Origin of the sequence: Bradyrhizobium amphicarpaeae (assembly GCF_002266435.3) — a bacterium.
GTDB classification, from domain to species: domain Bacteria; phylum Pseudomonadota; class Alphaproteobacteria; order Rhizobiales; family Xanthobacteraceae; genus Bradyrhizobium; species Bradyrhizobium amphicarpaeae.
In genome coordinates, this window is sequence record NZ_CP029426.2 from 507,359 (window position 1) to 616,639 (window position 109,281).

Below are 109,281 nucleotides of genomic sequence, written 5' to 3' on the forward strand. Positions count from 1 at the left end.
ACATCGCGGGCACGAACACCAGCGACAGGATGGTCGAGAAGATCAGGCCGCCGATCACCGCGAGCGCCATCGGCGAGCGGAATTCGCCGCCGGCGCCGACCGCGAGCGCGCTCGGCATCATGCCCGCGGCCATCGCGATCGTGGTCATCACGATCGGACGGGCGCGCTTCATGCCGGCATCGATCATCGCCTCGTCGCGCGGCTTGCCGGCGTGGATCGCTTCGATCGCGAACTCCACCAGCATGATCGCGTTCTTGGTGACGATGCCCATCAGCATCAGGATGCCGATCCACACCGGCGTGGTCAGCTGCTTGCCGGTGAGGAGCAGGGCCGCGATGGCGCCGCCGATCGAGAGCGGCAGCGAGAACAGGATGGTGATCGGCTGCAGGAAGGTGCCGAACAGCAGCACCAGCACGGCGTAGACCATCATCAGGCCGGCCGTGATCGCGGTGGCGAAGCCGTCGGACAATTCGTTGAGGCTTTCGGCGTCGCCGGAGGGAGAGACCTTCACGCCCTTCGGCCGGCTCTTCATCACCGGCAGGTCGTAGATCTTCTTGGTGGCGTCACCGAGCGCGGCGGAGCCGACGAGATCGGCCGCGACGGTCGCCTGCCGCTCGCGATCGTAGCGGTTGATGCTGGTCGGACCCTGGTCGAGCTTGACGTCGGCGATGACCGAGAGCGGCACGCCGCCCTTCTCGCCGTGCTCGCCGAGCGGCACGCGCAACTGTTCCAGCGTCTTCAGATTGCCGCGCGCGGCATCCTCGAGCTGCACCCGGATCGGCACCAGACGGTCGCCGACGTCGAACTTGGCGAGCGCGGGTCCGACGTCGCCGATGGTGGCGACGCGGATGGTCTGCGACAGGCTTTCGGTCGAGACGCCGAGCCGGGCGGCGAGATCGGCGCGCGGCTCGACCCGCAGCTCGGGCCGCTCCAGCGTGGTTTCCGAGATCACGTTGGAGATGGTGGGAATCCGCTTCATCTGCGTCGCGAGCTCGCTCGCGAAATTGTTGACGATGTTGGCGTCGACTCCGGTCACCACCAGCGAGATGGCGCGCAAGCCGTTCTCGTCGAGGAACCAGAAGCGGATGTCCGGGATGTTCTCCAGTTCCTGGCTGATCGAGAATTCGAGCTCGCGCTGGGTGATGTCGCGGGCATCCTTGGGCGTGTAGTTGATGATCAGCGCGGCGCGCCGGACTTCCTGCGTGCCCGGCGGGACGCGTCCGCCGTCGACGAAGATGCTCTTGACCTCGGGCCGCTTGCGCAGGCGGGCAACGATGTCCTCGGTGACCTTCTCGGTATAGGAGAGCTGGGTGCCTGGCGGCAGCTCGAGGGCCATCAGCGAACGCGCACTGTCCTGCGCCGGCAGGAAGCCCTGCGGCAGCAGCGTGATGCTCCAGATCGAGGCGGCAAACACGCCGAAGCCGATCAGCACCGTGATGAAATAGTGCTTCACCGACCATGCCACGATGCGGTGATAGGCTCGCAAGATGCGTCCGGGCGGCGGCTCCTCGTGATTGCCGTGCTTGAGGAAGTAGGCCGCCAGCACCGGCGTGACGAAGCGCGCGGCGAGCAGCGAGAAGAACACCTGCACGGAGACGGTGATGCCGAACTGCTTGAAGAACTGCCCGGCAATGCCCGACATGAAGCTTGCGGGTGCGAAGATCGCGATGATGGTCAGCGAGATCGCGATCACCGCGAGGCCGATCTCGTCGGCGGCCTCGAGCGCGGCGCGATAGGGCGATTTGCCCATGTTCATGTGCCTGACGATGTTCTCGATCTCGACGATGGCGTCGTCGACCAGAATACCCGTCGACAGCGTGATGGCGAGGAAGCTGACGAGGTTCAGCGAGAAGCCGAGCAGGTCCATCGCCCAGAACGCCGGGAAGATCGACAGCGGCAGCGAGATCGCGGCAATGATGGTGGCGCGCAGGTCGCGCAGGAACAGGAGCACGATGACGACGGCGAGGATGGCGCCTTCGAACAGGGTGGAGATCGCGGCGTGGTAATTGCCGTTGGTGTATTCGACGGAGGTGTCGATCACCTTCAGGTCGACGTCGGGATAGGAGGCCTTGAGCGCGTCGACGCGCTTCTGCACGGCCTCGGCCACCTTGACGTCGCTGGCGCCCTTGGAGCGCTTGATGCCGAGCGCGACGATCGGCTCGCCGTTGAAGCGGGCGAAGGTACGGCGGTCCGCGATGGTGTCGGTCACGGTGCCGAGATCGTCGAGCCGGACCTCGCCGCCGCCGAACAGCGGGATCATGGTGCCGGCGAGATCGCTCAGCGTCTTGGCGCCGGCGAGCGTACGGATCGCCTGGTCGTTCTTGCCGATCTCGGCGCGGCCGCCGGCGACGTCGACATTGGTGCCGCGCAGGCTCTGGCTGACATTGACCGCGGTCAGGCCCATTGCCTGCAAGCGGTCCGGGTCGAGCGAGACCAGGATCTCGCGCTCGACACCGCCGATGCGCTCGACCTGGGCGACGCCGCGCACACCTTGCAGCGCGCGCTTGACCACGTCGTCGACGAAATAGGAGAGCTGCTCGGGCGTCTTGCCGGGCGAGATCGCGGCATAGGTGACGATCGGCAGGCCGATGACGTCGACGCGCTGGATCAGCGGCTCGGTGACGTTCTGCGGCAGGTTCGAGCGCACACGCGTCACCGCGTCCTTGACGTCGTTGAGCGCGCGGTCGGTGTTGGTCTCCAGTGCGAACTGGATCGTGGTGACCGATACGCCGTCGGTGATCTGCGAGGTGATGTGCCGCACGCCCTCGACGCCGGAGACCGCGTCTTCGACCGTCTTGGTCACCTGCGATTCGAGCTCGGCGGGCGCCGCGCCGAACTGCGAGACCACGACCGAGATCACGGGGATGTCGGCCGAAGGCAGCCGCGTCACCGCTAGCTTGGTGAAGGACACCCAGCCGAGAACCAGCAGGATGATCGAGAAGACGACCGACGGCAGCGGATTACGGATCGACCATGCCGAGATATTGAGAGCCATCAGCGTACCCGCGTGCGATCGAGTTCATCGGCGAACATGGTTTTGATCTGGTCGCCGTCATGGAGCGAAGAGCCGGCATCGGCGACGACGATTTCGCCGACCTCCAGCCCTTCCAGGATTTCCGTGGCGCTGTCGGACGACAGTCCGACCCGCACCTTGCGCGTCTCGATCGTGTTGCCCTTGACGACCTGAATGGTGAGATGGTCGATCGCGGTCTTGGGGATCGAGACGCCGCAGCTTCGCTTGGCGTCAATCGAGGCGCGGGCGAATACGCCGACCTTCAGCGACGGATTGTTGGTGACGCTGATGCGGACGCGGCCGAGCTGGGTGGCGCGGTCGATCTCGGGTGCAACCAGACGGACCCGGCCGATCAGATCGGGCGCGTCGTCGCGGCTGATACGCACGGTGGCGCCGGCGCTGAGCTTGGGCATGTGCACCGCCGGGACCTGGGCATCGAGCTCGATCTCGTTGTTGACGGCGATGCGGAACATCGGGCCTGCCTGCGGGGAGGCGGGCGCGCCGACGATGGTGCGGACTTCCGTGACGAGGCCCGGCGCCGATGCCTTCAGCGAGATCGGGCCTTGCGGACCGGGTCTCTGCGGCTGGCCTGGAATTTGCGGCGGCGCGGTCAGGCGCGCCAGCTCCTGGTTGTCGGTGACGATCGCGCCCTCGGTGACGAAGAGATCGGTGACCCTGGATCCCTCCTGATCGGCGATCACCACGGCCTCGCGGCGCGGCACGAAGAAGCCGGTCACGCGCACGAGGTCGGAGAAGCAGGCATTGGTCGACTTCGTCACGATGACGAGCGCCTCGCTCTGCGTCTCCTTCGGCTCGGGGCGCTTGCGATGCTCGAACAGGTAATAGCCAACGCCGATCGCGACGACGAACACCAGAGTTCCGGCGGGCTTGAGATATTCGGAGAGGTTCATCGCCGGATCATCCTGGCCTGGCTCACGGCCGTCCGCGCGAGGCCCATGAAAAGCGTTTCCCTGAAACAAAGCGGCGTCCCGCAAGGCTGCGGGACGCGCTCTGGAAGCGAGACTTTACACCACATCACGACTTGTCACTTCAAAGGATTGCGTCGTGCTCACTTCGATGCGGTGGTCTTGTTTTCCATGTTGACGACTTGGACGCGGCGGTTGGCCTCCGCCATCGGCTGGCTCGGATCCTTCAGCTTGCTCTTGCCGTAGCCGACGGTGACGAGGTCGGTCGCGGAGATGCTGTATTTGTCGACGAGGTAGCGCTTGATCGAATCTGCGCGGCGTTCCGACAGGTCCTGATTGTAGGCTTCGCCGCCGGCGGCATCGGTGTGACCCGCGACCACGAAGGTGGAGCCCTTCAGGTCGGGACTGGTCAGCGCGCGGCCGAGTGCCTGCACCGACGGCATCGACTTGGCGCTGATATTGGCGGAGTTGTAGTCGAACGTGATCTCGAGATCGATGTTCGGCTTGTCCTTGGCGACCGACGCGATCTCCTCGCGCTCGGTCGAGGACAGCGACCGCGTCGAGCGGCCGCGCACCGACTGGATCAGCTTGCTCTCGGCGGCGCTCGGCGCGGGATCGGCCTGCGGGGCGATCGAGAGGCCGCGGGTCAGGGGCTTCTTCGGCGCCGGCGCCAGCGCGCGGACGATGTCGTCCTCGGTGACGTTCTTGCTGTTGCCGTCGTCGCCGGCGAAGGCGGGCGAGGCCGGCAGCAACAGCGCGACGCCGAGAGTAACGCCAAGAGCAATGATCGACAGGATCGCGGTAAGTCCCTTTGCAGCCGATTTCATAGCCAGTCCCTCCTGCGCAGCCAGCTCGCGCGGTTCCAAAATTCCTGCCAAAACTCCTGCAGTGAGCCCCCCGGGGAAGGCCGCCTGCGGCATCCGTTGGTTAGTCTTCCCGAGGCCACCAAGGGTTCGAGGCGCCGCCTGCCTCAATTCAAAAAAATACTAGCGCACTCCGTAGCTTGCGAATTCCTGAACGATGTTCGGATCCATCGCCTTGGCATTGGCAATATCGAGCGCGCCTTCCTGGGCGGAGCCGTTGCGCTGCTTGGCGACGCCGCGTCCGTAGAGCGAGGAGGTCAGGCGCGGGTTGATCTTCAGGGCCGCATCGAAATCGGCGATGGCATTCTTGACCGCGCCCGATTTGAGGTTGACGAGCCCGCGGCTGTCCAGCGCATCGACGAAGTTCGGCCGCAGCCGCAGCGCCTCGTTGCAATCCTTCAGCGCGCCCTGGAGGTCGCCGACCACGGTGCGGGTCCAGCAGCGGTTGTTCAGCGCCTCGACATCCTTGGTGTTGATCCGGAGCGTGTCGTCGAAATCCTTGATGGCGAGGTTGTAGGCGCCCTTGCTGGCATAGACCTGGCCGCGCCGGTACAGCGCGTTCACGTCATCAGGATTGGCCGCGATCTTGGTGGTCAGGCTCTTGATCGTGGGATCGTCGGCCAGCGCGGCGGCGCTCGGCCCGCTCTCCGCGCTCGGTGCCGGATCAGCCGGTAGGACCGGCGGTGGCGATGGGGGCAGAACAGCCTCGACCTGCGGCTTCGGCGCTGGAGCCGGTGCGGGTGGCGGAAGTACGGGTGGAGGAAGTACGGGTGCCACAGCAGCGGTGTTGGCCGGCTTCGGCGGCGGAGGTGGTGTCGGCGGGGCGGGCGGTGCCGGCGGCGGGTTATTGGCGACGACCGGCGGCGGGGCGGGAGGCGCAGGCGGCGCGCCAGGCGCCGGACGCGAGCCGCCGCCTCCCGGGCTGAACGAGAAATCTTCGGCCAATGAAGAGGATATCCACGGCACCTGCTCGCCACGCGACGCGCGGGTGACGCCCATCTTAGTCCGGTTCAGCGTCTCCTCGGCCATCAGATCTGGGACCCGGATCTCCTTCAGGAGTTCCTGGACGAACAGGCTGTGCTCGCCGCCGGCGTCGGAGACCACCGAGGCCAGCGCCGCCGAATACATCACCAGCGTGCCGTTCGGCGCGATCACCGGGGTCAGGCCGGCCGAGAAGCTGCGGAACCGGCGCTCGAAGGGGTTTCGCCTGGAGGCGTCGATCAGCGCAATCTTGACGCCGGCGCCGCGGGTGTTGAGCTCGCCGAGGACGGTCTCGAGGCTGAAACCGTCGCGGCGCACGTCGGATTCGGTCCAGATCTGCGCATCTATCGGTAGCATGTAGCTCTGGCGCGCTGACTGGATGCCGAAGCCGCTGAAGAATACCAGCGCCACTGATCCCGGCTTGATCTTGCCGTAGAGCTTGTCGAAGGCGCGGCGCATGCCGTCGCCGGTCAGATTCTCGGCGAGTTCGACCGAAAAGCCGTCGCGCTTGAGCTCGTCGGCGACGTCACGGGCATCGTTGATCGGTTCCTTCAGCGGGGCATCCGCATCCGGATATTTGGCGTTGCCGATCACCAGCGCAAAGCGGTCACCGGCCGCAAGCGACGGGGCGGTCGGGACAAGCGAGACGAGCAAGGGCAGAAGAAATAAGAAGCGAATTTTCATAATCAGCGCGGTCCAGCCAAAAAGGCGCCGTTACCAGCTTGCGCCGCGGCGACCTTAACTTACGCTTACCTCATTATCAAACCGGGGACGGATCGCGTCAACCGCTTGGAGATTCGGCGTTATCGCGACGATTGACCGCAACGCCCGGGCGTGCCGCAAGGGGAATAAACGGGATGTCATGTCTGTGCTCGACGTGGTCCGGCTCGATCTTACCGGCGGCACGTTAGGGCCTCCATGGCGATAAGCATGTGATTGGTCTCACATTGAGAGCATAGCTCCGTCGCGCCGCGAGGCGTTTGACCTTTGCAGCGGACAATGGCTTGGTGCGCAGGATCGTCCCGGAAGGTCCACTCAGAAAAGCAAAGCAAAAGCAAGAATCATGGGAAACGCCTACGAAATCTACGCCCTGCGCTATGCGACGATGTCGCCGCGCACCCCCAGCATGAACTTCCTTCAGCCCGATCCGCATGACAGTGCGGCGCAGGATCTCGACTATTTCGTCTGGCTGATCCGAGGGCACGGCCGCGACATCCTGGTCGACACCGGCTTCAATGCCGAGGAGGCGAGCGCGCGGGCGCGCAAGCTGACACTCAATCCGGTCGATGCGCTGGAGCGATTTGGCGTCGCGGCCTCGAGCATCCGCGACGTCATCGTGACGCATCTGCATTACGACCACGCCGGCAATCTCGATCGCTTCCCAAATGCACGCTTCCATCTCCAGGAGCGCGAGATGGCCTACGCGACTGGACGCTGCATGTGCAACGGCCTGCTGCGACATCCGTTCTCGGTCGAGCACGTCACGCAGATGGTGCGCCACGTCTATGGCGAGCGCGTCACTTTCTATTCCGGCGACGGCGAGGTCGCGCCCGGCGTCACCGTGCATCGTGTCGGCGGCCATTCCGACGGCCTGCAGGTGGTCAGGGTCGACACCGCGCGCGGGCCGGTGGTGCTGGCGTCCGATGCCGCGCACTACTACGCCAATCTGCAGCGCAAGAGCCCGTTCCCGATCGTCTACAATGTCGGCGATATGGCCGTGGGCTGGGAGACGATCGAGCGTCTCGCCGGCCATCCTGATCGCTTCATTCCCGGCCACGATCCGATCGTGACCGAGATCTATCCGCGCACCAGCGACAAGGTCGATGCCTGGGCGCTGCATCTGCCGCCGACGCGGTCGTTTGCAAAATAGGGCGGTGCCGTCATTCCGGGATGCGCCGACAGGCGCAGGCCCGGAATCCATCGCACGACCGGGTTGCGCGGACGAATGGATTCTCAGGTGCGCAATTGCGCACCATAGTTCGCCGCTTTGCGGCGCCCCGGAATGACAGCTCGTAGGATGGGTCGAGTCCTTGCGAAACCCATCGTGCTTGCCACAGGCGGACTGATTGATGGGTTTCGCTCACGCTCTACCCACCAGCTCAGTTCGGGGCGTTCAGGAGGTCGTGTAGACCAATAGCCTGTTGATCGTTGAGCAGGATCCGCTTCGCACCAACATAAGTCAGCTCGAACCGTCCTCCTTCGTCGTCAATGGTTCGTACGCCATCGAGCACTGCAAGAAGCCCGAACAGCGCTTGATGGACTGATGTCGCGATCACGCGATTAACGTTATCAGCGTCTTCCGGTCGTAGGCCGTTGTACCAATCCGAGCACGCCCGCTCTCGGAGTGGCACACTCCTACCCGGAGGGTTCTTCAGATCGGCTATTGTATCTTCGATCGCGGCATCCCTCACGTAGCGCTTGATGGCTTTAACAAATTCTTGGCTATTCATTTCGCCTCTCATCGACTAACCGCTCGTGAAAGCCCGCCCTAATACGCCTGCTTGGCGTCCGCTTCCTTGCTGGTCTGGATCAGATCGAGGCTGTCCTCGATCTTGCCGAGCAGCGCCGAGAGCTGCTTGCGCTCGTGGGCGGAGAGGCAGGCGAGGATCTCGTCCTCCCGCCGCAGCAATTGCGGGAACAGATCTTCGTAGAGCGCGCGGCCCTTCGCCGTCAGTTGCAGGCGGAATTCGCGGCGGTCGGCTTCGTTCTCGACCCGCTCGATCATGTCCTCGCCGAGCAGTGTCGTGACCGCGCGGCTGATGGTGGATTTGTGCGTGCGGGTGCATTGCGCGATGTACTGCGCACTGCAGGCATCGTTGCGGAACCCGAGCGTGGCGATCACGCGCCAGGCCGGAATGTCGAGACCATGCCGTTCCTGATATTCGACCGAGAGCGCGGAACTGACTTCCGCTGCGAGCCGGTTGAGACGGAACGGCACGAACTTGAACAGGTCGAGCCGTGCCTTTGGCCGTGCTGAGGCCTCATCGGCTTCGCGTGGCTTCAGTGCGATATCGCCAGATGTTCTCGCCAAGGAGCGCGCTCCGAATTCCAGTTGACGGCCGGCCGGCTCCGGTCCAAAATAGTTGCACGTGAGACTATCTAGCAGATCAGCCCTCTCCTGACCAGAGCTGAGGTTAGCGCATGGCGCAGGCCAATACGCATCAGGCCAAAATCCAATTCGGCTATCGCCGTCACTCCGACCAGGATCGTCCCGGTCCGAATCCGGCCGAGCATCCGGTCGTGGTGGTCGGCGCCGGCCCGGTCGGGCTGTCGCTCGCGATCGATCTCGCCCAGCGCGGCCAGCGCGTCGTCCTGTTGGACGACGCCGATCGCATCGGTGAGGGCTCGCGCGCGATCTGCTTCTCGAAGCGATCGCTGGAATATTGGGACCGGCTCGGCGTCGGCGACCGCATGGTCGCCAAGGGCGTGGTGTGGAGCGTCGGCCGGATCTTCCACGGCGAGTCCCTGCTCTATCAGTTCAACCTGCTCCCCGAGGACGGCCACAAGCGGCCCGCCTTCATCAATCTCCAGCAATACTATGCCGAGGCCTATCTGGTCGATCGCATCAGCGATCTGCCCGGGATCGACCTGCGCTGGCGCAACAAGGTGACGGCGCTGGAGAGCCGCAATGACGGCGTCGCGTTGACGATCGAGACGCCGGAGGGCGCCTATCGCCTGCACGCGCAATATGTGATTGCCTGCGACGGCGCGCGCTCCTCGCTGCGGCAGATGGTCGGCGCGGAGTTCGCAGGCCAGGTGTTCGAGGACCAGTTCCTGATCGCCGACGTCAAGATGACCGCGGAATTCCCGACCGAACGCTGGTTCTGGTTCGACCCGCCGTTCCACGCGGGACGCTCGGCGCTGCTGCACCGGCAGCCCGACGACGTCTGGCGCATCGATCTCCAGCTCAATCGCTACGCCGATCCGGCTCTCGAGAAGAAGCCCGAAAACGTGCGGCCGCGGATCGCGCGCATGCTCGGCCATGACGCGTTCGAGTTCGAGTGGATCTCGCTCTACAAATTCCAGTGCCGGCGGATGGACCGCTTCATCCATGGCCGCGTGATTTTTGCCGGCGATTCCGCGCATCAGGTCTCGCCGTTCGGCGCCCGCGGCGCCAATTCCGGGCTCGAGGACGCCGAAAACCTGTCGTGGAAGCTCGACCGCGTGCTGCGCGGCACCTCGCCCGCGAGCCTGCTCGAGAGCTACCATGCCGAGCGCAGCCTGGCGGCCGACGAGAACATCCGCGAATCCACCCGCTCGACCGACTTCATGGCGCCGAACTCGCATCAGGAAGCGCGGCTGCGCAAGGCGGTGCTGTCGCTGGCCAAGGAGACCGAGTTCGGCAAGCGCATGGTCAATGGCGGGCGGCTGTCGGTGCCGTGCAGCTATGATACGCCGCTGTCGTCGCCCGATCTGGACGCGTGGCGCGGCGGACCGTCGCCCGGCTGTTCCATGCTCGATGCGCCAATTGCAGAGCGCGCCTATCTGACGGACGCCTTCCGCAGGGGTGGAACGGACTTCACCTTGCTGTCGTTCAGCAATGGCACGGCGATCGACGTGCCCGATGGTCTCAAGAGTGTTCGCGTCGGCGGCGAGGGCGGACTTGCCGATCCCTCGGGCCTTGTCGCAAAGCGCTACGACGCCGCGCCCGGCACGGCCTATCTGCTCAGGCCCGATGGCTATGTTGCCGCGCGCTTCCGCCATCCGACCCGTGCCGCGATCGCGGCGGCGTTGTCGCAGGCCCAAGGTCTCAATTGAGGTTCCGCATGCCGCTGTCCACCAGCTCCAACTTTGCGCGGCCCGACGACGCCTTTCGCGCCATCGTCGAGGCGCATCGCGGGTTCACTGAGGAGCAGAGCGCCGATTTCGATTCGGCGCTGGTGCTGATCCTCGCCAACCATATCGGCGACATCGATGTGCTGCGCGAGGCGATCGGGCTCGCCAGGCGCCGCATGATCGACGGCCAGCAGCAGCAACAACAGCAGCAATGACCCAAAACACCCAAAGGACGAATTGATGGCGAAGAACTTCGCATCCACCGGCGATCTCTCCGAGAAGACAATCACCTTCTCCGAGATCGGGACTGATCTCTACGCCTTCACCGCCGAGGGCGATCCCAATACGGCGATCATCGTCGGCGACGACGGCTGCCTGGTGTTCGACGCACAGTCGACGCCGGCGATGGCGAACAAGGTGATCGAGCGCGTCAAGACAGTCACCGACAAGCCGATCAAATATGTCGTGCTGTCGCACTATCACGCCGTGCGCGTGCTCGGGGCCTCCGCCTACAAGGCGCAAGGCATCGTCGCCTCGCAGGAGACCTATCGCCTTATCGAGGAGCGCGGCCAGCAGGATTGGGATTCCGAATACGGTCGCTTCCCACGCCTGTTTCAGGATGCCGCCAGCATTCCCGGCCTGACCTGGCCGACGCTCACTTTCGAAGGCGAGATGTCGATCTTTCTCGGCAAGCGCGAGGTGCGCCTGATGCAGCTCGGCGCCGGCCACACCTCCGGCGATATCGTCGCCTGGGTGCCCGACGCCGAAGTCATGTTCTCCGGCGACCTCATCGAATATCACTCGGCTTGCTATTGCGGCGATGCTCACTTGCGCGAATGGCCGATGACGCTGAACGAGATCCGCAACTTCAATCCCAAGGCGATCGCGCCGGGGCGGGGCGATGCGTTGAAGGGCACGGCGACCGTGCGCGAAGCCATCGCGATGACGCGCGACTTCGTCACCTCGCTCTACGGCGCCGCCGAAATCTCGGTCGCCAAGGGACGCAGCTTAAAGGAATCGATGGCCGCGACGCGCGAGGTGATGGATCCGAAGTTCTCCAGCTTCGCCATCTACGAGCACTGCCTGCCGTTCAACGTGTCGCGCGCCTATGACGAGGCGTCGGGGATCGACGATCCCGTGATCTGGACCGACAAGCGCGACCAGGAGATGTGGGCCGCCCTGCAAGGAGGAGGATAGACATGAACATCAACACCTCGCCCGACCAGATCATCCGCAGCTCGGCCCAGGTCACGCCGGGCTACATGTCCGGCTTCGGCAACAGCTTCGAGACCGAGGCGCTGCCGGGTGCGCTGCCGATCGGACGCAACTCACCGCAGCGCTGCGCCTACGGCCTCTATGCCGAGCAGCTCTCCGGCTCGCCCTTCACGGCGCCGCGCGGCAGCAATGAGCGCTCCTGGCTCTATCGCATCCGGCCCTCGGTGAAGCATTCCGGCCGCTTCGAGAAGGCCGATGCCGGGCTGTGGCGCTCGGCGCCGTGCCACGAATACGATCTGCCGATCGCGCAGATGCGCTGGGACCCGACGCCGCTTCCGAAGGACGATGTGACCTTCGTCCAGGGCGTGCAGACCATGACGACGGCGGGCGACGTGAACACGCAGGCCGGCATGGCCGCGCATGTTTATCTCATCACCAAATCGATGGTGGACCAGCATTTCTACAATGCCGACGGCGAGCTGATGTTCGTGCTCCAGCAGGGGGATCTGCGTCTCGTCACGGAGTTCGGCCGCATCGATGCCGAGCCTGGCGAGATCGTGGTGATCCCGCGCGGCGTCAAGTTCCGCGTCGAGATTCCGAACGGGCCGGCGCGCGGCTATCTCTGCGAGAATTACGGCGGCGCGTTCACGCTGCCGGAGCGCGGGCCGATCGGCGCCAATTGCCTGGCCAACGCGCGCGACTTCCTGACGCCGGTCGCGCATTACGAGGACAAGGACACGCCGACCGAGCTGTTCGTCAAATGGGGCGGGGCGCTGTTCAAGACCAATTTGCCGCATTCGCCTATCGACGTCGTCGCCTGGCACGGCAATTACGCGCCCTATAAATACGATCTGCGCACCTTCTCTCCCGTCGGCGCGATCGGCTTCGATCATCCGGATCCCTCGATCTTCACCGTGCTGACCTCGCCGTCGGAGACGGCGGGCACGGCGAATATCGACTTCGTGATCTTCCCCGAGCGCTGGATGGTGGCCGACAACACCTTCCGTCCGCCCTGGTATCACATGAACATCATGAGCGAGTTCATGGGCCTGATCTACGGCGTCTACGATGCCAAGCCGCAGGGCTTCGTCCCCGGCGGCATGAGCCTGCACAATTGCATGCTGCCGCACGGACCGGACCGTGACGCTTTCGAGCATGCCAGCAACGGCGAATTGAAGCCGGTGAAGCTGACGGGGACCATGGCCTTCATGTTCGAGACCCGCTACCCGCAGCGCGTCACCGCCCATGCAGCGAATGCCTCGACGCTGCAGGACGATTACGCGGATTGCTGGAAGGGCCTGGAGAAGCGGTTCGATCCGAGCAAGCGGTAGCTTTCTTCCCCTCTCCCCTTGTGGGAGAGGGTGGCTCACCGCGCAGCGGTGAGACGGGTGAGGGGTCTCTCTCCGCGAGTGAACCTCTCACATTTGGACATGTGGATAGAGACCCCTCATCCGGCGCTTCGCGCCACCTTCTCCCACAAGGGGAGAAGGAAGAAGGAATTGAGCCGAACGTGACAACCCATCCCAACGACCCCAGCCTCCGCTCCTTCATCGAGGTCGACCCTTCTTCCGACTTCCCGATCCAGAACCTGCCCTACGGCGTGTTCTCGACCCCTGCCAATCCGACGCCGCGTGTTGGCGTCGCGATCGGCGCTTGCGTGCTCGATCTCTGGGAGCTCGAGCAGGATTCCCGGCTCGAGGTCGGTCCGCTCGGCGTTTTCTCCGGGCCGTCGCTGAATGCGTTCATGGCGCTGGGGCCGAAGGTCTGGAGCAGGACACGGGCGCGGATCAGCGAGCTGCTGCGGCACGATCATCCGGAGTTACGCGATAACGAAGAGCTGCGCGGCCGCGCGCTGGTGGCGATGCGTGATGCGAGATTGCATCTGCCGTTCGCCGTCTCCGGCTACACCGATTTCTATTCGTCGAAAGAGCATGCCACCAATGTCGGCGTGATGTTCCGCGGCAAGGACAACGCGCTGCAGCCGAACTGGCTGCACATGCCGATCGCCTATAACGGCCGCGCCTCGACCGTCGTCGTGTCGGGCACCAAGGTGAAGCGCCCGCGCGGGCAGCTGAAGCCGCCGAATGTGGACGCGCCGAGCTTCGGCCCGTGCAAGCGGCTCGATTTCGAGCTGGAGATGGGCGTCGTGATCGGCCAGCCCTCAGCCATGGGTGGCATGTTGAGCGAGCAGCAGGCCGCGGAGATGATCTTCGGCTTCGTGCTGCTCAACGACTGGAGCGCGCGCGACATCCAGCAATGGGAATACGTGCCGCTCGGTCCGTTCCTGGCAAAGGCGTTTGCGACCTCGATCAGTCCGTGGGTGGTGACGCGCGAGGCGCTGGAGCCGTTCCGCCTGAAGGGGCCGGAGCAGGAGCCGGTGCCGCTCGATTATCTCAGGCAGGGCAAGCCGCAGAACTACGACATCGCGCTCGACGTCTCCTTGCGCGCGGCCGGCGCCAACGCGCCCGCCGGCATCAGCCGCACCAATTTCAAATACATGTACTGGTCCTCGGTGCAGCAGCTGATGCACCACGCCTCCTCCGGCTGCGCCATGAATGTCGGCGATCTCCTCGGCAGCGGCACGATCTCCGGTCCCGAGAAGAACCAGCGCGGCAGCCTGCTCGAGATCAGCTGGAACGGCACAGAGCCGGTCGAGTTGCCGGGCGGAGTGAAGCGCTCGTTCCTGGAGGACGGCGACAGCCTCGTCATGCGCGGCTGGTGCCAGGGCGACGGCTATCGCGTCGGGTTCGGCGAGGTGGAGGGGACGATTCTGGCGGCGGAGTAGCCGCGGTCCTTGCCACAACCTCCGTCATTGCGAGGAGCCCTTGCGACGAAGCAATCCAGACTGCATCCGCGGATGCATTTCTGGATTGCTTCGCTTCGCTCGCAATGACGTGGAAAGAGCTCACCGCCTCTCCGGCGGCACATCGCGCACCCGCGCGCAATGCGCGGCGACGTCCTCCACGGTGTACTTCAAGTGCACCCGTTTGTCCGACGGCGCCTGTTTCACAGCGCAGACGCCCGGTCGCCACTCCTGCGTAGGTCTGATCGGGCGCGGCGCAAAGCCGCCGCCGCAGTTCGGGCAGACGTTGGAGAGTTTGGTCTCGACGCAATCCACGCAGAACGTGCATTCATAGGAGCAGATTCGCGCCTCCACCGCATCGGGCGGCAAGTCGCGGTCACAATATTCGCAGTTCGGTCGAAGCTGGAGGGCCATGGCTGAATCTCGGGATCGGCTGTGATCATCGCAGATCTTGCGTGGAGCGCGAATGACGTAGTTCCCTCGATTTCAGCCGGGCTTGATCTCCTTCAGCGGCAGCTTCGAGCTCTCCTTCAGCCTGTCGAGCACGATCGAGGAGCGCACATGGGCCACGCTCTGGTGCGGCATCAGGACGTCGTTGACCAGGTTGGAGAGGCCCTTGAGATCGCGCAGCACCGCCTTCAGCACGTAGTCGGCATCACCGGTGAGCGAATAGGCCTCCTGGATCTCGTCGATACGGCCAACCAGCGCGCGAAACCGCTTCGAATTGTCCGGCGAGTGCGTCGCAAGCGTCACCTGGATGAAGGCGATCACGCCGAAGCCGAGCGCCTCGCTGGAGAGATCGGCGTGATAGCCCGCGATGACCTTCTCCTCCTCCAGCCGCATCCGCCGGCGCGAGCATTGCGAGGCCGACAGTCCCGCGAGGTCGGCGAGCTCCTGGTTGGTGAGGCGGCCATCGTCCTGGAGCGCACGGAGGATCTTGAGGTCGAAGGCGTCAACCGAAATCATGCGGCACTTGTCCATTTTATGCACGGATCGTGCATAGGGTAGCCAAAAGCCGTCCCGTTTGCACGCTCATTGCAAGCCCCATGAAGGATAGTTCCTCCCAGCAGCAATCCGGGAGAACCATTCATGGGACCGTTTCCGCACGACGCACCGCCGGCCACCGTCAGCGCCGACAATCCGATGGGCACCGACGGGTTCGAGTTCGTCGAATATGCGCATCCCGATCCAAAAGAGCTGCACGCGCTGTTCAAGCTGATGGGCTATGTGCCCGTCGCGCGCCACAAGACCAGGAAGATCACGGTCTATCGCCAGGGCGACATCAACTATCTCGTCAACGAAGAGCCCGGCACGCATGGCTACGAGTTCGTCGCCGCGCACGGTCCCTGCGCGCCCTCGATGGCGTTCCGCGTCGTCGATGCGAAGGCGGCTTATGACCGCGCGATTTCGCTCGGGGCCGAGCCTGCCGACGTGCCATCGGCGCAGAGGACGCTGGACGTGCCCGCGATCAAAGGCATCGGCGGCAGCCTGCTCTATCTCGTCGATCGCTATGGCGCCAAGGGTTCGGCCTATGATGCCGAGTTCGAATGGCTCGGCGCGCAAGATCCTCGGCCTGCCGGTGCCGGCCTTTTCTATCTCGATCATCTCACCCACAACGTCCATCGCGGCCGCATGGATGTCTGGACCGGATTCTACGAGAGGATATTCAACTTCCGTCAGATACGCTTCTTCGACATCGAGGGCCGCGCCTCCGGCCTGTTCTCGCGCGCGCTGACCAGCCCGGACGGCAAGATCCGGATTCCGATCAACGAGGATGCCGGCGATGCCGGCCAGATCGAGGAATATCTGAAGACCTATCGCGGCGAGGGCATCCAGCACATCGCCTGCGGCTGCCGCGACATCTATCGCACCATTGAGGGCCTGCGCGATGCCGGCCTGCCCTTCATGCCGTCGCCGCCCGAGACCTATTTCGAGCGCATCGACCCGCGACTGCCCAAGCATGGCGAAGATATCGCGCGGCTGCAGAAGAACGGCATTTTGATCGACGGCGAAGGCGTGATGGAAGGCGGCCAGACCAAGGTGCTGCTGCAGATCTTCTCAGCCAACGCGATCGGCCCGATCTTCTTTGAGTTCATCCAGCGCAAGGGCGACGACGGATTCGGCGAGGGCAATTTTAAGGCCCTGTTCGAATCGATCGAGGAGGATCAGATCCGGCGCGGGGTGTTGAAGGTGGATGCGGCGTAGGGACGCCGGGTATGCTGCCGTAGGGTGGGCAAAGCGTAGGCGTGCCCACCAATTCCGTCGTGGTATGTGAAGGATGGTCGGCACGGCGCTTTGCGCCTTTGCCGACCCTCCGAAATCTTTGCCGCGGCTGGATCTATCGCTTCCACGCAGCCATCACCGCGCCGATCTCCGCTGCCTCCGGTTCACGCACCCCTGACGGTGTCCGTGAGAAGCGCGGCGCCGGCGCGGGCTGTTTCACGCCGTGGCGCTCGATGAACACGTTGCGCGCGACCATGTGCGGATGCTTGGTGGCTTCCGACATGGTCAGCACCGGTGCGAAGCAGATGTCGGTGCCTTCCATGATCTTGCACCAGTCCTCGCGCGTCTTGCTCTTGAACACCGCCTTCAGCTTTTCCTTCAGCGCCGGCCAGGCCTTCGGGTTCATCTGCGCGTCGAAATCGGCGTCCGTCAGGCCCGCGTGCTCGCGCAGCAGCGCGTAGAACTGCGGCTCGATCGAGCCGATCGAGACGAAGTGACCGCAGGCGCATTCATAGACGCCGTAGAAATGCGCGCCGCCGTCGAGGAAGTTCTGGTTGCGTCCCTCGGTCCAGCGACCGAGCGTCGTCATGTCGAAGAAGAACGACATCAGCGATGCCGCTCCATCGCACATCGCGGCATCAACAACTTGGCCCTTGCCGGAGCGCGAGGCTTCCAGCAGCGCGGCGAGCACGCCGACGACGAGATAGAGCGCGCCGCCGCCGAAATCACCGACGAGGTTGAGCGGCGGCACCGGCGCTTCCTTGGTACCGATCGCGGCGAGCGCGCCGGTGATGGAGATGTAATTGATGTCGTGGCCGGCGGCATTGGCGAGCGGGCCTTCCTGGCCCCAGCCGGTCATCCGGCCGAAGACCAGCTTGGGATTGCGTGCGAGCACGACGTCCGGCCCGAGTCCGAGGCGCTCCATCACGCCGGGACGGAAGCCTTCGACCAGCGCATCGGCGCTGGCGAGCAGATCCAGCACTTGCGCGATCGCCGCCTTGTCCTTGAGGTCGAGCTCGATCACCTTGCGGCCGCGCCCCGCCACCGACTTCATGCTCTTCTTGGCGCCGACGCGGTCCAGCGTGACGACCTCGGCGCCCATGTCGGCCAGCATCATGCAGGCGAACGGGCCGGGGCCGATGCCGGCGAACTCGACGATGCGGAAGCCCGAGAGGGGGCCGGAGGCGCGGACGGACGCGGAGGGGGCTGATTTGTCGAGCACGTGTTGTTTCCTCGGGTCGCGGGCGATTGCCGATGGTTCGCAATCGCCGCTGGCATTCTTCTTGGAACGAGTTAATCGGCTGATTAACTTTTCTCGCCTTCACGCCAGCGAGGCAAGCGCTTTTGATGCCGCATGGCCAAAATAAAACGGCGCGCACCGAAGTGCGCGCCGCGGAAAATTTGCGTCGAGACGCTAGCGCGTGAGCGTCAGCCGGCAGCCGCGACCGCGCGCTGCGCCATCACCTTGACGAGGTTGGCGCGGTACTCCGCGGTGCCGTGGATATCGGCCAGCAATCCGCTCGCCGAAATGCTGACGCCGTCGATCGCCGACGGCGACCAGTTCGCCTTCAGCGCAGCTTCGATCGCGGGTACCCGCATCACGCCGCTCTGTGAGGCACCCGTGGCTGCCACCCGAACCTCGCCCGATTTGGTCTGCGCGACGAACACGCCGGTCAGCGCAAAGCGCGAGGCCGGATGCCGCATCTTCTCGTAGCCCGCTTTCGCCGGCACCGGGAACGACACGGCGGTGATGATCTCGCCGTCTTCGAGCGCCGTGGTGAACAGGCCCTGGAAGAAGTCCTCGGCGGAGATCGACCGCTTGTTGGTCTTCACGGTGGCACCAAGTGCGAGCAGTGCGGCGGGGAAGTCCGCCGCAGGGTCGTTGTTGGCAATCGAGCCGCCGATCGTGCCGCGATAGCGCACCGCGGGATCGCCGAGCACGGAGGTGAGATGGGCGATTGCAGGAATCGCCTTCTTCACATCGGCATTCGTCATGATGTCGTAATAGATCGTGCCGGCCTTGATGGTCAGCGTATCGCCCGACAATTCGACGCCCTGCAGCTCCTTGATCTTGCCGAGGTCGATGACGTCGGACGGACTGGCGAGGCGCTGCTTCATCACAGGCAGCAGCGTCTGGCCGCCGGCAAGGAACTTGGACTCGCTGCCCTTGGCGAACAGGCTGACGGCTTCGTCGACCGAGGAAGCGCGATGATAGGTGGTCTGGTACATCTTGGTTCCTCCCTTAAGCGGCGTGGATCGTGCGCCACACCCGGTCAGGGGTCGCGGGCATTTCCAGATTGTTCGTGCCGATCGCATCCGTGATCGCGTTGATCACGGCAGCAGAGGCGCCGATCGCGCCAGCCTCACCGCAACCCTTGATGCCGAGGGGATTGCCCGGGCACAGCGTCGTGGTGTGGGAGAGGTTGAAGGAGGGCACGTCGTCGGCGCGCGGCATGGCGTAGTCCATGAACGAGGCCGTGACCGGCTGGCCGCTGGCATCGTAGATCGCATGTTCCAGCAGCGCCTGCCCGATGCCTTGAACGAGGCCGCCATGGACCTGGCCCTCGACGATCATCGGGTTGATCAGCCGGCCGAAATCGTCGGCCGCGACGAAGTTGACGAAGGAGGTCTTGCCGGTGCCGGAGTCGACCTCGAGCTCGCAGATATAGGTCCCGGCCGGGAAGGTGAAGTTGGTCGGGTCGTAGAAGGCGCTTTCCTTCAGACCCGGCTCCATCCCGTCAGGCAGATTGTGCGCGGTATAGGCCGCGAGCGCGACCATCGGCAGCGCAATCGCCTTGTCGGTGCCTGTGACCTTGAACTCGCCGTTCTCGATGACGATGTCGGCCTCGGAAGCTTCCAGCGCATGCGCTGCAATCTTCTTGGCCTTGGATTCCATCTTCTCCATCGCCTTCAGGATCGCCGTGAGGCCCACGGCCGCCGAGCGCGAGCCGTAGGTACCCATGCCGAACTGCACCTTGTCGGTATCGCCATGGACGATCGAGACCTGGCTGATGGGAACGCCGAGGCGCTCCGCGACGAGCTGGCAGAACGTGGTCTCGTGACCCTGGCCGTGGCTGTGCGAGCCCGTGAGGATCTCGATGGTGCCGACCGGGTTGACGCGTACCTCGGCCGATTCCCACAGACCGACGCCGGCGCCCAGACTGCCGACCGCCTTCGACGGCGCGATGCCGCAGGCCTCGATGTAGCAGGACAAGCCGATGCCGCGCAGCTTGCCGTCGGCTTTCGCCTTGGCCTTGCGGGCGGGGAAGCCGGCATAGTCGATCGCCTTCATCGCGGCATCGAGCGAGGCGTTAAAGTCGCCGATATCGTAGGCCATGATGACGGGCGTCTGGTGCGGGAACTGGGTGATGAAGTTGCTCCGCCGCAGCTGGGCCGGATCGACCTTCAGCTGCCGCGCCGCCGTTTCCATCAGCCGCTCGATCAGATAGCTCGCCTCGGGACGGCCCGCGCCGCGATAGGCGTCGACCGGCGTGGTGTTGGTGTAGACGCCAACCACCTCGGCATGGATCGCCGGGATGTTGTACTGGCCCGACAACAGCGTCGCGTAGAGATAGGTCGGCACCGACGACGAGAACAGCGACATATAGGCGCCGAAATTGGCGTAGGTCTTCACCTTCAGGCCCAAAATCTTGTTCTGGGCGTCGAACGCCATCTCGGCATGGGTCACATGGTCGCGGCCATGCGCGTCGGTGAGGAAGGCCTCGGTGCGATCGCCGGTCCATTTCACGGGACGGCCGACCTTCTTCGAAGCCCACAGCGCCACCATCTCCTCGGGATAGATGAAGATCTTGGAGCCGAAGCCGCCGCCGACGTCGGGCGCGATCACGCGCAGCTTGTGCTCGGGGGCGATGTTGTAGAACGCCGACAGCACGAGGCGGGCGACGTGCGGGTTCTGCGAGGTCGTATAGAGCGTGAAATGCTCTTCCGCCGCGTCGTAATCGGCGATCGCCGCCCGCGGCTCCATCGCGTTCGGGGCGAGACGGTTGTTGGTGACGTCGAGCTTCACCACATTGGCGGCCTTGGCGAAGGCGGCATCGGTGGCGCCCTCGTCGCCGATCACCCAGTCATAGACCTGGTTGCCGGGAGCCTCGGGATGAAGCTGCGGCGCGCCTGATTTGATCGCGGCGTGGACGTCGGCGACCGCGGGAAGTTCCTCGTAACTGACGACGACGGCCTCCGCCGCATCGCGCGCCAGATTCTTGGTCTCGGCGATCACGACCGCGACGGCCTGACCGACGAAACGCACCGTCTCCGGCGCCATTGCCGGCCATGCGCCCATCTTCATCGGGCTGCCGTCCTTCGAGGTGATGGCCCAGCCGCAAATGAGGTTGCCGACCTTGTCGTCGACGATCTGCTGGCCCGTGAGCACGGCGACCACGCCCGGCATCTTCAGCGCCGCGGAGGAATCGATCCCCTTCACCTTGGCGTGCGCGTGCGGGCTGCGGACGAAATGGGCATGGGTCATGCCCAGCAGCTTGATGTCGTCGACGTAGCGGCCCTTGCCGGTAATGAAACGCTTGTCTTCCTTGCGCACGACGCGTGCGCCGATGCCTTCAACACCCATGACTGGTCCTCCCGACCGGAATTTTATGGCTGCGCTTTCCTTCGAGAGCGGCAGCAGTGATTTTGTGTTCGTTCGAAGCGCGCCGCTCTACTCGGCTGCCTGCGAGACCTTCATGCGCCCGGCTGCATCCAGCACGGCCTTGACGATGTTGTGGTAGCCGGTGCAGCGGCAGATGTTGCCTTCGAGCTCGGTGCGGACGGTGGCTTCGTCGAGCTGGCCGCCGTGACGGTGCACGATGTCGATCGCCGACATGATCATGCCCGGCGTGCAATAGCCGCATTGCAGGCCGTGATTGTCGCGGAAGGCGGCCTGCATCGGGTGCAACTCGTCGCCCTTGGCGATGCCTTCGATGGTGGTGATGCTGGCGCCGTCGGCCTGGCCCGCGAGCATGGTGCAGGATTTCACGGCGCGGCCGTCCATGTGCACGACGCAGGCGCCGCATTGGCTGGTGTCGCAGCCGACGTGGGTCCCGGTGAGATTGAGGTGATCGCGCAGCAGCTGGACCAGCAGCGTGCGGTCCTCGACGTCGACAGCAACGGCTTTGCCGTTCACTGTCATTTTGACTGTAGACACCTGAAGTCCTCCCGGGATTGATTTTGATTGCTTCTAATTAGAGACAGCGACCCGGAACTTTGCAACTAGGATTTTGGTCGCCTGCGTCATGGAAAAGTCATTGATGCCCCGGGCGCGCGAGGATTTGCGTGGTGCACGGGACCCGAAACCAGCGGTCCGGCCAACTTGGGATGCCAGCCGTCTTCCGCCCTGGGATGGATCGGCCTTTGGCCGATGAGAGCCGAAATTTGTGCGGGTCGGCCGAATTTACCGCCCTTTATTGATTCTGCCCTAGTTTTGCGCATCCGGATCGGGGAGGGCTGCTCCCGGACCGTGCTGCACGTGCAAGAACTGATCTTTTGGGGGTGGGAATGACCGGGCGTATCGCGTCGCCGTCTAAGCGCACAATATTTCCGACCCTCAGGTTCCGCGCCAAGATCATCCTGGGATTTGCGGTCGTGCTGGCGATTTCCGCCGGCAGCATGGCCTTCTCCTATTTCGGCTTCGAGCGGGTCTCGTCCGAAGTCGGGTCGTACCGCAGCAGCGTGTCGGAGGCCGATCTCGCCCGCAACATCGACCGCGAGCTGCTCGGCTACCGTGCGGCCGCCAAATATTTCGTCGTGACCGGCAAGGAAGACGATGCCAAGGCGGCGCTCGATGCCGAGGCCAGCCTGAAAAATGCCATCGAACAGGCCGTCAAGAACGTCAAGACCCCGGCGCGAAAGGAAGGTCTCGACAAGCTCGCCAAGGAGTTCGCGAATTTCTCCGCGACCTTCGGCAAGGTCCTCCAGGCCAAGCGTGACAGCACGTTGCTGGTGCAGAACCAGTTGCAGCGCCAGGCCAATCTCCTGAAGTACAAGCTCGACGACGTCGGCAACAACGCTTCCGATTCCGAGGCGCAGGCGATCGAGTTCGGCACCAAGCAGGTCAACGCCCAATTCCAGACCGCGAGCGCTGCCGCCACCAATTTCGTGCTGACGTCCGATCAGGCGATCGCGACCAGCGCGCTGGCGCGGCTGAAATTCGTCGAGAACTCGCTCGGCGCGGTCTATTCCATGGACGAGAAGATCGTTGCCGGCCTGAAGGACGCCAAGGCCATCCTCACCGCCTATCGCGAGGCGCTGGAGAAGCTGATCGCCAACGCCAAGCTGGTCGACGACCTCGTCAAGGAGATGAGCGGCTCGGCCGGCGCGATCCTGCAAGGCGCCACCGCCATGAAGGCGGACCTCGTCGCCGAACAGCAGCGGCTGGACACGGAGTCGGAAGCGACGATCGGGAAGACCGAGCAACTGGTTCTGATGCTCGCCATCGGCGGTACGTTGCTTGGTGTGGTCCTCGCCTTCCTGCTCGGCACCGGCATCTCGCGGCCGATGATCGCGATGTGCAAGGCGATGCGCGAGCTGGCCTCGGGTAATTTCGACGTGGTGCTGCCGGGTCTCGGCCGCAAGGACGAGATCGGCGAGATGGCCGGTGCGGTCGAGGAATTCAAGGTCCAGGCCGTGGCAAAGGCCGAGCGCGATGCCGCCGCCAGCGAAGCCCAGAACAGGGAGGCGAGCGCTGCCCGCCGCTCCGAGCTTATTCGCTTTGCCGATGATTTCGAGAGCGCGGTCGGCGCCATCGTGTCCAACGTGTCGGCCTCGGCCGTGCAGCTGGAATCCGCGGCCTCCACGCTGACCCGCACCGCCGAGACCACCCAGAGCCTGTCGAGCCAGGTCGCCGGCGTGTCCGAGCAGGCCTCCTCCAACATGCAGTCGGTCGCCACCGCGACGGAAGAGCTCTCGGCCTCGGTCGAGGAGATCGGCCGTCAGGTCCGCGATTCCAGCCGCATCGCGGAAGCTGCCGTGGTCCAGGCCAGGGAAACCGACGGGCGCATCGGCAAGCTCTCGCATGCCGCCCAGCAGATCGGCGAGGTCGTGAAGCTGATCACGGCGATTGCCGAGCAGACCAACCTTCTCGCGCTCAACGCCACCATCGAGGCGGCGCGTGCCGGCGAAGCCGGGCGCGGCTTTGCGGTGGTCGCCAGCGAGGTGAAGTCACTGGCGAGCCAGACCGCGAAGGCGACGGACGAGATTTCCTCGCACATCACGGGCATGCAGGGCGCCACGGCCGAATCGGTTGCCGCGATCAAGGAGATCGGCGCGACCATCGGCCAGATCTCGTCGATCTCGACCTCGATCGCCAGCGCGGTGGAGCAGCAGGGCGCCGCGACGCAGGAGATCGCGCGCAGCGTCCAGACCGTGGCGCAGGGCACCCAGACCGCGGCCACCGATATCGGTCAGGTCAACCGCGGCGCCGCCGAGACCGGTTCGGCCTCGGAGGAGGTGCTGCACTCGGCCAAGACGCTGTCATCCGAAAGCACCCGCCTGCGCGCCGAGCTCGATCGGTTCATGGGGAATATCCGGGCGGCGTAAGCTCGCTGCTGCGTCCCACCCAACTGTCATCCCCGCGAAGGCGGGGATCCAGAACCACAGGGAGTGGCGATGGAGCGAGCAGGTAACTCCGAGTCTTCGCAACACATTTTTCTGTGGTTATGGGCCCCCGGATCTTCGCTTCGCTCGTCCGGGACGGCGGCGGAGACTGGCGCGACGGTCGATTTGTAACGGCGCGAGAAAGCGCACTTCAACAATTTCCCGCGTCACCTAACCGCGAGTTGCGGCGCCGCAAATTTACCACAGCTTATCCTTTGCCAATTACCGTCAAGGCGAGTCAGGAAGCGGGCTGCTTCCGGGCTGCGCCTGGTTTTCCGCGAATGGAATGGGGTGGGGGAAATGTCGGTCAAATCCACGTCGAAGTCGAACCAATCGAAGCTGCCAACCTTGCGTTTCCGCGCAAAGATCATCCTCGGCTTCGTGGCGGTGCTAGCCATCCTCGCCGTCAGCATGGCTTTCGCCTATTTCGGCTTCGAGCGGATCCAGGCCGCCGTGGCTTCCTACCGCGCCAGCGTGTCGGAAGCCGACCTCGCGCGGACAGTCGATCGCGAGCTGGTCGCCTATCAGGGACTGGCTCGGGCCTATACCCTGACGGGGGCGGCCGATGACGAGACCGCAGCCAAGGCCGCCGAAAACAATCTGAAGAGCGCGATCGCCAAGTCGATGTCGGCCACGACCGGCGCCGCCCGCCGTGAGCAGGTCGGCAAGCTCGAGGCGGAGTTCCAGCGCTTCACGAAGGTATTCGGGGAGATCATCGTCCTGACGCGCGAGAACAACAAGATCGCGGCCGATGAGCTCAACAGCGTCGGCAACAAGATCCGCTTCAAGTTCGACGATCTCGCCGACACTGCCGCGCTGGGGGGGCTGGCATCGGTCCAGACCACGGCCAAGGACATCACCTCGCAATATCTGGCGGTTTCCACCTCGGTCGGTGCCTTCGTGGCCAAGCCGGAGCCGAAGACCGCCGATGGCGTGATCGCCCGCATCAAGTTCCTGGAGACCCTGCTGGTCTCGATCTATGCCAACGACCAGAAGATCACCGACCGCGTCACCGAGATCGGCACTCTGCTGAAGCAGTACCGCGCCTCGTTCGCGAAGCTGACCGAGAACGTGAAGATCATCGTCAGGTCGAACGGCGAGATGACAAAGACGGCGGCGACCATTCTCAAGCTCTCGGCTGAGCTGCGGTCGGACCTGACCGCCGACCAGCAGCGCATCGAGGCGAGCGCCAACGCGACCATTGCAGAAACCGAGCAGCTGATGCTGATGATGGCGCTCGGCGGCCTGGCCATCGGGGCCGTGCTGGCCTTGTGGCTCGGCAACGGCATCTCGCGCCCGATGATCGCGATGTGCAAGGCGATGCGCGAGCTGGCCTCGGGTAATTTCGACGTGGTGCTGCCCGGTCTCGGCCGCAAGGACGAGATCGGCGAGATGGCCGGTGCGGTCGAGGAGTTCAAGGTCCAGGCCGTGGCAAAGGCCGAGCGCGATGCCGCCGCCAGCGAAGCCCAGAACAGGGAGGCGAGCGCTGCCCGCCGCTCCGAGCTGATTCGCTTTGCCGACGATTTCGAGAGCGCGGTCGGCGCCATCGTGTCCAACGTGTCGGCCTCGGCCGTGCAGCTGGAATCCGCGGCCTCCACGCTGACCCGCACCGCCGAGACCACCCAGAGCCTGTCGAGCCAGGTCGCCGGCGTGTCCGAGCAGGCCTCCTCCAACATGCAGTCGGTCGCCACCGCGACGGAAGAGCTCTCGGCCTCGGTCGAGGAGATCGGCCGTCAGGTCCGCGATTCCAGCCGCATCGCGGAAGCCGCCGTGGTCCAGGCCAGGGAAACCGACGGGCGCATCGGCAAGCTCTCGCATGCCGCCCAGCAGATCGGCGAGGTCGTGAAGCTGATCACCGCGATTGCCGAGCAGACCAATCTTCTCGCGCTCAACGCCACCATCGAGGCGGCGCGCGCCGGTGAAGCCGGGCGCGGCTTCGCGGTGGTCGCCAGCGAGGTGAAGTCACTGGCGAGCCAGACCGCGAAGGCGACGGACGAGATTTCCTCGCACATCACGGGCATGCAGGGCGCTACGGCCGAATCGGTTGCCGCGATCAAGGAGATCGGCGCGACCATCGGCCAGATCTCGTCGATCTCGACCTCGATCGCCAGCGCGGTGGAGCAGCAGGGCGCCGCGACGCAGGAGATCGCGCGCAGCGTCCAGACCGTGGCGCAGGGCACCCAGACCGCGGCCACCGATATCGGTCAGGTCAACCGCGGCGCCGCCGAGACCGGTTCGGCCTCGGAGGAGGTGCTGCACTCGGCCAAGACGCTGTCATCCGAAAGCACCCGCCTGCGCGCCGAGCTCGATCGGTTCATGGGGAATATCCGGGCGGCGTAAGGCTCGCCGCATCCTCAATTCAGTATTGTCACTGAGCAAGCGCGCCTTAGGGGGCGCTTGCCTTTTTGTGCGCTGACCAGCACGATTGTGTCGTCTTTCCGACATCGGTCATGCGTCAACTCCTTGCAGCGATAGCCGAAACGGGGAGCCACAAGCGCCCTTGCAAGGGGAACCCGGCCTCGCCGCAGACGTTGTCGCAGGTCGCAGGCGAATGCCGCACCCCCAATGACAGGATCGTCCCCGTTTCGCACCCTGTGAGCCGGGGTCGCTTCCGTTGATCGAACGCAATGGCCCGATGGAACTGCAGCAAAGCCCAGCGCGGAACAATGCAGAGGTGGTTTCCGCACATGCGGCCGACCGCATCGTCGAGACTGATATTCCCGCGCGGCTTGACGCATTGCCCTGGAGCGGCTTTCACACCCGCGTGGTGCTGGCGCTCGGCATCACCTGGATCCTCGACGGGCTCGAGGTGACGCTGGCCGGCGCGCTCTCCGGTGCGCTGAAACAAAGTCCGTCGCTGCACTTCTCGAATTTCGATCTCGGCATAGCCAATTCCGCCTATCTCGCCGGCGCCGTGCTCGGTGCGCTCGGCTTCGGCTGGCTGACCGACCGCATCGGCCGCAAGAAGCTGTTCTTCATCACGCTGGCACTCTATCTCTCGGCGACGGCCGCGACCGCACTGTCATGGAATGTCGCGAGCTACGCGCTGTTTCGTTTCCTCACCGGTGCCGGCATCGGCGGCGAATACACCGCGATCAACTCGACCATCCAGGAGCTGGTGCCGGCGCGCTATCGCGGCTGGACCGATCTCGTCATCAACGGCAGCTTCTGGATCGGCGCCGCCATGGGCGCGGTCGCGTCCATCGTGCTGCTTGATCCCGCCGTGATCGCGCCCGATTACGGCTGGCGTCTCGCCTATCTGATCGGTGCCGTCATCGGTCTCGTGGTACTCCTGATGCGAATGTGGATTCCGGAAAGTCCGCGCTGGCTGATGATTCATGGCCGCCCCGAGCAGGCCCACGCCATCGTCGACGAGATCGAACGCTCCGTGATCGGGCACGACCAGGATGCGAATAAGGGGCGCTTCGCCAAGATCCGGCTGAAGATGCGTGACCACACGCCAATCCGCGAGGTCGTGCATACGCTGTTCTCGGCGTACCGCCAGCGCGCATTGGTCGGTCTCGCGCTGATGAGCGCGCAGGCGTTCTTCTACAACGCCATCTTCTTCACCTTCGCGCTGGTGCTGACGGACTTCTACGGCATCAAGGCCGATCATGTCGGCTGGTACCTGCTCCCCTTCGCGGCCGGCAATTTCCTTGGCCCCCTGCTGCTTGGCCGGCTGTTCGACACGCTCGGACGCCGTGTCATGATCATGTTCACCTATGGCGTATCCGGCCTGTTGCTGGCGCTGTCGGGTTATCTGTTCTCGATCGGCGTGCTCAGTGCGCAGGGGCAGACCATCGCCTGGATGGTGATCTTCTTCTTCGCCTCGCCGGCCGCGAGCGCGGCCTATCTCACTGTCAGCGAGACCTTTCCACTCGAAGTCCGCGCGCTGGCAATCGCGGTGTTCTACGCGGTCGGCACCGGGATCGGCGGCGTGGCCGGGCCGGCGTTGTTCGGCGTGCTGATCGATACGGGATCGCGCACCAGCGTGTTCGCCGGCTACCTGCTGGGGGCGGCCCTGATGATCGCGGCCGCGATCGTGGCGTGGCGCTATGCGGTCTCCGCCGAGCGCAAATCGCTCGAACAAATTGCCCGGCCGCTCGCCTTTATGGAGTAGACTGATGAAATCGGAACTTGCAGAAATGGCATCGGACCAGAACCGCACCATGCTGGATGACGAAGCGCCCGAAGCGGTGCCGGTACCGCACGCGCTGGTGCCGCATCTCGACGAGACCGCTATCCTGCTCGACATCGACGGCACATTGCTCGACCTGATGCCGACGCCGCGCGAAGTGTGGGTGCCGCCGGGTCTGTCGGATACGCTGAACCGGCTGACCCAGCGCACCTCCGGTGCGCTGGCGCTGGTGAGCGGTCGCTCGCTCAACGACATCGATCTGATCTTTGCGCCCGACGTGTTTCGCGCTGTCGGCGGCCACGGCGCCGAGATGCGGCTGTCGGTAGACAATGAAGCCGATGCCGTGCCTGCGCCGCCCCTGGACAAGGAACTGAAGCGCCGGCTGGCTGCGATCGCAAAACTCAGCCCCGGCATTCTGCTCGAGGACAAGGGCTATTCACTCGCGCTGCATTACCGCCTCGCGCCGCATGCGGAAAAGGCGATCTACGAAGCGGTCTCGGTGATCCGCGCCGACCTGCCGAACGCGCCGATTGAAGTTCTGCCCGGCAAGTTCGTCTGCGAGATCAAGCATGCCGGCTTCACGAAGGCGACCGGCGTGCGTGAGCTGATGACGCGCGAGCCGTTCAGGGGACGGCGTCCGATCTTCATCGGCGATGACGTCACCGACGAAACCGTGTTCGCGATCATGCCCGACATGAACGGGCTTGCCTTCTCGGTCGGCCGCCGTGCCATGGGCGTGAACGGTCATTTCGACACGCCGACCGATGTGCGAGCGTTTCTTGCCCGGCTGCTCGACCCAAGGTGAAATAAAGGCACCGCCACGTCCCAGACATGTTGCTCGGGGAACGGCGAGGTCGCGCGCAGCGAAGCGTGCTGCGCACTTGCCATCAGCATTTGACTCTGCAGGGAAATCTCGAGTTCCGAAAGGGAAACCAATTGCAACGCGCGTGCCCGATTTTGGTTTCAATTGGTTGAAACCATGACAGGAACCATATTGATGAACGGCAGTTAAATGGGGTGGAATGAAACAGGAGGGGACGACCTGTGAACTTGATCGTCGTTTCAAATCGCGTCGCGCGCGGCAAACCGAACGAGCCCATGACGGGCGGCCTCGCGGCGGCCTTGTTGCCGGTGGTGGAACATTCGGGCGCGATTTGGGTGGGTTCCTCAGGCCGCGTGCGTGACGGCCATCAGAAGGAGCCGTTCGCTGAGATCGAAGCGCTCGGAGCGGGCGCGATTGCGACACTGGATCTGCCGGCGGCGCATTATGGCGGCTATTACGAAGGCTTTGCCAATTCGGCGCTGTGGCCCGCGCTGCATTCGCGCAGCGATCTGATCCGCGTCTCGCGCGACGATTACGTCAGCTATCGCGAGGTCAACGCCTTCATGGCGCGCGCCTTGATGCGCTTCCGAAAGGACAAAACCGCGTTCTGGGTGCAGGATTATCATTTCCTGGCGCTCGGCGCCGAATTGCGCGATCTCGGCGTGGACGACCCCATCGGCTTCTTCCTGCATACGCCGTGGCCGGTCGCTGCGGTGATGCAGGGCGTGCCGAATCATCGCGAACTGGTCACGGCCATGCTGGCCTATGATCTGCTCGGCTTCCAGACCGAGGAGGATTGCCGGAATTTTCTCGGCTATGTCGCGAGCGAACTCGGCCTCGCCGTCGAGGACGGCGTTGCGATCTCGCAGAATGGCCGCACCCGCTGCGAAGTCTTCCCGATCGGGATCGACGCGGAGAAGTTCGCGCAATACGCGGCGAAATCGGCTTCACATCCGGACGTATCGCGGTTGCGGCGCAGCCTCAATGGCGAGCGCCTTGCGATCGGTGTCGACCGGCTCGACTATTCAAAGGGGCTCGTCAACCGCATCAGCGCGTTCGACCGGCTCTGGACCGAGCAGCCGCAGTTCTCGCGCAGCATCTCGCTGCTCCAGATCGCCACACCATCGCGCGGCGGCATTGAAGCCTACGGCAATCTGCAGAACGACGTCGCGCGCCTCGTTTCCGACGTCAACGGCCGCCACGGCGAGGTCGATTGGACGCCGATCCGCTATTTGAACAAGGGCTTCAGCCAGGCGGTGCTTGCGGGGTTGTACCGGACCGCGCAGATCGGCGTGGTGACGCCGCTGCATGACGGCATGAACCTCGTTGCCAAGGAATATGTCGCAGCCCAAAATCCGGCCGACCCCGGCGTGCTGGTGCTGTCGAAATTCGCCGGCGCGGCCAACGAGCTCGACGCCGCGCTGCTGGTCAATCCGCACGACATCGATGGCATGGCGCGCACGATTGCGGTCGCCGCGGCGATGCCGCTCACCGAGCGCAGGATGCGCTGGGACGCGATGATGAAGAAGTTGCGCGGCCACACCATCCAGCAATGGGCGGCCGATTTCGTCGCGGAGCTGGAGACGTGCCGGACCGAGAAGGCCGCGGTCGCCCCGCTCGCCACGCAGCCGCCGCAGGCGTTGCGCTGGCTGAAGTCGGCGATCTCAGGCGTAAGGCTGATCTAGTCTAGATCTCGAGAACTGCTTGATGTTCTTCCCTTCTCCCGCAAGGGGCGAAGGGAGTGACCTCAATAGCAATATGACACCCCCTCCAGAATGGCGCATTGCCGCTTGTTCGGCGCGTTGGGATCGTCCATCGGCACCACGCCCTTGCCCTGGCCGACGAACACGCCGGGCCCGACATGCACAGAGCTCTTGTTGCCGATGATCACGCTCTGATGCGGCGTCGAACTCGAGCGCGTGCCGTCCGGCCAGAGGATGGCATCGCCGGACAGCACCCCGCGCCGCCCATCGTCGCAGCTCACGTCGACGCCTTGCCGGGTGCAGACCTGGGCGGCGGCGGGCACGGCGAAGACGAAGCCAAGGGCCGAAATCAGGCTGAGGGCGCCGATGGTGCTTCGGATGATCATGGCGTCCCCAGTCGGGTTTGCTGGTCTCACGTGAATCGTCGCGCCAAACCCGGCAAGGGTTCAGCCGGCCGGTGCGCCAGGACATTTGCGGTGCCAGATATTATCACGTAAATACAATATGTTATGGAAAATTCACCCGATTTCCCCGCGATCCCTTGCAAAATCATCGGCGCCCCTTCAAGAGAGGGCGCTCCGGAGAGATGGCCGAGTGGCTTAAGGCGCACGCTTGGAAAGCGTGTGTGCGGGAAACCGTACCGTGGGTTCGAATCCCACTCTCTCCGCCATTTGTCCGATTTCGTACGCCAACCTGCTCCTTTGAACGATCGCGCGCGATAACATCCGCGAGTCCCCTGGTGCTTGCTCCGGACACTAAGAATGCAGCAGTAACCTCGGAAGAAATTGCCGATCCAGGTGCGTACGGATGGACAGAAACTCTGTTCGAGATTCTGTCTACATCCGAGAATCGATCACAGCCAGGATGATTCGGGTGTTTGATATTAGCGGTCCGCATCTGGTGGCTTCGTGCATTGTCCTCTACGAGGCGGTACCTCCTCGATAATCCGTCTCACGGATTGCGAGCATCGTCCGCACCTGACGGTACATCCCAGACAATCGTAGACTTGAGCAGGCGAGAACACGGCGTCGTCCGTTGCGACGACCGCGCCCCTGATGTCGTGATCGCTAATGGCGTTGCAAGAGCAGACGATCACGCCGGATTCCGATGTGTGGTGCGTCGGGCGGTATGGAGCCTGACGGCGGCTGTCGTTGCGTTGGCGATGGTGCGCCCGCGCTGGTCCGTTCCGGTCCATTGGGCGTCGCGGCCGCGAGGGTCGATCTCCAGCAGCTTGACGCCAGCCGGAACTTCGCTGCCGTCGCGAGCGATGCCGCGCAAGATCCCGTCGCGCGGGGCGAGCACGGGAACGCCGGAGAGGTGGCCGAGCACGAGGTCCCGGAAGACGCGGGTGCCGATCTCGATCGGCGTGTGCCAGCGTCCCGAGACTTGCGAATAGACAAAGCGCTCCGCGCCGACCTCGCCGAGCGAGCTCGCGACGCCGTCGGCATCGTCGGTCCAGCGGGTGTCCTTGACGAGCCCGATCTTGCCCGGCCGGGTCTCCACCGCGACGTCGCAGTTGAAGTTCGACGAGAAGCCGGGGCCGAGCCCGATGGTCAGCCGGGCGAGCCGTCTGAGATCGGGCGTGACCCGCCGCTTCTGCAGACGCGCATCGATCAGGAGGTCGATGTGGCGCACTGGAAGCAGGTCGAGCAGGCCGAGCCAGGTGACCATGATCTGCGGCGGCCGGGCCAGCGCCTGATAGACCTGCACGCCGTCGTCCACGCGTTCCGCCACGAACTCCTCAAGTTGTGCGGTGTCGGTGTAGAGTGCGTCGTGAAAGGCCATCTTGCGCCGGATCACCGGCGGATCTGGATCGTGCGACAGCACTACGCAATATCCGATGCGCATCAACTGGATGCCGATCGCGGATGCGATCTCGTTGGTGCCGAGGATAACGGCGAAGAGTCGATGGTCGTTCGGCTGGGGCATTTGAAACCAATTGTGCAAAGTAAGTGCGGGCAAGGCACGATCGGACTTGAAACAGGCTGAGCAAGAGCCGGGCCATTTGGAATGATTGAAAATCAGCGCCCAACCATCGACCAACACTCAGAAAGACGTAACGCGCACGAAGCAGCGAGCGTGGTGCGAAAGCGCACGCGATCGTGTCGCGAACCCTGCAGCGTGTCGTGAAGCCGACATCACGCGGCGAAAACAGCAGAGATCGCGCGGCGAGGCGTGGCCCAATTCCTGCAAAGTTGCCCGCATTGTCATTGTCAGGCGTCCGGTTGGACGCGGCGAGGAGCTTGCGTGACGCTCGATCTGCTCGATCGCGATGGTGGTCCGCCCGGTGCGCCAGCCCCCGATGCCGCGCTGTGTCCGTTCCATGGCGACAAGTCGCGCGCACAAGGCGGCGAGCGGAAAACGCTGGTGCTGACCGGTGCTTCGCGCGGTATTGGTCACGCAACGGGAAAGCTGTTTTCCGACGCCGGCTGGCGGATCATCACCTGCTCCCGGCAACCGTTCGATGGCGGTCGGTGTCCGTGGGATTCAGGGGCCGATAATCATGTGCAGGTCGAATTGAGCGATCATCGCGCGCTGCCGCGCTCGGTCGCCGAAATCAAGGAGCGGCTCAACGGTGGCCCGCTGCATGCGCTGATCAACAACGCAGGCATCTCGCCGAAGGCCGTCGACGGCTCGCGGCTGAATTCGATGACGACGCCGGTCGAAACCTGGATGAACGTGTTCCACGTCAATCTGCTGGCGCCGATCCTGTTCGCGCAGGGCCTGGTCGATGAGTTGAAGTTGGCCGCAGGCGCCATCGTCAACGTCACATCGATCGTGGGATCGCGGGTCCATCCCTTCGCCGGAACGGCTTACGCGACCTCGAAGGCCGCGCTCGCCTGCCTGACGCGCGAGATGGCCCACGACTACGCGCCATTCGGAATTCGAGTCAATGCGATTGCGCCGGGCGAGATCAAGACCGATATCCTGTCGCCGGAGACTGAGGCGCAACTGGCGCCGATCATTCCGCTGCACCGCGTCGGTACGCCGGACGAGGTCGCAAAGGTGATCTTCTTCCTCTGCTCGGACGCGGCGAGCTATGTGACAGGTGCGGAAGTACCGATCAACGGAGGGCAGCATGTGTGATCGTGCTCAGGGTCGGTTGCCAAAAAAAACGCCGGTCGATTTGCGCTAGATCAATGCGGAGATCCTGCTTTGGTGTTCGCCGACCGCCGCAATGCTCAATCCCGCGACACGGCCGAGAATGCGTGCAGGTCCGACGGAATCTTTTTGCATGAGTGCCGACAACTTGAGCGCGACTCCCGACACAACATGAATCACAATACGACAAATTCTGAGGAACAGGCCGGGGAGGATAGAACAGGCAACGGAGAGTCCGTCATGCTGCATGCCGCTCCTTTGGTCGAACGAGACAAGTCCGTCCAGACCGCGCCGATCGTGCCGCTGAACGAGATCGCGCTCACCGGCATTTTCGAGATTTCCAAGATTCTGACCGCGCCGACGCGGCTCGAGACGACGCTCGCCAACGTCGTCAACCTGCTGCAATCGTTCCTCCAGATGCGGCACGGCGTCGTGACGCTGCTTGCCGACGACGGCATTCCCGATCTCGCGGTCGGCGCGGGCTGGAGTGAAGGCAGCGACGAACGTTACCGGGGCCGGCTGCCCCAGCGGGCGGTCGACCAGATCGTTGCAACCGCGATGCCGCTGGTTGCGGAGAACATCGCGGTCCATCCCGCCTTCGGCGCGGCGGAACTCGAACTGCTCGGGGCGTCCGAGGCAACGCGCGTCACGTTCATCGGTGTTCCGATCCGCATCGACGCCAAGGTGGTCGGCACGCTGACCATCGATCGCATCTGGGACGAACGTTCGTTGTTCCGGCTCGATTCCGACGTCCGGCTTCTGACCATGGTGGCCAACTTGGTCGGCCAGACCGTCAAGCTGCACCGGGTCGTGGCGCAGGATCGCGAGCGCCTGATGCACGAGAGCTATCGGCTGCAGAAGGAACTGTCCGAGTTCAAGCCGTCGCGCGACCGCAGGAAGGTTCAGGTCGAGGGCATTATCGGCGACAGCCCGGCGCTACGAGGGCTGTTGGAGAAAATTGCGATCGTCGCCAAGTCGAACTCGACGGTGCTGCTGCGCGGTGAATCCGGAACCGGCAAGGAGCTGATCGCCAAGGCGATTCACGAATTGTCGCCGCGCGCCAAGCGCCCTTTCATCAAGATCAATTGTGCCGCGCTGCCGGAGTCCGTGCTCGAATCCGAGCTGTTCGGCCATGAGAAGGGCGCCTTCACCGGCGCGCTCAACTCCCGGAAGGGGCGGTTCGAACTCGCCGACAAGGGGACGCTGTTCCTGGACGAGATCGGCGAGATCTCGGCGTCGTTCCAGGCCAAGCTGCTGCGCGTCCTGCAGGAGCAGGAGTTCGAGCGCGTCGGCGGCAATCAGACCATCAAGGTCGACGTTCGCGTCATTGCCGCGACCAACCGCAACCTGGAGGAAGCGGTCGCTCGCAACGAGTTCCGCGCCGATCTCTACTACCGCATCAGCGTCGTGCCGATGATCGTGCCACCGTTGCGCGACCGCCGCAGCGACATACCGCTGCTGGCGAGCGAATTTCTCAAGAACTTCAACGCCGAGAACGGGCGCGAGTTGAGCTTTGGGGCGCATGCTCTCGAAGTTCTGATGAATTGCGGATTCCCCGGGAATGTCCGCGAGCTCGAGAATTGCGTGCAGCGGACAGCGACGTTGGCGCCGGGGCGAGAGATCGTGAGGAACGATTTTGCCTGCTCGCATGGCCAGTGCCTTTCCGCGATCCTGTGGAATACCGGCTCCGACGTTCCGCCGCGCTCCTTGCCGATCGTGCCGCTGTCCACTTTGCGGCCCACGGCGCCGATGGAGCCCAGTGCGACCGTGCCGCCGTCGGCGCCTGCCGAGTCCGCCGGATTATCGTCGTCGGACGCGTCCGGTCTTGCCGACCGCGATCGCGTGGTCGAGGCGATGGAAAAATCCGGCTGGGTGCAGGCGAAAGCCGCCCGCCTGCTCGGGCTGACGCCGCGGCAGATCGGCTACGCGCTGAAGAAGCACGGCATCGAGGTCAAGCGGCTCTGACGGCGACTGTCGCAAATGCGACATGCTGTTGGGGCCACGACAATCGCCTCGGACGAAATATTCGTTGAATTTCACACTCTTAACGGTTGGCACGACGCTTGAAAGGAAATGCTCGACGGCATCACCTGCTCAAGGAGTCGAACACATGGCCTACAAGATCGTCGCCTCGCAATGCACGGTTTGTGGCGCGTGCGAGTTCGAATGCCCGAACGCCGCGATCAGCCTCAAGCGCGACATGTACGTGATCGATCCGAAGAAGTGCACGGAGTGCGAAGGTCATTTCGACGCGGCGCAATGCGCGGTCGTATGTCCGGTGCCCGACACCTGCATTCCGGCGTGAGGGTAGGCCGATGGTGCGGTCGGAGCCGACTGGCTGGATCGGAAATGCGGCAGGAGCGATTGGCCGGCGTGCGATCTGGCTCGGGCGGTGGCTGGCGGGCCCGGAGCTGCATGTCACGTTGGTGATCGCGCGTGCAGCGAACCAGGCGCGACGACGGCGGTCGCTCGGCGCGGCCGGACATTTCCCCCTGCGGACGGAGCGATAGATGGCAGCGGTCCAGGAGACCATTGAACGGGTCCGCGGCATCGACGTCGACCAGTATCGTTATGGGTTTGAGACCCTGATCGAGTCCGACAAGGCCCCGAAGGGGCTGTCGGAAGATACCGTCAAGTTCATCTCGCAGAAGAAGAACGAACCCGCCTGGATGCTCGAATGGCGGCTGGAGGCCTATCGGCGCTGGCTGACCATGACCGAGCCGACTTGGGCGCGGGTCGATTATCCCAAGGTCGACTTCCAGGACCTCTATTACTATTCGGCGCCGAAGCCGAAGAAGACGGTCTCCTCGCTCGACGAGATCGATCCGGAGATCCTCAAGACCTACGAGAAACTCGGCATTCCCCTGCGCGAGGTCGCGATGCTGGAAGGCGTCGAGCCCAAGCCCGGCGAGCAGGACCCGAACCGTCGCAAGATCGCGGTCGACGCCGTGTTCGATTCGGTCTCGGTTGCGACCACCTTCAAGGCGGAGCTGAAGAAGGCCGGCGTGATCTTCATGCCGATCTCGGAGGCCATCCGCGAGCATCCCGAGCTGGTGCAGAAATATCTGGGCTCGGTGGTGCCGACCTCGGACAATTTCTACGCGACGCTGAATTCGGCGGTGTTCTCCGACGGCTCGTTCGTCTACGTGCCGCCGGGCGTGCGCTGCCCGATGGAGCTGTCGACCTATTTCCGCATCAACGAGCGCAACACCGGCCAGTTCGAGCGCACGCTGATCATCGCCGACAAGGGCGCCTACGTCTCCTATCTCGAAGGCTGCACCGCGCCGCAGCGCGACGAGAACCAGCTGCACGCCGCCGTGGTCGAGCTCGTCGCGCATGACGACGCCGAGATCAAATATTCGACGGTGCAGAACTGGTATCCCGGCAATTCGGAAGGCAAGGGCGGCATCTACAATTTCGTCACCAAGCGTGGCGACTGCCGCGGCAACAATTCCAAGATTTCATGGACCCAGGTCGAGACGGGTTCGGCGATCACCTGGAAATATCCGAGCTGCATCCTGCGCGGCGACAATTCGCGCGGCGAGTTCTACTCGATCGCGATCTCGAATGGCTATCAGCAGGTCGACTCGGGCACCAAGATGATCCATCTCGGCAAGAACACGTCGAGCCGCATCATCTCGAAGGGCATCGCGGCCGGCAAGAGCCAGAACACCTATCGCGGCCTGGTGACGGCGCACCGGAAGGCGACCGGTGCGCGCAACTTCACGGCCTGCGACTCGCTGCTGATCGGCGACAAATGCGGCGCGCACACCGTGCCGTACATCGAGGCCAAGAACTCGTCTGCGACCTTCGAGCACGAGGCGACGACGTCGAAGATCTCCGAGGACGTGCTGTTCTATTGCATCCAGCGCGGGCTCTCGCAGGAAGAAGCCGTCGGCCTCGTCGTCAACGGCTTCGTCAAGGACGTGCTGCAGCAACTGCCGATGGAATTCGCGGTGGAAGCGCAGAAGCTGATCTCGATCTCGCTCGAGGGGAGCGTGGGATGACGGCGTTCGAAGCCAACAGGCAAGGAGAAGTGTGATGACGTCGCTCCTCGACATCCGCGGGCTGAAGGCCGAGATCGACGGCCGCCAGATTCTCAATGGCCTCGATCTCACCGTGAACAAGGGCGAAATCCACGCCATCATGGGCCCGAACGGTGCCGGCAAGTCGACCCTGTCCTATGTGCTATCGGGAAAACCCGGCTACGAGATCACCGGCGGCGAGGTGCGGTTCAACGGCGAGGATCTCCTTGCAATGGCGCCGGACGAACGCGCCGCCAAGGGGTTGTTCCTGGCCTTCCAATATCCTCTCGAAATACCAGGCGTCGCCACGCTCACCTTCCTGCGTACGGCCCTGAACGCCCAGCGCAAGAAGCGCGGCGAGGAAGAGCTGTCGTCGCCCGATGTGCTCAAGCGCGTGCGTGAGCTCGCCAAGCAGCTCGGGATCGATCCTGACATGCTCAAGCGCCCGCTCAATGTCGGCTTCTCCGGCGGCGAGAAGAAGCGTAACGAGACGTTGCAGATGGCGCTGCTGGAGCCGCGGCTTTGCGTGCTGGACGAGACCGACTCGGGGCTCGACATCGATGCGCTGCGGATCGTCGCCGACGGCGTCAATCGCCTGCGCGCGTCAGATCGCGGCATGATCGTCATCACCCATTATCAGCGGCTGCTCGACTATATCGTGCCTGACGTCGTGCACGTGCTCGCGGCCGGACGTATCGTCAAGACCGGTGGCAAGGAGCTCGCGCTCGAGCTCGAGGCCACCGGCTACGCTCAATATCAGAGTGAGGCGGCGTGATCCCATGAACGCCGAGATTCGTCCCGTGAAGACCGCCGCCGAGATCGGGCTTGCCGATCTGTTCGCGGCGGCGTGCAAGGAGCTGCCCGGCAGTGGCGCGATCGAGGCGATCCGGCGTGAGGCCTTTGACCGCTTCGCGGCGCGGGGCCTGCCGCATTCCCGCGTCGAGGCCTGGAAGTACACCGATCTCCGCCGTCTGGTCCGGGATGCCAAGCCGCTGGCGCCGCGGCCTGACGCGCAGGCCAAGGCGGCTGCGGGTGCGGCCGGGACGGCGCTGGCTGGCCTCGAGTTTCGGCGCCTCACGATTGTCGATGGCGCCTTTGTTCCCGAATTGTCGGATCTTGCCGACCTTGAGCCCGGCGTCAGCATCGGGGCGATGATCGAGGCGCTCGATGCGGACGACACCCGCGTCGCGCTCGACGCAGGCCTGGCTGCGGACGATATTGCTGTCGCACTCAATACCGCGTTCGCCGCCGATGGCGTGATCATCGCGGTCGATCCGGACGTCGTGGTAGAACGGCCGATCCAACTGGCCTTCGTGACCACGGCCGGCACACCATCCGCGACGTTCACGCGGTCGTCGCTGGACCTGGGCAGCGGTGCTGCCATCACTCTGGTCGAGACCCATGAGGGGCCGGACCAATCCGATTACCAGACCAACACGGCGCTCCGGCTCGTCGTCGGAGATCGCGCCCAGCTCGACCACATCAAGGTCACGTCCGAAGGGGCGGCCGCGCTGCATATCGCAACGCTGCTGGCCGAGATCGGGGCGGGTGCGACTTATCGCGAATTTGGCTTCACCATTGGTGGCGCCGTGGTGCGCAACCAGCTGTTTCTGCGACTGGTGGGTGAGGGGACCGAGGTCAGCGTGCACCAGGCGAGCCTCCTGGCCGGCCGCCAGCACGCCGACGCCACGCTCACGGTCGATCACGCCGCCGCCGGCTCGCGGAGCCGGGAGGTATTCAAGGCCGTGGTCGACGACGAGGCGCGCGCGGTATTCCAGGGCCGGATCACGGTTCAGCCGGGCGCGCAGCAGACTGACGCCCGGATGATGGCGCGCGCGCTGCTGCTGTCGGACGAAGCGGTTGCCAACTGCAAGCCGGAGCTGGAAATCTTTGCCGACGACGTTCAGTGCGGGCACGGCACCACCACCGGCGCGCTGGATGACCAGTTGAAGTTCTACCTGATGGCCCGCGGTATTCCGGAGATGCAGGCCGAAGCGCTCCTGATCGAGGCCTTCGTCGGCGAGGTGATCGACGCGATCGCTCGCGAGGATCTGCGCGAAGCATTGTCGCAGACCATGCGCGATTGGCTCAAGGCACGAGACTAGTCCCATGCATCCTGCGGTCAGCAACGGAAGCTATGACGTCCAACTCGTCCGCCAGGATTTTCCGATCCTGTCCATGCAGGTGCACGGAAAGCCGCTGGTGTACCTCGACAACGCGGCGTCGGCGCAGAAACCCAAGGCGGTTCTGGACCGGTTGACCCAGGCCTACACCAGCGAATATGCCAACGTGCATCGCGGCCTGCATTACCTCGCCAATGCGGCCACGGAGGCCTATGAGGGCGCGCGCGACAAGGTCGCAAAATTCCTCAATGCGGAGCGGCGGGAAGAGATCATCTTCACCCGCGGCGCCACCGAGGCGATCAATCTCGTGGCGCAGACCTTCGGGCGAGAACGGATCGGCGAGGGCGACGAGATAGTGCTCTCGATCATGGAGCACCACGCCAACATCGTGCCGTGGCACTTCCTGCGGGAACGGCAGGGCGCGGTGATCAAATGGGCGCCGGTCGACGACGACGGAAACTTCCTGATCGACGAGTTCGAGAGGCTCCTGACGCCGAAGACCAAGCTGGTCGCGATCACCCAGATGTCGAACGTGTTGGGCAGCGTCGTCCCGGTCAAGGACGTCGTTCGCCTAGCGCATGCGCGCGGCATTCCGGTGCTGGTCGACGGCTCGCAGGCCGCCGTCCACATGGATGTCGATGTTCGCGACATCGGCTGCGACTTCTACGTCATCACTGGCCATAAGCTCTACGGGCCGACCGGCATTGGCGTGCTCTACGGCAAACACGGGCATCTCGCGACAATGCCGCCCTTCAACGGCGGCGGCGAGATGATCCGGCAGGTCTCGTGCGACGCCGTCAGCTATGGCGAGCCGCCGCACCGCTTCGAGGCGGGGACCCCGCCGATCGTGCAGGCCATCGGTTTCGGCGCGGCGATCGACTATGTCGAATCCATCGGCAAGGCGCGGATCCGCAAGCATGAGAGCAGCCTGCTCGCCTATGCGCAGGAGCGGCTGCGCGGAATCAATTCACTCCGGATCATCGGTACGGCCGCCGACAAGGGCGCGCTGGTGTCGTTCGAGATGGAGAACGCCCACGCCCACGACTTCGCGACCGTGATCGACCGCTCGGGCGTCGCCGTGCGCGCGGGTACCCATTGTGCCATGCCGTTGCTCGATCGCTTCGGCGTGACCGCAACCTGTCGCGCCTCGTTCGCTCTCTACAACACCATGGAAGAGGTTGACGCACTTGTGGAGGCCCTGGCCAAGGCGCAGGAGCTGTTCTCATGAGTGGCCGGACCGCTGTCAAGCCGCGGCCTGTCGCCCGCATCGTCTGCGACGCCCATCGGCGCCGAACGGTGCGAGCCATGGAGCGGCACCTCGCAGGCGAATTTGCGGTCGGGGAGCCGGTTCGGGCGCTGGCGCTGATCCGCAACGACGGCATGTATCCGCACAAGGACATCGGTGAAGCTCTGGTGCATCCCGGCGATGCCGGCGTTGTGCGCGAAAGCTGGCGCTTCCTCGGCGAGGTCTACTACACGGTCGAGTTCGTGGCGCAGTCGGTCTTCGTCATCATGCGGCGGCGCGAGATGATGCGAATGAAGACCGGATTCGATCCCATCTGACGTCGTCCGCGGGCCGTCACGCGGCCTTTGCCAGCACGGCGCTGGCATCCGCGCGCATCCGCGCCACCATCGATCGGAAGCCGTTTGAGCGTTGCGGCGTCAGATGTTCGCCGAGGCCGAGCCGCGCGAACAGGGCGAGCGGGTCCTCATCGGCGATCTCCGCGGCCGGCCGTCCCGATAACAGGGCGATCAGGATCGCGACCAGGCCGCGGACGATGTGGGCGTCGCTGTCGCCGGCGAAGGTGAGGGAAGGCCGCCCGTCCTGGTGCGTGACGGTGGTGGCGAGCCAGACCTGGCTGACACAGCCCTGCACCTTATTGGCGTCGGTGCGGTCCGCCTCGGGAAACGGTTGCAGCTTGCGGCCGAGCTCGATGACGTAGCGATAGCGGTCGTCCCATTCGTCGAGCAGGGAGAAGTTCTCGATGATGTCTGCGATGCGCGCTGGTTGGGATTGGGTCATCGATCGTTACTCGTGGATTGTCGCGGCCGGTCGTCAGTCGAAAGCCAGTTGGATGAGGCGGGACGTCGCGTCCTGAGGCGCCGGCCCGCCGAGAGCGCAGTCGACCGCCCGGCAGACCGTGTCGAAAGAGATCGGCTTGTGGACGATCGCATGGATCCCGATCTCGCCTGCCAGCTGCGCCATTGGATCGGAGCTACGGTCGGCGACGACGAGGATCACCGCGCCGTCATAGCGTTCGCGCAGCGCGATCAAGTGCGGATCGTCCTGGCTTTGCAGGCCGGTCGCGCCGGCCAGAACCACGTCGGGTGCATCCAGGCCGGAAGCAAAGGCTTCGTCGGGAGATGCGAAGGTGTAGGTGTGGTACAGATCCCGCAGGATGTAGTAGAGCGCCGACCGCACCACCTGCTCGCGTTCGATGACGAACACGGCCGGTCGGTCCCCGCTTGCATGACCCGTCGTTGTGTACGGCATGAAGGCCTCGATCCGTTCCGCAACGTATCAAGCAAGCTCCGTACCGCGAGCGGGATCAGCGCTATCGCGTGCCGCAGGCGCTGGTTCGAGCGTCATTTGCGCGTCCGCGCATTGTTTTGTTTCGGACAGCACTCTGTGTGGCTGGATGTCGGCATGATGCGATGTCGGGTTTGCAACAATCCCTTGCCGCTTCGCTATCTGTCTTCAATCACTTCGCTTTTCGAGTTCGGGAAGCGTTGGCACATCCGTTGCAAAAGTCTCTGCAGGCGCGGCCGTCGGGCCGGCTCTCCCCGACGTGCGGGAGCCAGCCGGTTTGCGCGAGTGAGATCGAGAGCGGCGCTTCGGAGGAAGCGTCAGACGCTTCACACAGAGGATAACCAAAGGATATTGGTATGAGCCTAGCAACCACCGAGAGCGTCGCGGAGATCAAGGCCCGCAACAAGCAGCTGATTGACGAGGTCTTGAAGGTCTATCCGGAGAAGACCGCCAAGCGCCGCGCCAAGCACCTCAACGTGCACGACACCGGCAAGTCCGACTGCGGCGTCAAGTCAAACCTGAAGTCGATCCCAGGCGTGATGACTATCCGCGGCTGCGCCTATGCCGGCTCAAAAGGCGTGGTGTGGGGACCGATCAAGGACATGATCCACATCAGCCACGGTCCGGTCGGCTGTGGTCAGTATTCCTGGGCCGCGCGGCGCAACTACTACATCGGAACGACCGGCATCGACACTTTCGTGACGATGCAGTTCACCTCCGATTTCCAGGAGAAGGATATCGTATTCGGCGGCGACAAGAAGCTCGCCAAGATCATCGACGAGATCCAGGAGCTGTTCCCGCTCAACCACGGCATCACCATCCAGTCGGAATGCCCGATCGGCCTGATCGGCGACGACATCGAGGCGGTGTCGAAGGTGAAGTCGAAGGAATATGACGGCAAGACCATCGTTCCGGTGCGTTGCGAAGGGTTCCGCGGCGTCTCGCAATCGCTGGGCCACCATATTGCCAACGACGCCGTGCGCGACTGGATCTTCGACAAGATCTCGCCCGAAGCCAAGCCGGCCTTCGAATCGACGCCCTATGACGTCGCGATCATCGGCGACTACAACATCGGCGGTGACGCCTGGTCCTCGCGCATCCTGCTCGAGGAGATGGGCCTGCGCGTGATCGCGCAATGGTCGGGCGACGGAAGCCTCGCGGAGCTCGAAGCGACACCCAAGGCGAAGCTCAACGTGCTGCATTGCTATCGCTCGATGAACTACATCTCCCGTCACATGGAGGAGAAGTTCGGTATTCCCTGGTGCGAATACAATTTCTTCGGCCCCTCCAAGATCGCGGAATCGTTGCGCAAGATCGCGAGCTTCTTCGATGACAAGATCAAGGAAGGCGCCGAGCGCGTCATCGCGAAGTACCAGCCGCTGATGGATGCGGTGATCGCCAAATATCGCCCGCGCCTGGAAGGCAAGACGGTGATGCTGTTCGTCGGCGGCCTGCGTCCGCGTCACGTCATCGGCGCGTACGAGGACCTCGGCATGGAGGTGGTCGGCACCGGCTACGAGTTCGGCCACAACGACGACTACCAGCGCACCGCCCAGCACTACGTCAAGGACGGCACGCTGATCTACGACGACGTCACGGGCTACGAGTTCGAGCGCTTCGTCGAGAAGATCCAGCCGGACCTCGTCGGCTCCGGCATCAAGGAGAAGTACGTCTTCCAGAAGATGGGCGTGCCGTTCCGGCAGATGCACTCCTGGGACTATTCCGGTCCCTATCACGGCTATGACGGCTTCGCGATCTTCGCGCGCGACATGGACATGGCGATCAACTCCCCGATCTGGAAGGAGACCAAGGCACCCTGGAAGGATGCCCCGCGGCCGAGCCTGATGGCGGCCGAATAGCAGAGGCGACGTCCGGCTCTTCCCGATCTCCGGGAAGAGCCGCAGGACAAGCGATCGAACACGACATCCAACGAAGGTGCCAACATGACACAGAATGCCGAACACGTGCTCGATCATTTCGAGCTGTTCCGTGGTCCGGAATACCAGCAGATGCTGGCCAACAAGAAGACGCTGTTCGAAAATCCGCACGACCCGGCGGAGGTCGAACGCATCCGCGAATGGGCCAAAACGCCCGAATATCGCGAGAAGAACTTTGCCCGCGAAGCGCTGACCGTCAACCCTGCCAAGGCGTGCCAGCCACTGGGCGCGGTGTTCGTCGCAGTTGGCTTCGAGGGCACGCTGCCCTTCGTGCACGGCTCGCAGGGCTGCGTCGCCTATTATCGCAGCCATCTGTCGCGCCACTTCAAGGAGCCGAGCTCCTGCGTCTCCTCGTCGATGACGGAAGACGCTGCCGTGTTCGGCGGTCTGAACAACATGATCGACGGGCTTGCCAACACCTACAGCATGTACAAGCCGAAGATGATCGCGGTCTCCACGACCTGCATGGCCGAGGTGATCGGCGACGACCTCAACGCCTTCATCAAGACGGCAAAGGAGAAAGGCTCGGTCCCCGCCGAGTACGACGTTCCCTTTGCCCACACGCCGGCCTTCGTCGGCAGCCATGTGACCGGCTACGACAACGCGCTGAAAGGTATCATCGAGCACTTCTGGGACGGCAAGGCCGGCACCGCGCCGAAGCTCGAACGCAGGCCGAACGAAAAGATCAACTTCATCGGCGGCTTCGACGGCTACACCGTCGGCAACATCCGCGAGATCAAGCGCATATTCGAGCTGATGGGCATCGAGTACACGATCCTCGCCGACAACAGCGACGTGTTCGACACCCCGACCGATGGCGAGTTCCGCATGTATGACGGCGGCACCACGCTGGAGGATGCGGCCAATGCGATCCATGCCAAGGCGACCATCTCCATGCAGCAATATTGCACGGAGAAGACGCTGCCCTTCATCGGCGGGCACGGCCAAGAGGTCGTCGCGTTCAACCACCCGATCGGCGTCGGCGCCACCGACGAGTTCCTGATGACGCTGTCGCGCATCGCAGGCAAGCCGATCGCGAAGGCGCTCGAACAGGAGCGTGGCCGCCTGCTCGACGCGATGGCCGACTCCAGTGCGCACATCCACGGCAAGAAGTTCGCGATCTACGGCGATCCCGACCTCTGCTACGGCCTTGCAGCCTTCCTGCTCGAGCTCGGCGCCGAGCCGACCCACGTGCTGGCGACCAACGGCAACAAGGCCTGGGCCGAGAAGATGCAGGGGCTGTTTGCGAGCTCGCCGTTCGGCCAGAACTGCCATGCCTATCCCGGCAAGGATCTTTGGCACATGCGCTCGCTGCTGTTCACCGAGCCGGTCGATTTCCTGATCGGCAACACCTACGGCAAGTACCTCGAGCGCGACACCGGTACGCCGCTGATCCGCATCGGCTTCCCGGTGTTCGATCGCCATCACCACCACCGCTATCCGGTGTGGGGCTATCAGGGCGGCATGAACGTGCTGGTGAAGATCCTCGACAAGATCTTCGACGAAATCGACAGGAACACCAACGTACCTGCCAAGACCGACTACAGCTTCGACATCATCCGCTGACGTTGAGGAGACCTGCCGCCGCCAGATGGGGCGGCGGCAGACCACGAGTCTAGCCAAAGCGATCGAGATTGCGGGGCGAAGTGCTCGCGCAGCGGGTCAGGGAATAGGAGAGACGCATGAGCTCGCTGTCGGCCACCATCCAGGACGTCTTCAACGAGCCGGGTTGCGGCAAGAACGCCAACAAGACGGAGGCCGAGCGCAAGAAGGGCTGCACCAAGCAGCTGCAGCCGGGTGGGGCTGCCGGCGGCTGCGCCTTCGACGGTGCCAAGATCGCGCTCCAGCCGTTCACCGACGTCGCCCACCTCGTCCATGGCCCGATCGCCTGCGAAGGCAATTCCTGGGACAATCGCGGCTCGGCCTCGTCCGGCTCCGATCTGTGGCGGCGGAGCTTCACCACCGACATGAACGAGACCGACATCGTGTTCGGCGGCGAGAAGCGGCTCTACAAGGCGATCAAGGAAGTCATCGAGAAATACGATCCGCCGGCCATCTTCGTCTACCAGACCTGCGTGCCCGCGATGATCGGCGACGACATCAACGCGGTCTGCAAGGCGGCCGCGACCAAGTTCGGCAAGCCGGTGATCCCGGTCAACTCGCCGGGCTTCGTCGGCCCGAAGAACCTAGGCAATAAGCTCGCCGGCGAGGCGCTGCTCGAGCACGTGATCGGCACCGCCGAGCCGGACTACACCACGCCCTACGACATCAACATCATCGGAGAGTACAATCTGTCGGGCGAGTTCTGGCAGATCAAGCCGATCCTGGACGAGCTCGGCATTCGCATCCTCTCCTGCATCTCCGGCGACGGCAAATACCGAGAGCTCGCCTACTCGCACCGGGCCAAGGCCGCGATGATGGTGTGCTCCAAGGCGATGATCAACGTCGCCCGCAAGATGGAGGAGCGCTACGGCATCCCGTTCTTCGAGGGCTCGTTCTACGGCATCCAGGACTCCAGCGATTCGCTGCGCGAGATCGCCCGCATGCTGATCGAGCGCGGCGCGCCGGCGGAATTGATGGAACGCACCGAGGCGGTGATTGCACGGGAGGAAGCCAAGGCCTGGGCTGCGATCGAACGCTTTAAGCCGCGTTTCAAGGACAAGAAGGTGCTGTTGATTACCGGCGGCGTGAAGTCGTGGTCGGTGGTTGCCGCATTGCAGGAGGCTGGCCTCGAGATTGTCGGTACCTCCGTGAAGAAGTCCACCAAGGAGGACAAGGAGCGGATCAAGGAGCTGATGGGCCAGGACGCCCATATGATCGAGGACATGACGCCGCGCGAGATGTACAAGATGCTCAAGGACGCGCGGGCCGACATCATGCTGTCCGGCGGCAAGTCGCAATTCGTCGCGCTGAAGGCGGCGATGCCGTGGCTCGACATCAACCAGGAGCGCAGCCACGGCTATATGGGTTACATCGGCATGGTCGAGCTGATGGAGGAGATCGAGAAGGCGCTCTACAACCCGATGTGGGCGCAGCTCCGCAAGCCGGCGCCGTGGGACGAGGCCGGGGTGAGCTGGCAGACCAAGGCGATGGCGCAGATGGAGGCGCAGGCCGCCGAGATTGCCGCCGAGCCGGCTGTTGCCGAGGCGACGCGGCGCGCCAAGAAGATCTGCTTCTGCAAGACGGTCGACCTCGGCAGCATCGAGGACGCCATTGCCGCGCACGGCATCACCACCGTCGACGGGGTAAAGCAGCACACCAATGCCTCGGGCGGCTGCGGGGCCTGCAAGGGCCGGGTCGAGGATATCCTGGCGGCCCACGCGGCGCCGATGCTGCAGGCGGCGGAGTAGGGCGTCCCCATGGCGATCGTCACCACCTCCAAGAAGGCCTGCTCGGTCAATCCGCTCAAGATGAGCCAGCCGATCGGCGGCTCGTTCGCCTTCATGGGGCTGCGCGGTGCGATGCCGCTCCTGCATGGCTCGCAGGGCTGCACCTCGTTCGGGCTGACGCTGTTCGTGCGGCATTTCAAGGAAGCCGTGCCGATGCAGACCACCGCGATGAGCGAGGTCGCGACTGTGCTCGGCGGTTACGAGAACGTCGAGCAGGCGATTCTCAACATCTACAATCGCACCAAGCCCGAGATCATCGGCATCAACTCCACCGGCGTCACCGAGACCAAGGGCGACGACGTCGAGGGCTTCATTCGCCTGATCCGGCAGAAGCATCCGCAGCTCGAGAAATTCCCGCTGGTCTATGTCTCGACGCCCGATTTCAAGGATGCCTTCCAGGACGGCTGGGAGAAGACGGTCGCGCGCATGGTCGAGGTGCTGGTCGATCCCGTCGAGGCTGGGGCTGTGCGGGACGTGGAGCGCGTCAACGTGCTGCCGGGCTGCCATCTCACGCCCGGTGATCTCGACGAGCTGCGCACCATCCTCGAGGATTTCGGGCTCAAGCCGTCTTTCCTGCCTGATCTCGCCGGCTCGCTCGACGGCCACATTCCGGACGAGTTCACGCCGACGACGATCGGCGGCATCGGCGTCGACGAGATCGCCACTATGGGGCAGGCGGCCTGGACCATTGCGATCGGTGCGCAGATGAAGCGCGCGGCCGAAGCCATGCAGGAGAGGACCGGGGTGCCGTTCCGGCTGTTCGAACGGCTTTGCGGATTGATCCCGAACGACGAGTTCATCGCCTTCCTGAGCGAGATCAGCGGCCGGCCGGTGCCGGTGAAGTACCGCCGCCAGCGCGGCCAGCTTGCCGACGCGATGCTGGACACGCATTTTCATATCGGCGGCCGCAAGCTCGCGATCGGCGCCGAGCCCGACCTGCTGTTCGACCTGTCGAGCATGCTCTACGAAATGGGCGCCGAGGTTGCGGCAGCGGTGACCACTACGGCCTCGCCGGTGCTCGAGCGCGTCAAGGCACAGGAGGTCCTGATCGGCGATCTCGAGGATCTCGAGGATCTCGCCAAGGCGCGCGGTTGCGACCTGCTCGTCACCCATTCGCACGGTCGCCAGGCGGCCTCACGCCTGAAGATCCCGTTCTACCGCGCGGGCTTCCCGATGTTCGACCGCCTCGGTGCCGGGCACCTGATGTCGGTCGGCTACCGCGGCACCCGCGATCTGGTGTTCGATCTCGCCAATCTCGTCATAGCCGACCGCGAGGACAATCATCAGCCGACGCCCGACACCTGGCGGACCACCGACACGGGACTCCAGGTCGTCCCGCCGCAACTGCACTGAGCGAACGAGAGGACCAGATCGATGAAAGTCGCCTTTGCTACCCAGGACCTGAAGCGCGTCGACGCGCATTTCGGCTGGGCCAAGAACATCGCCATCTACGACGTCGGCCCCGAAGGGCACCGTTTCGTCGAGGCCATCCAGTTCGACGGCGATCTCAAGGAGGACGGCAACGAGGACAAACTGGCGCCGAAGATCGAGGCGATCAAGGATTGCACGATCCTCTATGTGGCCGCGATCGGCGGCTCGGGTGCAGCGCGGGTCGTCGCCAACAACATCCATCCGATGAAGGTGACGCAGCCCGAAGCGATCGACGATCTCTGCGTCAAGCTCGAGGACGTTCTGAAGGGCGCGCCGCCGCCCTGGCTGCGCAAGGTGCTGGCCAGGGATCAGGAACGCAACTTTGACTTCGAAGACTGAGGACAATCATCATGGCCGATGCGGCTGAACTCGTTCAACCCGACGCTGCGGCGGAAGCGCCGTTCGTCAAGGAACTCATCAAGATCTGGCGCGCCCAGGACACTCACGGCGCCTGGGAAGGCAAGAAGGATCTCGATCTGCTCGAACCCTACATCCTCGACAAGGAGAAGCGGCGCGCCTTGCCGATCGTCGGTGATCCCGATCCAGACACGATCTGGCGGTTGGAGCTGTTCTTCAACGCGGTCGCGCTCTCGATCGAGAGGGCGACGGGCGTGATGATCTCCCCGATGCTGAAGATGCATCACGAGGGCTTTGGCCGCATGGTTCTGATCGGGGGGCGGTTGATCGTCCTCAACAAGCAGCTGCGGGACGTGCATCGGTTCGGCTTCGACAATCTGGCGAAGCTCGCCGCCGAGGGCGACAAATACGTCGCCGGTGCCGTCGAGATGATCCGCAGATTTCCCGACGTGGCAAACTACTGAGGTTGAGCATGAGCGATCTTGAAACCCTAAAGGCCGAGATCAAGAAGCTGTCGGCCAAGGCCACGCAGGCGAAGATGGATCTCCACGATCTCTCCGAGGAGCTTCCGATCAACTGGACCTCGATCCTGAGCGTGGCCCAGAAGGCTCATGACGCCTTCTCCGAGCTCGAGCGCAAGCGCGAGGATCTCAAGTCGCTGGAAAAGGCATAGTGGATCGCGACCATGTCCTACGCAACCCGCGACGGCCGCGATTGGAAGCCGGATTACCTGGTGTCCATCGATCCCAAGAAGTGCATCGGCTGCGGCCGCTGCTACAAGGTCTGCGGCCGCGAGGTCATGACCCTGAAGGGCCTCAACGAGGACGGCGAGATGATCGACCTCGACGATGACGATGACGAGGTCGAGAAGAAGGTCATGGTGATGAACGACGACGGCGCCTGCATCGGCTGTGGCGCCTGCGCGCGGGTCTGCCCGACCAACTGCCAGACCCATGCGCCGGCGGCCGCCTGAGCGCGGCCTTCATCGATGAGCAAGACCCAGTTTGCCAGGTACAACATCGGCCAGGTGATCCGACATCGCCTCTATGCGATGCGCGGTGTCATCTTCGACGTCGATACATCGTTCGCTGGCACGGATGACGAACCGAGAACAAGCGGCGCGGCGACCGGCCTGGTCTACCGATTGTTCGCCGAGGACGATGAAGTCCCCTATGTTGCAAGTATCGCGGAACGCGACCTGGAACCGGATGAGTCCGGCGAGCCGGTCAGGCATCCCGGGATCGGGGCCATGTTCGAGATCGGCGAGGCGGGTCGCTATCGCCGGCGCAGGCTGTCGATGAACTGACGCGCATGGCATGCGCGCTCGTTTTCACTCGATTCCCTGCTCGCGCGCCTTCATCATCGCGGCGATACGGAACCGCTCGTGGATGGCGACGGGATTGGCGAGCATGTCGGCTTCGGCCCGCGTGAACGCGGTGAGAACGATCTCCGCCTCCGCCTGCGTCAGAGGCACGCGCCCGGCCATGTGGGTGGCTTCCGGCGCGGCCGACCGGATCGCGTGACGGTAGGGGTGATCCTTCACCTCGACCAGCTCGTTGGCTTCGAGCTTGCCGCCCAGCGTGATCGCAAGACCGACCACTTCGAGCTTGCGACCGTCCTGCGTCGTCTTGACCAATGTTGCCATGGCTAATGGGGCTCCTTCTGGAATCCGGCGGACCTCATGGGACCATCGGCATGGCGAAGCCGGGCCGGGGATGGGTGTCGTAATAGTCGGGCCGCTCCGGCCAGCCGCCCTCGGCGATGAACTTGAATGCAGCAATCTTTACCGGCGCGCCTGGCGAACAGGACACTTCGGCGAACCTGATCTCGCGTGGACCGGGCCCGGCGGAGAAATCCGCAATCACAGTGCCGTCGGCCTTGCAGGCGCGAGCAAAGCCGGGCGTACCGACGCTGCCTGCAGGCACGGGATTGGCAGCCAGGTTGACACCGTTCTCGCCAAAGGCGGGGCTGGCAAATTTGAAGGTGGCCAGCACGCCGCTGCGATCGACCGGGCGATCGGCTGTGATCGGGCGCGCGACCGAATAGACGGTCAGCGTACCGCCGTCGAGCAGCGCCTTGATCTCATCTTCCGAGCAGGCGGCAAATTCCGATGCGACGTTCATGTCCTTCTCCATGCCAACGGGGCTGCGTGAACAACATCAATTTCCGTGCCAAGCCGCGCCAGAGCGCCGCGGTGCGCCAGATCGCCGAATGCGACAGAAGTAGCGTCCCCTGAGGCGTCGTGATGCCGCCTCGCCTTCGGTGCTCGCGGCAAGGACGACGCACGTGTCGGATTCCGGACACACGAAGGACGGCCGCTGTGGCGGCGCGCCTAGCGCGAATCTTGCAACGCTTCCGGAGCGTTCGAGCGCATGTGAGGACAGCATGGATCAGAATACCGCCTACGCGATATGCGCCTTCAATGACATCCCGAGCCAGCGGGCGATCGGCTTTCAGCTGATGATCGTCGGAGAAGACGGTGGCAGCCGGCCATGGCCGATCGTGATCGTGCGCTGGGGTAGGCAGGTGTTCGGCTATCTCAACCGCTGCCCGCATGACGGCGTCAATTTGGATTGGGAGCGCCACCAGTTCCTGGACGGCAACGGTGCCAGGCTGATGTGCGGCAAGCACGGCGCGACGTTCGAGCTCGGCACCGGCCATTGCGTGGACGGGCCGTGCAAGGGCGAGAGTCTGACGCCGATCGCACTTGCCGTGCTCGACGGCGACATTTGCGTCACCGGCGTGACCCTGGTCGAGGACGACGAGACGGCCTGCGAAGAGGAGGTGTGAGGCGAGCGCGTCAGACCGGGCGGTTCTCGTTGCGGTTCTTCACCGGCTCCATCTTCGCGACACCGTCGTCGTAGGATATCTCGGTATAGGAGCCGTCGAGATCCCTGGCAGCGTCGAGCAGGTAGTCGAGCTTGCCGGCGGTGTCGAGCTTCTTGATGTCGTTCTTGTCGACGCCGGCGAGGTCCATCATCTCTTTCCAGACCGTGGATTCGTCGCACGGCAGGATGTGAAACGCGATGTCGCCGATCTTGGTGCGGTATTTCGCCAGGAAGTCGATGTTGTTGCAGAACATGAAGTAGCTGCCCTTCGGGCTCAGCGCACCGTCCAATACTTTCGCGACGTCAGCCAGATAAGCGTAGGAGTGAAGATAGCCGGCGAGCACCGGGATGGTCGCTTCGCCTTCCTGCGCCACGGCCAGAACCTGCTCGATCGAATATTCCGGCGGTCGCTTCTCGTCGGCGAGCTGCGCCTGGAACTTCAGCGCTATGTCGCCGCGAAAGCCGAAGCGCCCCGGCTTGGTCGTGTCGCCTTTCAGCACCGCGTTCAGGAGCCGGCCCTCCTTGTCCAGGCGGCCAAGGGCGGTGTGGTCGATCGACGTCATGAATGTCTCCTCGCTTCATCTGCTGCCGCGCGTGGCACGGCAATCTCGGCGGCCGCTATGCAAGGAGTCTGCCGTCCCTGCGCGATTGCACCGAAAGTCTGAACGCAATTGCAATTCGACGGAAATTGCGTGGCGGCGAGCTACGCCCGGTATCGCGCTGCTGCCCGTTTGTTGCGGCGCCGCCAAGGCGCCGTGTCGCAAACCAGACAAGCGTCGCAAAGACAACAGCCGGCGACTTGGGAAAGCCCAGCAGTTTCAGCCGCATGCGCTCTGGCACGGGACTTGCGATCCCTCACGTCAACAGAGCCAGACAAGTGAGGGCGAGCGATGATCAACCTGACGGACAGCGCGGTGAATGCGGTGAAGACCGCGATCTCCTCGGCAGCGCAGCCGGCGAGTGGTTTGCGGATCATGGTCGAGACCGGCGGCTGCGCCGGCTTCAAATATATGATGGGCATCGCCGAGGAAGCCAAGCCCGATGACACCGTGATCGAGCGTGGCGGCGTGAAGGTGTTCGTCGACAACGCGAGCCACGAGCATCTCGACGGCACCACGATCGATTTCGTCGTGGCGCTGGAGGGCTCGGGCTTCACCTTCGACAATCCCAACGCGAAGTCGAGCTGCTCCTGCGGCAAGTCGTTCAGCTGAATCAGCCGAAATCGTCAGAGAGAGAATACGAAATGCTCGCCGAATCCGAACGCCTGAAGCAGCCGCCGGCCGCCGAACCCTCCGATCGCGAGCGGATCGTCCGCGCCGTGCTCGACGAAGTCCGTCCCAATCTCAAGCGCGACGGCGGCGATTGCGAGCTGATCGAGATCGACGGCAACAAGGTGATGGTGAAGCTCACCGGAGCATGCGTGTTCTGCAAGCTCGCGAGCGCGACGCTGGAGGGCATCCAGGCCCGCCTGATCGAGCGGCTCGGCGAGTTCGTTCGGCTCATTCCTGTGGCCGGGGCCGCCAAGCCCCGTCACTGAACGAGGCCCGTCGTCGAGCCCGTTACCGAGAGAGGCGTTCCGTGCGGCCGATCTATCTCGACAACAACGCGACCACCCGCACGGATCCCTCCGTCGTTGCGGCGATGCTGCCTTTCTTTTCCGAGCAGTTCGGCAACGCGTCCTCGGCACACGCCCTCGGTAGCGAGGTCGCTGGCGCGGTGAGGGACGCTCGGCGTAACGTACAGGCCCTGATCGGTGCGGCCTTCGATCACGAGATCGTCTTTACCTCGGGAGGTACAGAGGCCGACAACACCGCGATCCTGTCGGCGCTGGCCGCGCAGGACGGGCGCGACGAGATCGTCACCACCGCCGTGGAGCATCCCGCCGTGCTGTCGCTGGTCGAGGAACTGGGCCGCCGCGGCCTCAAGAGCCATCTCGTTCCCGTCGATACGCGCGGCCGGCTGGATATCGAGGCTTATCGTCGCGCGCTCGGACCCCGTACCGCGGTCGCGTCCGTGATGTGGGCCAACAACGAGACCGGCGCCATCTTTCCGGTTGAATTCCTGGCCAAGATGGCCCACTCGGCCGGCGCGCTGTTTCACACCGATGCGGTGCAGGCGGTCGGCCGGGTTCCGATCGACCTGAAGTCCACCGAGATCGACATGCTCTCGCTGTCCGGCCACAAGCTGCATGGTCCGAAGGGGATCGGTGCGCTCTATGTCCGCAAGGGGACGAAGTTCAGCCCGCTGATCCTGGGCGGTCCACAGGAGCGCCGCCGCCGTGCCGGCACCGAGAACGTACCCGGCATCGTCGGCCTCGGCAAGGCAGCCGAGCTTGCGTCGGCACAGTTCGAGCCGGAGCGGGCGCAGGTCGCCGCGCTGCGCGATCGCTTGGAGCAAGGCATCCTTCGGTTCGGTCAATCTATGGTGCTGGGTGATACCAAGAGCCGGCTGCCGAACACGTCCAATATCGCCTTCGAGCACATCGAGGGCGAGGCGATCATCCATCATCTGAACCGCGCCGGCATTGCCGCCTCGCTCGGGTCGGCTTGCGCCTCGGGCTCAATGGAGCCGTCGCACGTGTTGCGCGCGATGAACGTGCCGCTGCAGGCGCTGCGCGGCGCGATCCGCTTCTCGCTGTCGCGGGAGACCACCGCCGACGAGATCGACCATGTGCTGCACGCATTGCCGGACATCCTTTCGAAACTGAGGGCATCGTCTCCATCGTGGCAACAGCGCGCGAGCGACACCTCCCTTCCCGCGGAGCTCAGCCTGTGAAAGTCATGATTCGTCGTTCACCCGAGACCGGCCTGTCGATCTACGTTCCGAAAAAGGACCTCGAGGAGCCGATCGTCGAATCCGAGCACGAAAGTCTGTGGGGCGGCTGGATCAGGATTGCCAACGGCTGGGTGCTCGACTTGCCGCAGATGGCCGATGACACCAGACTGCCGATCACGATCAACGCCAGGAAACGCGGCGGAGAGGGAGACGAGTGATGAACGCGCCGGTCCCACAGATCGATTTCGCCAATCTGGCCGACGCCGAGGCGATCCTCAGCGATGTCGTTGCGCGGATGCGTGCCGGCGCCGTCATTCCCTATCTCGGGCCGGGCGTCACTGAGCTTGCCGCGCCTGCGGTGCCGATGAACCCGGAGGCGCTGGCGGCCTTCTTGGGTGCCAAGGTTGCGCTGCCGCGGCGCGCCAGGGGCAACGCCTGGGCGGCGGCGCAGCACATCGAAAGTACGCGCCACCGCGCGACCGTGACGGCGCTGATGGCGGAGGCCTTCGCCACACCGGTCGTGCCGACTGCGCTGCAGCGCCATCTGGCTACGCTGCCGTTGCCGCTGATCGTCGACAGCTGGTACGACGGCGCGATGCGCAGCGCCTTCGGTGAACGCCGCGATTGGGGCGAGATCCAGGGCATCACCCGCGCCGGCATCGGCGAGGACCGCTGGTATCGCTTCTACGATGCGGCTGGCCAGGAGGCGGACCGTGCGGAAGCCAAGAGCTGGACCACGATCCTGTACAAGCCGCATGGCAGCGTCGCGCCGGTGAAGAACTTTCTGATCACCGATGCCGACTACGTCGAGGTGCTGACGGAGATCGACATCCAGACGCCGATTCCGGACGAGGTGAAGGCGCGGCGTACGGGCCGGAGCTTCCTGTTCCTCGGCTGCCGCTTCAACGACCAGCTCCTGCGTACCTACGCCCGACAAGTGTCGAAGCGTTCGGCGGAGAGCCACTATGCCGTGATCGAGCCCGATGCGCTCTCGAAGAACGAATTGCGCTTCCTGGTGAGCCAGGGGCTGACCCCGCTCGCCATCCCGCTGCCGCGTGCGATCGAAATCGTGCAGGCAGGTTGACCTGGTCGCATCATCGATCTGGCGTCGCCGCGCGGACCGAGCTTCCCGCGCGCGGCGAACGCGTTCGGGCGGCATCCACATGTCGACGAGGTCGCATCTGTCATCTTTCCAACATGCGTTGATAATCCGACATTCCGCGACGTCCGGGCTAACTCCTTGAAGCGAGCCATGAAAGTCGAGAACGCAGCGGTGGCATGCGGGTTGCTAATACCTCTCTAGAACGACTCTTAGGACGCTTCTCGAAAACCAGATCTGTTCGGCCTGCAAGGAGAACTGAACGATGGACGCTTCAGCGCAACACGATTTGAGCGGCAACGGCGACGTCGCCGGGATCGGCGAGATCATGCAGAACATCGCCGAGCACAAGGGCTGCGGCACCAGCGGCGGCAGCGGCAAGGCGAGTTGCGGATCGCAGGCCGGCCAGGGCGACCTGCCGACCGAGATCTGGGAGAAGGTGAAGAACCATCCCTGCTACAGCGAGGAGGCGCATCATCACTACGCGCGCATGCACGTCGCGGTGGCGCCAGCCTGCAACATCCAGTGCAACTACTGCAATCGCAAATACGACTGCGCCAATGAATCGCGCCCCGGCGTGGTCAGCGAGAAGCTGACGCCCGAGCAGGCCGCCAAGAAGGTGCTCGCGGTCGCCTCGACCATCCCGCAGATGACGGTGCTCGGCATCGCCGGCCCCGGCGATCCGCTGGCCAATCCGGAAAAGACCTTCAAGACCTTCGAGCTGATCTACAACACGGCACCCGATATCAAGCTGTGCCTGTCGACCAACGGCCTCATGCTGCCCGAACACGTGGACACCATTGCGAAGTTCAAGGTCGACCACGTCACGATCACCATCAACATGGTTGACCCCGAAATCGGTGCGAAGATCTATCCCTGGATCTTCTACAAGCACAAGCGCTACACCGGCTACGAGGCCGCCAAGATCCTCACCGATCGCCAGCTCCAGGGCCTGGAGATGCTCACCGAGCGCGGCATCCTGTGCAAGGTCAACTCGGTCATGATCCCCGGCATCAACGACCAGCATCTCGTCGAGGTCAACAGGGCCGTGAAGTCGCGCGGGGCCTTCCTGCACAACATCATGCCGCTGATCTCCGCGCCCGAGCACGGCACCGTGTTCGGCCTGAACGGCCAGCGCGGCCCGAGCGCGCAGGAGCTGAGGGCGCTGCAGGATTCCTGCGAAGGCGAAATGAACATGATGCGGCACTGCCGCCAGTGCCGCGCCGATGCGGTCGGTCTGCTCGGCGAGGACCGCAGCGCCGAGTTCACCACCGACAAGATCATGGCGATGGAGGTCAACTACGACGCCGACACCCGCAAGGCCTACCAGGCCAAGGTCGAGGAGGAGCGTGTCGCCAAGGTCGCGGCCAAGCAGGAAGAACTCGTTGAGCTCGCGGGTCGTTCCAGCGATATCAAGGTGCTGGCCGCGGTCGCAACCAAGGGCTCGGGCCTGATCAACGAGCATTTCGGCCACGCCAAGGAGTTCCAGGTCTACGAGCTCTCCACGGCCGGCGCGAAATTCGTCGGCCATCGCCGCGTCGACCTCTATTGCCAGGGCGGTTACGGCGAGGAGGACAGCCTCGAGACGATTATCCGCGCCATCAACGATTGCCATGCGGTGTTCGTGGCCAAGATCGGTGGCTGCCCGAAGGGAGACCTGATCAAGGCCGGCATCGAGCCGGTCGACCAATATGCCCACGAGTTCATCGAGAAGTCGGCGATCGCCTGGTTCAAGGTCTATCTCGACAAGGTCAACAGCGGCGAGATCGAGCACGTGGAGCGCGGCGATGCCGCCATCCGCCAAGGCGCGCTGATCTCGGCAGCGTGAGGAGAGCGAGATGCCGTTCAAGATCATCGCCTCGCAGTGCACGAGTTGCTCGGCCTGCGAGCCGGAATGCCCGAACGTCGCCATCCGAGAGAAGGGAGGAACGTTCGTGATCGATCCCAAGAAATGCACCGAGTGTCTTGGCCATTTCGATGAGCCTCAATGCGTGGCGGTGTGCCCGGTGGACAACACCTGCGTGATCGATACGTCGCTGCCGCGCTACCAGGCGCCTGCTTGAGGAGGACGACATGAACTTCACCATCACACCGGCAGCGCAGAAATTCATGCGGATGATGCTCCGCGTCGACGGCGGCGCCGGGAGCGGCTTTCGCCTCGCGGTCAGCCCGGGCGGCTGTTCGGGTCTTGCGGCGGACATCCACGTGCTTGCCGCGCCGCAGGCCGGCGATGCCGTGGTCGAGCGTGACGGCGTCAAGCTGTTCCTACCGGCCGAAAGTCGCTTGCTGCTCGACGGCGTCACGATCGACTTCAAGGATACGCCGACCCAGACCGGGCTGGTGTTCCACGATCCCAAGCAAGTCTCCTGCGGACATCACTAGGGATCGTCGATGCCGGACGCTCTTTTCAATCCGCAGTCCGAGATCAACGACGCGCTGGTCAGCAGCGCCTTACTCGGGGCCGGCCTGCCGAGCGAGGCCGAGCATCATCTGTGGGAGGCGGGGCTCGCCTATCATCTGGACGACATCGCCGAGAACCATCTGCGGGAAGCCGAGGCGCTCGCGCCCGGCCACGCTGCGGTGCTGATCGGCCTGTATCGCTTCTACTTCTACAAGGGGCGCCTTGCCGATGCGCTGGCGGTGGCCGAACGTTGCCTCACAAAGGCGGCGAGCGAGAACAATCTCGCGGCCGACTGGCGCAGGGTGCGTGCGGGCGATGCCGGGTTCGGTCGCTACGAAAACTTCCTGCCGCGCTTCTTCCTGTTCTCGCTCAAAGGCTACGCCTATCTGCAGATGCGCCTGGGGCGGACCGACGAAGGTCGGCTCGCAGTCGACAAGCTGCTGGAGCTCGATCCTTCCGACAAGATCGGGGCCGGGGTGCTGCTCGGCGTTCTCGATCGCATAGGGCAGGACGATGAGTGACGAGATCGACGAAGCCCGCGACTGGCAGGGCCAAGAGGTCGACTGCGCTGGCTGCGCGCACCTGGCGCTCAACGCTGCCGGCGGCTGCCGCATCAGGCATGCCTGCGTCAACGACCGCTACGCACGCCGGATCGATCGCTTCTTCAACTGGAACCAGGGCCTTGCCGACGGCTATCTCGGCCATCCGCATTTCGAGGTGCGCGCGATCGCGGCGAAATTCGCCAACTTGTTCCTGCTTCCGCCGCTGCTCGCCGACGCTGACGAAACCGTGCGCTGGAACGCCGTGCGTCGCCTCCCCAGGCGCTACGCGCTGCTTCTGCGTAAGGACCCGCATCGCGAGGTCAGGATGCGGGTGGTGACGCTGATCGACGGCGACGACCTGCTGCCGATGGTCTCCGACGAGGACTATTACGTCCGCCTCGTTGTCGCGCGCAAGCTCGCGCCGCTGCTGCTCGGCCGCATGATCGACGACGAGGAGGCGGAGGTGCGGCGCGTCGTGGCGCGGCGCATTCCGGACGAATGGCTGCTCGGCATGATCAACGATCGCGATGCCGCGGTACGGCTTGAGATCGCACAACGGCTGTCGCCCGAGCTGCTGGCCTTGATGCGCCGGGATCCGGACTGGCGCATCCGTTACGAGGTCGCCAGCAGGGCCGCGGCCGCCGAACTCATGGCGTTGGCGGACGATCAGGACAGCCTGGTGCGCGAGGTGGCGCGATCGCGCGTCGCGGTGCGCCTGGAACGGGAGACGGAGGCGTCCGTATGAGCAACATCGTCCGCGACAGCGACGTCGTCGAGCTGAGTGCGCCGCCCTTCTTCAGCTTCGGCGAGAAGGTGCGGGCCAAACGCACCATCCGCAACGACGGCACCTATGCCGGCAAGGAGATCGGCGACATCCTCGCCAAGAAGGGGGAGGTCGGCTACGTGGTCTCGATCGGCACGTTCCTTCAGCAGTTCTACATCTACGGCGTCGAATTCCTCGAAAGCGGCAACCGCGTCGGGATGAAGCGCAAGGAGCTCGACCCCGTCACGCCGCGCGATGTCGTCGAGGACATTCCACTGCCGGAGGCTGCGTCATGATGATCGAACCCAAGCTGCCGAAATATCAATGGGGCCAGCGCGTCAAGGCGACCGTGGACCTGCTCAATGACGGCTCGTTTCCGGATGCGCCGGCCGAGGGGCTCCTGGTCGGCACCGGCGACACCGGAGAGATCGTCCAGGTCGGCCGGCACACCGAGGCGAACCTGCCGATCTACCTCGTCGAGTTTGGGGAGCGGCTTGTGATCGGCTGCCTCGAAGAAGAAATTAGTCCGCTGTAGGGGGCGCGAGATGAACGCCGCGGTTCTCAGACAGATCGACCCGGGGATGCCTGCGCACCCCAACGAGCTCGATCGCAGGCGGATCGAGCGCGCCTTGGCGGCGCGCCGGCGCTATCGCTACGTCTCGCCGAAGGTCAGCTGCGTGGCCGGCGGCTACCTCATCGAAAGTCCTTGCTGTTCGCGCAACATCGAACCCGATGGCGGCGTCATCGACGTCGCGTTGCTGCATCACGATGCGGTCAGCGCGACCTGGCAATTGTTTCGCAAGGATCACGGGACGGGCGCCTGGGAGCTGCATGGCGTCCATCAGCGGTTGACGTCGGTCACCGACGTGCTGAACGCTGATCCCGAGCGCGTGTTCTGGCAATAGCAGGATTGGTCGAGATGGCATTGGCAGCAGTGGAATTGGCGGAAATCGAGCAGTTGCTGGCGACGTCGGATGCCGCGACGCAGGCTTGTCTCGAGCTGCGACGGAAATTCCCGCACCTCGCCTGGATTCGCTGCGATGCCTCCGACGTGACGGAGGCGCCGTTCCGCAGCTTTGGGGCGTTCGACCTGCATCTGCTCGACAGTGCCGATCATTGCGCGCAGATCACCGACGATCCCGCGCGAGCGACCGGAATCGTGCTGGCGAAGCGAGAGGCGAAGTCATGACCGAGCCCGCTCTCGCCTATGACGATTTGACCGAGACCGGCGAGGCGCCGGTCGAGGCGGGCCAGGCTTCCGTCATTCCCCTTTCGGATCCGGACATCACGCTGGCCGAGATCGGTGCGGTGGATGCTGTGCTGCGTTCTCCGCGGCTCTCCAGCGGGCCTCTCGTGGAGGAGTTCGAGGCGGCTTTCGCAGCCTATGTCGGCCGGTCCTATGCGGTCGCGGTGCCCAGCGGCACGATCGGCCTGCTGCTCGCGCTGAAGGCCTGCGGTATCGGTGCGAGCGACGAGGTCATCGCCTCATCCTATTCGTTCCGGGAAACCGCGCACGCGATCAGCCTTGCCGGCGCGCGGCCGGTGTTCGCCGATATCGACTATTGGTCCGGCAATCTGGCGCCGGCCAAGGTCGAGGAGCGGATCACGACCCGCACCCGCGCGATTCTTGCCTGCAACAACAACGGCCATCCGGCACCCTGGTCGGAGCTGCGCGACATCGCGGCTCGGCACGGTCTCCGCCTGCTGGAGGACTCCACCGAGGCCATCGGCTCGCGCTACAAGGGTGCGCTGGTCGGCAGCTTCGGCGACCTCGCGGTGTTCGATTTCGCCCAGCCGTCGCTGATGACCTGCGGTGAGGGCGGCATGGTCGTGACCGACGACATCGATCTCGCGGTGACCTTGCGCCGTCATCGGTCGCACCGGCTCAGCGAGCGATCCTCCGTCGTGGTCGGCTCGACCGCGGCCTATCAGGCCGGGATGAGCGATCTCGCGGCAGCGCTCGGGCTGGCGCAGCTCGGCCGCATCGACGAGATCATCGAGCGGCGGCGGCTGGTCGAGCAGCTCTATGCGACCCACGTGCAGTCGTTCGAGGGCATTAAGCCGCCTTACGTCGCTCCTGATGTGACCGAGGTCAACTGGTTCCTGTACATCGTACATCTCGGCACGCGCTTCGGCCAATCCAGCCGGGACGCCATTGCCGAGGATCTCCGCGTCGAGCAGGTCGAGGCGGCCGCCTACAGCCATCCGCTGCATTTGCAGCGGCACTATTTCGACCTCGGCTATCGCCGCGGCGACCTGCTAGTCACCGAAAAGATCGCCGATCGCGCTGTCGCGCTGCCGTTCCATACGCATCTGACCGACGGCCAGATCGAATTCATCGTCGAGACGATGAAGGACGCCTCGATCAACGTCGGCGCAGGCGCGGCGATCTACTGACCACCGATCCGTACAACAGAGAGGGTAAAGACCATGACCACACTGACAATCATGCCCGAGGGCAAGACCATCGAGGTCGCGGAAGGCACGACGCTGCTGGCGGCGCTGCTCGGCGCGGAGATCGCGATCCCGCACAAGTGCGAGGGCCAGGCCAAGTGCGGCTCCTGCCACATCTACGTGCAGGAAGGCCGCAAGGGACTGTCGAAGATCGCGAAGCTCGAGAACGAGAAGCTCGACGCGATCGTCGGCGTCAGCTCGAAGTCGCGGCTCGCCTGCCAGGCCACCATGCTCGGCACCGAGAGCGTCAAGATCGAGCTGCTCGGCTTCTCGTCGGGGCTGTGAGCACAGGAAAATGACGATGGAGACGCAGAACGTCATTCTTCACGCGCGCTTTGCGCCAAATGGCAGCGTGGTCGAAATGAGCGAGCGGCCCGATGGCCTGACGCCGCAGGCTTGGTTCAACTTCCTCAGCGACAAGGCCGGCGACGTCTACCAGACGCTCGCCGGCGGCAGGGGGGTGTTCCGGCTGACCCGGGACGAACTCGCGGCGCTGAAGCAGGCGGCCGTGCCGGTGCCGGTCTGAGCGGCGGGGCAGCGTCCATGGGCAAGGAGATCGAGGTCTTCGTCATCTGCGCGAACGACGAGATCGAGCGCGGCGGTGCCAAAGCGTTCAGCCTGTCGCGCATCGACGCATCCGGTGAGAACCGACCATTCCCGATCGTGGTGATCCGGACCCATGACAACGCCTATGTCGGCTACGTCAACGCCTGTCCGCATGAAGGGGTCTGGCTCAACATCGGGAGCGGCGATTTCTTCACGCAGGACCGGGCATTTCTCAAATGCGGCCGTCACGGCGCCACGTTCGAGATCGACAGCGGGCTGTGTATCGACGGCCCCTGCAACGGCAAGAGCCTCCAGCCGATCACGCTGGCGGTGATGGACGGCGAGGTCTGCCTCTGCGGCGAGCGCCTGGTCGAGGACGACCGCCCGTTCGGTGGCTTCGAGGACCATGACGAGACCATGGAAATCATGATCCATCCGGACTAGGAGAGCGGGCCGTGACGGTTGCTCAACTGCTCGATCGACTGGAGAGGACTGCCGGAGGACGCGGTCGTGCTGATGGACAGCGGGGACGGGCTGTCGCGCGTGTCCACGCTGGAATTTGTCGCCGATCAAGGCCCCGGTGCGCCCGCGGAGGTTATCCTCTCGCCGAGCATGGACGAGTAGATGCGTGCAGCAGAAGGCATCGGCATGAGCGATACGGTGGTGACTGTTTCGATGTTCGAGCGGATCGGCGGCACGGTCGTCATCGACCGCCTGGTGGAGAGTTTCTATCGCCGGATGGATGCGCTGCCCGAAGCCAGCGGCATTCGCGCCATGCATGCGGACGACCTTACATCGACCAAGCAGGTGCTGAAGCGCTATCTCTCGGAATGGACCGGCGGTCCGAAGCTGTATTCGCCGGAGAAGGGGCATCCGCGGCTGCGCCAGCGCCATATGGGTTTCCCGATCGGCAGCGCCGAGCGCGACGCCTGGCTGCTCTGCATGCGTGGCGCGCTCGAGGAGACGGTCGCCGATGCTGCCGCGCGCCAGGAAATCGACGTCGCGTTGTCTCGCCTTGCCGACTGGATGCGTAACCAGGCCGGCAATCCGCACGATGAGCGCGGCGGGCACGGTTGAGGCCGCGCGCTGTCACTCCGACAGCGGCAGTCCGAAAAAGTCCTCGTCCGCACCGCCCCATGCCGTGTGGAGGGCAAGCCCGGTCTGCCATCGCCCGAGCTCAGATTCATTTGCCGGCCGGTGCGTGATCGTTCCATCGGGCTTCCCGGTCAGCAGGAAGCTCTTGCCGTTGCGGATGAAGCGGTTGAGATCCTTGGTGTCGGTCGGCCGCACCACGCAGCGCGGCGCGTCGTCGATGAGAATGGTCGTCGGCAGCATGTCGCACGCCTCCTTCAATCTACCGGCGGTCCGAGATCGTCATCGCCTTTCTTCTTTTTCTTCTTCTCTGTTTTCGCCTGCGCATAGGCGCCGGCATTCTTCAACAGCACCGGCTTCTGTCCTTCGACATATTGCGAGATCCAGAACAGGGTCCGTTTCAGCGCCTGCCCGGCGGCGTCCTCGCGATAGCTGCCGCGCTCGTCGCAGCCGAAGCCCTGGGCGGCGCCCGGATAGGTGAAGGCGCTGACGTCGGGGCGATGGGCGCGGAACTGCGAGATCTGCTCCAGCGGGAGTTCCGGATCGTTCTCGCCGAAATGCAGCAGCGTCGGCACCTTGCGCTTCTCGCGATAATCGGCGACCGTTCCGCCGCCGTCATAGCCGATCACGCAGGCGAGGCCGTTGACCTTGTTGGCGGCCGTGTAGGCGAGGTCGCCACCCCAGCCATAGCCGACGATCGCGACCTTGCCGGCGCCCTTCACGGCGTCGACGGTCGCCTGAATATCGGAGATGGTCAGTTCCTTGTTGAGCTCGGCGGTGATGGCCGCGGCTGCGGCCTTGCCGCCGTCGTCGTGATCAAGACTGACGCCCGGCTTGACCCGGTCGAACAGCGATGGCGCGATGGCGACATAGCCAGCGGCCGCAAAGGCGTCGGCGGCCTTGCGGACTTCCGGCGTGACGCCGAACACGTCCTGGAGAACGACGACGGCGCCCTTCGGCGTCTCCGACGGCTCGGCGCGATAGGCGGAGAAGCTGGCTCCGTCACTGGCGGTGAGTTCGATCATCTGCGTTCTCTCCTCTCCGATAGGCTTCCGGCTATTGGGCTAGAGCAAGCCGAGCTCGAGCTTGACGTCGTCGGACATCCGCGACGAGTCCCAGGGCGGATCGAACACCAGGCGGACCTCGACCTTATCGATGCCGTCGACGTCGATCACCGCCTTTTCCACCCAGGCCAGCATCTCGCCCGCGACCGGGCAGCCCGGCGCGGTCAGGGTCATGTCGATCTCGACCAGGCCGGCATCCTTCGGCTCGATCCGGTAGATCAGGCCGAGGTCGTAGACGTTCACGGGAATTTCGGGATCGTGAACGGTCCGCAGCGCAGCGACGATACCCGCGATCAGCGTGTCGTTGTCGGCGAGGTCTGTCGTCATGGTTGCCTCACTGCAGTCCCTCGGCGAGGGCTGCGACGACCGGCCAGCCGACTGCGCCTGCGGGGTCGAGCCTGCGTAGCGCAGCGAGCATGCCGAGCGCCTGATCCTGCTCGTCCTTCCTCAGATGGATGAAGGCGAGCGCTTTCAGCGTGTAGAGCGCGAAGCGGCCGGGGCCATCAGGCAGTGCGACTTGTGGCCGCCAATGGCGCCAGTCGGGATGCCATCCTGCCTGATGCGCAGCTTCACGCAGGCCGCGCTCGGCGATGGTCTGGGCCTCGTCGAGACGGCCACGATAGGTGTGGGTCTTGTAGAGGCAGAAATAGACCGCAAGCTCCGTCGGTGCTTCGTCGAGCGCCTTGCGGAAGATGCGATCGGCTTCGAGGGGATCGCGGCGATAGCTGACCACGCCCTGCTGCAGCAGCATGTCGATCTCGGCGGGAAGCTCGCCGAAATTGATTCCATCGGAGTCGACGAGCACGGCCGTCATGCACGGCTCGCGTCAGTCGGGATCTGGCGCCGAACGCCCAATCTGTTGAAGTCCGGATAAAGCACGTCGCGTCCTCGTCCTGCGTATCGGAATGCGTGTCCTGACCCAGCTAAGCAAAAGCCGGGCCGCGTGAACGAGGCGGTGAAAGCGATGCGAATTGGCGGCGCAGAGAACGCTCTGGGCGGCCTCGCGCACGGGCCAGAGGACGTCCGTCACGTCAGCGACATGTGCGCGCATCGCATTGTCGGATGTCGGACATGACAGCGGCGCGCATGGCGCAACTCCCTGTCACGACAGCTGTTCGCGAATTGGTTTGGTGCTTGCATGGGGGTGCCATGAAGCAGGAGTGCGCGACATGGCGATGGCGGGACCGGATATCGAGCAACTGATCAGGGAGGCTTTTCCCGAGGCCCAGGTGGTCGTGACCGATCTCGCCGGCGACGGCGATCATTATGGCGCGCGCGTCGTCTCGCAAGCGTTTGCCGGCAAGAGCCGGATCCAGCAGCACCAGATGGTCTATGCCGCCCTGAAGGGACAGATGGGCGAGGCGTTGCATGCGCTCGCGCTTGAAACGGCAGTGCCGACATGACCGTTTGACGGTCCCGGCAAGTCATCTCCGTCAATGCGAAAGGGCAGATACATGGGCGATCCGACCGAACAACGAATCAAGGACATCATCGGGAGCACCGACGTCGTGCTGTTCATGAAGGGTGTGCCGGCCGCGCCGCAATGCGGCTTCTCCGGTGCGGTGGTGCAGATCCTGAACGGCCTCGGCGTGCCCTTCACCGGCGTCAACGTGCTCGCAGATCCCGACATCCGCGACGGAATCAAGTCGTTCTCGAACTGGCCGACCATTCCCCAGCTCTACGTCAAGGGGGAATTCCTTGGCGGCTGCGACATCGTGCGCGAGATGTTCAAGCTGGGTGAGCTGGCCGCGGTGCTGAATGACAAGGGCGTTGCGGTGACAGCGTCATGAGCGATGGCATGACCGAGGAGTTCGAGCTGCCGCAGCTCTACCGCCTTCACGTCTTCGCCTGCCACACCCAGCGACCGCCGGGCCATCCGCGCGGCAGCTGCGGTGCCGCCGGCGGCGGGCCGTTGTGGGAGCGGCTCGGCAAGGCGATCGAGGCTAAAGGTCTCGCCGATGTCGGCTTTACCGCGTCGGGCTGTCTCGGCTTCTGCACCGCCGGCCCGCTGATGGTCGTCTATCCCGATGGGGTCTGGTATCGGCCGACCACGCCGGAAGACGTCGACGAGATCGTCGACCAGCATCTGGCGCAGGGCCGGCGGGTCGATCGCCTGGTGATGATGCTGGCCCGGAGCTGAGCCGCTATCGCGGCTCGGCGCAACGCGGCATCGTCTGCGGCCGCGTGCAGCCCTGGAGATCGGAGCGCTCGCCGCCGAGCAGCGACGGCACCGGCTCGCGGTCGAAGCCGGCGCATCGCATGCCGTCGACGTCGATCAGCGGACGCCGGATCAGCAGGGGATCGGCGAGCATCAGGTCGAGTGCGCCTGCGGCGTAGATCTCGGTCGGCTTCACTTCGCCGGACTTGATCCGCGGCGCCGCCGGATTGAACCATGACATGACCGGCGTCTCGCCGAAGAACGCGCGCAGCTCCGCAGCCGTCCACGGCTCGGTCAGCAGGCTCTTCGCAACGACCTGGTGACCGGCCGCTTCCAACGCGCGGATCTGCCGGGCATTGGTTCCGCAGCCCGGCTTCTGGAAGAACAACACAATTGCCACGAGCGCTCCTATTTCATCGCGCTGAGCTGGATCAGCGGCGCGGCGCCACCGCGGCCGAGGATGGTGTCGACCTTCTTGCGGACACCTTCCAGCGTCAGCGGCTTGACCACGGCGCCGTGGGCGCCCGCCTTCATAGCGGCGACCGCAGTCGTCTCGTCCGACTTGTCGGTGACGACGAGAATGCGAACGCCGGGGAATTTCGCTGCGAGCTCGCCGATCAAGCCTGGTCCACGTGCCTTCAGGAACGAGACCCCGAGCAGCACCACGTCGGGCCGCAGCCAGTCGACGCCCCTGGCATAGGCTTCCTCAGGCGTGGCCAGCTCATGGGTCTCGATCTCGTCGTGCAACATGAACTGGAGGGCTGCGCGGGTAATCTCGTCCTCGTCGACCACGAATACGCGGCGCTGGTCGACGGCCTTCGCGGTCTCGACTCCGATCTGCATCTGTCGTTCTCCTCTGATCGCTCCATATCGGGCGTGAGCAAATTCCGTTCCGCATCTGCGCGGCGCAGATCGCGGTGCATTCGCACCGCAAGTGGCGTGATCCTTGTCTGGTTTCTGACAGAGGCCCTACCTCTGTAGGGTTCGACACAGCTTCCGCCTGCCGCTGGTGCCGAAATATTTCGCGAGCGTGATCAGCGTCTTAGGCGGCGGGGGATGAATGGCACGCCAGTTGCTATCTGGATGCAGCAACAACGAGTGAGGGCTGAGAACACGCCGACGCCGATGGCGAGCGTTGTTCTCCTTCCCGAACCCCGCGGGCCCACGCTTCTGAGAGAGAAGCAATCTCGCGCGAACAGCGCGATGTCATTGGCAATCGGTTGATGGAGAGCAACATGTCTTCACTGAGACAAATCGCGTTTTACGGCAAGGGTGGTATCGGCAAATCGACGACGTCGCAGAACACGCTCGCGGCGCTTGCCGAGATGGGTCACAAGATCCTGATCGTCGGCTGCGATCCCAAGGCGGATTCGACCCGCCTGATCCTGCACGCCAAGGCGCAGGACACGATTCTGAGCCTGGCGGCCAACGCCGGCAGCGTCGAGGACCTCGAACTCGAGGACGTGATGAAGGTCGGTTACCGCGACATCCGCTGCGTCGAATCCGGCGGTCCCGAGCCCGGAGTCGGCTGCGCCGGCCGCGGCGTCATCACCTCGATCAATTTCCTGGAAGAGAACGGCGCCTACGAGGACATTGATTACGTGTCCTACGACGTGCTCGGCGACGTCGTCTGCGGCGGCTTTGCGATGCCGATCCGCGAGAACAAGGCGCAGGAGATCTACATCGTGATGTCCGGCGAGATGATGGCGATGTACGCCGCCAACAACATCTCCAAGGGCATTCTGAAATACGCCAATTCCGGCGGCGTGCGGCTCGGCGGCCTGGTCTGCAACGAACGCCAGACCGACAAGGAGCTGGAGCTGGCGGAAGCCATGGCCAAGAAGCTCGGCACCCAGCTCATCTACTTCGTGCCGCGCGACAACATCGTGCAGCACGCGGAGCTGCGCCGCATGACGGTGCTGGAATACGCGCCGGAGTCCCAACAGGCCGAGCACTACCGGAAGCTCGCGCACAAGATCCACAACAACGCCGGCAAGGGCATCATCCCGACCCCGATCACCATGGACGAGCTCGAGGACATGCTGATGGAGCACGGCATCATGAAGGCGGTCGACGAGTCCGTCGTCGGCAAGACCGCCGCCGAGCTCGCCGCGATGTCGGCCTGATCATCTGGCCGGCCTCCCCGCACCGGGGAGGCCGGCACTCTACGACACAATTGGCGGAGCCCTCCGTGATTGCAGCACAGGTGAGCACGATCGACGCAGCGTCATGTTCGCCGGCAGGCCGCGCCGCGGGCGGGGCGCATTCGGGGATAGAATTCTACCATCTGCTGACGGGCCGCTGCCCCGCCGAGGTCGACATCGACGACGACGGCGATTTCGATCGCCACGTGCTGGCCTCGATCCTGGCCGCCGCCGCGATGGACGGTGGCCCGCTCGCCGAGCGCGCAGGCGTTGCCGAGCAGGAGTTGAACGACCTTCTCGCCTGCTACTTTCCCCTGGCCGAGGTCCGGGCGTTCGCATGGATACACGGCCCGGCGCCGGTCGATGACGAGACGATCATGGTGCGGGATCTCCTGCTTGCGCAGCGTTCGACCGATGGCGAGGTCGGCCGCTGGCTCGCGTCGATGGTGGCGCGGCGCGCGATGGAGCCGAACCATCTCTGGGAAGACCTCGGACTGCGCGAGCGTCCCGAATTGTCGCGCTTGCTTGCTCGCCACTTTGCACCGCTGGCTGCGCGCAACACCCGGAACATGCGCTGGAAGCGCTTCTTCTACCGCATGCTGTGTGAGGACGATGGTTTCGTGATGTGCACGACGCCGGTCTGCACCCAATGCAACGATTTCGACGCCTGCTTCGGCGAGGAAAGCGGCGAGAGCCGTATGGCCGAGCGACGGCGGGAGTTTTTGCGCGGCGGCGGAGATCATTCCGATGCCGGCAGCGGTCGGCTGGCCTGAGCGCGACAATCATGGACGCCGTCATCGATATGCGGAAGCAGACGCAACCTGAATGTGGGGAGCTGTGCGGTGACGGATGCGCTCCCGTCCAGCGATTGCGCGGGGCGGGCGTGCGGCCGACGCGTCAGCGCATCATCCTGTGCGAATTACTGTTCGCCAGGGGCGACCGGCACGTCACCGCGGAAATGCTCTATGGCGAGGCGGTGGAAGCCAACCTCCAGCTTTCGATGGCGACCGTCTACAATACGCTCAATCAGTTCACCCAGGCGGGGCTATTGCGCCGGATCGGGCCGGACGGATCGCGCTCGTTCTTCGACACCAACACCTCGGTGCACCCGCATTTCTACTTCGATGGCGAAGATATCCTGATCGACGTTCCGGAGACGCTCCTGCTCGACCAGATGCCCGAAGCACTTCCGGGTCACGTGATCTCCAGGCTGGACATCATCATCCACATCCGCCGCAAGCGCGCTGCGACCTGACGCGTCGTCTTTCCGACGCTGTCGCATTCGCGACAAAGCGGGCCGCGCCGAAAAATCGATGAATCTTAAGCCTTTGAACCACGCGCTGGCGATGGCACGCGGGTTGCTGAATGCAAGCTTGGAAGCATTGATTGGAGCCCGCTGATGGCCGTTCCCGGCGCAACGTCCCTGTCCGACAAGGTGAAGCCCAGACCCATCGTCCTCAACGACACCACATTGCGCGACGGTGAACAGGCGCCGGGCGTTGCCTTCACGACCGCGGAGAAGGTGTCGATCGCGCGCGCGCTGGCCTCTGCCGGCGTTACCGAGATCGAAGCCGGTACGCCCGCGATGGGCCATGACGAGATCGGCGCGATCCGCGCCATCGTCGAGGCTGCCCTGCCGGTGACGGCGATCGGCTGGTGCCGGATGCGCATTGCGGACGTCGATGCGGCAATCGAAGCCGGCGTCTCCATGGTGAATGTGTCGACCCCGGCGTCCGACGTGCAGATTGCGGCCAAGCTCGGCGGCGATCGTGCGGCGGCGCTGGACCAGGTGAGGCGGGTGGTCGGCTATGCGCGCGAAAAGGGCCTCGACGTTGCGGTCGGCGGCGAGGATTCGTCGCGCGCCGATGTCGATTTTCTGGTGGAGCTGGTCGCAACTGCGAAGGGGGCCGGCGCACGGCGCTTCCGTATTGCCGACACGCTGAGCGTGCTCGATCCGGACGCTGCTTTCGCCCTGATCGCGTCGCTCCGCGCCACCACGGACCTCGAGCTCGAATTCCACGGCCACGACGATTTGGGGCTGGCGACCGCCAACACGCTTGCCGCGATCAAGGCCGGTGCGACGCACGCCTCCGTCACCGTGATCGGTCTCGGCGAGCGGGCCGGAAATGCCCCGTTGGAAGAGGTCGCGGTCGCGCTCAAGCAGCTCTATGGCCGTGATACCGGCGTGGTGCTGTCCGAGCTGAAGAACGTCGCCTCGGTGGTGGCCGCTGCAGCGGCGCGCGCCATTCCTCTCAACAAGGCGATTGTCGGGGAGCACGTCTTCACCCACGAATCCGGCATTCACGTCGACGGGTTGTTGAAGGATCAGCGCACCTACCAGGCGCTCGATCCGCGGTTGCTCGGCCGCTCCAACCGGATCGCGATAGGCAAGCATTCGGGGCTTGCCGCAATCACCGCGCTGCTCGCCGAGCTGCAGCTATCGGCCAGCGCGGACGAGGCGAAATCCGTTCTTGCCCGCGTCCGTCAGCATGCCGTCGCGCACAAGGGGGCGGTGGCACGCGAGACGGTAACAGCGATCTGGCGCGAGGTGCGCGAGCGCTCGCTTCTCAACTGTGCGTGAGGTGGCCATGACCTGTGTCGTCGATATTCCGCTTGCCGATCCGTCCCCTCCCGGGCCGGTCAAACCGTCGTTGTTGAAGCTGCTCCGCGAGGACATCGACTGCGTACGCCAGCGTGATCCGGCTGCGCGCGGTCAATTCGAGACGCTCCTGACCTATCCCGGCATTCACGCCGTGATCTGGTATCGGATCGCCAACCGGCTGTGGACTGCAGGTTGGCGCTTTCCGGCGCGGCTGTTGTCCTGGCTCGGGCGCTTCGCCAGCAACGTCGACATTCATCCCGGTGCGCGCATCGGCCACCGTTTCTTCATCGACCACGGCGCCGGCGTCGTCATCGGCGAGACCGCGGAGATCGGCGACGACGTCACGCTCTATCATGGTGTCACGCTTGGCGGAACGTCCTGGTACCCGGGTAAGCGCCACCCGACGCTCGAAGACGGTGTCATCGTCGGGGCGGGCGCCAAGATCCTCGGGCCGATCACGGTCGGGGCTCGTGCGCGTGTCGGCGCCAATTCCGTCGTGATCGAGAGCACGCCGCCCGACGTCACCGTGGTCGGCATTCCCGCCCGCGTCGTGCGCCCGCAACTGAGCCATCGCCGCGTGGTCGGCCGGATCGACCTCGACCACCATTTGATGCCCGACCCCGTCGGCGACGCCATCGAAGTGCTGCTCGATCGCGTCGAATTTCTTGAGGCGCGCCTGACCCATATGCAGAAACGCCTGCGGCATGCCGGCGTACCGACCCGTGGCACTGCATTGCTGGAGGCCGACGATGACTGAAGGAATTCTCGCGCAATTGAGCAAGGCGTCCGCGGCGGAGGAGTTCTTCACTTTGCTCGGCGTCGATTACGATCCCGGAATCGTCAACGTGGCGCGTCTGCATATCTTGCGGCGCATGGGCCAGTATCTCGCCGGAGAGGATTTTACCGGCGCAACGGACGAGGTCGTGACGGAGCGCTGCAGAGCCGTGCTGAATCGCGCTTATTCGGACTTCGTCGCGTCGTCGCCGATCGATCAGCGCGTCTTCAAGGTTCTCAAGGATGCCGTCGCGCCGCAGCAGAAGCCGGGGCCGACATTGGTGCAGATCGGAACGCTGAAGTGAGGCAGCTCCCTGTCGCATCTGCGACGCATGTCGCAGCGTTGTTGTCGGCTTCAGCGATCGTGCCACGTGAAGCCGGTCCCCGCGCTTCTCTAAGTCGCTGTAGCGACGTTCGAATTTCACCACGTCCGCAATTGGTACGACACTTGCTGATCGTCTCGTGAGCCACGTCCTGGAGAAGCGCATGCACATCGTCGTCTGCATCAAGCAGGTCCCCGACTCCGCGCAAATTCGTGTGCATCCGGTGACCAACACCATCATGCGTCAGGGGGTGCCGACCATCATCAACCCCTACGACCTCTTCGCGCTGGAGGCCGCGCTCGAGCTGCGCGATCAGTTCGGCGGCGAAGTTACGGTGTTGACAATGGGACCGCCGTCGGCCGAGGACTCCCTGCGTAAGGCGCTGACCTTCGGTGCAGACCGCGCCGTGCTGCTGACCGACCGCTTCTTCGCCGGCGCCGACACGCTGGCCACCACCTACGCGCTCGCCACCGCGATCTGCAAGATCTCGACCGAATTCGGTGCCGCCGATGTCGTCTTCACGGGCAAGCAGACGATCGACGGTGACACCGCGCAGGTCGGCCCCGGCATCGCCAAGCGCCTCGGCCTGTCGCAGCTCACTTATGTCGCGAAGATCAGCGCCCTCGACCTGACCGCCCGCACGATCGACGCGGAACGCCGTTCGGAAGGCGGCGTCCAGATCCTTCGAACCAGATTGCCGTGCCTCGTCACCATGCTGGAGGCGACCAACCAGATTCGCCGTGGCGCGATGGCTGACGCCCTGCGCGCAGCGCGTGCACCGATCGTGAAATGGAGCGCGCAGGAGGCCGGCGTCGAGGACATCTCGAAATGCGGCCTACGCGGCTCGCCCACCATCGTCAAGCGCGTGTTCGCGCCAGCGGCGCGCAGCGAGAAGGCGGTGATGATCGAGGCTGCCGAACAACCGGCGGAGGCGCTGATCGACGCCATCTTCAAGCGCCAGCCGACGCTGGAGACCGAGCTCGCGACACTGGCGCGCGGTTATTGAGGCGAGGGGAGTAAGCACCATGAGCACCGCACCGAAAACCGCCACTTCCGCCTCCGGGCGCGCCGCGACCAAGAAGGAGCTGCCCGAGCATTTCAAGGCGTACAGGCACGTCTGGGTCTTCATCGAGCAGGAGCGCGGACAGGTCCATCCGGTGTCCTGGGAGCTGATGGGGGCCGGCCGCAAGCTCGCCGACAAGCTCAAGGTCGATCTCGCCGCGGTCGTGATCGGGCCGGAGGGCGAAGCGACGCAGAACGCTGCGGCCGAATCCTTCTGCTACGGCGCCGACCTGGTCTACATGGTGGCAGACAGACTGCTCGCGGACTACCGCAACGAGTCCTACACCAAGGCGCTGACCGACGTCGTCAACGCCTACAAGCCCGAGATCCTCCTGCTCGGCGCCACCACGCTCGGCCGCGACCTCGCCGGCTCGGTCGCGACCACCCTGCTCACCGGCCTCACCGCCGACTGCACCGAGCTTGATGTCGATGTCGACGGTTCGCTAGCGGCGACGCGCCCGACCTTCGGCGGCTCGCTGCTCTGTACGATCTACACGCTGAACTACCGGCCGCAGATGGCGACGGTGCGCCCGCGCGTGATGCCGATGCCGGAGCGCACCGTGCGCCCCGTCGGCCGCATCGTCAGCCACCCGCTCGGCCTCGTCGAAGACGACATCGTGACGAAGGTGCTGTCGTTCATGCCGGATCGCGAATCCGCAAAGTCGAACCTGGCCTATGCGGACGTCGTCGTCGCCGGTGGGCTGGGGCTCGGATCGCCGGAGAATTTTCAGCTGGTGCGCCAGCTCGCCACCGTGCTCGGCGCCGAATATGGCTGCTCGCGGCCGCTGGTGCAGAAGGGCTGGGTGACATCCGACCGCCAGATCGGCCAGACCGGAAAGACGATCCGGCCGAAGCTCTACATTGCCGCGGGGATTTCCGGCGCGATCCAGCATCGCGTCGGCGTCGAGGGTGCCGATCTCATCGTCGCCATCAACACCGACAGGAATGCGCCGATCTTCGAGTTCGCCCATATGGGCATCATCACCGACGCCATCCGGCTGCTTCCGGCCTTGACCGCCGCGTTCCGCGCGCGGCTATCGCCGCATTCGCGCGACCGGATCGCGAGCTAGGACAAGGAGAGCGCCATGATCGAAGAAAAATTCGATGCCATCGTCGTCGGCGCCGGCATGGCCGGCAATGCTGCGGCGCTCACGCTCGCCCAGCGCGGCCTGAAAGTGCTGCAGCTCGAGCGCGGCGAGTATTCCGGCTCGAAGAACGTTCAGGGCGCGATCCTCTATGCCGACATGCTGGAGAAGCTGATCCCCGATTTCCGCGAGGACGCGCCGCTGGAACGACATCTGGTCGAGCAGCGCTTCTGGATGATGGACGACCGTTCGCACACCGGGCTGCACTACCGCTCCGACGATTTCAACGAGGAGAAGCCGAACCGCTACACCATCATCCGCGCGCAGTTCGACCGATGGTTCTCGCAGCGGGTCCGCGAAGCCGGCGCCACGGTGCTGTGCGAGACGACGGTGACCGAGCTCGCGCAGGATGCCTACGGCAAGGTGATCGGCGTGCGCACCGACCGCGCCGACGGCGAGATCCATGCCGACGTGGTCGTGCTGGCGGAGGGCGTCAACGGTCTGCTCGGCACGCGCGCGGGCCTGCGCGCACGGCCGCAGCCGGACAAGGTTGCGCTCGCCGTGAAAGAGATGCATTTCCTGCCGCGCGAGACCATCGAGGCCCGCTTCAACCTCCGCGGCGACGAGGGCGTGGTGATCGAGGCCGCCGGAACCATCTCGCGCGGCATGACCGGCATGGGCTTCATCTACGCCAACAAGGAATGCATCTCGCTCGGCATCGGCTGCCTCGTTGCCGACTTCCAGCGCACCGGCGAGACGCCCTATGGCCTGCTCGACCGGTTCAAGCGGCACCCGTCGGTCGCGCCGTTGATCGAGGGATCCGAGGTGAAGGAGTACGCCGCCCACCTCATTCCCGAGGGCGGCTTCAACGCCATCCCTCAGCTGTTCGGCGACGGTTGGGTGGTGGTCGGCGACGCTGCGCAGCTCAACAATGCGATCCACCGCGAGGGCTCGAACCTGGCGATGACCTCGGGCCGGATCGCGGCGGAGGCGATCTTCCAGGTCAAGTCGCGCAAGGATCCGATGACGGCGGACAATCTGTCGCTCTACAAGAAGATGCTGGACGAGTCCTTCGTCATCAAGGACCTGAAGAAGTACAAGGACATGCCGGCGCTGATGCACACCCAGTCGCAGAACTTCTTCCTGACCTATCCCGAGCTCGTCTCGCGGGCGATGCAGAACTTCCTGCGTGTCGACGGCACGCCGAAGGTCGAGAAGGAAAGGACGACGTTCAAATCGTTCGTCAAGGCGCGGTCGTGGAGCGGGCTGTTCGGCGACGCCTTCCGCCTCGCGCGCGCCTGGCGGTAGTCTCAGGAAAACGCAACACCAACGATGGAGACCAGGACCATGTCGATCGAGCCATCCGTGCGTGTCGAGGACAAGCTGTTCTACAACCGTTATCTGGTCGACGCCGGCCGGGCGCATATCAAGGTGCGGCCACACACGACACCGTCGCCGGAGCTCCTGAGCATGCTGAAGGCCTGCCCGGCGCGCTGCTACGAGCTCAGCGACAAGGGCCAGGTCGAGATCACCGTCGACGGTTGCATCGAGTGCGGCACCTGCCGGGTGATCTGCGAGGCGAGCGGCGACATCGAGTGGAGCTATCCGCGCGGCGGCTATGGCGTGCTGTTCAAGTTCGGCTGACCCATGAAGCTCAGCGCCCGCAACATTCTCCCCGGACGGGTCATCGCCGTCACCAAGGGCACGACCACGGCCCATGTGAAGATCGAGCTCGCGCCCGGGCTGGTCGTGTTCTCCGCAATCACCAACGAGGCGGTGGACGACCTCGCCCTGAAGGTGGGCGACAGCGTCTCCGCCGTGATCAAGTCATCCGACGTGATGATCGGCAAGTAGTGCGGCGGGTGCGTCGGAGGGCCTGCGCGCCTCGCGGGCCCGCTTTATGCGCGACGACAGGTCCTGCCACCAGCCCGCGATCACGTCCCGCTCGCACAGCAGGCTGGTGCCGATACCGCCGCTGAAGTCGGTCCATGCGTCCAGGCATTTTTCCGGAACCGCCGTGAGCACGGGGATACCGGCGGCAATGGCCGCGGCCAGCTCGTCGCGCAGGCCTTCGCCGGCGGCTTCCTGCTTGGAGAACTTGTTGATGACGATGAGGTCGATATTGGCTGCGATGGCGCGGGTCACCGCAACGGCCGCCTCGGCGAGCCCGGCGGCGTCGAGCTTGCAGGCCATCGCGCCGCGGCCGAGCGGCTGGCAGATCGAGATTTCCGCACCGGTCATGAGATCGATCGCCTGCATGCCGACCTGGCAACCGCCGCCGTCTTTGACGTTGCGCTGGACGACCCCGCCGATTCGTTCGCCCGACCGCACGAGATCCTGGGCGAAGTCAGCCAGCAGGCTGTCGACGTCGTCCTGCGGGCCGTAGAGGATGGCGGCGACTCGGTTCGGGTCGATGTCGTTGAACTCGATCGGCATGGAGGTCTTCCTTGTCGCTCTTCCTACGCTGTTCTGTCGTGACGAGTAATCGCCGTGCCGGCCGCCGATTCCGGTCCGCGGCAACGCCGGATCGTTCTGGAAGGTATGGAGCGGTCCGGCGCCGATGACGCGGCCACGCTCCATCAGCACGAGATGGTCGGCAACGCGTTCGATTTCGGTCATGTCGTGGCTGATATAGAAGACCGGCAGCGACAACCGGTCATGCAATCGCTCGAGGAACGGCAGGATCTCGTTCTTGGTGGTGCGGTCGAGCGCGGCCAGCGGCTCGTCCATCAACAAGAGCTTGGGCTGCGACAGCAGGGCGCGGCCGATCGCCACGCGCTGCCGCTCGCCTCCGGAGAGCCGATGCGGCGAGCGGTCGAGCAGGGCGGCGAGTCCAAGCAGCTCCGCGACCTCGTCGAAGGCGATCTGCCCGTCCGCGGCTCGCGGCGCGCCGAACAGGAGATTGCCGCGCACCGACAGATGCGGAAACAGGCTGGCTTCCTGGAACACGTAGCCGATCGGCCGCCGGTGCACCGGGCGAAACAAATGACGGTCCTGCCAGATATCGCCGTCGATTGCGCAAAAACCGTCGGCCATGCGTTGCAGGCCGGCGATGCAGCGCGCCACCGTGGTCTTGCCGCAGCCCGACGGGCCGAAGATCGCGGTGATGCCGGAAGCGGGAACGCCGAGCTCGGCATCGAGCGTGAAATTGCCGAGACTGCCGCGGAAGGCCGCATCGATCCGGCCGGGTTCGGTCGCCCTCATGCGGCGCTGCTCCGGCTGCGCTTGTCGATCAGCGTCATGGTCAGGATCACCGCGAAGGCGAAGACCACCATGAGGCCTGCGAGCATGCTCGCCTCGCGCCAGCGCGAAGTCTCGACATAGTCAAAGATCGCGACCGACAGCACCTTGGTGCGGCCGGGAATGTTGCCGCCGATCATCAGGACGAGGCCGAACTCGCCGACGGTGTGCGCAAAGCCGAGCACGGCACCGGTCATGAAGCCGGGGCGCGCCAGCGGCACGGCGACGGTCCAGAACGTGCGCCAGGGCGAGGCGCGCAAGGTGGCGGCGACCTCGAGCGGCCGCTCGCCCATCGCGGCGAAAGCGTTGCGGATCGGCTGCACCACGAAGGGCATCGAGTACACCACCGAGCCGATGATCAGGCCTTCGAAGGTGAAGGCGAGCGTGCGCCCGCCCCACAGCCGTGCGAGCCATCCGCCCGGCCCGTCGGGGCCGAGCAGGACCAGCAGGTAGAAGCCGAGCACGGTCGGCGGCAGCACCAGCGGCAGGGCGACCACGCTCGCGACGATCTCGGTCCACCAGCCCTTCGCGCGTGCCAGCCACCAGGCGAGCGGCGTCGCCAGCACCAGCAGGATCACGGTCGAGATCGCGGCGAGTTCGATCGTCAGCAGGATCGACTGGCGGATGTCCGCCGACCAGATCTCCATGCGCGTCAGCTTTGCTCGTCCAGCACGTAACCGTATTTCTCGATGATGGCGCGCGCCTCGGGTCCCCTGAGGAAGGCGATGAACGCGCTCGCCGCTTCGTTCCCGGCGGCGGTCTTCAGCATCACGGCATCCTGCCGGATCGGACTATACAGTGCTTGCGGCACCACCCAGCGCGATCCGGCATCGCTGCCGGTCAATTGCGACAATGCGACGAAGCCGATCTCGGCGTTGCCGGTTTCGATGAATTGATAGGCTTGCGTAATGGTCGCGCCCTCGACGAGTTTCGGCTTGAGCGCGTCGTACAGGTTCAGCGACTTCATGGTTTCCACCGCGGCCAGTCCGTAGGGCGCGGCGGCGGGATTGCAGATCGACAGCTTTGCGAAGGAAGCGGCCTTCAGCGTCTCCTCGCCGGTCACGATTCCGGGCGACTTACTCCACAGCACCAGCTTGCCGATCGCGTAGGTGAAACGGCTGTCAGCGGCCGCAAGGCCGTCCTCGACGAGCTTCTTCGGCCGGGAATCGTCGGCAGACAGGAAGACCTGGAACGGCGCGCCCTGCGTGATCTGGGTGTAAAACTGTCCACTCGCGCCGAAGCTCAGCACCGCCTCATGTCCGGTCTTCTGCTTGAAGATGGCCGCGATCTCCTTTGCTGCGTCGGTGAAGTTGGCGGCCACGGCGATGTTGGTCTGCGCAGCCCGCGCCTCGGCGAGCGCGAGCATCAGGCCTGCGGCGACGGCGATCATGCGAAGAAATTTCATGACGAACTCCAGCGGACGGTATCGCTGCCGTGCAGCCTGATTGCTGCGAGGCGCCGGCCATGATGGGCTCAGCAATCGGCGTGCCGGACGCTTGGGCCGGACTCTGGTGTGTGCCTTGCAGGAATGAGCATCAAAAGAGACGACGCCCGCTGCATGTGCGGCGGGACCGACGGTCCGTGTCGGGTTTCCGACAAAGTCGTCGGCAAGCCGACACCAATGAAGGGAAGCACGACATATGGCAACGGTTGCATCGCGCGCCGAGCTCGAACGCCTGCTTGAGGACGACGTGCCTTACGGCGATCTCACCACCGAGGCGCTCGGAATCGGCGCGGCCATCGGAGTCATGCATTTTTCTGCGCGCGCGCCGATGGTGCTGGCGCTCGCCGAGGATGCCGCCGCGATCATTGCTCTCGCCGGCTCCGAGGTGGAGTTACTTGCCGCATCCGGTGCCGTGCTGGAGCAGGGCGCGTCGATCCTCGAGGCGCGCGGTCCGGCCGCGAGCCTGCTGCGGAGCTGGAAGGTCGCGCAGACCCTGATCGAGATCTGGTCGGGCGTGGCCAGCGAGACCCGCGCCATCGTGGACGCGGCGAGGGCGGTCGCACCGCGCATCCCGATCGCCTGCACGCGCAAGAACGTGCCGGGCACCAAACGGTTTGCGGTGGCGGCCGTGAAGGCGGGCGGCGCGGTGATGCATCGGCTCGGCCTCTCAGAGACCGTGCTGCTGTTTCCCGAACATCGCGCCTTTCTCGGCGAGCTACCGCTGTTCCAGGCGGTCGAGCGGTTGCGCCAGGTGGCGCCGGAGAAGAAGCTCGTGATCGAGGTGAAGACCGCCGATGCGGCGCTTGCCGCGGCGGTCGCGGGATTCGATGTGATCCAGGCCGAGAAATTTTCGCCTGCCGAAATCGCCGCGCTGGTCAGGCGCATGGCATCGATGGCCTATGCGCGCGAGCGTCCCATCGTCGCCGCAGCCGGCGGCGTGAACGCGGGAAACGCCGCGGACTATGCCGCTGCCGGTGCCGATGTCCTAGTGACGTCGTCGCCCTATCTGGCTAGTCCGAAAGACGTTCAGGTGCGGATGATGACCGCGGGTGGAAGAGAGGCACCTGACAGGGTTTCGAGCCGCCCCGCTGCTCAAATCGTGAGGGAGTCGACTGCTGTCGCGAGCGAAACCTCATTCCCGGCGTAGCTCAAACGGTGGGTTCCAACACTCGATGGTCGAAAATTCTCTATCTTTCAAAAAGCTTTGACTGACACTCTCTCCGCGAGCCAACCAAAACGCACCCGACTGAGACTTCGACCATCGTGCGATCGTTTCAGGCCGAGTCGATTGCCGCAGCGGCGCGTCTGCCGCTCCAACTTATCTTCTCTCCCGCCAGCGAAAGCGCGTATGCTTGGTGGCAATCAATCCCGATCTCATCACAGCTGACCGCGTCATTGGATCGCATGGCGAGTGTGAAGCGCTTCACAACGCAATCCGAGCTTCAGGCGTAGGCTGACATTCCTCGATAGGTGTTGCGGACGCGCCGGGCCGTTTTGGCATGGCGTGCCTCGAAGCTGGTGCGCAACCTGTCTATGACGCAACGAGTCTTATGCTGAGCGATGAAAGCCACAAAGAGCCGCGCCGGCTGATCGTGGCAGATTGCGGAGGGCTTTGGATGAGCACACCGGCAGACCGCCAGCGGATGGCAGCATCCATCCTCAGTTTCGAAGCCCGGCGCGACAAGCAGGGACGGCTTACGGTCTACAAGCTGCCAAGCGACGACGGCGGAGGCACGTATGAAGTCGCGGGCATCAACGAGCGCTTCCATCCCGAAGAAGCAAGGATGCTGGCTGATCTCATCGAGGCCGGACAGTTTCAAGAGGCGGAGCGGCGCGCCTGTGAGATCATCGCCACTTACACCGATGGCGTCTCGACCTGGTCGAAAACACCGGCGATCGAATGCTATCTGCGCGATTGCTGTTTCAATCGTGGCCCGCGCGGTGCGGCGAGAATCCTCCAGAGAGCACTGGGCGTTCCCGACAGCGGCGTGATCGATGCCGCCGGTCGGACGCTCGTTGCCGACCGCGAGGATGACACGCTGGAACTCTTGCAAGACCTGCGCACTGCCCGCGAGCAGTACGAGCGGGATGTCGCGAAACGCAATGAGACGAGCAAGTTTTGGAAGGGCCTGATTAATCGGTGGAACAACGCATTGAACGTTGCGAAGAGCTTTATCACCAGCAGTTCGGAGGAGATTGACGTGACCGATACCCAGATCGAAAGCCCGAATGTTATTCCTCAAGCGCGCGGCTTCAGCGCCACACGAGCCGCCACCAATGCGATGGTGATGAGCGGCGGTGGCGTGGCAATGGAGATCGTGCCGGTTGCAGAGGCGCCGGCTTTGTCGCCGGGTGAGTCGACGAGGCCCGTGACGTTGCGGGCGCTCCGACTGGGCTCGCAGGGACCGCTTGTGAAGGCCTGGCAGAGTTTTTTGCAGGGGCAGCATTTCGATCCCGGTGGTCTTGACGGAGAGTTTGGCGACAAGACCCAGGCGGCAACGAGTGCGTTTCAGGCGGCAAACGGATTGACGAGCGACGGTGTCGCAGGTCGCCAAACGATCATCAAAGCCATGCAGCTTGGCTTCGAGCTGATTGAAGAGCCCGCTTCCGACATGACAGGCTCGAACTTCCCGCCGCGGCCGGACTTTCCGCCGCTCGAAAACACGGCGGCAAGACAAGCCGTGTTCGGAGCGTTCAACTTCGTCGCGGATCCCCGTCCGGACAACCGCGAGAACATTCGAATCCTCGGAACGTGGGAGCGGGACAACATCGTGAGCGTTCCCATCCCGCAATTGCGCAAAGCCCTGGGCGCGCAGGCTCCTGCTTCCATGCGCTTCCACAAGCTGGCCGCGGGACAGCTGAAGGCGCTTTGGGAGGATTGGGAGAGAGCGAATTTGCTGGACAGAATCCTCTCGTATGACGGGTCTTTCGTGCCTCGCTTCATCCGGGGATCGACCACGCAACTCAGCAACCATGCGTTCGGGAGCGCCTTCGATATCAACGCCGACGAGAATCCGTTGGGGGCCCGGCCGGTGCTCGTGGGCCATCGTGGCTCTGTCCGGGAATTGGTCTCCATCGCGAACAGGCACGGATTCTATTGGGGCGGGCATTTTGGAAGCCGGCCCGACGGCATGCATTTCGAGATCGCCTTCATTCAACGATCGAACGAGATCGCGTAGCACGAAGGCAGGTATCGAACACGAAACGGAAGGGTCGGGCCGAATCATTCGGCCCGACCCTTGAGGCTTTCGAGAAGCAGCTAATTGGTCGCATTGGCGGTCCGCGCCAGCGCGCCATGCAGAAACGGACCTATACATGCCCGATCCGCCTCCGTAACCTCGCGCCGCGCAATTTGAGGAGGTACCAGGTGGCGAAGAAGGCGGCGGCCAAGAAAGTTGCTTCGAAGAAAACTGCTTCCAAGAAGTCGGCGACGAGAGCATCAAGCAAGACATCTTCCGCCCGGAAGGGCGTTGCTGCGAAGTCGGGGGCGAAGACATCAGGCGCGAAGAGGACCACCCCGCGCGGGCGGGCCGCGGCTCCCCGCCCCAAGGGAGCGCCCTGGCAATGGTCGGCGGTCGAGACCGCTTCTGCCATCCGCTCCGGCGCAATCTCCGCGGTCGAGACCATCGAAGCGCATCTCGAACGGATGCGCGCCGTCAATCCGAAGCTGAACGCGGTCGTCGTCGATCTCTCGGAAGAGGCGTTGAAGGCTGCGCATGCAGCCGACAAGCAGCGCGCCAGGGGCGGCGAGCTCGGTCTCCTGCACGGCGTGCCCGTAACCATCAAGGAAAACGTCGATTACGAGGGACGACCGAACTTCAACGGCGTCCCCGCCAACAAGGACCTCGTCGCGCCGTCGGATGCGCCCGTGGTGCGCAACCTGAAGAAATCAGGTGCGATCGTCATCGGGCTCACCAATACGCCGGAATTCTCCTTTCGCGGCTTCACCGACAATCCCCTGCACGGGCTGACGCTCAATCCCTGGAATCCCGACATCACCTGCGGCGGCTCGTCGGGCGGCGCGGGCTCGGCGGTCGTCGCCGGCATCGGTACCATCGCCCATGGTAACGACATCGGCGGCTCCTTGCGCTGGCCGGCGCATTGCAATGGCGTTGCCACCATCAAACCGACGCAGGGACGCATCCCCGCGTTCAATGCGAGCGCCACGGCCGAACGGCCGATGCTGGCGCATCTGATGTCGGCGCAGGGGCCGCTGGCCCGTCACGTCGACGACGTCCGTCTTGCACTCGAGGTGATGAGCCGGCGCGATCCGCGCGATCCGTGGTGGGTGCCGGCGCCGCTGGTCGGCGAGAGGCCGAAGGGGCCGATCAAGGTGGCGCTGGCCAAGATCCCGGAGGATATGGAGGTCGATTCGTCCGTCACCGCGGCGCTGCGCCAGGCGGCGGACCACCTCGAACGTTCCGGCTATCGCGTCAGCGAGGTCGAGGTGCCCGACATCAACGGCGTCTGGCAGACCTGGTGCGACATCATCACCAACGAGACCGTGGTGTTACAGGAGGCCGGCATGCTGAAAGTCACCTCCGAGGACTTCCATAAGGCCTGGGGCGGCATGAAGGCCAAGGCGAACGTGCTCGATCTCAAGGCCTGGATGCAGGCGACCGCCGCGCGCAACGGCCACATCCGCGCCTGGCAATTGTTCTTCGAGGAGTATCCGGTCGTGCTGGCGCCGACCACGGTGAAGCCGACGCCGGGCCCGCGCGACGACACCGTCAGTGCCGAGCGCGTGCAGGAGATCTTCTGGGGCGAGATCCGCTTCATCTCCGCGATCAACGTGCTGGGCCTGCCCGGCGCCGTGGTGCCGGTGGCGTTGCACGACGGCAAGCCGATCGGCGTGCAGCTCATTGCCGGGCGCTATCGCGAGGACCTCGCGCTCGATGCGGCGGCCGCGATCGAGAAGCGCGCCGGCGTGCTCGCGCATCGGCTGTGGGAGAGCATGTAGTCCAAGCTCTTCGTCGCCGCATGGGCGGCGCCACCTTTCTCCGCAAGGAGAAGGCGTGGCGCCCTCACTGCCATGCGGGTCGAACTTCGTTAATGCGCTTTAACCCGAATCCCGGCCAATTCGCCGACAAGCGTTAGGGTTACTTCCTCGATCTCTATGCGAATTATTGTCCGCTTTACCACCCGCCTCTAACACGGGGGCGGCGGACAACGCACATGCCTCATTCTAGGCCAATAAGTGCGGCCCGCACCACGCGGAGGTGGCACGATGCGCAACGAGACGATCGCTATTCACGCCGGTTACGAGCCCGAAGCCACCACGCACGCGGTCGCCGTGCCGATCTACCAGACCGCGGCTTACGCCTTCGACAGCGCCGATCACGGCGCGGCACTCTTCAATCTCGAGGCCGAAGGCTTTCGCTATAGCCGTATCGCCAATCCGACCAGCGCGGTGCTGGAGAAGCGTATCGCCGAGCTCGAAGGCGGCGTCGGCGCACTTGCGGTCGCGACCGGCCAGGCGGCGCTGCATTTCGCCTTCGTCAACGTCGCCGATCACGGCGGCAACATCGTTTCCATGCCGCAGCTCTACGGCACCACGCACACGCTGCTCTCGCATATCCTGCCGCGCCAAGGCATCACCGGCCGCTTCGCCGAGAGCGACAGACCGGAGGCGATCGAGAAGCTGATCGACGAGAACACCCGCGCGGTGTTCGCCGAGACCATCGGCAATCCCGCCGGCAATGTCTGCGACATCGAGGCGCTGGCCAAGATCGCGCATGCGCATGGTGTGCCGCTGATCGTCGACAACACCGTCGCAACCCCGATTCTGCTCAAGCCGTTCGACTACGGCGCCGACATCGCCGTGCACTCGCTGACCAAGTTCCTGGGCGGTCACGGTACCACGCTCGGCGGCGCCATCGTCGATTCCGGAAACTTCCCCTGGGCAAAATACGCCGACCGCTTCCCCGCCTACAACAAGCCGGATGCCTCCTATCACGGTCTCGTCTATGCCGAGCGCTTCGGCAAGACCGCCTATATCGAGCGGGCGCGCAGCGTCTATCAGCGCGCCATGGGCTCGGTGCTGTCGCCGTTCAACGCCTTCCTGCTGCTCCAGGGCATCGAGACCGTCGCGCTGCGCATGGAGCGCCATGTCGAGAACGCCCGCAAGGTCGCCGAATTCCTCCGCAAGGATTCGCGCGTCGCCTGGGTCAATTACACCGGCTTCCCCGACAGCCCCTATTATCCGCTGGTGCAGAAATATCTCGACGGCAACGCCTCCTCGCTGTTCACCTTCGGCATCAAGGGCGGGATGGAGGCGGGCAAGTCCTTCTATGACGCGTTGAAGCTGATCACGCGCCTCGTCAATATCGGCGATGCCAAGTCGCTGGCCTGCCATCCGGCCTCGACCACCCACCGCCAGATGTCGGCAGAGCAACAGCGCGTTGCCGGCGTGCTACCGGAAACCATCCGGCTCTCGATCGGCATCGAGCACGTCTCCGACATCATCGAGGACATTGACCAGGCGCTGGACAAGGCTTGCCGGTCAGCGCGCCTCGAGGCCGCGGAGTAGGCGGCGGCGCCCATGACGATCCTGATCGACAGGGATCAAGTCATCTCGAGCCCGGCGCTGGTGCCGGCCGAACGCGATCTCGCGCGCAATCACGGCGGCGAACTCACGATCGGGCTCGTCAACAACATGCCGGATCCGGCGCTGAAGGCGACCGAGCGGCAGTTCCTGAAGCTGCTTCAGGCTGCGGCCGGTCCGCGCCGCATCCGCCTCCACTGCTTTTCGCTTCCAAGCGTGAAGCGCTCACCGGAAGCGAAGTGGCATGTCGAGAGCGAATATTCCGATCTTTCCGACCTGAAGCGCCAGAAATTCGACGGGCTGATCGTGACGGGCGCCGAGCCGGTTGCGCCCGAGCTCGACCAGGAGCCGTATTGGCACGACCTTACCGAGCTCATCGACTGGGCCAAGGGCAACACGCGCTCGGCGATCTGGTCGTGTCTTGCCGCGCATGCGGCGGTGCTGCATCTCGACGGCATCGCGCGGCGGCGGCTGCCGGCCAAATGCCACGGCATCTTCGATTGCGACGCCGTGACGAGCGATGCCCTGACGGTCGCCGCGCCGGCCCCGTTGAAAGTGTCGCATTCGCGCCTGAACGAACTCGCGGAGAGCGATCTGGCGCAGGCTGGCTATCAGGTGCTGACCCGCTCGGCTGAAGCCGGCGTCGACGTTTTCGTTCGCCAATATGCCAGCCGGTTCGTGTTCTTCCAGGGGCATCCGGAATACGACGCGCTGTCGCTCCAGCGCGAATATCTGCGCGACATCGGCCGCTACCTTGCGCGGGAGCGCGAGACTTATCCGCGGCTGCCGGTGAGCTATTTCGACGCAGCGACGGAAGACAAGCTGGGGCGCTTCGAGAAGAAGGCGGTGCACCAGCGCCACCCGGCGCTCACCACCGAGCTGCCCGGGCTGAATTTGCGCGCCGATATCGACGCCGGCAGCGCGGCGGCAGTCCTTTTCCGCAACTGGGTGCAATACCTCAGTATGGAGGTCGAAGCGCCGGTCCTTGCACCTCAGCCGAAGGTATTGGTTCCGCGTTAGGATTACTCAGGCGTTAAGCTTGCCTCAACCGGCGCGCGAATGTTTCAGTACAGACCTACGTCAATCACGGGAAATGCGGTCGTGTGGTCGGCACTCCAGGGACGCGTGAGCAATCGGCTGGCCCGGCATTTCCGTGCCGCGCCGCATCGGCTGCCCGCGCATGCGCCGATCGTGAGCTTCACCTTCGACGATGCCCCGGATAGCGCTGCAGGCGAGGGCGCCGCGCTTCTGGAAGAGCATGGCGGCCGTGGTACGTTCTATCTCGCCGGAAGCCTGATCGGCCAGCCCTCGGACCATTGGCTCGGCCTGTCGGATGACGCGATCGTGCGGCTTCACCGCGCCGGTCACGAGATTGCCTGCCACACTTTCTCGCACCAGAGCTCGGCCAACCTCGACGAGGCCGCGATGGCGCGCGAGATCGAGCGAAACCGCACTTATTTTCGCAGTATAGATTCCTCGATCAATCTGGAGAATTTCGCCTATCCCTACGGAATTGCCTCGGTCTGGCGCAAGCCGCAGCTCGCCAAGGCCTTCCGCTCGGCGCGCGGCATCCTTCCCGGCGTCAACAGCGACGTCATCGATCTCCAGTTCCTGCGTGCGTCGCCCCTGGTCGATTGCGAGATCGACAAGGCAGGCGTTGATCGCTATTTCGATCAGGCGGTGGCGAGCGGTGGATGGCTCATCTTCTATGGCCATGACGTCGCGGACGCGCCGAGCCCTTATGGCTGCACCCCGGACCTGATGCGTCATGCGCTGGAAGCCGCCGAACGGCGCGGCATGCCGATCGTGACGGTGGCGGAAGCGCTGCGAAGGATCGGGGCGTAGTCTCTTCTTCCCTTCTCTCCCTGCGGCCCTTGTGGGAGAAGCTGGCAAACGGCCTTGCCACGCCGACGCCGCCATGCGACTGGCCTTGTGACGAATCTCACGGCTTGGTTCCAACCCTCTCATGTCCGCCCCTTCCACCGCCCCACTGCTTCCGCCGGCCAACGGCCGCGACGCGCTGTCGGTGCTGCATTCGGTGTTCGGCCTGCCGGGTTTTCGCGGTTCGCAGGGCGAGATCGTCAGGCATGTCACCGATGGCGGGAATTGCCTGGTGCTGATGCCGACCGGCGGCGGCAAGTCGCTGTGTTACCAACTGCCGTCACTGCTGCGCGAAGGCTGCGGCATCGTGGTGTCGCCGTTGATCGCCTTGATGCGCGACCAGGTCGCCGGCCTGCTCGAAGCCGGCGTCAATGCCGCTGCGCTGAACTCGTCGCTGACGCCGCAGGAGGCATCCGACATCGAGCGGCGCCTGCTCGCAGGCGATCTCGATCTGCTCTATATCGCGCCGGAACGCCTGGTGACGCCGCGCTGCCTCTCGCTGCTGGCGCAGGCGAAGGTGGCGCTGTTCGCGATCGACGAGGCGCATTGCGTCTCGCAATGGGGCCATGACTTCCGCCCCGAATATGTCGGCCTCTCCATCATCGCCGAACGCTTCCCCGAGGTGCCGCGCATCGCGCTGACCGCGACCGCCGACGAGTTGACGCGCAAGGAGATCGTGGCGCGGCTTCAGCTCGCGGACTCGCCGCAGTTCGTCTCCAGCTTCGACCGGCCCAACATCCGCTACGAGATCGTCGACAAGCGCAGCGCGGTGTCTCAGCTGAAGGACTTCATCCGGGAGCGGCATGCCGGGGACGCCGGCGTGGTCTATTGCCTGTCCCGCAACAGGGTCGAGGAGGTCGCCGCCGCGCTCGACGAGGCCGGCATTGCTGCGTTGCCCTACCACGCCGGGCTCGATGGCAGCGTTCGCTCGCGCAACCAGGATCGCTTTCTCAACGAGGACGGCATCGTCATCGTCGCGACCGTGGCGTTCGGCATGGGCATCGACAAGCCCGACGTGCGCTTCGTCGCCCATCTCGACCTGCCCAAGAGCATCGAGGCGTATTACCAGGAGACCGGCCGCGCCGGACGTGACGGCAAGCCGTCGGCGGCCTGGATGGCCTACGGCCTCTCCGACATCGTGCAGCAGCGCCGCATGATCGACGAGTCCAGCGCCTCGGACGAATTCAAGCGGGTCTCGATCGGCAAGCTCGATGCGCTGGTCGGCCTGGCCGAGACCGCTCAGTGCCGGCGCAAGCGGCTGCTGGCCTATTTCGGTGAGGCGGTTACCGCCGAGAATTGCGGCAATTGCGACAATTGCCTAACGCCGCCGAAGATGCGCGACGGCAAGGTGTTGGCGCAGAAGCTGTTGTCCTGCGTCTATCGCACCGGGCAGCGTTTCGGTGCGATGCACCTGATCGACGTGCTGATCGGACGCTTGACCGAGAAGGTCACGCAGTTCGGCCACGACAAATTGTCCGTGTTCGGCATCGGGCGCGAGCTCAACGAGAAGCAGTGGCGCACCGTGTTGCGGCAGCTGGTGGCGATGGGGCATTTGCTGAGCGACAGCGAAGCCTATGGCGCGCTGAAGCTGACCGAGACTGCGCGCGGCGTGCTCCGCGGCGAAACCGAAGTGTGGCTGCGCGAGGAGGCGCCCGACACCCGCATTCGCGCGAGCCGCGGCAAATCCCGCCGCGGCGATCTCGCGCCGGCGGCCAACGCGCCACAAGGCGATGTCGATCCCGAACTGCGCGCGCGGCTGCGGTCCTGGCGTTCGGACATTGCGCGCGAGCGTGGCGTGCCGGCCTATGTGGTGCTGCACGATGCCACCATCGACGGCATCGTCCGGGCCTGGCCGACCACTCTCGACGAACTCCGCAACGTGCCCGGCATCGGCGACAAGAAGCTCGAGCATTACGGCGACGAGCTGCTGCAGATCGTCAGGACACGGTAGGGCTACGGCCTCATTCAGTGTGCCGCCTCACCCATTCCGGAACGCATAGGCGTATCCGTTCAGCGCGGGCGCACCGCCGAGATGGGCGTACAGGATCTTCGCGCCCTTCTCGAAATAGCCCTTCTGCGCGAGATCGATCAGGCCCTGCATCGACTTGCCTTCGTAGACGGGGTCGGTGATCATGCCTTCGAGACGCGCGGTGAGGCGGATCGCCTCCTTGGTCTCTTCCGACGGCACGCCGTAGGCGGGATAGGCGTAGTCCTCGATCAGCACGACGTCGTCGGCGACGAGATCCTTGCCGAGCTCGACGAGCTCAGCGGTGTTCTTCGCGATCTCCAGCACCTGTGCTTTGGTCTGCGCCGGCGTGAAGGAGGCGTCGATGCCGATCACTTTTCGGGCGCGGTCGTCGGCGGCAAAGCCGACCAGCATGCCGGCATGGGTCGAGCCGGTGACGGTGCAGACCACGATGTAGTCGAACTTGAAGCCGAGCTCGGCCTCCTGCTTGCGCACCTCTTCGGCGAAGCCGACATAGCCGAGACCGCCGAATTTGTGCACGGAGGCGCCGGCGGGAATCGGGTAGGGCTTGCCGCCCGCAGCCTTCACTTCGTCGATCGCCTGCTCCCAGCTCTTGCGAATGCCGATGTCGAAACCGTCATCGACCAGGCGTACGTCGGCGCCCATGATGCGCGACAGCATGATGTTGCCGACACGGTCATAGACCGCGTCCTCGTGCGGCACCCAGGCTTCCTGCACCAGGCGGCACTTCATGCCGATCTTGGCGGCGACCGCCGCGATCATGCGGGTGTGGTTCGACTGCACGCCGCCGATCGAGACCAGCGTGTCGGCATTCGAAGCGATCGCATCGGGGATGATGTATTCGAGCTTGCGCAGCTTGTTGCCGCCAAAGGCGAGGCCGGAATTGCAGTCCTCGCGCTTGGCATAGACCTCGACATTGCCGCCGAGATGTTTTGACAGCCGCTCCAACTTCTCGATGGGGGTCGGGCCGAAGGTCAGCTTGTAGCGCGGAAATTTGTCGAGCTTCATGGGTCATCCCGGTTGGCGTTGGTGTCGGCATCTGCCTAGCATCGCGCCGGAAGAAGGTGCTCTCGAATGTTGCGCCGATATTGCACTGTTTCTTGCACTCAGGCGAATAATGCTGATAAACCTTCCAAGATATAGCCATCCTATGGAAGCTTATTTCATGGCCGCCCGGCTTGATCGTATCGACCTTAAGATATTGAGATTGCTGCAGAACAACGGTCGGCTCAGCAACGCCGAGCTGGCCGTATCAGTCGCCATCAGCCCCGCCACCTGCCATCGCCGCACCCAGCGCCTGTTCGAGGACGGCTTCATTGCCGCCGTCCGCGCCATGGTGGCGCCGAAGAAGGTGGCGAAGGGCACGCTGGTGATGGTCGGCGTCGTGCTCGACCGCTCGACCCCGGAGAGTTTTGCGGCGTTCGAGCAGGCCATCGCAAAGCTCAAGGTCGTGCTCGACTGCCATCTGGTCGCCGGCGATTTCGATTATTTCCTCAAGATCCGCGTCGGCGACATGGACGACTTCAACCGCATCCACGGCGAACTGCTGATCGCGCTGCCCGGCGTGCGCCAGACCCGCACCTTCTTCGTGATGAAGGAAGTCGTCGACAACGCGCCGCTGGAATTTTGAGCGCGCCCTTGAAGCGCAATGCGCGTCGTGAGAGATTCGCTCGATGCAGACATTCCCCTTCCGCCACCCCAATCCGGCCGGGCCGGTCTATCGGCGCGGCTGGGTCGACGAGGCCGTGGCCGCGATCGAGGCCGACCAGTGCCGCACCGCAGACACGCATCTGATCCGGCTGATCGTGCCGGCGCTGTCAGGCATCGACATCTATCTGAAGGATGAGTCGACCCATCCGACCGGCAGCCTGAAGCACAGGCTGGCGCGCTCGCTGTTCCTCTACGCGCTCTGTAACGGACACATCCGCGAAGGCACGCCTGTGGTCGAGGCGTCGTCGGGATCGACGGCGGTCTCGGAAGCCTATTTCGCGCAGATGATCGGCGTACCTTTCTACGCCGTGATGCCGCGCACGACCTCGGCGGAGAAGATCGCCGCGATCGAGCATTATGGCGGCAACTGCCACCTGATCGACGATGGCCGCGCGCTCTATGCGGAAGCAGCCGCGCTCGCCGCGCGCCTGAACGGCCACTACATGGACCAGTTCACCTTCGCCGAGCGCGCAACGGACTGGCGCGGCAACAACAACATCGCCGAATCGATCTTCACGCAATTGCAGGGCGAGCCGCGGCCGCTGCCGGACTGGATCGTGATGGGCGCCGGCACCGGCGGCACATCGGCCACCATCGGACGCTATTTGCGCTACCGTCAGTATCCGACGCGGCTCTGCGTCGCCGATGTCGAGCATTCCGCCTTCTTCGATTGCTTCCGCACGCAGGACCGTTCTCATGTTTGCGACCGCCCGTCGCTGATCGAGGGTGTCGGCCGGCCGCGTTGCGAGCCCTCCTTCGTGCCTGGCGTGGTCGATCGCATGATGAAGATCCCGGATGCAGCCACGATCGCGGCGATGAACGTGCTGTCGCGCCGGCTGCGACGCCCGGTGGGCGGGTCTACCGGCACAAATTTCCTGGCGCTGTGCCGGCTTGCCTCGGAGATGCGGCAGGCGAACGCGACGGGGTCGCTGGTGACGCTGATCTGCGATTCCGGCGAGCGTTACCGGCAGACCTATTACGAGCCCGAATGGCTGAAGGCGCGCGGTCTCGATCCGGCACTGTTCGAAGCCACTCTGTCGTCGTTCCTCGCGACAGGTGAACCGCTGACGCTCGCCGTCGACGATGTCGCAAATCCCCAGAGCGCGTAGGGCTCGGGACGACATGGTCGAATTTGTCGGAACGCCCGCTTGGCGTGCGATGTCACGGCAACTTCACTTGCGTTGCGCGCATCTGCGGGCAAGCGTCGTGTTCTCAACGAGGAGATCTCCGCCGTGCGCCTTCCCATTCTGGATCCGAAAGACCTGAGCGCTGAACAGAAGCCGCTCTATGACGACATGCGGGCCGGCATCACCGACCATTTCAAGGGCTTCGTGAACATGCGCGACGACGGCGCACTGCTCGGGCCCTGGAATCCCTGGATCCGCGAGCCGCGCTTCGGCGGGCCGGTGTGGGAGCTGGTCAAGGCGATCGCGTCGAACCCGCTGCTGCCGGCCCCGGTGCGCGAGGTCGCGATCCTCGTCACCGGCTCGCATTTCCGATCCGGCTACGAGCTCTATGCCCACGTGCTGGTCGCCGAGCAGCGTGGCCTCTCCGACGAAAAGCTTGCGACCATCGTCGCCGGCCAGCGGCCGGTGGATCTCACCAAGCAGGAAGCCGTCGCTTACGACATGGCCTCGGCACTGGTGAGCGGCGGCGTGCTGCCGGAGCTGACTTATCGGGCTGCGGTGAAGGAATTCGGCGAGCACGGTGCGGCCGAGCTGTCCTATCTCGTCGGCGTCTATTGCATGGTCTCGGTCACGCTCAACACGTTCGACGTGCCGGTGCCGGACTAAGCGCCGAGGCCTCGATCACTCCGCCGCCTTGCTTGCAGGCGGGGGAGGCGCGAAGGCGATGCAGCGGTTGCGGCCCTCGGCCTTGGCCCGGTAGAGCGCGCGATCGGCCGCGCTCATCAATGCGTCGACGCCGGACATGCTGACGGTGGCCTCGGCGATGCCGATGCTCACGGTGAGGCTGAACTGAATCTCGCCGGCGGCGACCTGTGCGCTCATCACGCGCTTGCGGATGCGATCCGCCACCGTCCTTGCACGAGACAGGCTAGTCTCGGGCAGAAGAACCGCAAATTCTTCGCCGCCGAGGCGCCCCACGATGTCCGACTTGCGCTTGCCGTCGAGGCACGCGGCCGCAACCGCCTTGATCGCGGCGTCGCCCACGGCATGGCCGTGGCGATCGTTGACCGACTTGAAGTGGTCGATGTCGAGCATCAGCACCGAGACGGAGCGATAATAGCGCTGAAACCGGCTCCATTCGGCAGCCAGGCACTCAAGAAAGTGGCGGCGGTTGTAGAGACCGGTGAGCGGGTCGGTGGTCGCGAGCGTCTCCAGCATCGCGGCCTTTTGCGTCAGGTCGGTGATGTCGACATAGGTCAGCATCCGGCCGCCATTCGACATCTTGGTGCAGTGGGCCCTGATGCGCCTTCCGTCCGGCGTCTGCAGGTCGCGGACGTGGTCTCCGGCCTTGACCTCCGCGACGCGCTTGGCGGGAAATCGCGTCAATTCACTAGCTGGCAGATTCGGCGCGCTGGCGCGATGGGCCCGGCTTACCAATGATTCATAGGTCGGATGGCCGTCGGCCTCCCGTTCGCTCACGTCCCAGAACCGTCGCATTCGCCGGTTCATGAAGCTGGCGTTGAGATCGCGGTCGAGCAGCAGGACGCCGTCCTCGACGTTCTCCAGTGCGTCGCGCAGCAACTTCAGCTGGTCGGAGTAGCGCACGATGTCGGTGACGGGCGTATAGGTCAGCATTCGTCCGCCGTCGGGCAGAGGCGTGCAATGCATGCGAACGACATCGCCGCCGGAACGGCGCAGATCGAGCGGGGACGCATCACCCGCCTGCACCTGACGAACACGCTCGCCCACATAGGATTCGAGATCGGTCTGCGGAATCTCATAGGCGCGCGTATCGCGGCCGTGATGCATCAGCGTCACGAATGACGGATTGCTGTTGGCGACTTCATCCGGCAACAGCCACATCTGCCGGAACGCGCGATTGATCAATTGCGCGCGGAGGCCGGCGTCCAGCAGCACGATGCCGAGGGGCACGAAATCAAGGGCCGCGCGAAGCGCCAGCATTTGCCCGCGCATCAGCGAGTCCGTGCTGCGCTCTTTCGCGTTGCTCGTGAAGGGTTCGGCTTGCTCATCCGCTCCGAGTGCGACCCCGACCTGCCGATCCGACCGCCAGAGGACGCGGCAGGAACGGATATCCTGGCTTGAGATCCTGAGCTGGAACTGCTCGGGTACGCCGACGCTGCTCTGCATCTCCAGCGTCGCGCCATCCTCGGAAATGCGGCGAATGACGCAATCGATGGTCGATTGCCCGAAATTGAAGATGATCTTGCCGGCCAGGAACGTTCGCTCCGGTACCAGACGGGGCATTTTGAACCTCCCACACGAAACCGGTCCAGTTTCGCGCAAGCATCTTGCCGAGAGGTAACGTGGTGAGCGATCTCGCGAAGGCGATTAACAAGCGGTTCATGCGTCGGGAGTCGCGAGGTGCGGTCAGGGCGTTTGTTTACCTGATATCCACCACGACCGCCGTCAATTGCGCACCGCATAGAGCGGCGTCCGCAACGTCACCTGATAGGACGGCTTCGGCATCCACGCGATTTGCGCGGTGATGCCGAACACCCGGTTGTCGTTGTCGTCCATGCGATCGAGGTCGAGCCGCAGGATCGGTTGCGTGAAGGACTCCGCCAGCGTCCTCCCTGCGATCTGCGCGCCGCCGAACGACTGCACGCCGAGGCGTCCGGTGAACTTCCAGTTGCTCGGCCATTGGTAATAGCCGCCGGCATAGAGGATCGTGTTCGGCCGGATGCTTGCGAACGGGCTGGCGATGGTGGTGTAAGTGTATTGCATGCCCGCGAGCCAGCCCCGCGTCTCGTCCTCGTCGAGCGCGTAGTCGAATTCCAGGATGTTGTTGAACGAATTCGTCATGCCCTGATCGTTGGGCACCGACTGCGTCAGGGTCGATTGCAGCGTGATGGTCGGGATCGGCCCGCCGTTCTGCTGATAGAGGTCGGCCTGCACGCCGATGTTCCAGCTCGTGACGTCGAACGTCGACCAGCCGCCGCCGATGTCGGTCGCCGAGCCCGACACGCCACCGTAGAGCGAGACGCGATCGTTGACGTCGACGGTCAGCGGCAGGTCGACGGCAATCGATTTCGCGGCCGGCAAGCCGTTCGGCAGCGTTGTGCCTCTGCGTACCGCCAGGGCTTCGAGCGCGGCCGACAAAGACGTACTGCCGAAGCCGAGCCCGAGCGTTCCCGCCGGAATCGTCGCATAGATCGTGCGGAGATCAAGGTAGATGTTCGGGACCGCTGGTTTTGCCGGTGTGTCCTCCTCAGCTTCGAAGGAGAAGGCGGTGCTGGCCGAAATCGCCAGACAGGCCAGTCCCATCGCGATCGCGCGCAAAGCCTGATGATACGATGGGCTGTGCTGGGACACGTGACAATCCGGCGTGTAGGGCTGCGGTGGCAGGATCGTGTGCTAGATGGAACGTGATCGTTGCCGCGGTCAAGCGCTATCCGCGAACGATGGACTGCATCGATGCGCGCAGCTACCCTGTCGTGATTGCACCGATATTCTCGCCGGCCAGACGGCAGGCCGGACAATGGAGGACGACAGCCATGACCACGTCACGCCGCATCCTGCTCGCCGGAATGGCGGGGCTCGCCGTCGCTCCGACCAGTCTCGCAGCGGCACCCGCGCCAGCGCGCGATGGCACGACAGTTGCCGAAGAACGGTTTGCACGCATGATTGCCGCCGCACATGCGCCCGACGTCACCAACGCCCGGCAGGCCGAGCGTTACGCGGACGCGCATTGGCCTGACTATGTCGTGGCCGCGAGAGCCGTGCTCGACGCGCGCGCGTGAGACGCACTACCTCGCCACCGCACGCCGCACCTGCTCGCCGATCTGCGACAGCACCAGCTGCGCCTGCGGCAGGATCGCGCCCATGGCGTGGAAATTATGAACCATGCCGTCGTGGCAGACATGCTCGACGGCGACGCCCGCGGCGAGCAGCTTGCGGGCATAGGCATTGCCTTCATCGCGCATCGGGTCGTGCTCGGCCGTGTGGATGATCGCGGTCGGCAGGCCCGTGAGCCGCGTCGCCCGTAGCGGAGAAACGCGGGGGTCGGCGGTGTCGATGCCGTCGGGCAGATAGTCGGAGAGATCGGCCTCGATCGTGACGCGGTCGATCAGATGGCCCTCGGCAAAGGCCTCGCGTGAGGGCGAGGTTTCCTCGAAATCCAGCACCGGGCAGATCAGGCATTGCGCGGCGATGGCGAGGCCTGCGGTCTGGGCCGCCTCCTGGCACACGATGGCTGCGAGCGTTGCACCGGCGGAATCGCCGCCGACCACCAGACGGTCCGCATCGATGCCGAGCGACGCGGCCTCGCGCGCGACCCATTCGGTGGCGGCGATCGCGTCGTCGATCGCAGCCGGGAATTTGTGCTCCGGCGCGAGCCGGTACTCGACCGAGACGAGGCGGCAGCCGGTGGCGTGCGCCAGCGCCGCCGCGATGCGATCATGGGTGGCGACGCCGCCCGCGACCAGGCCGCCGCCATGGAAGAACACGAAGCCGGGCGCTTGCTCATCGGCATTTGCGGGCGTGTAGAGCCGATAAGGCAGTTCGCCAGCGCGGCCGGGCAGCATGCCGTCGCGCGAGGTCACATCCGGGGCGTCTACGCGGGCGAACTGCATCAGCTTCGCGAGCGATTGCCGCCGCGCCTCCACGCTCGGCCGGCCCTCCGCCCGCGGCCCAGCCGCCGCCATCATGGTCAACAAGCGCTTTGCGAGCGGATCGAGCGACATGCTGCTTCCTTTCTCCCCTGGCAGCGAGGGTAGCCCACCCCTTGACCGCAGGGAATCATTTAGATGTTGCGTCCAATAGTGGCGCGATATTGCGGCATCACGCCAAGAGGAAGCCTTTCATGGCCGAGATCAGGAAGCCGATCGAATATTCGCCGAGCTGGACCTTCTTCGAGGGCAAATGGCACGACGGCAATGTCCCAATCATGGGTCCGCGCACCCATGCGGCCTGGCTCGGCTCGATCGTGTTCGATGGGGCACGCGCGTTCGAGGGCGTCGCGCCCGATCTCGACCGTCACGTTGCCCGCGCCAATCAATCCGCGATCAATTTCGGCCTGAAGCCGATGGTCGATACCGGCACCTGGTTCACGCTCGCGACCGAAGGCATCGCGCGCTTTGCAGCCAATGCCGAGCTCTACGTCCGCCCGATGTACTGGGCGCAGAACGGCTCGGGCGGCGGCGTGCTGTTCGACCCCGAGACCACCAATTGGTGCCTGTGCATCTACGAGGCGCCGATGCCGAAGCCGGTCGGTAATGCCATCACGCTGTCGCCGTTCCGCAGACCCACCGCCGAATGCGCGCCGGTCGAGGCCAAGGCGGCCTGCCTCTATCCGAACAATTCGCGCGCGCTCGCCGAAGCCGCGTCCCGCGGCTTCCAGAACGCGCTGATGCTCGACATGCTCGGCAACGTGGCCGAGTTCGGCAATTCCAATGTGTTCATGGCCAGGGACGGCGTGGTCTATACGCCGGTGCCGAACGGCACGTTCCTCAACGGCATCACGCGCCAGCGCGTCATCACCCTGCTTCGTGGCGACGGCGTCACCGTGGTCGAGAAGACGCTGCGCTATGCCGACTTCCTGGCTGCCGACGAGATCTTCTCCACCGGCAATTTCGCAAAAGTCGCGCCGGTGATCCGCATCGACGAGCGCGAGCTGAAGCCGGGTCCGTTCTACACGCGCGCGCGGAAACTCTATTGGGACTTTGCGCATGCGGTGAAGCTGGCGGCATAATCCGCGCTTTCCGCCGTCATGCCCGCGCATGCCGAGAGCTATTTCTGTCGCCGAAACCGGCTGAACTGAAACGCCTGCGTCGAACTCCACGGCGTATGATGCGTCTCGCCGCGCGTCTCGACCAGTTCGAAATCCGGCCCGAGGACTGCTGCAAGGCTGGTGCTGTCATGGCGCTGTACCGGCAAGCCGCTGCATTTTTCCGGACCATCGGGCGCAAACGTCGCAATGATGATCTGGCCGCCCGGCGCAATCGCCGATCGCAGCCGCTCGACATAGGCGTCCCTGTCGTGCGAGTCGGTCAGGAAGTGAAACGCCGCGCGGTCGTGCCACACATCGTAGGTCCTGGCCGGCCGCCAAATCGTGGCGTCGGCGACGATCCAGTCGACCGCGGAAGAGGCCTGACCGAGTCGGGTCTTCGCCGCGTCGAGCGCGTTGGCGGAGAGGTCCAGCACGGTGAGATCGCGATATCCGTCCCGAAGAAGATCATCGACCAGCCGCGATGCGCCGCCGCCGATATCGATGATGGCAACCCCCCGGTCGGGAGCGGCTGCCATGATCATCGCAAGCGAGGTCGCGGGGCTGTCCTGAAACCAGCTGACCTCGGCCTCGCCCTTGGTGGCGTAGACCTTGTCCCAATGCGAGCTTCGATCGCACATCGCGCGTCCTTCGGCTCAGCTGCCGGCGGCGAAGAAGGAGCTACTCCTCCTTCTTCGACATGCGCTCAAGGCGCTCCTGCATGTCCTTCATCTGCTGGCGCAGATCGTCGATGTTGCTGTCCTTCGGCGCCTCGGCAGTCGCCTCGGCCTCCGGCTCGGCGGTGGTCGCCGGGCGGCCCGTATTGGGAACAAACGGCTTGAACATCGAGAAGGTCTGCTGGAACAGCTCCATGTTACGGCGGACCTGTTCTTCCAGCGGCGCAAACGGGGTTCCGGAGAGCGAGTTGGCAATCTGCTTGCGGAACTTCTCCTGTTCCTGGGTCAGCGTCGCGATCGACTGCTCGAGATATTTCGGCACCACCATCTGCATGCTGTCGCCGTAGAAGCGGATCAGCTGGCGCAGGAAGGTGGTCGGGAGCAGGTTCTGGCCGGCCTTGTTCTCCTGCTCGAAGATGATCTGGGCGAGCACGGAGCGGGTGATGTCGTCGCCGGTCTTGGCGTCATAGACCAGGAAATCTTCGCCGTCCTTGACCATCGCGGCGAGGTCTTCCAGCGTCACGTAAGTACTCGTTCCGGTGTTGTAGAGCCGGCGGTTCGCGTATTTCTTGATGGTCGTGGGTTGGTCTGATTTCGCCATGGGCTCTCACTTGCAAACGCGGAGAACGGGAACCGAGCGGGCTATGCCGCAGGGCGGGAAGAGTACGCAACGCAACAAAATAAGCATTTTCAAAGGGCTCACGCTACCGTTTTGTGCGGCACGGTTAATCGCGCAGCAAAATCTTGCTTGCGAAAGCGCCAAGAACGCTATTTTGAATGCGCTGCGGCATGAATTTGGTCGTCGGCCGATTGACATGCCTCAACGACGTTAACAGGATGGCTGACGAGACTGGCGAGCCGTTTTCCCAAAGCCCCGCCTGCCCCCTTTTCAAGAAACCCAAGCCTCAGGAGATGCCCATGTCAGACGATGTCGTCATCGTCAGCGCCGCCCGCACCCCGGTCGGTAGCTTCAACGGAGCGTTCGCGACCCTTCCCGCCCACGATCTCGGCGCCATCGCCATCAAGGCGGCGCTGGAGCGCGGTGGCATCGAGCCCGGCCGGGTCTCCGAAGTCATCATGGGTCAGATCCTGACCGCCGCCCAGGGCCAGAACCCGGCCCGCCAGGCCTCGATCGCCGCCGGCATCCCGGTGGAGAGCCCGGCCTGGGGCGTCAACCAGCTTTGCGGCTCGGGCCTGCGCACGGTTGCGCTCGGTTACCAGGCGCTGCTCAACGGCGATTCCGAGATCGTGGTCGCCGGCGGCCAGGAATCCATGAGCATGGCTCCGCACGCCCAATATCTGCGTGGCGGCGTCAAGATGGGCCCGGTCGAGTTCGTCGACACCATGATCAAGGACGGCCTGTGGGATGCCTTCAACGGCTACCACATGGGCAACACCGCCGAGAACGTCGCACGGCAGTGGCAGATTACCCGTACCCAGCAGGACGAGTTCGCGGTCGCCTCGCAGCAGAAGGCCGAGGCGGCGCAGAAGGCCGGCAAGTTCAACGACGAGATCGTCCCCGTCACCATCAAGACCCGCAAGGGCGACGTCGTCGTCAGCGCCGACGAATATCCGCGTCACGGCGCCACGCTCGACGGCATGGCCAAGCTCAAGCCCGCCTTCGAGAAGGACGGCACGGTCACCGCAGGCTCGGCATCCGGCATCAATGACGGCGCGGCCGCCGTGGTGCTGATGACCGCCAAGCAGGCCGCCAAGGAAGGCAAGAAGCCGCTCGCGCGGATCGTGTCCTGGGCGCAGGCCGGCGTCGATCCGAAGATCATGGGCTCGGGCCCGATCCCGGCCTCGCGCGCCGCGCTGAAGAAGGCCGGCTGGAATGTCGGCGATCTCGACCTGATCGAGGCCAACGAAGCCTTCGCGGCGCAGGCCTGCGCCGTCAACAAGGATCTCGGCTGGGATACCTCCAAGGTCAACGTCAACGGCGGCGCGATCGCGATCGGTCATCCCGTCGGCGCGTCCGGCGCACGCGTGCTGGTGACGCTGCTGCACGAGATGCAGAAGCGTGATGCGAAGAAGGGCCTTGCCACGCTGTGTATCGGCGGCGGCATGGGTATCGCGATGTGCATCGCGCGCGACTGACGATCGCTGACGCGCAGTTTGCGCGTGCGCTGCACACGTCAGTGAGTGCGTTGCACGCGATTAAAAAGGCAGCGGTTGCAAATCAAATATTCTTCGCAACCGCGCAAGCCTCGACTAAAGAAAACGCCCGGCTCAACGCCGGGCGTTTTGTTCTTGATGTCCGTCAAACCAACCGCATAATCCAACGTTAAAAACAATCACGTCAGAAACGTCCGAAGAGTCCAAGGGAAGGAATACAACATGGCACGTGTTGCATTGGTCACGGGTGGTACGCGGGGCATCGGGGCTGCGATCAGCAAGGCACTGAAGGCGGCTGGCTACAAGGTTGCGGCGAGCTATGCCGGCAACGATACGGCGGCGGAGAAGTTCAAGGCCGAGACCGGCATCGCCGTCTACAAGTGGGACGTCAGCAGTTTCGATGCCTGCGCCGAGGGCGTGAAGAAGGTCGAGGCCGATCTCGGACCGGTCGAGGTGCTCGTCAACAATGCCGGCATCACCCGCGACACCGCCTTCCACAAGATGACGCTGGAGCAGTGGAACGCGGTCATCAACACCAATCTCGGCTCGCTGTTCAACATGACGCGCCAGGTCATCGAGGGCATGCGTGCGCGCAAGTTCGGCCGCATCATCTCGATCTCGTCGATCAACGGCCAGAAGGGGCAGTTCGGTCAGGTCAACTATTCCGCGGCGAAGGCCGGTGACATCGGCTTCACCAAGGCGCTCGCGCTCGAGAACGCCAAGGGCGGCATCACCGTCAACGCGATCTGCCCCGGCTACATCAACACCGAAATGGTTCAGGCGGTCCCGAAAGACGTCCTGGAGAAGAACGTGATCCCGCAGATTCCGGCCAACCGGCTCGGCGAGCCCGAGGAGATTGCCCGTGCGGTGGTGTTCCTCGCGGCCGACGAGTCCGGTTTCATCACCGGCTCGACGCTGACGGTCAACGGCGGCCAGTACATGGTGTGATGCGATCGCATCAGGTGCGATCATAAGCCAATGTCTCGTCTTGCCCGGGCTTGTCCCGGGCATCCACGGCCCTAAAACAACCGTCGCCACGGAAGAACGTGGATGGCCGGGACAAGCCCGGCCACGACGGAAATTGGCCAATGACTCCCCGTACCGCCACGCTGATCGGATTGACCGCGATCCTGATGTGGTCGCTGCTATCGGTGATGACAGTGGCGACCGGAAGGATCCCGGCGTTCCAGCTTGCCGCGATGACCTTCGCGATCGGCGGCCTGGTCGGCCTGCTCACCTGGATCGGCCGCGGCGGGGCGGCGAAGAGCCTGCGTCAGCCGCTCGTCGTCTGGGTCGTCGGCGTCGGCGGCCTGTTCGGCTATCACGCGCTGTATTTCCTCGCGCTGCGCTTTGCGCCGCCGGCCGAAGCCGGCCTTCTGAACTACATGTGGCCGCTGCTGATCGTACTGTTCTCGTCGTTTCTGCCCGGTGAGCGGCTCGCGCTGCATCACATCATCGGCGCGGTGCTCGGCCTCGTTGGCACCGTGCTGCTGTTCGCCGGAAACACCAGCGGGTTTGCACCGGGTGCGGTGCCGGGACTGATCGCGGCCTTCATTGCCGCGTTCGTCTGGGCTGCCTATTCGGTGCTGTCGCGCCGGCTCAAAGCCGTTCCCACCGATGCGGTCGCGGGCTTCTGTCTGGCCACCGCCGTGCTTGCCGCGCTGATGCACGGCCTGCTCGAGACCACCGTATGGCCGGAGACCACGCTGCAATGGCTCTCCGTGATCGCGCTCGGCATCGGTCCCGTCGGCGCCGCCTTCTATGCCTGGGACATCGGCATGAAGCGCGGTGACATCCGCGTGCTCGGCGCCGCCTCCTACGCGACCCCGCTGCTCTCGACCGGCTTCCTCATCGCGGCCGGTTTTGCCAAGGCCAGCGCCAACATTGCGATTGCCGCAATCCTCATTGCCGGGGGCGGTCTGATCGCGGCCAAGGACATGGTGTTGAGGAAGCGATGATGCGCCCGATCACGGTCCCGCTGATGTTGGTCGGACTCGTCTGCGTAAGCGCTTCGGCGCAAGTGGGCGCAACCGCTGAGACCTTTACCGGCATGCATCGGAACGAGAGCATCAATGGGCGCCCCGAAACGGCGACGATCACCGACGGGAAATCCTTTATCCGACTGACAGAGAAGCAGTATCGGACCGGTCAATATCGGCCGGCCTACGAAACGCTTCCGACCAGGATCGTTCGTCGATTGCCGGTGCAGAAAGACAGCAAAAACTAGCTTCGGGGCACGGGGAGCGGCGGTCGGCGGGGCCGGTTTGAGCTACGGCTCCCAACCCTTCGAGGCGAGCTCGAAGCCTGCGAACTCGAACGCAGGTGCGACGGTGCAGCCGACCAACGTCCAATCGCCCGTGGTTTCCGCCATCTGCCAGGCTTGCGCCGGCACGATTCCTTGCGGCCGTTCGCCGCCGGCGAGGTCGGTGCCCAGTCGCACTTCGTGCTGCGAGCAGCCGTCATGGGCGATGCGAAGCATCAAGGGGCTGCCGGCGTAATAGTGCCATGTCTCAACCGCATCGACGCGATGCCAGTGCGAACGCTCGCCGCGCGCCAGCAGGAAGTAGATCAGAGTCGAGCGCGAACGCCCGTTGGCGTCGGTGGCCTGGTCGCGGAACGTCTCGCGGTAATGGCCGCCCTCGGGATGCGGCCGCAATTCGAGGCGCGCGATGATCTCGGCTGCGGTCGGCATCGATCCCCGCCAGGATTTGTTCTTCAGGATTTATGCTTCAGGACTTGTTCTTGCGCTCGCGCAATTCGCCGAACACGGCGGCGGCATCCGCGCCCTTCATGTGTAGCCTGGCTGCGACCTCGGGCGCATCAGCGCGCAGGAACACGTTTGCTCGCTTCTCGTCACCAAGCAGTGAGGGAATGGTGGGCTTGTTCTCGGCCCGGAGCTTGGTGACCTCCGCCGCGCGCGCCTGGAGGGCCGCATTGTCGGGATCGACGGTGAGGGCGAACTTGACATTGGAGGCCGTGTATTCGTGGCCGCAATAGAGCTTGAAGTCGTCGGGCAGGGCGCGCAGCTTCAGAAGCGAATCCCACATCATCGGATAGGTGCCCTCGAACACGCGGCCGCAACCGATCGAGAACAGCGTGTCGGCGGCGAACACCGTCTTCTCGGTGTCGAACACGTAGGAGATGTGGTCGAGCGTGTGGCCGGGCGTCTCGATGATTCGGGCGAGCAAATTGCCGATCTTGACCACGTCGGCATTGGCGACGCGCAGATCGACATCCGCGATCTTCGCGGCCTTGTCGTGCGGCGCGACGACGCGGCAGTTGTATTTCCGCTTGAGTTCGGCGACCCCGCCGACATGATCGCCGTGATGATGGGTGATCAGGATGTCGGTGAGCTGCCAGCCCTCGCGCTCCAGCGCCGCCAGGATGGGGCCAGCCTCGGGCGCGTCGATCGACGCCGTCGCCTTGGTTTCCACATCGTGGATCAGATAGCCGAAATTGTCGTTTAAACAGCTGAAAGTACGAATTTCGGCGGCCATGTCATCTCCATCGGGCTCAGCCCCGCCAGACAAATATGGCGTTAACGTTGCGCAGGCAATGCAATATTCCGCGCGCGGCGGCGCTCTCGTGCATGTTACATTGCCGTCATGACCATCGACGTCGTCGACCTCCGCGAGTTCTATTCCCGCCGCCTCGGGATCGTGGCCCGGCAAATGATCAATCGCGGCATCAGGGAACGCTGGCCGAGCGCGGAAGGCCAGCGCGTGCTCGGCCTCGGCTATCCCACGCCCTATCTGGGGTTGTTCCGCGAAGATGCCGAGCGCTGCCTCGCCTTTATGCCGGCGGCCCAGGGTGTCCTGAAATGGCCGACGGGGCGGCCGGCGCTGGCCTCGCTGGTCGACGAGTTCTCGCTGCCGCTTCCTGACGCCGCGGTCGACCGCATCCTGCTGGTTCATGCGCTGGAGATGTCGGACGATCCGGCCGCGCTGCTCCGCGAGGTCTGGCGCGTGCTGTCGCCGTCGGGGCGCGTGATCGCAGTGATACCGAACCGGCGCGGGGTGTGGACCCGCACCGACAGCACGCCGTTCGGCCACGGCCGGCCCTATTCACGCTCGCAGATCACCGATCTATTGCGCCAGACCTGGTTCACGCCGACCGCCTGGGGCGAGGCGCTGTTCATGCCGCCTTATGCCGGCGGCTGGGTGCTGAAATCGGCGCAGATGTGGGAGCGCGCCGGTGCGGCACTGTCGCTGCCCTTTGCCGGCGTCCATATCGTGGAGGCGACCAAGCAGGTCTACCGCGCGATCCCCGCCAAGCAGCGGGCGCGGCTCATTCCGTCGCTTGCAAAGCCCGTGCTGGTGCCGTCCTCAACGACGGCGACGCGCGGCTAGCGTCAACTCTCCCGTCAAAAACAAATCGTCCCGGCGAGGCCGGGACGATTCCATATTAGTCGATCAGAAGAGGCTCGCTTACTCGCTGGGCGCGAGATCGTCGCCGGATGCGGCTGGAGCTGCCTCGCGCTCGGGGCGCGGGCCATGCGGCCGGCGTCGCCGGCGCGGGAAGCGTTCGCCACCGCCGGCACCGCCCTCGAAACCGGGCTGGCCGCCATTCGCGCCGCCGTTCACCTGCGGCTGCGGGCCGGTGATGAAGGAGGGCAGACGGTCGACGCTGCCGGCGTCGGCAACGACGGGCTGCGGCTGATTCAGCGGCAGCGGCTGAGGCTGGGGTTGGTATTGCGGCTGCGGACGATGCTCGCGCTCGCGGTGCTCGCGCGGCTGCTGGTTCTCACGCTGATAGGGCTGGTTGTCGCGCGGCTGATGATCACGTTGGTGATGTTCGCGCTGGCCGTCGCGGTCGCGCGCGAAAGGCTGCTGCTGTTGCGGCTGCGGGACGAAGCCCGGCTCCTGGCCGAAATTCGAGAAATTCTCGCCGTCGTCGTCGCCGTCGTCGCTATTGCTGCTGATCGGCTCGTCGCCGCGCGGCTGCTGGTTCTGGCGGAACTGTTCCTGGGCCGCGGCGATCAGGCGGAAATAATGCTCGGCGTGCTGGTAGTAGTTCTCGGCCGCAACGGGATCACCGGAGGAACGCGCGTCGCGGGCCAGCTGGAGATACTTTTCGGCGATGTGCGAGGCGGTGCCGCGGATCTTGATGTCGGGTCCGTTGGACTCGTAGACCCGGGTCATCGGGTTCTGGCTGCGCCGGTTATTGTTGTTGTTGTTATTGTTATTGTTGCGGTTGCGCATCCGCTGCTTGTTCTGACCGTTTCTCATGTCCTGCCTTTAATTCCAGCCCTAAACGTTGCACGCGTTACTGATTGCTAGGAGTGACCTGGTGACAGCGGTTCACATCGCTCGCGCGCACCGCGCGCAAGAGCGGATCGAACCCTGCCGATGTTCGTCGACCGTCGCGCAACAAAGACGCGTTCCCCACCCGCCAGCACTGATCGCCAGCGAATCCATTCATTTTGCCTGCCGAAACAAGCCCAGCTGTGTTGCGTAAATCTTCAAGCGCAATATCAGGCTTTCGTTCACTTTGCGGTCGGAGAGCAGCGCAGCTCCACTGGCTATCGCGCTTCACAGGACCTGCGGCTTGGAACCTTTATCAGTAAAGCTCTCGCCCGAGAGCCCGGCTTTCGCCCGTAGGTCTACGGGGCCGGCACCGATCTATTGATTGGAACGTAGTCGTTCCCAAGGGATATTCCAAGAGCTTTTTGCAGGCCAATCCGGCTTTTATGGGGGCATTTTTCGGGCCGAAACGGCACGCGGAATGCCCGCCAGGTCGGCCTTGGGTGGCCTGTCCACCGTTAACCCGCCGGCCGTCATCAAGGTTTCAATCGTCCGGGCCTGCCCCTGTCCGGCCTCGACAATCAGCGCTCCGCCGGGGGCGAGACGCTCGGCGGCCTGCGGGATCAAGACGCGATAGGCGTCATATCCGTCATTGCCGCCGTCGAGCGCCAGACGCGGATCGTGCTCGCGCACCTCGATGCTCAGGGTCGGGATTTCGGCGGAGGGAATATAGGGCGGGTTCGAGACGATGAGATCGAACGGGCCACGCAGCGCCGCCAGATAGGAGCAGGCGACGAAGCCGGCGCGGCGGGCGAGGCCGAGGGCGACCGCGTTGTCGCTCGCCGTATCGAGCGCCATCAGGCTGACATCGGTGCCGACCCCGAACGCATCGGGAATCTCGCGCAGCAATGCGAGCAGGATGGCGCCGGATCCGACGCCGATATCTGCGATGCGCGGGCCCCGGCCCGAAATCGCCAGCCCGCGAAAAATCTCGAGCGCGAGCTCGACGACGGTCTCGGTGTCCGGCCGCGGGACCAGCGTCGCCTCGGACAACCGCAACGGCATGCCCCAGAACTCCCGCGTGCCGAGAATGCGGGCGACCGGCTCATGCGCGAGCCGGCGCTGCGCGTATCGTTCGAGCCGCGTGGCTTCGTCAGGCGTGAGTTGTCGCGATGCCTGCGTCACCATGCCGGTCAGATCGAGCTCCAGTGCGGCCCCGACGAGCAGGCGCGCATCGAGGGCCGCCTCTTCGATGCCGGCCGATCGCAGCCGTGCCGCGAGCGCGCGCCGCGCACTCTCGACGTCATGTCCGGGACCGAAGCCTGTCGTCAATGGAACCATCCTGCCTGGCATCGTGGATAGATCGGCAGGCTTGCTTGCGTCAACGGAAAGGAGCGCGTTTGATCGCGCCTCGCTAGCGTGGAGGGGTCCATGACGGCCTATGACGACCAGAATTTGTTCGCAAAGATCCTGCGCGGCGAGATCCCCTGCTTCGAGGTTTTCAGGGACGACCGCAGCCTGGCCTTCCTTGACATCATGCCGCGCGCGCCCGGGCACACGCTGGTGATTCCGCGGGCGCCGGCGCGCGGCATTCTGGATATCGCGGAGGACGATCTCGCCGCCGTCGCCCGGACGGCCAAGCGGATCGCGCTTGCGGCGATGAAGGCGTTCGACGCGGAGGGGATCATCCTCCAGCAGTTCAGCGAACCGGCCAGCGGGCAGGTGGTGCTTCACCTGCACATGCACGTCATGCCTGTCAGGGCCGGCGTCGAACTGTTGCCGGCGCAGACGCGCAAGGAAGATATGGCCGTGCTCGCCGACCACGCCAAGCGGATGATCGCGGCGCTTGGCAGCTGATTGCGGCGACCGATCAGACGCCGAGATAGCGCTGCAGCAGCTCCGGCTGGGCCTTG

The 109,281-nt window shown here is 64.5% G+C and carries 120 protein-coding genes, 1 tRNA gene and 2 pseudogenes (2 of these 123 only partly in view); 82 read left to right on the plus strand and 41 right to left on the minus strand.

What is annotated here, in order from left to right; all coding sequences use genetic code 11:
* From CIT40_RS02440 to CIT40_RS02455, 4 genes are all read right to left on the minus strand, one after another.
* Window positions 1-2,995, minus strand: partial view of an efflux RND transporter permease subunit gene (locus CIT40_RS02440; protein ID WP_094897206.1) — the 5' portion only. It extends 140 nt beyond the left edge of the window; the window shows 2,995 of its 3,135 coding nt (coding positions 1-2,995); the start codon lies at window positions 2,993-2,995; the stop codon falls past the left edge of the window.
* Window positions 2,995-3,924: an RND family efflux transporter gene (locus CIT40_RS02445; RefSeq protein ID WP_094897203.1), complete on the minus strand. Its 930-nt coding sequence runs from the start codon at window positions 3,922-3,924 to the stop codon at window positions 2,995-2,997. Before CIT40_RS02445 ends, CIT40_RS02440 begins: the two co-directional genes overlap by 1 nt.
* Window positions 3,925-4,082: 158 nt before the next feature.
* Complete coding sequence (locus tag CIT40_RS02450) at window positions 4,083-4,766, minus strand: OmpA family protein (RefSeq protein ID WP_162307321.1); 684 nt, start codon at window positions 4,764-4,766, stop codon at window positions 4,083-4,085.
* Between the two features lie 159 nt (window positions 4,767-4,925).
* On the minus strand, window positions 4,926-6,467 hold the full coding sequence (locus tag CIT40_RS02455) for a caspase family protein (protein ID WP_094897198.1): 1,542 nt from the start codon (window positions 6,465-6,467) through the stop codon (window positions 4,926-4,928).
* Window positions 6,468-6,846: 379 nt separating this feature from the next.
* Here CIT40_RS02455 and CIT40_RS02460 point away from each other — a divergent pair, with 379 nt between their 5' ends.
* Window positions 6,847-7,653, plus strand: coding sequence for an N-acyl homoserine lactonase family protein (locus tag CIT40_RS02460; protein WP_094897195.1), 807 nt, complete (start codon window positions 6,847-6,849; stop codon window positions 7,651-7,653).
* 229 nt (window positions 7,654-7,882) lie between these two features.
* Here CIT40_RS02460 and CIT40_RS02465 read toward each other — a convergent pair whose 3' ends face one another.
* Together CIT40_RS02465 and CIT40_RS02470 are read right to left on the minus strand one after the other, a co-directional pair.
* The gene (locus CIT40_RS02465) at window positions 7,883-8,233 is read right to left on the minus strand and encodes a hypothetical protein (protein ID WP_094897192.1); all 351 of its coding nucleotides are present in this window, start codon (window positions 8,231-8,233) and stop codon (window positions 7,883-7,885) included.
* Window positions 8,234-8,271: 38 nt separating this feature from the next.
* On the minus strand, window positions 8,272-8,814 hold the full coding sequence (locus CIT40_RS02470) for a MarR family winged helix-turn-helix transcriptional regulator (RefSeq protein WP_094897189.1): 543 nt from the start codon (window positions 8,812-8,814) through the stop codon (window positions 8,272-8,274).
* A gap of 110 nt (window positions 8,815-8,924) precedes the next feature.
* Here CIT40_RS02470 and CIT40_RS02475 point away from each other — a divergent pair, with 110 nt between their 5' ends.
* The 5 genes from CIT40_RS02475 to fahA all read left to right on the plus strand — a co-directional run bounded on the left by CIT40_RS02475 (window position 8,925) and on the right by fahA (window position 14,559).
* A complete protein-coding gene (locus CIT40_RS02475; RefSeq protein WP_094897186.1) occupies window positions 8,925-10,541 on the plus strand; it encodes an FAD-dependent oxidoreductase in 1,617 nt (538 codons plus the stop codon).
* 8 nt (window positions 10,542-10,549) lie between these two features.
* Window positions 10,550-10,774, plus strand: a complete 225-nt coding sequence (locus CIT40_RS02480) for a DUF2783 domain-containing protein (RefSeq protein WP_094897183.1) — start codon at window positions 10,550-10,552, stop codon at window positions 10,772-10,774.
* Window positions 10,775-10,799: 25 nt separating this feature from the next.
* Complete coding sequence (locus tag CIT40_RS02485; RefSeq protein ID WP_094897180.1) at window positions 10,800-11,756, plus strand: MBL fold metallo-hydrolase; 957 nt, start codon at window positions 10,800-10,802, stop codon at window positions 11,754-11,756.
* A 2-nt stretch (window positions 11,757-11,758) separates the two neighbouring features.
* A complete protein-coding gene (hmgA, locus tag CIT40_RS02490) occupies window positions 11,759-13,105 on the plus strand; it encodes a homogentisate 1,2-dioxygenase (RefSeq protein WP_162307322.1) in 1,347 nt (448 codons plus the stop codon).
* A gap of 179 nt (window positions 13,106-13,284) precedes the next feature.
* The gene (fahA, locus tag CIT40_RS02495) at window positions 13,285-14,559 is read left to right on the plus strand and encodes a fumarylacetoacetase (RefSeq protein ID WP_094897174.1); all 1,275 of its coding nucleotides are present in this window, start codon (window positions 13,285-13,287) and stop codon (window positions 14,557-14,559) included.
* 120 nt (window positions 14,560-14,679) lie between these two features.
* On the opposite strand, the gene CIT40_RS02500 is transcribed toward fahA, so the two are convergent.
* Both CIT40_RS02500 and CIT40_RS02505 read right to left on the minus strand, forming a co-directional pair.
* Window positions 14,680-14,991: a DUF1272 domain-containing protein gene (locus CIT40_RS02500; protein ID WP_094897171.1), complete on the minus strand. Its 312-nt coding sequence runs from the start codon at window positions 14,989-14,991 to the stop codon at window positions 14,680-14,682.
* A 72-nt stretch (window positions 14,992-15,063) separates the two neighbouring features.
* Window positions 15,064-15,543, minus strand: a complete 480-nt coding sequence (locus tag CIT40_RS02505) for an Lrp/AsnC family transcriptional regulator (protein ID WP_162307323.1) — start codon at window positions 15,541-15,543, stop codon at window positions 15,064-15,066.
* Window positions 15,544-15,666: 123 nt separating this feature from the next.
* On the opposite strand from CIT40_RS02505, the gene hppD reads away from it, so the two are divergent.
* The gene (gene hppD, locus CIT40_RS02510) at window positions 15,667-16,782 is read left to right on the plus strand and encodes a 4-hydroxyphenylpyruvate dioxygenase (protein WP_094897166.1); all 1,116 of its coding nucleotides are present in this window, start codon (window positions 15,667-15,669) and stop codon (window positions 16,780-16,782) included.
* Window positions 16,783-16,915: 133 nt separating this feature from the next.
* Here the strand turns inward: hppD and CIT40_RS02515 are convergent, their stop codons facing one another.
* The 4 genes from CIT40_RS02515 to CIT40_RS02530 form a co-directional block, all read right to left on the minus strand.
* On the minus strand, window positions 16,916-18,022 hold the full coding sequence (locus CIT40_RS02515; RefSeq protein WP_094897163.1) for a CaiB/BaiF CoA transferase family protein: 1,107 nt from the start codon (window positions 18,020-18,022) through the stop codon (window positions 16,916-16,918).
* Window positions 18,023-18,228: 206 nt separating this feature from the next.
* On the minus strand, window positions 18,229-19,029 hold the full coding sequence (locus CIT40_RS02520; protein WP_094897160.1) for an FAD binding domain-containing protein: 801 nt from the start codon (window positions 19,027-19,029) through the stop codon (window positions 18,229-18,231).
* A 13-nt stretch (window positions 19,030-19,042) separates the two neighbouring features.
* Window positions 19,043-21,385 (minus strand): xanthine dehydrogenase family protein molybdopterin-binding subunit, encoded by a 2,343-nt coding sequence (locus tag CIT40_RS02525; RefSeq protein WP_094897157.1) that lies wholly within the window; start codon window positions 21,383-21,385, stop codon window positions 19,043-19,045.
* 87 nt (window positions 21,386-21,472) lie between these two features.
* Window positions 21,473-21,958 (minus strand): (2Fe-2S)-binding protein, encoded by a 486-nt coding sequence (locus tag CIT40_RS02530; protein ID WP_094897155.1) that lies wholly within the window; start codon window positions 21,956-21,958, stop codon window positions 21,473-21,475.
* Window positions 21,959-22,308: 350 nt separating this feature from the next.
* Here CIT40_RS02530 and CIT40_RS02535 point away from each other — a divergent pair, with 350 nt between their 5' ends.
* The 5 genes from CIT40_RS02535 (at window position 22,309) to CIT40_RS02555 (ending at window position 31,051) form a co-directional block, all read left to right on the plus strand.
* Window positions 22,309-24,348 (plus strand): methyl-accepting chemotaxis protein, encoded by a 2,040-nt coding sequence (locus CIT40_RS02535; RefSeq protein ID WP_094897152.1) that lies wholly within the window; start codon window positions 22,309-22,311, stop codon window positions 24,346-24,348.
* Between the two features lie 357 nt (window positions 24,349-24,705).
* Window positions 24,706-26,745: a methyl-accepting chemotaxis protein gene (locus CIT40_RS02540; protein ID WP_094897344.1), complete on the plus strand. Its 2,040-nt coding sequence runs from the start codon at window positions 24,706-24,708 to the stop codon at window positions 26,743-26,745.
* A 295-nt stretch (window positions 26,746-27,040) separates the two neighbouring features.
* Entirely contained in the window at window positions 27,041-28,525 is a 1,485-nt protein-coding gene (locus CIT40_RS02545; RefSeq protein WP_162307324.1) for an MFS transporter, read from the plus strand.
* A gap of 4 nt (window positions 28,526-28,529) precedes the next feature.
* On the plus strand, window positions 28,530-29,348 hold the full coding sequence (otsB, locus tag CIT40_RS02550) for a trehalose-phosphatase (RefSeq protein WP_094891055.1): 819 nt from the start codon (window positions 28,530-28,532) through the stop codon (window positions 29,346-29,348).
* Window positions 29,349-29,587: 239 nt separating this feature from the next.
* A complete protein-coding gene (locus tag CIT40_RS02555; RefSeq protein WP_094891054.1) occupies window positions 29,588-31,051 on the plus strand; it encodes a trehalose-6-phosphate synthase in 1,464 nt (487 codons plus the stop codon).
* A gap of 62 nt (window positions 31,052-31,113) precedes the next feature.
* Here the strand turns inward: CIT40_RS02555 and CIT40_RS02560 are convergent, their stop codons facing one another.
* Complete coding sequence (locus CIT40_RS02560) at window positions 31,114-31,455, minus strand: hypothetical protein (RefSeq protein ID WP_094891053.1); 342 nt, start codon at window positions 31,453-31,455, stop codon at window positions 31,114-31,116.
* Window positions 31,456-31,649: 194 nt separating this feature from the next.
* Between CIT40_RS02560 and CIT40_RS02565 the strand changes: the two genes are divergently transcribed.
* Window positions 31,650-31,739 (plus strand) — tRNA-Ser (locus CIT40_RS02565).
* A 213-nt stretch (window positions 31,740-31,952) separates the two neighbouring features.
* Here the strand turns inward: CIT40_RS02565 and CIT40_RS02570 are convergent.
* Both CIT40_RS02570 and CIT40_RS02575 read right to left on the minus strand, forming a co-directional pair.
* Entirely contained in the window at window positions 31,953-32,264 is a 312-nt protein-coding gene (locus tag CIT40_RS02570; protein ID WP_334265235.1) for a (2Fe-2S)-binding protein, read from the minus strand.
* The gene (locus CIT40_RS02575) at window positions 32,162-32,998 is read right to left on the minus strand and encodes a xanthine dehydrogenase (protein WP_094891051.1); all 837 of its coding nucleotides are present in this window, start codon (window positions 32,996-32,998) and stop codon (window positions 32,162-32,164) included. The genes CIT40_RS02570 and CIT40_RS02575 overlap by 103 nt, the downstream gene beginning before the upstream one ends.
* A gap of 318 nt (window positions 32,999-33,316) precedes the next feature.
* Between CIT40_RS02575 and CIT40_RS02580 the strand changes: the two genes are divergently transcribed.
* The 8 genes and pseudogenes from CIT40_RS02580 (at window position 33,317) to CIT40_RS02615 (ending at window position 41,882) form a co-directional block, all read left to right on the plus strand.
* A complete protein-coding gene (locus CIT40_RS02580; protein WP_094891050.1) occupies window positions 33,317-34,156 on the plus strand; it encodes an SDR family NAD(P)-dependent oxidoreductase in 840 nt (279 codons plus the stop codon).
* A gap of 255 nt (window positions 34,157-34,411) precedes the next feature.
* Complete coding sequence (gene nifA, locus CIT40_RS02585) at window positions 34,412-36,136, plus strand: nif-specific transcriptional activator NifA (RefSeq protein ID WP_094891049.1); 1,725 nt, start codon at window positions 34,412-34,414, stop codon at window positions 36,134-36,136.
* 22 nt (window positions 36,137-36,158) lie between these two features.
* Window positions 36,159-36,476, plus strand: coding sequence for a 4Fe-4S binding protein (locus tag CIT40_RS32945; RefSeq protein WP_244611900.1), 318 nt, complete (start codon window positions 36,159-36,161; stop codon window positions 36,474-36,476).
* A gap of 205 nt (window positions 36,477-36,681) precedes the next feature.
* The gene (sufB, locus tag CIT40_RS02595) at window positions 36,682-38,178 is read left to right on the plus strand and encodes a Fe-S cluster assembly protein SufB (protein WP_094891046.1); all 1,497 of its coding nucleotides are present in this window, start codon (window positions 36,682-36,684) and stop codon (window positions 38,176-38,178) included.
* 106 nt (window positions 38,179-38,284) lie between these two features.
* A pseudogene (sufC, locus tag CIT40_RS02600) lies at window positions 38,285-38,971 on the plus strand (Fe-S cluster assembly ATPase SufC); the annotation flags it as partial.
* A gap of 4 nt (window positions 38,972-38,975) precedes the next feature.
* A complete protein-coding gene (gene sufD, locus CIT40_RS02605) occupies window positions 38,976-40,301 on the plus strand; it encodes a Fe-S cluster assembly protein SufD (RefSeq protein WP_094891044.1) in 1,326 nt (441 codons plus the stop codon).
* Between the two features lie 4 nt (window positions 40,302-40,305).
* Window positions 40,306-41,547, plus strand: coding sequence for a cysteine desulfurase (locus CIT40_RS02610; RefSeq protein ID WP_094891043.1), 1,242 nt, complete (start codon window positions 40,306-40,308; stop codon window positions 41,545-41,547).
* Window positions 41,544-41,882 carry a nitrogen fixation protein NifZ gene (locus tag CIT40_RS02615; protein WP_244611901.1) on the plus strand — a complete coding sequence of 113 codons (339 nt, stop codon included), beginning with the start codon at window positions 41,544-41,546 and terminating at the stop codon, window positions 41,880-41,882. Before CIT40_RS02610 ends, CIT40_RS02615 begins: the two co-directional genes overlap by 4 nt.
* Before the next feature lie 16 nt (window positions 41,883-41,898).
* Here the strand turns inward: CIT40_RS02615 and CIT40_RS02620 are convergent, their stop codons facing one another.
* Window positions 41,899-42,342: a SufE family protein gene (locus CIT40_RS02620; protein ID WP_094891041.1), complete on the minus strand. Its 444-nt coding sequence runs from the start codon at window positions 42,340-42,342 to the stop codon at window positions 41,899-41,901.
* A gap of 33 nt (window positions 42,343-42,375) precedes the next feature.
* Window positions 42,376-42,768, minus strand: coding sequence for a response regulator (locus tag CIT40_RS02625; protein ID WP_094891040.1), 393 nt, complete (start codon window positions 42,766-42,768; stop codon window positions 42,376-42,378).
* Between the two features lie 437 nt (window positions 42,769-43,205).
* Between CIT40_RS02625 and nifD the strand changes: the two genes are divergently transcribed.
* The 9 genes from nifD to hspQ all read left to right on the plus strand — a co-directional run bounded on the left by nifD (window position 43,206) and on the right by hspQ (window position 51,269).
* Window positions 43,206-44,708, plus strand: a complete 1,503-nt coding sequence (gene nifD, locus CIT40_RS02630) for a nitrogenase molybdenum-iron protein alpha chain (RefSeq protein ID WP_094891039.1) — start codon at window positions 43,206-43,208, stop codon at window positions 44,706-44,708.
* An 84-nt stretch (window positions 44,709-44,792) separates the two neighbouring features.
* Complete coding sequence (gene nifK, locus CIT40_RS02635) at window positions 44,793-46,352, plus strand: nitrogenase molybdenum-iron protein subunit beta (RefSeq protein ID WP_094891038.1); 1,560 nt, start codon at window positions 44,793-44,795, stop codon at window positions 46,350-46,352.
* A 116-nt stretch (window positions 46,353-46,468) separates the two neighbouring features.
* Complete coding sequence (gene nifE, locus CIT40_RS02640) at window positions 46,469-48,136, plus strand: nitrogenase iron-molybdenum cofactor biosynthesis protein NifE (RefSeq protein WP_094891037.1); 1,668 nt, start codon at window positions 46,469-46,471, stop codon at window positions 48,134-48,136.
* 9 nt (window positions 48,137-48,145) lie between these two features.
* Window positions 48,146-49,528, plus strand: a complete 1,383-nt coding sequence (gene nifN / locus CIT40_RS02645) for a nitrogenase iron-molybdenum cofactor biosynthesis protein NifN (protein ID WP_094891036.1) — start codon at window positions 48,146-48,148, stop codon at window positions 49,526-49,528.
* A 21-nt stretch (window positions 49,529-49,549) separates the two neighbouring features.
* On the plus strand, window positions 49,550-49,945 hold the full coding sequence (gene nifX / locus CIT40_RS02650; RefSeq protein ID WP_094891035.1) for a nitrogen fixation protein NifX: 396 nt from the start codon (window positions 49,550-49,552) through the stop codon (window positions 49,943-49,945).
* A gap of 11 nt (window positions 49,946-49,956) precedes the next feature.
* Window positions 49,957-50,427 (plus strand): NifX-associated nitrogen fixation protein, encoded by a 471-nt coding sequence (locus CIT40_RS02655; protein ID WP_094891034.1) that lies wholly within the window; start codon window positions 49,957-49,959, stop codon window positions 50,425-50,427.
* Between the two features lie 8 nt (window positions 50,428-50,435).
* The gene (locus CIT40_RS02660; protein WP_094891033.1) at window positions 50,436-50,636 is read left to right on the plus strand and encodes a CCE_0567 family metalloprotein; all 201 of its coding nucleotides are present in this window, start codon (window positions 50,436-50,438) and stop codon (window positions 50,634-50,636) included.
* Between the two features lie 12 nt (window positions 50,637-50,648).
* Window positions 50,649-50,936, plus strand: coding sequence for a ferredoxin III, nif-specific (fdxB, locus tag CIT40_RS02665; protein ID WP_094891032.1), 288 nt, complete (start codon window positions 50,649-50,651; stop codon window positions 50,934-50,936).
* A gap of 15 nt (window positions 50,937-50,951) precedes the next feature.
* Entirely contained in the window at window positions 50,952-51,269 is a 318-nt protein-coding gene (hspQ, locus tag CIT40_RS02670; RefSeq protein ID WP_094891031.1) for a heat shock protein HspQ, read from the plus strand.
* 24 nt (window positions 51,270-51,293) lie between these two features.
* Here the strand turns inward: hspQ and CIT40_RS02675 are convergent, their stop codons facing one another.
* Window positions 51,294-51,608 (minus strand): hypothetical protein, encoded by a 315-nt coding sequence (locus CIT40_RS02675; protein WP_094891030.1) that lies wholly within the window; start codon window positions 51,606-51,608, stop codon window positions 51,294-51,296.
* A gap of 34 nt (window positions 51,609-51,642) precedes the next feature.
* A complete protein-coding gene (locus CIT40_RS02680; RefSeq protein ID WP_094891085.1) occupies window positions 51,643-52,086 on the minus strand; it encodes a hypothetical protein in 444 nt (147 codons plus the stop codon).
* 262 nt (window positions 52,087-52,348) lie between these two features.
* Here CIT40_RS02680 and CIT40_RS02685 point away from each other — a divergent pair, with 262 nt between their 5' ends.
* Window positions 52,349-52,753, plus strand: a complete 405-nt coding sequence (locus tag CIT40_RS02685) for a Rieske (2Fe-2S) protein (RefSeq protein WP_094891029.1) — start codon at window positions 52,349-52,351, stop codon at window positions 52,751-52,753.
* A 10-nt stretch (window positions 52,754-52,763) separates the two neighbouring features.
* Here the strand turns inward: CIT40_RS02685 and CIT40_RS02690 are convergent, their stop codons facing one another.
* Window positions 52,764-53,354: a hypothetical protein gene (locus CIT40_RS02690; protein ID WP_094891028.1), complete on the minus strand. Its 591-nt coding sequence runs from the start codon at window positions 53,352-53,354 to the stop codon at window positions 52,764-52,766.
* Window positions 53,355-53,681: 327 nt separating this feature from the next.
* Between CIT40_RS02690 and CIT40_RS02695 the strand changes: the two genes are divergently transcribed.
* From CIT40_RS02695 to CIT40_RS02785, 19 genes are all read left to right on the plus strand, one after another.
* Complete coding sequence (locus CIT40_RS02695) at window positions 53,682-54,002, plus strand: HesB/IscA family protein (RefSeq protein ID WP_094891027.1); 321 nt, start codon at window positions 53,682-53,684, stop codon at window positions 54,000-54,002.
* Between the two features lie 32 nt (window positions 54,003-54,034).
* Entirely contained in the window at window positions 54,035-54,328 is a 294-nt protein-coding gene (locus CIT40_RS02700; RefSeq protein ID WP_094891026.1) for a NifU family protein, read from the plus strand.
* 41 nt (window positions 54,329-54,369) lie between these two features.
* Window positions 54,370-55,566 carry a cysteine desulfurase NifS gene (gene nifS, locus CIT40_RS02705; protein WP_094891025.1) on the plus strand — a complete coding sequence of 399 codons (1,197 nt, stop codon included), beginning with the start codon at window positions 54,370-54,372 and terminating at the stop codon, window positions 55,564-55,566.
* The gene (nifT, locus tag CIT40_RS02710; RefSeq protein ID WP_094891024.1) at window positions 55,563-55,784 is read left to right on the plus strand and encodes a putative nitrogen fixation protein NifT; all 222 of its coding nucleotides are present in this window, start codon (window positions 55,563-55,565) and stop codon (window positions 55,782-55,784) included. The genes nifS and nifT overlap by 4 nt, the downstream gene beginning before the upstream one ends.
* Window positions 55,784-56,650: an SIR2 family NAD-dependent protein deacylase gene (locus tag CIT40_RS02715; RefSeq protein WP_094891084.1), complete on the plus strand. Its 867-nt coding sequence runs from the start codon at window positions 55,784-55,786 to the stop codon at window positions 56,648-56,650. Before nifT ends, CIT40_RS02715 begins: the two co-directional genes overlap by 1 nt.
* Window positions 56,651-56,930: 280 nt before the next feature.
* The gene (gene nifB / locus CIT40_RS02720) at window positions 56,931-58,493 is read left to right on the plus strand and encodes a nitrogenase cofactor biosynthesis protein NifB (protein WP_094891023.1); all 1,563 of its coding nucleotides are present in this window, start codon (window positions 56,931-56,933) and stop codon (window positions 58,491-58,493) included.
* Between the two features lie 10 nt (window positions 58,494-58,503).
* Window positions 58,504-58,728 (plus strand): 4Fe-4S binding protein, encoded by a 225-nt coding sequence (locus CIT40_RS02725; protein WP_025037807.1) that lies wholly within the window; start codon window positions 58,504-58,506, stop codon window positions 58,726-58,728.
* Window positions 58,729-58,738: 10 nt separating this feature from the next.
* Complete coding sequence (locus tag CIT40_RS02730) at window positions 58,739-59,047, plus strand: HesB/IscA family protein (RefSeq protein ID WP_094891022.1); 309 nt, start codon at window positions 58,739-58,741, stop codon at window positions 59,045-59,047.
* A gap of 9 nt (window positions 59,048-59,056) precedes the next feature.
* A complete protein-coding gene (locus tag CIT40_RS02735) occupies window positions 59,057-59,587 on the plus strand; it encodes a hypothetical protein (protein WP_094891021.1) in 531 nt (176 codons plus the stop codon).
* Window positions 59,580-60,353 (plus strand): 4Fe4S-binding leucine-rich repeat protein, encoded by a 774-nt coding sequence (locus CIT40_RS02740; RefSeq protein ID WP_094891020.1) that lies wholly within the window; start codon window positions 59,580-59,582, stop codon window positions 60,351-60,353. Before CIT40_RS02735 ends, CIT40_RS02740 begins: the two co-directional genes overlap by 8 nt.
* On the plus strand, window positions 60,350-60,667 hold the full coding sequence (locus tag CIT40_RS02745; RefSeq protein WP_094891019.1) for a nitrogen fixation protein NifZ: 318 nt from the start codon (window positions 60,350-60,352) through the stop codon (window positions 60,665-60,667). The genes CIT40_RS02740 and CIT40_RS02745 overlap by 4 nt, the downstream gene beginning before the upstream one ends.
* Window positions 60,667-60,906, plus strand: a complete 240-nt coding sequence (locus CIT40_RS02750; protein ID WP_094891083.1) for a nitrogen fixation protein NifZ — start codon at window positions 60,667-60,669, stop codon at window positions 60,904-60,906. The genes CIT40_RS02745 and CIT40_RS02750 overlap by 1 nt, the downstream gene beginning before the upstream one ends.
* 10 nt (window positions 60,907-60,916) lie before the next feature.
* A complete protein-coding gene (locus CIT40_RS02755; protein WP_094891018.1) occupies window positions 60,917-61,276 on the plus strand; it encodes a DUF3024 domain-containing protein in 360 nt (119 codons plus the stop codon).
* Window positions 61,277-61,290: 14 nt separating this feature from the next.
* Window positions 61,291-61,560: a hypothetical protein gene (locus CIT40_RS02760; protein WP_094891017.1), complete on the plus strand. Its 270-nt coding sequence runs from the start codon at window positions 61,291-61,293 to the stop codon at window positions 61,558-61,560.
* Window positions 61,557-62,768 (plus strand): DegT/DnrJ/EryC1/StrS family aminotransferase, encoded by a 1,212-nt coding sequence (locus CIT40_RS02765; protein WP_094891016.1) that lies wholly within the window; start codon window positions 61,557-61,559, stop codon window positions 62,766-62,768. The genes CIT40_RS02760 and CIT40_RS02765 overlap by 4 nt, the downstream gene beginning before the upstream one ends.
* A 33-nt stretch (window positions 62,769-62,801) precedes the next feature.
* Window positions 62,802-63,110 carry a 2Fe-2S iron-sulfur cluster-binding protein gene (locus CIT40_RS02770; protein ID WP_094891015.1) on the plus strand — a complete coding sequence of 103 codons (309 nt, stop codon included), beginning with the start codon at window positions 62,802-62,804 and terminating at the stop codon, window positions 63,108-63,110.
* A gap of 16 nt (window positions 63,111-63,126) precedes the next feature.
* Window positions 63,127-63,351 carry a hypothetical protein gene (locus CIT40_RS02775; RefSeq protein WP_094891014.1) on the plus strand — a complete coding sequence of 75 codons (225 nt, stop codon included), beginning with the start codon at window positions 63,127-63,129 and terminating at the stop codon, window positions 63,349-63,351.
* A gap of 17 nt (window positions 63,352-63,368) precedes the next feature.
* On the plus strand, window positions 63,369-63,815 hold the full coding sequence (locus CIT40_RS02780; protein ID WP_094891013.1) for a Rieske (2Fe-2S) protein: 447 nt from the start codon (window positions 63,369-63,371) through the stop codon (window positions 63,813-63,815).
* Window positions 63,816-64,019: 204 nt separating this feature from the next.
* A complete protein-coding gene (locus CIT40_RS02785) occupies window positions 64,020-64,448 on the plus strand; it encodes a group II truncated hemoglobin (protein ID WP_094891082.1) in 429 nt (142 codons plus the stop codon).
* A 12-nt stretch (window positions 64,449-64,460) separates the two neighbouring features.
* Here the strand turns inward: CIT40_RS02785 and CIT40_RS02790 are convergent, their stop codons facing one another.
* From CIT40_RS02790 to CIT40_RS02805, 4 genes are read right to left on the minus strand one after another with little or no spacing between them, the layout of a single operon-like run.
* Entirely contained in the window at window positions 64,461-64,706 is a 246-nt protein-coding gene (locus tag CIT40_RS02790; RefSeq protein ID WP_094891081.1) for a hypothetical protein, read from the minus strand.
* A 14-nt stretch (window positions 64,707-64,720) separates the two neighbouring features.
* Window positions 64,721-65,488: a dienelactone hydrolase family protein gene (locus CIT40_RS02795; protein ID WP_094891012.1), complete on the minus strand. Its 768-nt coding sequence runs from the start codon at window positions 65,486-65,488 to the stop codon at window positions 64,721-64,723.
* A gap of 39 nt (window positions 65,489-65,527) precedes the next feature.
* A complete protein-coding gene (locus CIT40_RS02800) occupies window positions 65,528-65,854 on the minus strand; it encodes an iron-sulfur cluster assembly protein (protein ID WP_094891011.1) in 327 nt (108 codons plus the stop codon).
* 7 nt (window positions 65,855-65,861) lie between these two features.
* Window positions 65,862-66,341: a hypothetical protein gene (locus tag CIT40_RS02805; protein WP_094891010.1), complete on the minus strand. Its 480-nt coding sequence runs from the start codon at window positions 66,339-66,341 to the stop codon at window positions 65,862-65,864.
* A 355-nt stretch (window positions 66,342-66,696) separates the two neighbouring features.
* On the opposite strand from CIT40_RS02805, the gene CIT40_RS02810 reads away from it, so the two are divergent.
* Genes CIT40_RS02810 through CIT40_RS02820 form a run of 3 tightly spaced genes read left to right on the plus strand, consistent with a single transcriptional unit; the run spans window position 66,697 to window position 67,667 of the window.
* Entirely contained in the window at window positions 66,697-66,930 is a 234-nt protein-coding gene (locus CIT40_RS02810; RefSeq protein ID WP_094891009.1) for a BolA family protein, read from the plus strand.
* 51 nt (window positions 66,931-66,981) lie between these two features.
* Complete coding sequence (gene grxD / locus CIT40_RS02815) at window positions 66,982-67,317, plus strand: Grx4 family monothiol glutaredoxin (RefSeq protein WP_094891008.1); 336 nt, start codon at window positions 66,982-66,984, stop codon at window positions 67,315-67,317.
* On the plus strand, window positions 67,314-67,667 hold the full coding sequence (locus CIT40_RS02820; protein WP_094891007.1) for a (2Fe-2S) ferredoxin domain-containing protein: 354 nt from the start codon (window positions 67,314-67,316) through the stop codon (window positions 67,665-67,667). The genes grxD and CIT40_RS02820 overlap by 4 nt, the downstream gene beginning before the upstream one ends.
* 4 nt (window positions 67,668-67,671) lie before the next feature.
* Here the strand turns inward: CIT40_RS02820 and CIT40_RS02825 are convergent, their stop codons facing one another.
* Together CIT40_RS02825 and CIT40_RS02830 are read right to left on the minus strand one after the other, a co-directional pair.
* On the minus strand, window positions 67,672-68,085 hold the full coding sequence (locus CIT40_RS02825) for a thioredoxin domain-containing protein (RefSeq protein ID WP_094891006.1): 414 nt from the start codon (window positions 68,083-68,085) through the stop codon (window positions 67,672-67,674).
* An 8-nt stretch (window positions 68,086-68,093) separates the two neighbouring features.
* Complete coding sequence (locus CIT40_RS02830) at window positions 68,094-68,528, minus strand: response regulator (RefSeq protein WP_094891005.1); 435 nt, start codon at window positions 68,526-68,528, stop codon at window positions 68,094-68,096.
* Between the two features lie 392 nt (window positions 68,529-68,920).
* Here CIT40_RS02830 and nifH point away from each other — a divergent pair, with 392 nt between their 5' ends.
* The 11 genes from nifH to CIT40_RS02885 all read left to right on the plus strand — a co-directional run bounded on the left by nifH (window position 68,921) and on the right by CIT40_RS02885 (window position 77,529).
* Window positions 68,921-69,811: a nitrogenase iron protein gene (gene nifH, locus CIT40_RS02835; protein WP_094891080.1), complete on the plus strand. Its 891-nt coding sequence runs from the start codon at window positions 68,921-68,923 to the stop codon at window positions 69,809-69,811.
* A gap of 89 nt (window positions 69,812-69,900) precedes the next feature.
* Entirely contained in the window at window positions 69,901-70,602 is a 702-nt protein-coding gene (locus CIT40_RS02840) for a nitrogen fixation protein NifQ (RefSeq protein WP_244612028.1), read from the plus strand.
* 110 nt (window positions 70,603-70,712) lie between these two features.
* The gene (irrA, locus tag CIT40_RS02845) at window positions 70,713-71,084 is read left to right on the plus strand and encodes an iron response transcriptional regulator IrrA (protein WP_334265236.1); all 372 of its coding nucleotides are present in this window, start codon (window positions 70,713-70,715) and stop codon (window positions 71,082-71,084) included.
* 144 nt (window positions 71,085-71,228) lie between these two features.
* A complete protein-coding gene (nifV, locus tag CIT40_RS02850) occupies window positions 71,229-72,410 on the plus strand; it encodes a homocitrate synthase (RefSeq protein WP_094891002.1) in 1,182 nt (393 codons plus the stop codon).
* A 7-nt stretch (window positions 72,411-72,417) separates the two neighbouring features.
* A complete protein-coding gene (gene cysE / locus CIT40_RS02855; RefSeq protein WP_094891079.1) occupies window positions 72,418-73,188 on the plus strand; it encodes a serine O-acetyltransferase in 771 nt (256 codons plus the stop codon).
* Complete coding sequence (gene nifW / locus CIT40_RS02860) at window positions 73,181-73,510, plus strand: nitrogenase stabilizing/protective protein NifW (RefSeq protein ID WP_094891001.1); 330 nt, start codon at window positions 73,181-73,183, stop codon at window positions 73,508-73,510. The genes cysE and nifW overlap by 8 nt, the downstream gene beginning before the upstream one ends.
* 181 nt (window positions 73,511-73,691) lie before the next feature.
* The gene (locus CIT40_RS02865; protein ID WP_094891078.1) at window positions 73,692-74,534 is read left to right on the plus strand and encodes an electron transfer flavoprotein subunit beta/FixA family protein; all 843 of its coding nucleotides are present in this window, start codon (window positions 73,692-73,694) and stop codon (window positions 74,532-74,534) included.
* A 19-nt stretch (window positions 74,535-74,553) separates the two neighbouring features.
* A complete protein-coding gene (locus CIT40_RS02870) occupies window positions 74,554-75,660 on the plus strand; it encodes an electron transfer flavoprotein subunit alpha/FixB family protein (protein ID WP_094891000.1) in 1,107 nt (368 codons plus the stop codon).
* Window positions 75,661-75,675: 15 nt separating this feature from the next.
* The gene (locus CIT40_RS02875; RefSeq protein WP_094890999.1) at window positions 75,676-76,983 is read left to right on the plus strand and encodes an FAD-dependent oxidoreductase; all 1,308 of its coding nucleotides are present in this window, start codon (window positions 75,676-75,678) and stop codon (window positions 76,981-76,983) included.
* Window positions 76,984-77,022: 39 nt separating this feature from the next.
* The gene (locus tag CIT40_RS02880) at window positions 77,023-77,319 is read left to right on the plus strand and encodes a ferredoxin family protein (RefSeq protein ID WP_094890998.1); all 297 of its coding nucleotides are present in this window, start codon (window positions 77,023-77,025) and stop codon (window positions 77,317-77,319) included.
* 3 nt (window positions 77,320-77,322) lie between these two features.
* On the plus strand, window positions 77,323-77,529 hold the full coding sequence (locus CIT40_RS02885; RefSeq protein WP_094890997.1) for a TOBE domain-containing protein: 207 nt from the start codon (window positions 77,323-77,325) through the stop codon (window positions 77,527-77,529).
* Here CIT40_RS02885 and CIT40_RS02890 read toward each other — a convergent pair.
* From CIT40_RS02890 to modA, 4 genes and pseudogenes are all read right to left on the minus strand, one after another.
* The gene (locus CIT40_RS02890) at window positions 77,503-78,111 is read right to left on the minus strand and encodes a DUF2478 domain-containing protein (RefSeq protein ID WP_167443387.1); all 609 of its coding nucleotides are present in this window, start codon (window positions 78,109-78,111) and stop codon (window positions 77,503-77,505) included. The two genes, CIT40_RS02885 and CIT40_RS02890, sit on opposite strands and share 27 nt — an antisense overlap.
* A gap of 78 nt (window positions 78,112-78,189) precedes the next feature.
* Window positions 78,190-78,879: pseudogene (modC, locus tag CIT40_RS02895) on the minus strand (molybdenum ABC transporter ATP-binding protein); the annotation flags it as partial.
* Window positions 78,876-79,562, minus strand: a complete 687-nt coding sequence (modB, locus tag CIT40_RS02900; RefSeq protein WP_094890995.1) for a molybdate ABC transporter permease subunit — start codon at window positions 79,560-79,562, stop codon at window positions 78,876-78,878. The gene modB and the pseudogene modC, both read right to left, overlap by 4 nt.
* Window positions 79,563-79,567: 5 nt before the next feature.
* Window positions 79,568-80,320 (minus strand): molybdate ABC transporter substrate-binding protein, encoded by a 753-nt coding sequence (modA, locus tag CIT40_RS02905; protein ID WP_094890994.1) that lies wholly within the window; start codon window positions 80,318-80,320, stop codon window positions 79,568-79,570.
* A gap of 235 nt (window positions 80,321-80,555) precedes the next feature.
* Here modA and modD point away from each other — a divergent pair, with 235 nt between their 5' ends.
* The 7 genes from modD (at window position 80,556) to recQ (ending at window position 90,735) form a co-directional block, all read left to right on the plus strand.
* Window positions 80,556-81,506, plus strand: a complete 951-nt coding sequence (gene modD, locus CIT40_RS02910; RefSeq protein ID WP_094890993.1) for a ModD protein — start codon at window positions 80,556-80,558, stop codon at window positions 81,504-81,506.
* A 403-nt stretch (window positions 81,507-81,909) separates the two neighbouring features.
* Complete coding sequence (locus tag CIT40_RS02915; protein WP_162307325.1) at window positions 81,910-83,538, plus strand: M15 family metallopeptidase; 1,629 nt, start codon at window positions 81,910-81,912, stop codon at window positions 83,536-83,538.
* A gap of 188 nt (window positions 83,539-83,726) precedes the next feature.
* Entirely contained in the window at window positions 83,727-85,319 is a 1,593-nt protein-coding gene (locus CIT40_RS02920) for an amidase family protein (protein ID WP_094890991.1), read from the plus strand.
* Window positions 85,320-85,586: 267 nt separating this feature from the next.
* Window positions 85,587-86,888, plus strand: a complete 1,302-nt coding sequence (locus CIT40_RS02925) for an O-acetylhomoserine aminocarboxypropyltransferase/cysteine synthase family protein (protein ID WP_094890990.1) — start codon at window positions 85,587-85,589, stop codon at window positions 86,886-86,888.
* Window positions 86,889-86,900: 12 nt separating this feature from the next.
* A complete protein-coding gene (gene metA / locus CIT40_RS02930; protein ID WP_094890989.1) occupies window positions 86,901-87,923 on the plus strand; it encodes a homoserine O-succinyltransferase MetA in 1,023 nt (340 codons plus the stop codon).
* A gap of 81 nt (window positions 87,924-88,004) precedes the next feature.
* Window positions 88,005-88,748, plus strand: coding sequence for a polysaccharide deacetylase family protein (locus tag CIT40_RS02935; protein ID WP_094890988.1), 744 nt, complete (start codon window positions 88,005-88,007; stop codon window positions 88,746-88,748).
* Window positions 88,749-88,869: 121 nt separating this feature from the next.
* Window positions 88,870-90,735: a DNA helicase RecQ gene (gene recQ / locus CIT40_RS02940; protein ID WP_094890987.1), complete on the plus strand. Its 1,866-nt coding sequence runs from the start codon at window positions 88,870-88,872 to the stop codon at window positions 90,733-90,735.
* A gap of 27 nt (window positions 90,736-90,762) precedes the next feature.
* On the opposite strand, the gene CIT40_RS02945 is transcribed toward recQ, so the two are convergent.
* Entirely contained in the window at window positions 90,763-91,779 is a 1,017-nt protein-coding gene (locus CIT40_RS02945) for a 1-aminocyclopropane-1-carboxylate deaminase (protein WP_094890986.1), read from the minus strand.
* A 157-nt stretch (window positions 91,780-91,936) separates the two neighbouring features.
* On the opposite strand from CIT40_RS02945, the gene CIT40_RS02950 reads away from it, so the two are divergent.
* The 3 genes from CIT40_RS02950 (at window position 91,937) to CIT40_RS02960 (ending at window position 94,274) form a co-directional block, all read left to right on the plus strand.
* Window positions 91,937-92,401: an Lrp/AsnC family transcriptional regulator gene (locus CIT40_RS02950; RefSeq protein WP_094891077.1), complete on the plus strand. Its 465-nt coding sequence runs from the start codon at window positions 91,937-91,939 to the stop codon at window positions 92,399-92,401.
* A 43-nt stretch (window positions 92,402-92,444) separates the two neighbouring features.
* A complete protein-coding gene (locus CIT40_RS02955; RefSeq protein WP_094890985.1) occupies window positions 92,445-93,590 on the plus strand; it encodes a PLP-dependent cysteine synthase family protein in 1,146 nt (381 codons plus the stop codon).
* 123 nt (window positions 93,591-93,713) lie between these two features.
* The gene (locus CIT40_RS02960) at window positions 93,714-94,274 is read left to right on the plus strand and encodes a carboxymuconolactone decarboxylase family protein (RefSeq protein ID WP_094891076.1); all 561 of its coding nucleotides are present in this window, start codon (window positions 93,714-93,716) and stop codon (window positions 94,272-94,274) included.
* 15 nt (window positions 94,275-94,289) lie between these two features.
* On the opposite strand, the gene CIT40_RS02965 is transcribed toward CIT40_RS02960, so the two are convergent.
* Window positions 94,290-95,873, minus strand: coding sequence for a sensor domain-containing diguanylate cyclase (locus tag CIT40_RS02965; RefSeq protein ID WP_094890984.1), 1,584 nt, complete (start codon window positions 95,871-95,873; stop codon window positions 94,290-94,292).
* A gap of 162 nt (window positions 95,874-96,035) precedes the next feature.
* Window positions 96,036-96,908, minus strand: coding sequence for a hypothetical protein (locus tag CIT40_RS02970; protein ID WP_094890983.1), 873 nt, complete (start codon window positions 96,906-96,908; stop codon window positions 96,036-96,038).
* Window positions 96,909-97,123: 215 nt separating this feature from the next.
* Here CIT40_RS02970 and CIT40_RS02975 point away from each other — a divergent pair, with 215 nt between their 5' ends.
* Window positions 97,124-97,369, plus strand: a complete 246-nt coding sequence (locus CIT40_RS02975) for a hypothetical protein (RefSeq protein WP_094891075.1) — start codon at window positions 97,124-97,126, stop codon at window positions 97,367-97,369.
* Between the two features lie 6 nt (window positions 97,370-97,375).
* On the opposite strand, the gene CIT40_RS02980 is transcribed toward CIT40_RS02975, so the two are convergent.
* Entirely contained in the window at window positions 97,376-98,311 is a 936-nt protein-coding gene (locus tag CIT40_RS02980) for an alpha/beta hydrolase (RefSeq protein WP_094890982.1), read from the minus strand.
* Window positions 98,312-98,430: 119 nt separating this feature from the next.
* On the opposite strand from CIT40_RS02980, the gene CIT40_RS02985 reads away from it, so the two are divergent.
* Window positions 98,431-99,318, plus strand: coding sequence for a branched-chain amino acid aminotransferase (locus tag CIT40_RS02985; RefSeq protein ID WP_094890981.1), 888 nt, complete (start codon window positions 98,431-98,433; stop codon window positions 99,316-99,318).
* 38 nt (window positions 99,319-99,356) lie between these two features.
* On the opposite strand, the gene CIT40_RS02990 is transcribed toward CIT40_RS02985, so the two are convergent.
* Together CIT40_RS02990 and phaR are read right to left on the minus strand one after the other, a co-directional pair.
* Window positions 99,357-99,974 carry a class I SAM-dependent methyltransferase gene (locus CIT40_RS02990; RefSeq protein WP_094890980.1) on the minus strand — a complete coding sequence of 206 codons (618 nt, stop codon included), beginning with the start codon at window positions 99,972-99,974 and terminating at the stop codon, window positions 99,357-99,359.
* A gap of 40 nt (window positions 99,975-100,014) precedes the next feature.
* The gene (phaR, locus tag CIT40_RS02995) at window positions 100,015-100,611 is read right to left on the minus strand and encodes a polyhydroxyalkanoate synthesis repressor PhaR (RefSeq protein WP_094890979.1); all 597 of its coding nucleotides are present in this window, start codon (window positions 100,609-100,611) and stop codon (window positions 100,015-100,017) included.
* Between the two features lie 317 nt (window positions 100,612-100,928).
* Here phaR and CIT40_RS03000 point away from each other — a divergent pair, with 317 nt between their 5' ends.
* The 4 genes from CIT40_RS03000 to CIT40_RS03015 all read left to right on the plus strand — a co-directional run bounded on the left by CIT40_RS03000 (window position 100,929) and on the right by CIT40_RS03015 (window position 104,352).
* Complete coding sequence (locus CIT40_RS03000; RefSeq protein WP_094890978.1) at window positions 100,929-102,107, plus strand: acetyl-CoA C-acetyltransferase; 1,179 nt, start codon at window positions 100,929-100,931, stop codon at window positions 102,105-102,107.
* Window positions 102,108-102,347: 240 nt separating this feature from the next.
* Entirely contained in the window at window positions 102,348-103,073 is a 726-nt protein-coding gene (gene phbB, locus CIT40_RS03005) for an acetoacetyl-CoA reductase (RefSeq protein WP_094890977.1), read from the plus strand.
* A gap of 140 nt (window positions 103,074-103,213) precedes the next feature.
* Window positions 103,214-104,083 carry an aromatic amino acid exporter YddG gene (gene yddG / locus CIT40_RS03010; RefSeq protein ID WP_094890976.1) on the plus strand — a complete coding sequence of 290 codons (870 nt, stop codon included), beginning with the start codon at window positions 103,214-103,216 and terminating at the stop codon, window positions 104,081-104,083.
* The gene (locus tag CIT40_RS03015; RefSeq protein ID WP_094890975.1) at window positions 104,080-104,352 is read left to right on the plus strand and encodes a hypothetical protein; all 273 of its coding nucleotides are present in this window, start codon (window positions 104,080-104,082) and stop codon (window positions 104,350-104,352) included. The genes yddG and CIT40_RS03015 overlap by 4 nt, the downstream gene beginning before the upstream one ends.
* Window positions 104,353-104,394: 42 nt before the next feature.
* Here CIT40_RS03015 and CIT40_RS03020 read toward each other — a convergent pair whose 3' ends face one another.
* Both CIT40_RS03020 and gloB read right to left on the minus strand, forming a co-directional pair.
* Entirely contained in the window at window positions 104,395-104,817 is a 423-nt protein-coding gene (locus CIT40_RS03020) for a cupin domain-containing protein (RefSeq protein ID WP_094890974.1), read from the minus strand.
* Between the two features lie 37 nt (window positions 104,818-104,854).
* Window positions 104,855-105,622: a hydroxyacylglutathione hydrolase gene (gene gloB / locus CIT40_RS03025; protein ID WP_094890973.1), complete on the minus strand. Its 768-nt coding sequence runs from the start codon at window positions 105,620-105,622 to the stop codon at window positions 104,855-104,857.
* Window positions 105,623-105,730: 108 nt separating this feature from the next.
* Here gloB and CIT40_RS03030 point away from each other — a divergent pair, with 108 nt between their 5' ends.
* A complete protein-coding gene (locus tag CIT40_RS03030) occupies window positions 105,731-106,474 on the plus strand; it encodes a methyltransferase domain-containing protein (RefSeq protein WP_094890972.1) in 744 nt (247 codons plus the stop codon).
* A gap of 78 nt (window positions 106,475-106,552) precedes the next feature.
* Here CIT40_RS03030 and CIT40_RS03035 read toward each other — a convergent pair whose 3' ends face one another.
* Window positions 106,553-107,353, minus strand: coding sequence for a DUF4167 domain-containing protein (locus CIT40_RS03035; protein ID WP_094890971.1), 801 nt, complete (start codon window positions 107,351-107,353; stop codon window positions 106,553-106,555).
* Between the two features lie 459 nt (window positions 107,354-107,812).
* Entirely contained in the window at window positions 107,813-108,709 is an 897-nt protein-coding gene (gene prmC / locus CIT40_RS03040) for a peptide chain release factor N(5)-glutamine methyltransferase (protein ID WP_094890970.1), read from the minus strand.
* A gap of 90 nt (window positions 108,710-108,799) precedes the next feature.
* Here prmC and CIT40_RS03045 point away from each other — a divergent pair, with 90 nt between their 5' ends.
* Complete coding sequence (locus CIT40_RS03045; RefSeq protein WP_094890969.1) at window positions 108,800-109,225, plus strand: HIT family protein; 426 nt, start codon at window positions 108,800-108,802, stop codon at window positions 109,223-109,225.
* 13 nt (window positions 109,226-109,238) lie between these two features.
* Here CIT40_RS03045 and CIT40_RS03050 read toward each other — a convergent pair whose 3' ends face one another.
* Window positions 109,239-109,281 carry the 3' portion of an ABC transporter ATP-binding protein gene (locus CIT40_RS03050; RefSeq protein WP_094890968.1) on the minus strand. Its footprint extends 656 nt past the window's final position, so 43 of the gene's 699 nt are visible here — the last part of the coding sequence; its start codon lies off the right edge, out of view; the stop codon is at window positions 109,239-109,241.

What these genes read in the sequence shown, in the direction of transcription:
- sufB (WP_094891046.1), top strand. Translation starts at nt 36,682, where the DNA reads ATGGCAGCGGTCCAGGAGACCATTGAACGGGTCCGCGGCATCGACGTC.
- CIT40_RS02540 (WP_094897344.1), top strand. Translation starts at nt 24,706, where the DNA reads ATGTCGGTCAAATCCACGTCGAAGTCGAACCAATCGAAGCTGCCAACC.
- CIT40_RS02810 (WP_094891009.1), top strand. Translation starts at nt 66,697, where the DNA reads ATGGCGATGGCGGGACCGGATATCGAGCAACTGATCAGGGAGGCTTTT.
- CIT40_RS02460 (WP_094897195.1), top strand. Translation starts at nt 6,847, where the DNA reads ATGGGAAACGCCTACGAAATCTACGCCCTGCGCTATGCGACGATGTCG.
- CIT40_RS02695 (WP_094891027.1), top strand. Translation starts at nt 53,682, where the DNA reads ATGATCAACCTGACGGACAGCGCGGTGAATGCGGTGAAGACCGCGATC.
- CIT40_RS02775 (WP_094891014.1), top strand. Translation starts at nt 63,127, where the DNA reads ATGGAGACGCAGAACGTCATTCTTCACGCGCGCTTTGCGCCAAATGGC.
- recQ (WP_094890987.1), top strand. Translation starts at nt 88,870, where the DNA reads ATGTCCGCCCCTTCCACCGCCCCACTGCTTCCGCCGGCCAACGGCCGC.
- CIT40_RS02755 (WP_094891018.1), top strand. Translation starts at nt 60,917, where the DNA reads ATGAACGCCGCGGTTCTCAGACAGATCGACCCGGGGATGCCTGCGCAC.
- CIT40_RS02620 (WP_094891041.1), bottom strand. Translation starts at nt 42,342, where the DNA reads ATGACCCAATCCCAACCAGCGCGCATCGCAGACATCATCGAGAACTTC.
- CIT40_RS02955 (WP_094890985.1), top strand. Translation starts at nt 92,445, where the DNA reads ATGCAGACATTCCCCTTCCGCCACCCCAATCCGGCCGGGCCGGTCTAT.
- nifH (WP_094891080.1), top strand. Translation starts at nt 68,921, where the DNA reads ATGTCTTCACTGAGACAAATCGCGTTTTACGGCAAGGGTGGTATCGGC.
- CIT40_RS02950 (WP_094891077.1), top strand. Translation starts at nt 91,937, where the DNA reads ATGGCCGCCCGGCTTGATCGTATCGACCTTAAGATATTGAGATTGCTG.
- CIT40_RS02890 (WP_167443387.1), bottom strand. Translation starts at nt 78,111, where the DNA reads ATGCCGATCGAGTTCAACGACATCGACCCGAACCGAGTCGCCGCCATC.
- CIT40_RS02655 (WP_094891034.1), top strand. Translation starts at nt 49,957, where the DNA reads ATGGCCGATGCGGCTGAACTCGTTCAACCCGACGCTGCGGCGGAAGCG.
- CIT40_RS02685 (WP_094891029.1), top strand. Translation starts at nt 52,349, where the DNA reads ATGGATCAGAATACCGCCTACGCGATATGCGCCTTCAATGACATCCCG.
- CIT40_RS02885 (WP_094890997.1), top strand. Translation starts at nt 77,323, where the DNA reads ATGAAGCTCAGCGCCCGCAACATTCTCCCCGGACGGGTCATCGCCGTC.
- CIT40_RS02735 (WP_094891021.1), top strand. Translation starts at nt 59,057, where the DNA reads ATGCCGGACGCTCTTTTCAATCCGCAGTCCGAGATCAACGACGCGCTG.
- CIT40_RS02610 (WP_094891043.1), top strand. Translation starts at nt 40,306, where the DNA reads ATGCATCCTGCGGTCAGCAACGGAAGCTATGACGTCCAACTCGTCCGC.
- CIT40_RS02965 (WP_094890984.1), bottom strand. Translation starts at nt 95,873, where the DNA reads ATGCCCCGTCTGGTACCGGAGCGAACGTTCCTGGCCGGCAAGATCATC.
- CIT40_RS02485 (WP_094897180.1), top strand. Translation starts at nt 10,800, where the DNA reads ATGGCGAAGAACTTCGCATCCACCGGCGATCTCTCCGAGAAGACAATC.
- CIT40_RS02450 (WP_162307321.1), bottom strand. Translation starts at nt 4,766, where the DNA reads ATGAAATCGGCTGCAAAGGGACTTACCGCGATCCTGTCGATCATTGCT.
- CIT40_RS02790 (WP_094891081.1), bottom strand. Translation starts at nt 64,706, where the DNA reads ATGCTGCCGACGACCATTCTCATCGACGACGCGCCGCGCTGCGTGGTG.
- CIT40_RS03030 (WP_094890972.1), top strand. Translation starts at nt 105,731, where the DNA reads ATGACCATCGACGTCGTCGACCTCCGCGAGTTCTATTCCCGCCGCCTC.
- modA (WP_094890994.1), bottom strand. Translation starts at nt 80,320, where the DNA reads ATGAAATTTCTTCGCATGATCGCCGTCGCCGCAGGCCTGATGCTCGCG.
- hppD (WP_094897166.1), top strand. Translation starts at nt 15,667, where the DNA reads ATGGGACCGTTTCCGCACGACGCACCGCCGGCCACCGTCAGCGCCGAC.
- sufD (WP_094891044.1), top strand. Translation starts at nt 38,976, where the DNA reads ATGAACGCCGAGATTCGTCCCGTGAAGACCGCCGCCGAGATCGGGCTT.
- grxD (WP_094891008.1), top strand. Translation starts at nt 66,982, where the DNA reads ATGGGCGATCCGACCGAACAACGAATCAAGGACATCATCGGGAGCACC.
- CIT40_RS02745 (WP_094891019.1), top strand. Translation starts at nt 60,350, where the DNA reads ATGAGCAACATCGTCCGCGACAGCGACGTCGTCGAGCTGAGTGCGCCG.
- modD (WP_094890993.1), top strand. Translation starts at nt 80,556, where the DNA reads ATGGCAACGGTTGCATCGCGCGCCGAGCTCGAACGCCTGCTTGAGGAC.
- nifA (WP_094891049.1), top strand. Translation starts at nt 34,412, where the DNA reads ATGCTGCATGCCGCTCCTTTGGTCGAACGAGACAAGTCCGTCCAGACC.
- CIT40_RS02660 (WP_094891033.1), top strand. Translation starts at nt 50,436, where the DNA reads ATGAGCGATCTTGAAACCCTAAAGGCCGAGATCAAGAAGCTGTCGGCC.
- CIT40_RS02800 (WP_094891011.1), bottom strand. Translation starts at nt 65,854, where the DNA reads ATGACGACAGACCTCGCCGACAACGACACGCTGATCGCGGGTATCGTC.
- CIT40_RS02680 (WP_094891085.1), bottom strand. Translation starts at nt 52,086, where the DNA reads ATGAACGTCGCATCGGAATTTGCCGCCTGCTCGGAAGATGAGATCAAG.
- nifE (WP_094891037.1), top strand. Translation starts at nt 46,469, where the DNA reads ATGAGCTCGCTGTCGGCCACCATCCAGGACGTCTTCAACGAGCCGGGT.
- CIT40_RS02880 (WP_094890998.1), top strand. Translation starts at nt 77,023, where the DNA reads ATGTCGATCGAGCCATCCGTGCGTGTCGAGGACAAGCTGTTCTACAAC.
- nifB (WP_094891023.1), top strand. Translation starts at nt 56,931, where the DNA reads ATGGACGCTTCAGCGCAACACGATTTGAGCGGCAACGGCGACGTCGCC.
- prmC (WP_094890970.1), bottom strand. Translation starts at nt 108,709, where the DNA reads ATGGTTCCATTGACGACAGGCTTCGGTCCCGGACATGACGTCGAGAGT.
- nifX (WP_094891035.1), top strand. Translation starts at nt 49,550, where the DNA reads ATGAAAGTCGCCTTTGCTACCCAGGACCTGAAGCGCGTCGACGCGCAT.
- CIT40_RS02475 (WP_094897186.1), top strand. Translation starts at nt 8,925, where the DNA reads ATGGCGCAGGCCAATACGCATCAGGCCAAAATCCAATTCGGCTATCGC.
- otsB (WP_094891055.1), top strand. Translation starts at nt 28,530, where the DNA reads ATGAAATCGGAACTTGCAGAAATGGCATCGGACCAGAACCGCACCATG.
- CIT40_RS02525 (WP_094897157.1), bottom strand. Translation starts at nt 21,385, where the DNA reads ATGGGTGTTGAAGGCATCGGCGCACGCGTCGTGCGCAAGGAAGACAAG.
- yddG (WP_094890976.1), top strand. Translation starts at nt 103,214, where the DNA reads ATGACTCCCCGTACCGCCACGCTGATCGGATTGACCGCGATCCTGATG.
- CIT40_RS02675 (WP_094891030.1), bottom strand. Translation starts at nt 51,608, where the DNA reads ATGGCAACATTGGTCAAGACGACGCAGGACGGTCGCAAGCTCGAAGTG.
- CIT40_RS02980 (WP_094890982.1), bottom strand. Translation starts at nt 98,311, where the DNA reads ATGTCGCTCGATCCGCTCGCAAAGCGCTTGTTGACCATGATGGCGGCG.
- CIT40_RS02455 (WP_094897198.1), bottom strand. Translation starts at nt 6,467, where the DNA reads ATGAAAATTCGCTTCTTATTTCTTCTGCCCTTGCTCGTCTCGCTTGTC.
- CIT40_RS02575 (WP_094891051.1), bottom strand. Translation starts at nt 32,998, where the DNA reads ATGCCCCAGCCGAACGACCATCGACTCTTCGCCGTTATCCTCGGCACC.
- modB (WP_094890995.1), bottom strand. Translation starts at nt 79,562, where the DNA reads ATGGAGATCTGGTCGGCGGACATCCGCCAGTCGATCCTGCTGACGATC.
- CIT40_RS03000 (WP_094890978.1), top strand. Translation starts at nt 100,929, where the DNA reads ATGTCAGACGATGTCGTCATCGTCAGCGCCGCCCGCACCCCGGTCGGT.
- CIT40_RS02805 (WP_094891010.1), bottom strand. Translation starts at nt 66,341, where the DNA reads ATGACGGCCGTGCTCGTCGACTCCGATGGAATCAATTTCGGCGAGCTT.
- CIT40_RS02615 (WP_244611901.1), top strand. Translation starts at nt 41,544, where the DNA reads ATGAGTGGCCGGACCGCTGTCAAGCCGCGGCCTGTCGCCCGCATCGTC.
- CIT40_RS02535 (WP_094897152.1), top strand. Translation starts at nt 22,309, where the DNA reads ATGACCGGGCGTATCGCGTCGCCGTCTAAGCGCACAATATTTCCGACC.
- CIT40_RS02730 (WP_094891022.1), top strand. Translation starts at nt 58,739, where the DNA reads ATGAACTTCACCATCACACCGGCAGCGCAGAAATTCATGCGGATGATG.
- CIT40_RS02830 (WP_094891005.1), bottom strand. Translation starts at nt 68,528, where the DNA reads ATGCAGATCGGAGTCGAGACCGCGAAGGCCGTCGACCAGCGCCGCGTA.
- CIT40_RS02865 (WP_094891078.1), top strand. Translation starts at nt 73,692, where the DNA reads ATGCACATCGTCGTCTGCATCAAGCAGGTCCCCGACTCCGCGCAAATT.
- CIT40_RS02915 (WP_162307325.1), top strand. Translation starts at nt 81,910, where the DNA reads ATGCTGAGCGATGAAAGCCACAAAGAGCCGCGCCGGCTGATCGTGGCA.
- CIT40_RS02750 (WP_094891083.1), top strand. Translation starts at nt 60,667, where the DNA reads ATGATCGAACCCAAGCTGCCGAAATATCAATGGGGCCAGCGCGTCAAG.
- CIT40_RS02770 (WP_094891015.1), top strand. Translation starts at nt 62,802, where the DNA reads ATGACCACACTGACAATCATGCCCGAGGGCAAGACCATCGAGGTCGCG.
- CIT40_RS03020 (WP_094890974.1), bottom strand. Translation starts at nt 104,817, where the DNA reads ATGCCGACCGCAGCCGAGATCATCGCGCGCCTCGAATTGCGGCCGCAT.
- CIT40_RS02925 (WP_094890990.1), top strand. Translation starts at nt 85,587, where the DNA reads ATGCGCAACGAGACGATCGCTATTCACGCCGGTTACGAGCCCGAAGCC.
- CIT40_RS02690 (WP_094891028.1), bottom strand. Translation starts at nt 53,354, where the DNA reads ATGACGTCGATCGACCACACCGCCCTTGGCCGCCTGGACAAGGAGGGC.
- CIT40_RS02870 (WP_094891000.1), top strand. Translation starts at nt 74,554, where the DNA reads ATGAGCACCGCACCGAAAACCGCCACTTCCGCCTCCGGGCGCGCCGCG.
- nifW (WP_094891001.1), top strand. Translation starts at nt 73,181, where the DNA reads ATGACTGAAGGAATTCTCGCGCAATTGAGCAAGGCGTCCGCGGCGGAG.
- CIT40_RS02560 (WP_094891053.1), bottom strand. Translation starts at nt 31,455, where the DNA reads ATGATCATCCGAAGCACCATCGGCGCCCTCAGCCTGATTTCGGCCCTT.
- CIT40_RS02445 (WP_094897203.1), bottom strand. Translation starts at nt 3,924, where the DNA reads ATGAACCTCTCCGAATATCTCAAGCCCGCCGGAACTCTGGTGTTCGTC.
- CIT40_RS02725 (WP_025037807.1), top strand. Translation starts at nt 58,504, where the DNA reads ATGCCGTTCAAGATCATCGCCTCGCAGTGCACGAGTTGCTCGGCCTGC.
- phbB (WP_094890977.1), top strand. Translation starts at nt 102,348, where the DNA reads ATGGCACGTGTTGCATTGGTCACGGGTGGTACGCGGGGCATCGGGGCT.
- CIT40_RS02795 (WP_094891012.1), bottom strand. Translation starts at nt 65,488, where the DNA reads ATGATCGAACTCACCGCCAGTGACGGAGCCAGCTTCTCCGCCTATCGC.
- CIT40_RS02500 (WP_094897171.1), bottom strand. Translation starts at nt 14,991, where the DNA reads ATGGCCCTCCAGCTTCGACCGAACTGCGAATATTGTGACCGCGACTTG.
- CIT40_RS02715 (WP_094891084.1), top strand. Translation starts at nt 55,784, where the DNA reads ATGAACGCGCCGGTCCCACAGATCGATTTCGCCAATCTGGCCGACGCC.
- CIT40_RS02975 (WP_094891075.1), top strand. Translation starts at nt 97,124, where the DNA reads ATGACCACGTCACGCCGCATCCTGCTCGCCGGAATGGCGGGGCTCGCC.
- CIT40_RS02820 (WP_094891007.1), top strand. Translation starts at nt 67,314, where the DNA reads ATGAGCGATGGCATGACCGAGGAGTTCGAGCTGCCGCAGCTCTACCGC.
- CIT40_RS03045 (WP_094890969.1), top strand. Translation starts at nt 108,800, where the DNA reads ATGACGGCCTATGACGACCAGAATTTGTTCGCAAAGATCCTGCGCGGC.
- gloB (WP_094890973.1), bottom strand. Translation starts at nt 105,622, where the DNA reads ATGGCCGCCGAAATTCGTACTTTCAGCTGTTTAAACGACAATTTCGGC.
- CIT40_RS02570 (WP_334265235.1), bottom strand. Translation starts at nt 32,264, where the DNA reads ATGGACCGGAACGGACCAGCGCGGGCGCACCATCGCCAACGCAACGAC.
- CIT40_RS03015 (WP_094890975.1), top strand. Translation starts at nt 104,080, where the DNA reads ATGATGCGCCCGATCACGGTCCCGCTGATGTTGGTCGGACTCGTCTGC.
- nifN (WP_094891036.1), top strand. Translation starts at nt 48,146, where the DNA reads ATGGCGATCGTCACCACCTCCAAGAAGGCCTGCTCGGTCAATCCGCTC.
- CIT40_RS02465 (WP_094897192.1), bottom strand. Translation starts at nt 8,233, where the DNA reads ATGAATAGCCAAGAATTTGTTAAAGCCATCAAGCGCTACGTGAGGGAT.
- CIT40_RS02520 (WP_094897160.1), bottom strand. Translation starts at nt 19,029, where the DNA reads ATGTACCAGACCACCTATCATCGCGCTTCCTCGGTCGACGAAGCCGTC.
- hmgA (WP_162307322.1), top strand. Translation starts at nt 11,759, where the DNA reads ATGAACATCAACACCTCGCCCGACCAGATCATCCGCAGCTCGGCCCAG.
- nifD (WP_094891039.1), top strand. Translation starts at nt 43,206, where the DNA reads ATGAGCCTAGCAACCACCGAGAGCGTCGCGGAGATCAAGGCCCGCAAC.
- CIT40_RS02785 (WP_094891082.1), top strand. Translation starts at nt 64,020, where the DNA reads ATGAGCGATACGGTGGTGACTGTTTCGATGTTCGAGCGGATCGGCGGC.
- CIT40_RS02780 (WP_094891013.1), top strand. Translation starts at nt 63,369, where the DNA reads ATGGGCAAGGAGATCGAGGTCTTCGTCATCTGCGCGAACGACGAGATC.
- CIT40_RS02945 (WP_094890986.1), bottom strand. Translation starts at nt 91,779, where the DNA reads ATGAAGCTCGACAAATTTCCGCGCTACAAGCTGACCTTCGGCCCGACC.
- CIT40_RS02740 (WP_094891020.1), top strand. Translation starts at nt 59,580, where the DNA reads ATGAGTGACGAGATCGACGAAGCCCGCGACTGGCAGGGCCAAGAGGTC.
- CIT40_RS02505 (WP_162307323.1), bottom strand. Translation starts at nt 15,543, where the DNA reads ATGATTTCGGTTGACGCCTTCGACCTCAAGATCCTCCGTGCGCTCCAG.
- CIT40_RS02985 (WP_094890981.1), top strand. Translation starts at nt 98,431, where the DNA reads ATGGCCGAGATCAGGAAGCCGATCGAATATTCGCCGAGCTGGACCTTC.
- CIT40_RS02765 (WP_094891016.1), top strand. Translation starts at nt 61,557, where the DNA reads ATGACCGAGCCCGCTCTCGCCTATGACGATTTGACCGAGACCGGCGAG.
- CIT40_RS02990 (WP_094890980.1), bottom strand. Translation starts at nt 99,974, where the DNA reads ATGTGCGATCGAAGCTCGCATTGGGACAAGGTCTACGCCACCAAGGGC.
- CIT40_RS02545 (WP_162307324.1), top strand. Translation starts at nt 27,041, where the DNA reads ATGGAACTGCAGCAAAGCCCAGCGCGGAACAATGCAGAGGTGGTTTCC.
- CIT40_RS02760 (WP_094891017.1), top strand. Translation starts at nt 61,291, where the DNA reads ATGGCATTGGCAGCAGTGGAATTGGCGGAAATCGAGCAGTTGCTGGCG.
- CIT40_RS32945 (WP_244611900.1), top strand. Translation starts at nt 36,159, where the DNA reads ATGCTGTTGGGGCCACGACAATCGCCTCGGACGAAATATTCGTTGAAT.
- phaR (WP_094890979.1), bottom strand. Translation starts at nt 100,611, where the DNA reads ATGGCGAAATCAGACCAACCCACGACCATCAAGAAATACGCGAACCGC.
- CIT40_RS02875 (WP_094890999.1), top strand. Translation starts at nt 75,676, where the DNA reads ATGATCGAAGAAAAATTCGATGCCATCGTCGTCGGCGCCGGCATGGCC.
- nifV (WP_094891002.1), top strand. Translation starts at nt 71,229, where the DNA reads ATGGCCGTTCCCGGCGCAACGTCCCTGTCCGACAAGGTGAAGCCCAGA.
- CIT40_RS02700 (WP_094891026.1), top strand. Translation starts at nt 54,035, where the DNA reads ATGCTCGCCGAATCCGAACGCCTGAAGCAGCCGCCGGCCGCCGAACCC.
- CIT40_RS03035 (WP_094890971.1), bottom strand. Translation starts at nt 107,353, where the DNA reads ATGAGAAACGGTCAGAACAAGCAGCGGATGCGCAACCGCAACAATAAC.
- nifK (WP_094891038.1), top strand. Translation starts at nt 44,793, where the DNA reads ATGACACAGAATGCCGAACACGTGCTCGATCATTTCGAGCTGTTCCGT.
- metA (WP_094890989.1), top strand. Translation starts at nt 86,901, where the DNA reads ATGACGATCCTGATCGACAGGGATCAAGTCATCTCGAGCCCGGCGCTG.
- hspQ (WP_094891031.1), top strand. Translation starts at nt 50,952, where the DNA reads ATGAGCAAGACCCAGTTTGCCAGGTACAACATCGGCCAGGTGATCCGA.
- CIT40_RS02480 (WP_094897183.1), top strand. Translation starts at nt 10,550, where the DNA reads ATGCCGCTGTCCACCAGCTCCAACTTTGCGCGGCCCGACGACGCCTTT.
- cysE (WP_094891079.1), top strand. Translation starts at nt 72,418, where the DNA reads ATGACCTGTGTCGTCGATATTCCGCTTGCCGATCCGTCCCCTCCCGGG.
- fdxB (WP_094891032.1), top strand. Translation starts at nt 50,649, where the DNA reads ATGTCCTACGCAACCCGCGACGGCCGCGATTGGAAGCCGGATTACCTG.